General features: G+C 59.7%; 105 protein-coding genes and 7 tRNA genes (2 of these 112 running past the window's edge). 50 read left to right on the top strand and 62 right to left on the bottom strand.

Annotation, left to right across the window (positions count from 1 at the left end; genetic code table 11):
* From I6L46_RS00805 to glyA, 13 genes are all read right to left on the bottom strand, one after another.
* On the bottom strand, nt 1-868 hold the 5' portion of the coding sequence (locus I6L46_RS00805; protein WP_033114145.1) for an ABC transporter permease. The gene continues 74 nt to the left of window position 1, outside the view; 868 of the gene's 942 nt are visible here — the first part of the coding sequence; it begins with the start codon at nt 866-868; its stop codon lies beyond the left edge, outside the window.
* Nucleotides 869-870: 2 nt separating this feature from the next.
* Nucleotides 871-1,845, bottom strand: a complete 975-nt coding sequence (locus I6L46_RS00800) for an ABC transporter permease (protein WP_005349514.1) — start codon at nt 1,843-1,845, stop codon at nt 871-873.
* Nucleotides 1,846-1,944: 99 nt separating this feature from the next.
* On the bottom strand, nt 1,945-3,501 hold the full coding sequence (locus tag I6L46_RS00795) for an ABC transporter substrate-binding protein (protein WP_139472032.1): 1,557 nt from the start codon (nt 3,499-3,501) through the stop codon (nt 1,945-1,947).
* Between the two features lie 69 nt (nt 3,502-3,570).
* A complete protein-coding gene (locus I6L46_RS00790; protein WP_216977133.1) occupies nt 3,571-5,295 on the bottom strand; it encodes an ABC transporter ATP-binding protein in 1,725 nt (574 codons plus the stop codon).
* A 487-nt stretch (nt 5,296-5,782) separates the two neighbouring features.
* Nucleotides 5,783-6,277: a phosphatidylglycerophosphatase A gene (locus I6L46_RS00785; protein WP_216977131.1), complete on the bottom strand. Its 495-nt coding sequence runs from the start codon at nt 6,275-6,277 to the stop codon at nt 5,783-5,785.
* Nucleotides 6,274-7,233: a thiamine-phosphate kinase gene (gene thiL, locus I6L46_RS00780; protein WP_216977129.1), complete on the bottom strand. Its 960-nt coding sequence runs from the start codon at nt 7,231-7,233 to the stop codon at nt 6,274-6,276. The genes I6L46_RS00785 and thiL overlap by 4 nt, the downstream gene beginning before the upstream one ends.
* Before the next feature lie 57 nt (nt 7,234-7,290).
* The gene (gene nusB, locus I6L46_RS00775; RefSeq protein WP_005343514.1) at nt 7,291-7,704 is read right to left on the bottom strand and encodes a transcription antitermination factor NusB; all 414 of its coding nucleotides are present in this window, start codon (nt 7,702-7,704) and stop codon (nt 7,291-7,293) included.
* 14 nt (nt 7,705-7,718) lie between these two features.
* The gene (gene ribE / locus I6L46_RS00770; RefSeq protein ID WP_019445931.1) at nt 7,719-8,189 is read right to left on the bottom strand and encodes a 6,7-dimethyl-8-ribityllumazine synthase; all 471 of its coding nucleotides are present in this window, start codon (nt 8,187-8,189) and stop codon (nt 7,719-7,721) included.
* 276 nt (nt 8,190-8,465) lie between these two features.
* Nucleotides 8,466-9,575 carry a bifunctional 3,4-dihydroxy-2-butanone-4-phosphate synthase/GTP cyclohydrolase II gene (ribBA, locus tag I6L46_RS00765; protein ID WP_005338875.1) on the bottom strand — a complete coding sequence of 370 codons (1,110 nt, stop codon included), beginning with the start codon at nt 9,573-9,575 and terminating at the stop codon, nt 8,466-8,468.
* 149 nt (nt 9,576-9,724) lie between these two features.
* Nucleotides 9,725-10,378 (bottom strand): riboflavin synthase, encoded by a 654-nt coding sequence (locus I6L46_RS00760; protein ID WP_206876739.1) that lies wholly within the window; start codon nt 10,376-10,378, stop codon nt 9,725-9,727.
* 55 nt (nt 10,379-10,433) lie between these two features.
* Nucleotides 10,434-11,543, bottom strand: a complete 1,110-nt coding sequence (ribD, locus tag I6L46_RS00755) for a bifunctional diaminohydroxyphosphoribosylaminopyrimidine deaminase/5-amino-6-(5-phosphoribosylamino)uracil reductase RibD (RefSeq protein WP_216977127.1) — start codon at nt 11,541-11,543, stop codon at nt 10,434-10,436.
* Between the two features lie 97 nt (nt 11,544-11,640).
* The gene (gene nrdR, locus I6L46_RS00750; protein ID WP_005338880.1) at nt 11,641-12,090 is read right to left on the bottom strand and encodes a transcriptional regulator NrdR; all 450 of its coding nucleotides are present in this window, start codon (nt 12,088-12,090) and stop codon (nt 11,641-11,643) included.
* A gap of 150 nt (nt 12,091-12,240) precedes the next feature.
* Complete coding sequence (gene glyA / locus I6L46_RS00745) at nt 12,241-13,494, bottom strand: serine hydroxymethyltransferase (protein WP_040068624.1); 1,254 nt, start codon at nt 13,492-13,494, stop codon at nt 12,241-12,243.
* Nucleotides 13,495-13,818: 324 nt separating this feature from the next.
* On the opposite strand from glyA, the gene I6L46_RS00740 reads away from it, so the two are divergent.
* Nucleotides 13,819-14,103: a hypothetical protein gene (locus I6L46_RS00740; protein WP_216977125.1), complete on the top strand. Its 285-nt coding sequence runs from the start codon at nt 13,819-13,821 to the stop codon at nt 14,101-14,103.
* Nucleotides 14,104-14,154: 51 nt separating this feature from the next.
* On the opposite strand, the gene torS is transcribed toward I6L46_RS00740, so the two are convergent.
* Nucleotides 14,155-16,980 (bottom strand): TMAO reductase system sensor histidine kinase/response regulator TorS, encoded by a 2,826-nt coding sequence (torS, locus tag I6L46_RS00735; RefSeq protein WP_216977123.1) that lies wholly within the window; start codon nt 16,978-16,980, stop codon nt 14,155-14,157.
* Between the two features lie 70 nt (nt 16,981-17,050).
* On the opposite strand from torS, the gene torT reads away from it, so the two are divergent.
* Nucleotides 17,051-18,097 carry a TMAO reductase system periplasmic protein TorT gene (gene torT / locus I6L46_RS00730; protein WP_216977122.1) on the top strand — a complete coding sequence of 349 codons (1,047 nt, stop codon included), beginning with the start codon at nt 17,051-17,053 and terminating at the stop codon, nt 18,095-18,097.
* A gap of 37 nt (nt 18,098-18,134) precedes the next feature.
* Entirely contained in the window at nt 18,135-18,539 is a 405-nt protein-coding gene (locus I6L46_RS00725; RefSeq protein ID WP_005338893.1) for a GFA family protein, read from the top strand.
* Nucleotides 18,540-18,575: 36 nt separating this feature from the next.
* Here I6L46_RS00725 and torR read toward each other — a convergent pair whose 3' ends face one another.
* Nucleotides 18,576-19,289, bottom strand: a complete 714-nt coding sequence (gene torR / locus I6L46_RS00720; protein WP_216977119.1) for a two-component system response regulator TorR — start codon at nt 19,287-19,289, stop codon at nt 18,576-18,578.
* Nucleotides 19,290-19,434: 145 nt separating this feature from the next.
* On the opposite strand from torR, the gene torC reads away from it, so the two are divergent.
* The 12 genes from torC (at nt 19,435) to I6L46_RS00660 (ending at nt 35,316) form a co-directional block, all read left to right on the top strand.
* Complete coding sequence (gene torC / locus I6L46_RS00715) at nt 19,435-20,601, top strand: pentaheme c-type cytochrome TorC (protein WP_110303391.1); 1,167 nt, start codon at nt 19,435-19,437, stop codon at nt 20,599-20,601.
* Nucleotides 20,602-20,628: 27 nt separating this feature from the next.
* Nucleotides 20,629-23,121: a trimethylamine-N-oxide reductase TorA gene (torA, locus tag I6L46_RS00710; RefSeq protein WP_216977117.1), complete on the top strand. Its 2,493-nt coding sequence runs from the start codon at nt 20,629-20,631 to the stop codon at nt 23,119-23,121.
* Nucleotides 23,122-23,220: 99 nt separating this feature from the next.
* Nucleotides 23,221-23,889 (top strand): molecular chaperone TorD, encoded by a 669-nt coding sequence (gene torD, locus I6L46_RS00705; RefSeq protein ID WP_021230390.1) that lies wholly within the window; start codon nt 23,221-23,223, stop codon nt 23,887-23,889.
* 7 nt (nt 23,890-23,896) lie between these two features.
* Nucleotides 23,897-24,265: a hypothetical protein gene (locus I6L46_RS00700; protein WP_042080620.1), complete on the top strand. Its 369-nt coding sequence runs from the start codon at nt 23,897-23,899 to the stop codon at nt 24,263-24,265.
* 189 nt (nt 24,266-24,454) lie between these two features.
* Nucleotides 24,455-26,866, top strand: coding sequence for an EAL domain-containing protein (locus I6L46_RS00695; RefSeq protein ID WP_254203167.1), 2,412 nt, complete (start codon nt 24,455-24,457; stop codon nt 26,864-26,866).
* A 478-nt stretch (nt 26,867-27,344) separates the two neighbouring features.
* On the top strand, nt 27,345-29,291 hold the full coding sequence (acs, locus tag I6L46_RS00690) for an acetate--CoA ligase (protein ID WP_216977113.1): 1,947 nt from the start codon (nt 27,345-27,347) through the stop codon (nt 29,289-29,291).
* Between the two features lie 288 nt (nt 29,292-29,579).
* Nucleotides 29,580-30,029 carry a type II 3-dehydroquinate dehydratase gene (aroQ, locus tag I6L46_RS00685; protein ID WP_005338907.1) on the top strand — a complete coding sequence of 150 codons (450 nt, stop codon included), beginning with the start codon at nt 29,580-29,582 and terminating at the stop codon, nt 30,027-30,029.
* 36 nt (nt 30,030-30,065) lie between these two features.
* Nucleotides 30,066-30,524: an acetyl-CoA carboxylase biotin carboxyl carrier protein gene (accB, locus tag I6L46_RS00680; RefSeq protein WP_201992276.1), complete on the top strand. Its 459-nt coding sequence runs from the start codon at nt 30,066-30,068 to the stop codon at nt 30,522-30,524.
* Between the two features lie 15 nt (nt 30,525-30,539).
* Nucleotides 30,540-31,880: an acetyl-CoA carboxylase biotin carboxylase subunit gene (gene accC, locus I6L46_RS00675; RefSeq protein ID WP_005338910.1), complete on the top strand. Its 1,341-nt coding sequence runs from the start codon at nt 30,540-30,542 to the stop codon at nt 31,878-31,880.
* A gap of 208 nt (nt 31,881-32,088) precedes the next feature.
* A complete protein-coding gene (locus I6L46_RS00670; RefSeq protein ID WP_043822874.1) occupies nt 32,089-32,352 on the top strand; it encodes a YhdT family protein in 264 nt (87 codons plus the stop codon).
* Nucleotides 32,342-33,799 carry a sodium/pantothenate symporter gene (gene panF, locus I6L46_RS00665; RefSeq protein WP_204481131.1) on the top strand — a complete coding sequence of 486 codons (1,458 nt, stop codon included), beginning with the start codon at nt 32,342-32,344 and terminating at the stop codon, nt 33,797-33,799. Before I6L46_RS00670 ends, panF begins: the two co-directional genes overlap by 11 nt.
* A gap of 89 nt (nt 33,800-33,888) precedes the next feature.
* The gene (locus I6L46_RS00660) at nt 33,889-35,316 is read left to right on the top strand and encodes a PTS transporter subunit EIIC (RefSeq protein WP_216977111.1); all 1,428 of its coding nucleotides are present in this window, start codon (nt 33,889-33,891) and stop codon (nt 35,314-35,316) included.
* Between the two features lies 1 nt (nt 35,317).
* Here the strand turns inward: I6L46_RS00660 and I6L46_RS00655 are convergent, their stop codons facing one another.
* Nucleotides 35,318-36,190, bottom strand: a complete 873-nt coding sequence (locus tag I6L46_RS00655; protein WP_216977109.1) for a LysR family transcriptional regulator — start codon at nt 36,188-36,190, stop codon at nt 35,318-35,320.
* 100 nt (nt 36,191-36,290) lie between these two features.
* Here I6L46_RS00655 and I6L46_RS00650 point away from each other — a divergent pair, with 100 nt between their 5' ends.
* The 3 genes from I6L46_RS00650 to I6L46_RS00640 all read left to right on the top strand — a co-directional run bounded on the left by I6L46_RS00650 (nt 36,291) and on the right by I6L46_RS00640 (nt 39,440).
* Nucleotides 36,291-37,307: a zinc-binding alcohol dehydrogenase family protein gene (locus I6L46_RS00650; protein ID WP_216977107.1), complete on the top strand. Its 1,017-nt coding sequence runs from the start codon at nt 36,291-36,293 to the stop codon at nt 37,305-37,307.
* A gap of 536 nt (nt 37,308-37,843) precedes the next feature.
* The gene (gene prmA, locus I6L46_RS00645; RefSeq protein WP_216977105.1) at nt 37,844-38,722 is read left to right on the top strand and encodes a 50S ribosomal protein L11 methyltransferase; all 879 of its coding nucleotides are present in this window, start codon (nt 37,844-37,846) and stop codon (nt 38,720-38,722) included.
* Nucleotides 38,723-38,885: 163 nt separating this feature from the next.
* Nucleotides 38,886-39,440, top strand: a complete 555-nt coding sequence (locus tag I6L46_RS00640; protein WP_216977103.1) for a sugar O-acetyltransferase — start codon at nt 38,886-38,888, stop codon at nt 39,438-39,440.
* Nucleotides 39,441-39,821: 381 nt separating this feature from the next.
* On the opposite strand, the gene I6L46_RS00635 is transcribed toward I6L46_RS00640, so the two are convergent.
* Nucleotides 39,822-40,370, bottom strand: coding sequence for an NAD(P)H nitroreductase (locus I6L46_RS00635; RefSeq protein WP_216977101.1), 549 nt, complete (start codon nt 40,368-40,370; stop codon nt 39,822-39,824).
* A gap of 115 nt (nt 40,371-40,485) precedes the next feature.
* A complete protein-coding gene (locus I6L46_RS00630; protein WP_216977099.1) occupies nt 40,486-42,513 on the bottom strand; it encodes an NADPH-dependent 2,4-dienoyl-CoA reductase in 2,028 nt (675 codons plus the stop codon).
* Nucleotides 42,514-42,831: 318 nt separating this feature from the next.
* On the opposite strand from I6L46_RS00630, the gene sppA reads away from it, so the two are divergent.
* Complete coding sequence (gene sppA, locus I6L46_RS00625) at nt 42,832-44,676, top strand: signal peptide peptidase SppA (protein WP_216977097.1); 1,845 nt, start codon at nt 42,832-42,834, stop codon at nt 44,674-44,676.
* A gap of 92 nt (nt 44,677-44,768) precedes the next feature.
* Here the strand turns inward: sppA and I6L46_RS00620 are convergent, their stop codons facing one another.
* The 8 genes from I6L46_RS00620 to I6L46_RS00585 form a co-directional block, all read right to left on the bottom strand.
* On the bottom strand, nt 44,769-45,689 hold the full coding sequence (locus tag I6L46_RS00620; RefSeq protein WP_005338927.1) for a L,D-transpeptidase family protein: 921 nt from the start codon (nt 45,687-45,689) through the stop codon (nt 44,769-44,771).
* Between the two features lie 510 nt (nt 45,690-46,199).
* Entirely contained in the window at nt 46,200-47,441 is a 1,242-nt protein-coding gene (locus I6L46_RS00615) for a lipopolysaccharide assembly protein LapB (RefSeq protein WP_216977095.1), read from the bottom strand.
* Nucleotides 47,442-47,452: 11 nt separating this feature from the next.
* On the bottom strand, nt 47,453-48,088 hold the full coding sequence (locus tag I6L46_RS00610) for an energy transducer TonB (RefSeq protein WP_005343441.1): 636 nt from the start codon (nt 48,086-48,088) through the stop codon (nt 47,453-47,455).
* 16 nt (nt 48,089-48,104) lie between these two features.
* On the bottom strand, nt 48,105-48,512 hold the full coding sequence (locus I6L46_RS00605; protein ID WP_216977093.1) for a biopolymer transporter ExbD: 408 nt from the start codon (nt 48,510-48,512) through the stop codon (nt 48,105-48,107).
* Nucleotides 48,513-48,579: 67 nt separating this feature from the next.
* Nucleotides 48,580-49,107: a MotA/TolQ/ExbB proton channel family protein gene (locus I6L46_RS00600; RefSeq protein WP_005338936.1), complete on the bottom strand. Its 528-nt coding sequence runs from the start codon at nt 49,105-49,107 to the stop codon at nt 48,580-48,582.
* A 10-nt stretch (nt 49,108-49,117) separates the two neighbouring features.
* Nucleotides 49,118-50,491 carry a MotA/TolQ/ExbB proton channel family protein gene (locus I6L46_RS00595; RefSeq protein WP_042054929.1) on the bottom strand — a complete coding sequence of 458 codons (1,374 nt, stop codon included), beginning with the start codon at nt 50,489-50,491 and terminating at the stop codon, nt 49,118-49,120.
* On the bottom strand, nt 50,488-51,252 hold the full coding sequence (locus tag I6L46_RS00590; RefSeq protein ID WP_005343435.1) for a DUF3450 domain-containing protein: 765 nt from the start codon (nt 51,250-51,252) through the stop codon (nt 50,488-50,490). Before I6L46_RS00590 ends, I6L46_RS00595 begins: the two co-directional genes overlap by 4 nt.
* Before the next feature lie 108 nt (nt 51,253-51,360).
* Complete coding sequence (locus tag I6L46_RS00585) at nt 51,361-53,916, bottom strand: TonB-dependent receptor (RefSeq protein ID WP_100646683.1); 2,556 nt, start codon at nt 53,914-53,916, stop codon at nt 51,361-51,363.
* A 739-nt stretch (nt 53,917-54,655) separates the two neighbouring features.
* On the opposite strand from I6L46_RS00585, the gene I6L46_RS00580 reads away from it, so the two are divergent.
* The 5 genes from I6L46_RS00580 to I6L46_RS00560 all read left to right on the top strand — a co-directional run bounded on the left by I6L46_RS00580 (nt 54,656) and on the right by I6L46_RS00560 (nt 60,797).
* Nucleotides 54,656-55,681, top strand: a complete 1,026-nt coding sequence (locus I6L46_RS00580; protein WP_031227629.1) for an ABC transporter permease subunit — start codon at nt 54,656-54,658, stop codon at nt 55,679-55,681.
* Between the two features lie 2 nt (nt 55,682-55,683).
* Complete coding sequence (locus tag I6L46_RS00575; RefSeq protein WP_013724081.1) at nt 55,684-56,727, top strand: ABC transporter permease; 1,044 nt, start codon at nt 55,684-55,686, stop codon at nt 56,725-56,727.
* Between the two features lie 149 nt (nt 56,728-56,876).
* Nucleotides 56,877-58,694, top strand: coding sequence for an extracellular solute-binding protein (locus tag I6L46_RS00570; protein WP_201938279.1), 1,818 nt, complete (start codon nt 56,877-56,879; stop codon nt 58,692-58,694).
* 31 nt (nt 58,695-58,725) lie between these two features.
* Entirely contained in the window at nt 58,726-59,784 is a 1,059-nt protein-coding gene (locus I6L46_RS00565; protein WP_216977091.1) for an ABC transporter ATP-binding protein, read from the top strand.
* Nucleotides 59,781-60,797, top strand: a complete 1,017-nt coding sequence (locus I6L46_RS00560; RefSeq protein WP_216977089.1) for an ABC transporter ATP-binding protein — start codon at nt 59,781-59,783, stop codon at nt 60,795-60,797. Before I6L46_RS00565 ends, I6L46_RS00560 begins: the two co-directional genes overlap by 4 nt.
* 101 nt (nt 60,798-60,898) lie before the next feature.
* Here I6L46_RS00560 and I6L46_RS00555 read toward each other — a convergent pair whose 3' ends face one another.
* Nucleotides 60,899-61,510: a YitT family protein gene (locus I6L46_RS00555; RefSeq protein WP_069556328.1), complete on the bottom strand. Its 612-nt coding sequence runs from the start codon at nt 61,508-61,510 to the stop codon at nt 60,899-60,901.
* 242 nt (nt 61,511-61,752) lie between these two features.
* Here I6L46_RS00555 and I6L46_RS00550 point away from each other — a divergent pair, with 242 nt between their 5' ends.
* From I6L46_RS00550 to I6L46_RS00530, 5 genes are all read left to right on the top strand, one after another.
* Complete coding sequence (locus I6L46_RS00550) at nt 61,753-63,132, top strand: UDP-glucose/GDP-mannose dehydrogenase family protein (RefSeq protein WP_216977087.1); 1,380 nt, start codon at nt 61,753-61,755, stop codon at nt 63,130-63,132.
* Nucleotides 63,129-64,142: an NAD-dependent epimerase gene (locus I6L46_RS00545; protein ID WP_216977085.1), complete on the top strand. Its 1,014-nt coding sequence runs from the start codon at nt 63,129-63,131 to the stop codon at nt 64,140-64,142. The genes I6L46_RS00550 and I6L46_RS00545 overlap by 4 nt, the downstream gene beginning before the upstream one ends.
* 110 nt (nt 64,143-64,252) lie before the next feature.
* Entirely contained in the window at nt 64,253-64,858 is a 606-nt protein-coding gene (locus I6L46_RS00540; protein WP_216977084.1) for a DUF2076 domain-containing protein, read from the top strand.
* A 204-nt stretch (nt 64,859-65,062) separates the two neighbouring features.
* A complete protein-coding gene (locus tag I6L46_RS00535) occupies nt 65,063-65,251 on the top strand; it encodes a hypothetical protein (protein WP_043822919.1) in 189 nt (62 codons plus the stop codon).
* 155 nt (nt 65,252-65,406) lie between these two features.
* Complete coding sequence (locus I6L46_RS00530) at nt 65,407-66,264, top strand: lytic transglycosylase domain-containing protein (RefSeq protein ID WP_216977082.1); 858 nt, start codon at nt 65,407-65,409, stop codon at nt 66,262-66,264.
* An 8-nt stretch (nt 66,265-66,272) separates the two neighbouring features.
* On the opposite strand, the gene I6L46_RS00525 is transcribed toward I6L46_RS00530, so the two are convergent.
* Together I6L46_RS00525 and I6L46_RS00520 are read right to left on the bottom strand one after the other, a co-directional pair.
* Nucleotides 66,273-66,836 carry a YgjV family protein gene (locus I6L46_RS00525; protein ID WP_164980009.1) on the bottom strand — a complete coding sequence of 188 codons (564 nt, stop codon included), beginning with the start codon at nt 66,834-66,836 and terminating at the stop codon, nt 66,273-66,275.
* A 57-nt stretch (nt 66,837-66,893) separates the two neighbouring features.
* Nucleotides 66,894-67,469 (bottom strand): Crp/Fnr family transcriptional regulator, encoded by a 576-nt coding sequence (locus I6L46_RS00520; protein WP_216977080.1) that lies wholly within the window; start codon nt 67,467-67,469, stop codon nt 66,894-66,896.
* Nucleotides 67,470-67,711: 242 nt separating this feature from the next.
* On the opposite strand from I6L46_RS00520, the gene ettA reads away from it, so the two are divergent.
* The 3 genes from ettA to I6L46_RS00505 all read left to right on the top strand — a co-directional run bounded on the left by ettA (nt 67,712) and on the right by I6L46_RS00505 (nt 71,410).
* Nucleotides 67,712-69,379: an energy-dependent translational throttle protein EttA gene (gene ettA, locus I6L46_RS00515; RefSeq protein ID WP_005338959.1), complete on the top strand. Its 1,668-nt coding sequence runs from the start codon at nt 67,712-67,714 to the stop codon at nt 69,377-69,379.
* Between the two features lie 93 nt (nt 69,380-69,472).
* Nucleotides 69,473-69,802 carry a hypothetical protein gene (locus I6L46_RS00510; RefSeq protein ID WP_005343410.1) on the top strand — a complete coding sequence of 110 codons (330 nt, stop codon included), beginning with the start codon at nt 69,473-69,475 and terminating at the stop codon, nt 69,800-69,802.
* A gap of 264 nt (nt 69,803-70,066) precedes the next feature.
* Complete coding sequence (locus tag I6L46_RS00505; RefSeq protein ID WP_005343409.1) at nt 70,067-71,410, top strand: NCS2 family permease; 1,344 nt, start codon at nt 70,067-70,069, stop codon at nt 71,408-71,410.
* A gap of 172 nt (nt 71,411-71,582) precedes the next feature.
* On the opposite strand, the gene gltX is transcribed toward I6L46_RS00505, so the two are convergent.
* On the bottom strand, nt 71,583-72,998 hold the full coding sequence (gene gltX / locus I6L46_RS00500) for a glutamate--tRNA ligase (RefSeq protein WP_123173686.1): 1,416 nt from the start codon (nt 72,996-72,998) through the stop codon (nt 71,583-71,585).
* A gap of 274 nt (nt 72,999-73,272) precedes the next feature.
* Between gltX and I6L46_RS00495 the strand changes: the two genes are divergently transcribed.
* The 3 genes from I6L46_RS00495 to I6L46_RS00485 all read left to right on the top strand — a co-directional run bounded on the left by I6L46_RS00495 (nt 73,273) and on the right by I6L46_RS00485 (nt 76,626).
* The gene (locus I6L46_RS00495) at nt 73,273-75,375 is read left to right on the top strand and encodes a methyl-accepting chemotaxis protein (protein WP_216977078.1); all 2,103 of its coding nucleotides are present in this window, start codon (nt 73,273-73,275) and stop codon (nt 75,373-75,375) included.
* 99 nt (nt 75,376-75,474) lie between these two features.
* Complete coding sequence (locus I6L46_RS00490; RefSeq protein ID WP_042054903.1) at nt 75,475-76,143, top strand: LysM-like peptidoglycan-binding domain-containing protein; 669 nt, start codon at nt 75,475-75,477, stop codon at nt 76,141-76,143.
* A gap of 273 nt (nt 76,144-76,416) precedes the next feature.
* Nucleotides 76,417-76,626 (top strand): cold-shock protein, encoded by a 210-nt coding sequence (locus I6L46_RS00485; protein ID WP_005338972.1) that lies wholly within the window; start codon nt 76,417-76,419, stop codon nt 76,624-76,626.
* Nucleotides 76,627-76,865: 239 nt separating this feature from the next.
* Here I6L46_RS00485 and I6L46_RS00480 read toward each other — a convergent pair.
* From I6L46_RS00480 to orn, 8 genes are all read right to left on the bottom strand, one after another.
* Nucleotides 76,866-76,941 (bottom strand) — tRNA-Gly (locus I6L46_RS00480).
* Nucleotides 76,942-76,965: 24 nt separating this feature from the next.
* Nucleotides 76,966-77,041 (bottom strand) — tRNA-Gly (locus I6L46_RS00475).
* Between the two features lie 24 nt (nt 77,042-77,065).
* Nucleotides 77,066-77,141, bottom strand: a tRNA-Gly gene (locus I6L46_RS00470).
* A gap of 24 nt (nt 77,142-77,165) precedes the next feature.
* Nucleotides 77,166-77,241 (bottom strand) — tRNA-Gly (locus tag I6L46_RS00465).
* Nucleotides 77,242-77,266: 25 nt separating this feature from the next.
* Nucleotides 77,267-77,342: transfer RNA gene (locus I6L46_RS00460), tRNA-Gly, on the bottom strand.
* 33 nt (nt 77,343-77,375) lie between these two features.
* Nucleotides 77,376-77,451: transfer RNA gene (locus I6L46_RS00455), tRNA-Gly, on the bottom strand.
* A gap of 37 nt (nt 77,452-77,488) precedes the next feature.
* Nucleotides 77,489-77,564, bottom strand: a tRNA-Gly gene (locus I6L46_RS00450).
* A 178-nt stretch (nt 77,565-77,742) separates the two neighbouring features.
* On the bottom strand, nt 77,743-78,288 hold the full coding sequence (gene orn, locus I6L46_RS00445) for an oligoribonuclease (RefSeq protein ID WP_005349380.1): 546 nt from the start codon (nt 78,286-78,288) through the stop codon (nt 77,743-77,745).
* 91 nt (nt 78,289-78,379) lie between these two features.
* Between orn and rsgA the strand changes: the two genes are divergently transcribed.
* From rsgA to I6L46_RS00420, 5 genes are read left to right on the top strand one after another with little or no spacing between them, the layout of a single operon-like run.
* Entirely contained in the window at nt 78,380-79,414 is a 1,035-nt protein-coding gene (gene rsgA, locus I6L46_RS00440; RefSeq protein ID WP_216977076.1) for a small ribosomal subunit biogenesis GTPase RsgA, read from the top strand.
* A gap of 28 nt (nt 79,415-79,442) precedes the next feature.
* Nucleotides 79,443-80,315: an archaetidylserine decarboxylase gene (gene asd, locus I6L46_RS00435; RefSeq protein WP_216977074.1), complete on the top strand. Its 873-nt coding sequence runs from the start codon at nt 79,443-79,445 to the stop codon at nt 80,313-80,315.
* Nucleotides 80,312-80,581, top strand: coding sequence for a VF530 family DNA-binding protein (locus I6L46_RS00430; RefSeq protein ID WP_005338981.1), 270 nt, complete (start codon nt 80,312-80,314; stop codon nt 80,579-80,581). The genes asd and I6L46_RS00430 overlap by 4 nt, the downstream gene beginning before the upstream one ends.
* The gene (locus I6L46_RS00425; RefSeq protein ID WP_005338984.1) at nt 80,571-80,822 is read left to right on the top strand and encodes a DUF2960 domain-containing protein; all 252 of its coding nucleotides are present in this window, start codon (nt 80,571-80,573) and stop codon (nt 80,820-80,822) included. The genes I6L46_RS00430 and I6L46_RS00425 overlap by 11 nt, the downstream gene beginning before the upstream one ends.
* Before the next feature lie 2 nt (nt 80,823-80,824).
* A complete protein-coding gene (locus I6L46_RS00420) occupies nt 80,825-81,214 on the top strand; it encodes a hypothetical protein (RefSeq protein ID WP_159162966.1) in 390 nt (129 codons plus the stop codon).
* A gap of 85 nt (nt 81,215-81,299) precedes the next feature.
* Here I6L46_RS00420 and I6L46_RS00415 read toward each other — a convergent pair whose 3' ends face one another.
* The 5 genes from I6L46_RS00415 to gpt form a co-directional block, all read right to left on the bottom strand.
* Nucleotides 81,300-82,553 (bottom strand): glutamate-5-semialdehyde dehydrogenase, encoded by a 1,254-nt coding sequence (locus I6L46_RS00415; RefSeq protein ID WP_216977072.1) that lies wholly within the window; start codon nt 82,551-82,553, stop codon nt 81,300-81,302.
* Between the two features lie 34 nt (nt 82,554-82,587).
* Nucleotides 82,588-83,691 carry a glutamate 5-kinase gene (proB, locus tag I6L46_RS00410; protein ID WP_033114873.1) on the bottom strand — a complete coding sequence of 368 codons (1,104 nt, stop codon included), beginning with the start codon at nt 83,689-83,691 and terminating at the stop codon, nt 82,588-82,590.
* A gap of 180 nt (nt 83,692-83,871) precedes the next feature.
* On the bottom strand, nt 83,872-84,264 hold the full coding sequence (gene crl, locus I6L46_RS00405; protein WP_216977070.1) for a sigma factor-binding protein Crl: 393 nt from the start codon (nt 84,262-84,264) through the stop codon (nt 83,872-83,874).
* 62 nt (nt 84,265-84,326) lie between these two features.
* Entirely contained in the window at nt 84,327-85,595 is a 1,269-nt protein-coding gene (gene frsA / locus I6L46_RS00400; RefSeq protein WP_216977068.1) for an esterase FrsA, read from the bottom strand.
* Between the two features lie 172 nt (nt 85,596-85,767).
* Nucleotides 85,768-86,235: a xanthine phosphoribosyltransferase gene (gpt, locus tag I6L46_RS00395; RefSeq protein ID WP_005339007.1), complete on the bottom strand. Its 468-nt coding sequence runs from the start codon at nt 86,233-86,235 to the stop codon at nt 85,768-85,770.
* A 948-nt stretch (nt 86,236-87,183) separates the two neighbouring features.
* Between gpt and I6L46_RS00390 the strand changes: the two genes are divergently transcribed.
* The gene (locus I6L46_RS00390; RefSeq protein ID WP_216977066.1) at nt 87,184-88,635 is read left to right on the top strand and encodes an aminoacyl-histidine dipeptidase; all 1,452 of its coding nucleotides are present in this window, start codon (nt 87,184-87,186) and stop codon (nt 88,633-88,635) included.
* Nucleotides 88,636-88,716: 81 nt separating this feature from the next.
* Here the strand turns inward: I6L46_RS00390 and djlA are convergent, their stop codons facing one another.
* From djlA to I6L46_RS00375, 3 genes are read right to left on the bottom strand one after another with little or no spacing between them, the layout of a single operon-like run.
* On the bottom strand, nt 88,717-89,550 hold the full coding sequence (gene djlA, locus I6L46_RS00385) for a co-chaperone DjlA (RefSeq protein WP_216977064.1): 834 nt from the start codon (nt 89,548-89,550) through the stop codon (nt 88,717-88,719).
* Between the two features lie 19 nt (nt 89,551-89,569).
* Entirely contained in the window at nt 89,570-90,238 is a 669-nt protein-coding gene (gene murU, locus I6L46_RS00380) for an N-acetylmuramate alpha-1-phosphate uridylyltransferase MurU (RefSeq protein ID WP_216959205.1), read from the bottom strand.
* Nucleotides 90,235-91,245, bottom strand: a complete 1,011-nt coding sequence (locus tag I6L46_RS00375) for an aminoglycoside phosphotransferase family protein (protein WP_216977061.1) — start codon at nt 91,243-91,245, stop codon at nt 90,235-90,237. Before I6L46_RS00375 ends, murU begins: the two co-directional genes overlap by 4 nt.
* Before the next feature lie 174 nt (nt 91,246-91,419).
* On the opposite strand from I6L46_RS00375, the gene lptD reads away from it, so the two are divergent.
* The 6 genes from lptD to I6L46_RS00345 are packed head-to-tail and all read left to right on the top strand — an operon-like array spanning nt 91,420 to nt 98,202.
* Nucleotides 91,420-93,885: an LPS assembly protein LptD gene (lptD, locus tag I6L46_RS00370; protein WP_216977060.1), complete on the top strand. Its 2,466-nt coding sequence runs from the start codon at nt 91,420-91,422 to the stop codon at nt 93,883-93,885.
* Nucleotides 93,886-93,911: 26 nt separating this feature from the next.
* Nucleotides 93,912-95,210 carry a peptidylprolyl isomerase SurA gene (surA, locus tag I6L46_RS00365; RefSeq protein ID WP_203120024.1) on the top strand — a complete coding sequence of 433 codons (1,299 nt, stop codon included), beginning with the start codon at nt 93,912-93,914 and terminating at the stop codon, nt 95,208-95,210.
* Nucleotides 95,210-96,205 carry a 4-hydroxythreonine-4-phosphate dehydrogenase PdxA gene (gene pdxA / locus I6L46_RS00360; RefSeq protein ID WP_216977058.1) on the top strand — a complete coding sequence of 332 codons (996 nt, stop codon included), beginning with the start codon at nt 95,210-95,212 and terminating at the stop codon, nt 96,203-96,205. Before surA ends, pdxA begins: the two co-directional genes overlap by 1 nt.
* Complete coding sequence (gene rsmA / locus I6L46_RS00355) at nt 96,195-97,007, top strand: 16S rRNA (adenine(1518)-N(6)/adenine(1519)-N(6))-dimethyltransferase RsmA (RefSeq protein ID WP_203120020.1); 813 nt, start codon at nt 96,195-96,197, stop codon at nt 97,005-97,007. The genes pdxA and rsmA overlap by 11 nt, the downstream gene beginning before the upstream one ends.
* 4 nt (nt 97,008-97,011) lie before the next feature.
* A complete protein-coding gene (gene apaG / locus I6L46_RS00350; protein WP_031227971.1) occupies nt 97,012-97,374 on the top strand; it encodes a Co2+/Mg2+ efflux protein ApaG in 363 nt (120 codons plus the stop codon).
* Nucleotides 97,375-97,380: 6 nt separating this feature from the next.
* Nucleotides 97,381-98,202, top strand: coding sequence for a symmetrical bis(5'-nucleosyl)-tetraphosphatase (locus I6L46_RS00345; RefSeq protein WP_203120018.1), 822 nt, complete (start codon nt 97,381-97,383; stop codon nt 98,200-98,202).
* 118 nt (nt 98,203-98,320) lie between these two features.
* Here I6L46_RS00345 and I6L46_RS00340 read toward each other — a convergent pair whose 3' ends face one another.
* The 3 genes from I6L46_RS00340 to I6L46_RS00330 all read right to left on the bottom strand — a co-directional run bounded on the left by I6L46_RS00340 (nt 98,321) and on the right by I6L46_RS00330 (nt 100,384).
* Nucleotides 98,321-98,821, bottom strand: a complete 501-nt coding sequence (locus tag I6L46_RS00340; protein WP_042054945.1) for a 2TM domain-containing protein — start codon at nt 98,819-98,821, stop codon at nt 98,321-98,323.
* Nucleotides 98,822-98,944: 123 nt separating this feature from the next.
* Nucleotides 98,945-99,391 carry a VOC family protein gene (locus I6L46_RS00335; protein WP_216977056.1) on the bottom strand — a complete coding sequence of 149 codons (447 nt, stop codon included), beginning with the start codon at nt 99,389-99,391 and terminating at the stop codon, nt 98,945-98,947.
* A gap of 3 nt (nt 99,392-99,394) precedes the next feature.
* Nucleotides 99,395-100,384: a luciferase-like monooxygenase gene (locus tag I6L46_RS00330; protein ID WP_204480099.1), complete on the bottom strand. Its 990-nt coding sequence runs from the start codon at nt 100,382-100,384 to the stop codon at nt 99,395-99,397.
* Between the two features lie 305 nt (nt 100,385-100,689).
* Between I6L46_RS00330 and I6L46_RS00325 the strand changes: the two genes are divergently transcribed.
* Nucleotides 100,690-101,019, top strand: a complete 330-nt coding sequence (locus I6L46_RS00325) for a hypothetical protein (protein WP_158110241.1) — start codon at nt 100,690-100,692, stop codon at nt 101,017-101,019.
* 100 nt (nt 101,020-101,119) lie between these two features.
* Nucleotides 101,120-101,461, top strand: a complete 342-nt coding sequence (locus I6L46_RS00320) for a hypothetical protein (protein ID WP_076492777.1) — start codon at nt 101,120-101,122, stop codon at nt 101,459-101,461.
* A gap of 182 nt (nt 101,462-101,643) precedes the next feature.
* Here the strand turns inward: I6L46_RS00320 and I6L46_RS00315 are convergent, their stop codons facing one another.
* The 4 genes from I6L46_RS00315 to rplU all read right to left on the bottom strand — a co-directional run bounded on the left by I6L46_RS00315 (nt 101,644) and on the right by rplU (nt 105,369).
* The gene (locus I6L46_RS00315) at nt 101,644-103,014 is read right to left on the bottom strand and encodes a YjiH family protein (protein ID WP_204480103.1); all 1,371 of its coding nucleotides are present in this window, start codon (nt 103,012-103,014) and stop codon (nt 101,644-101,646) included.
* A gap of 365 nt (nt 103,015-103,379) precedes the next feature.
* The gene (cgtA, locus tag I6L46_RS00310) at nt 103,380-104,582 is read right to left on the bottom strand and encodes an Obg family GTPase CgtA (RefSeq protein WP_005339026.1); all 1,203 of its coding nucleotides are present in this window, start codon (nt 104,580-104,582) and stop codon (nt 103,380-103,382) included.
* Between the two features lie 200 nt (nt 104,583-104,782).
* Nucleotides 104,783-105,040, bottom strand: a complete 258-nt coding sequence (gene rpmA, locus I6L46_RS00305) for a 50S ribosomal protein L27 (RefSeq protein ID WP_005339028.1) — start codon at nt 105,038-105,040, stop codon at nt 104,783-104,785.
* Between the two features lie 17 nt (nt 105,041-105,057).
* Entirely contained in the window at nt 105,058-105,369 is a 312-nt protein-coding gene (gene rplU, locus I6L46_RS00300; RefSeq protein WP_005304210.1) for a 50S ribosomal protein L21, read from the bottom strand.
* Between the two features lie 242 nt (nt 105,370-105,611).
* Between rplU and ispB the strand changes: the two genes are divergently transcribed.
* Nucleotides 105,612-106,583 carry an octaprenyl diphosphate synthase gene (gene ispB, locus I6L46_RS00295; RefSeq protein WP_216977053.1) on the top strand — a complete coding sequence of 324 codons (972 nt, stop codon included), beginning with the start codon at nt 105,612-105,614 and terminating at the stop codon, nt 106,581-106,583.
* A gap of 81 nt (nt 106,584-106,664) precedes the next feature.
* On the opposite strand, the gene I6L46_RS00290 is transcribed toward ispB, so the two are convergent.
* The 9 genes from I6L46_RS00290 to I6L46_RS00250 form a co-directional block, all read right to left on the bottom strand.
* Nucleotides 106,665-106,853 carry a DUF2065 family protein gene (locus I6L46_RS00290; RefSeq protein WP_216977051.1) on the bottom strand — a complete coding sequence of 63 codons (189 nt, stop codon included), beginning with the start codon at nt 106,851-106,853 and terminating at the stop codon, nt 106,665-106,667.
* 103 nt (nt 106,854-106,956) lie between these two features.
* Entirely contained in the window at nt 106,957-107,841 is an 885-nt protein-coding gene (gene hflC / locus I6L46_RS00285) for a protease modulator HflC (RefSeq protein WP_005339038.1), read from the bottom strand.
* A gap of 3 nt (nt 107,842-107,844) precedes the next feature.
* Entirely contained in the window at nt 107,845-108,996 is a 1,152-nt protein-coding gene (gene hflK, locus I6L46_RS00280; protein ID WP_005341060.1) for an FtsH protease activity modulator HflK, read from the bottom strand.
* A gap of 91 nt (nt 108,997-109,087) precedes the next feature.
* Complete coding sequence (hflX, locus tag I6L46_RS00275; RefSeq protein ID WP_005339043.1) at nt 109,088-110,374, bottom strand: ribosome rescue GTPase HflX; 1,287 nt, start codon at nt 110,372-110,374, stop codon at nt 109,088-109,090.
* A gap of 63 nt (nt 110,375-110,437) precedes the next feature.
* Nucleotides 110,438-110,701, bottom strand: coding sequence for an RNA chaperone Hfq (gene hfq, locus I6L46_RS00270; protein WP_005339045.1), 264 nt, complete (start codon nt 110,699-110,701; stop codon nt 110,438-110,440).
* A gap of 72 nt (nt 110,702-110,773) precedes the next feature.
* Nucleotides 110,774-111,703, bottom strand: coding sequence for a tRNA (adenosine(37)-N6)-dimethylallyltransferase MiaA (gene miaA, locus I6L46_RS00265; RefSeq protein ID WP_216977049.1), 930 nt, complete (start codon nt 111,701-111,703; stop codon nt 110,774-110,776).
* Complete coding sequence (gene mutL, locus I6L46_RS00260; RefSeq protein ID WP_216977047.1) at nt 111,693-113,564, bottom strand: DNA mismatch repair endonuclease MutL; 1,872 nt, start codon at nt 113,562-113,564, stop codon at nt 111,693-111,695. The genes miaA and mutL overlap by 11 nt, the downstream gene beginning before the upstream one ends.
* Nucleotides 113,565-113,567: 3 nt before the next feature.
* Nucleotides 113,568-113,747: a hypothetical protein gene (locus I6L46_RS00255; protein ID WP_047436150.1), complete on the bottom strand. Its 180-nt coding sequence runs from the start codon at nt 113,745-113,747 to the stop codon at nt 113,568-113,570.
* Between the two features lie 16 nt (nt 113,748-113,763).
* Nucleotides 113,764-114,450, bottom strand: the 3' end of a protein-coding gene (locus I6L46_RS00250) for an N-acetylmuramoyl-L-alanine amidase (protein WP_245133431.1). 1,002 nt of this gene lie beyond the right edge of the window; only the last 687 of its 1,689 coding nucleotides appear in the window; its start codon lies beyond the right edge, outside the window; the stop codon is at nt 113,764-113,766.

Below are 114,450 nucleotides of genomic sequence, written 5' to 3'. Positions count from 1 at the left end.
CCACCAGACAGATACCCGGGAAGGCGGTGATCCACCAGGAGCCGGAGAAGATGTAGTTGAAGCCTACGCTGATGAGCGAACCGAGCGACGGCTGATCAACCGGCATCCCCAGACCGAGGAAGGAGAGCGCCGCCTCACTCATGATGGCGTTGGCCACCTGCACGGTGGAGATAACCAGAATCGGCGACAGGCAGTTGGGCAGAATGTGGCGGAACATGATGCGCGGGGCGCGGAACCCCATCACCTTGGCCGCCTCCACATACTCCTTCTTCTTCTCCGCCAGCACCGAGGCGCGCACGGTACGGGCGTACTGCGGCCACTCGGCAATCCCGATGATCACCACCAGCATCACGATGGCAAAGCGCGAGTAGAACTCGGAGCCAAAGGTCGCCTGAAAGATGGCGGAGATGATGATCGCCACCATCATGGTGGAGAACGACAGCTGCACGTCGGCAAAGCGCATCAAGAGGTTATCGATGCGACCGCCAAAGTAGCCGGCGATCAAGCCGATGACGATCCCCAGCACCAGCTGCAGCCCCACCGCAAACAAACCGATGGTGAGGGAGATACGGGCGCCATAGAGAATGGTGCTCCAGATATCCCGTCCCTGGTTGTCGGTGCCGAGCCAGAAGCGCTCCTCGCCGCCATCCAGCCATGAAGGAGGCAGTTCGGCATCCATCAGGTCGAAGCTGGTCTGGTCATAGACGTTGTGCGGGGCGATCCAGGGGGCCAGCAAGGCTGCCACCACGAACACCACGAACACCGCAAAGCTGAACATGGCTACCTTGTCCCGCAGGAAGTAGTAGACGATGTCAGAGTTCTTGAATCGTGCCCAACGGCTTGGGCTTGCAGTTACAGCGTTACTCATGCTTACCCCTTGGCAGTCAGGTTAACGGTCGGGTTAATCAACCCGTAGAGCAGGTCGACCAGGGTATTGGTCACCACGAAGATCAGTCCCACGAAGATGACGTAGGCGGTGATGAGGGGCGTATCGACCCGGTGGATCGCCTCGAGGAACAGGAAGCCGGTACCCGGCCACTGGAACACGCTCTCGGTCAGGATGGTGTAAGCCACCATGGTGCCGATCTGCACCCCGCCGACGGTGATGACCGGCAGCATGGTGTTCTTCAGAGCGTGCTGATAGTAGACCTTGTTGTTGTCCAGCCCCTTGGCGCGGGCGAATTTGACGTACTCGGAGGAGAGCTGCTCCAGCATCTCGGAGCGCACCAGCCGGATAAACAGCGGCAGCATGATGGAAGAGAGGGATACCGCCGGCAGGATCAGATGCAGGATACCGTCCCAGGTGAAGAAACCCGACTCCCAGCCCAGCAGGTTACGGGTCTCGCCGCGGCCATAGGCCGGCAGCCAGCCCAGCTGGATGGAGAAGAGGTACATCAGCATGATGGCGGTCAAAAATACCGGGATCGAGATACCGATACTGCTCCCCGCCATGATGATCTTGGTGGGAATGCTGCGCGGGCGGATCGCCGAATAGACACCGAGTGGAATGGAGACCACCACGATGATGAGCGCGGCGGCAAACACCAGCTCAAGGGTAGCCACCAGCTTGTCGAGGATCACCTCGAGAGCGGGTCGCTTGAAGAAATAGGAGGTGCCCAAATCCCCATGCACCGCATTTTTCAAAAAGCGGCTGTATTTGATGAGGAAGGGATCGTTAAGGCCCATCTTCTCGCGCAACTCGTGACGCTGGGCTTCGGAGACGGATTGTCCCACCAGCTCGCGCAACGGGTCACCCAGATTATCCTGGATGGAGAAGGCGACCAGGCTGATGACGAACATCACTATCACGGCCTGATAGAACCGTTTCAGCAGGAATGTAAACATGCTTGTCCTTCTACGTGGCCTGTGTCGTGGCACAGGCTTCTGTTAGTGGGCGGAGTGACCAGCTGACCACCCCGCCCCGTCCTTCCTTGCGACGTTCTCTTACTTGCTGACCACCAGGTCACCCAGGTAAGGGAAGTTCATCACGTTGACCACCGGCTTGATGTCGACGTTCTTCTTGGCGCCATAGGCCAGATCTTCCCAGTGCAACGGCACGTAGGCAGCATCTTCGATCAGCATGGCTTCGACCTTCTTCAGCATCTCGGCACGCTTGGCCGGATCGGTCTCGGCGTTGGCATCCATCACCAGCTTGTCAGCTTCGGCGTTGGCATAACCGGCGCAGTTGTACTGACCCATACCGGTCTTGGCGTCCTTGGTGAAGGTCAGGAACTCGAAGAAGTTCGCGGTATCTTCGGTGTCGGAGTGCCAGCCGATCAGCTGCATGTCCGCGGCGCACTTGTCAAACTCGGGCCAGTACTGGGCCACCGGCATGGTCTTCAGATCCACCTTGATGTTGATCTTGGCCAGCATGGCAGAGACAGCCTGGGCAATCTTGACGTCGTTGACGTAGCGGGCAGCCGGGGAGATGAAGGTCATCTTGAAGCCTTTCTCGTAACCGGCCTCTTTCATCAGCTCCTTGGCCTTGGCCAGATCATACTGGGGCACCAGCGCCTCGTTGTGACCGGCATAGCCTTTCGGGCTCAGCTGGCCAGCAGGGGTACCGAAGCCCTTGTTGATCTTCTCGACAATGCCCACCTGGTTGATGGCGTAGTTGATCGCCTGACGCACGCGCTTGTCTTTCAGTGCCGGGTTGGTGTTCTGGTTCAGCTCGATGATGATGGCGCGGGTACCGGACAGGGTGACCAGCTGGGAGTCCTTGCCATTCTTCACGCGCTCCAGATCGTTGGGCGCAACCGGATAGATCATGTCCACGTCGCCACCCAGCAGGGCTGCAACACGGGTCGCATCTTCCTTGATGGGCACCACGGTCAGGTTCTCAACGTTACCCTTGGAGGCTTTGTCCCAGTAGTTGGCGTTGCGGGCATAATCCAGCTTCACACCCTGCTCGCGGAACTTGACGGTGAACGGGCCAGTACCGGAGACATTGGTCGATGCAAAGGAGTCGCCATTCTTGACGATCTCGGCCTTGTCTTTGCCCGCTTCGGTCTTGCCGGTGTAGAACTTGGAGTCCATCGGGAAGATGTAGGTGACGGTCTGCAGCACCAGCGGGAAGGGCTTGGCGGTGATCAAATCGACGGTGTAGTCATCTACCTTCTTCACTTCGCTGATGGGATCGAAGATCGCCTTGAAGTCGACGGAGGATTTCAGGCGGTTAACGGTCCACACCACATCATCGGCGGTAAAATCGTTACCGGAGTGGAACTTGACCCCTTTGCGCAGGTGGAAGCGGACGGTCTTGTCATCGACACGCTCGAACTTCTCGGCCAGACGGGGCTCGAACTGCAGGTCCTGGGTGTAACGCATCAGGGGATCGAATACCAGGTGCGACATCTCCAGGGTCTGACCGGAGAGCTGCTCCTGCGGATCCAGCGAAGTGGCGTCAGAAGCGACACCCACCTTGATATCAGCGGCTGAGACACTGAAGGCGAAACCGGCGGCAAACAGCGCCAGGGCAATCTTGGACAATCCTTTCTTCATCTTGTTCTCCATGCTTTTGGCTTTCTTATGACACTTTTTTGACAAGCAGACCGGCGCACCGGCGCTCTCCTAGCTTGCGATTTCCAGCCCCTCGCGGGACATTCCCTTGAACTCCGGCATGAGGGAGATCAGCTTGCGGCTGTACTCATGCTCGGCATTGGTAAAGAGTTTCTCGGTCTCGGCCACCTCCACCAGATGACCGTGCTGCATCACCCCGATGCGGTCGCACATCTGGCGGATCACCGGCAGATCGTGGCTGATAAACAGCATGGTGAGCTTGAGCTCCTGCTGCAGATCCTTGAGCAGGTTGAGGATCTGGGCCTGCACCGACACATCCAGCGCCGAGGTCGGCTCGTCACAGATAAGGAAGCGCGGGCGAGTGGCCAGTGCGCGGGCAATGGAGATACGCTGGCGCTGACCGCCGGAGAACTCGTGGGGATACTTGAGGCCAGCACCACGGCCAAGACCCACATGATCCAGCAGATCGCCGACAATCCCCTCGATCTGGCTCTCGCTGCTCGCCAGCTGATGGAAGCGGATCGGCTCGGCAATGATGTCGCGCACCTTCATGCGCGGGTTCATAGACGAATAGGGGTTCTGGAACACCATCTGCATCTGGCGACGCAGCGGGCGACGCTCACGCTCGCTCTTGAGGGCAGTCAGATCGATCCCCTCGAAGAAGATCTTGCCGGTATCAGGCGGATAGAGGCCTGTGATGGCGCGGGCAATAGTCGATTTGCCGGAGCCCGACTCCCCCACCAGACCGAAGGTTTCACCCTCGAAGATCTCGAAGCTGATGTTGTTGCAGGCGCGTACATACTGGCGGCGGCTCGGGAAGATGGAGTCCTTGGTGACGAACTTCAGATCGACGTTCTCCACCCGCAGCAGCGCCCCTTCATAGGCAGGCTCGTCCTGACTCTGGCCGAGCCAGTGGGTCTTGAGGTCGATATTGGTATCCGGCGCACTGGCATCCTCGATATAGGAGACCAGCGGGAAGCGCACCAGCTTCACGTCGGAACGGGGGACCGCCGAGATGAGGCTGCGGGTATAGGGGTGATTGGGGCTGCCCAGCACCTGTTCGGTCAGGCCGAACTCCACCAGATCGCCGCGATACATCACCGCCACCTTGTCGGTAACGTTGGAGACCACGCCCATGTCGTGGGTCACCAGCATGCAGCCCACCTGACGCTCTTTGCAGAGGGCGCGGATAAGCTGGAGGATCTGATCCTGAATGGAGACGTCGAGCGCCGTGGTCGGCTCATCGGCGATGATCAGCTCCGGATCGCAGGAGAGCGCGATGGCGATAACCACCCGCTGACGCATGCCACCGGAAAACTGGTGTGGGTACTGCTTGATGCGCAGCTCCGGCTGCGGAATACCCACCGCCCCCATCAGCTCCAGCGCCTTGGCAAAAGCGGCCTCGCGAGAGAGGTCGGTATTGGCCAGAATGGTCTCCACCAGCTGATGCTCAACGGTGAACAGCGGGTTGAGGGAGGTCATGGGGTCCTGGAATATGAACCCGATACGGGAGCCACGGATGGCCCGCATCTCGTTCTGGCTCTTGCCGGAGATGAGCTCGCCATTGAGATAGATATCACCGCGGGCGATGCGACCCGGCGGGCTCAGGAGATCGATAACGGCGTTGCCGATGGTGGACTTGCCGGCGCCGGATTCACCGACCACCCCGACAATCTCACCCTTTTCGATAGAGAAAGAGAGATCCTTCACCGCGGCCAGCACCCCGTAGCGGGAGGGGTACTCGATCCGCAAGTTCTTTACTTCGAGCAAGGACATGTTTACCTCTGCGGGGGACATCCGTCCCAAATAATTCGTCCGTAAATCAGCCGCAGATGCCGGTTGTTACCTTGGGCAATATTTGCTCAATCCATGAGGCAGCGAAACCAGCGATCCGGGCGGGTTTTTTGCATTTTTTTGGAATAACCCGCGAGTAACTTAGACGGTTTGACCACGGGTGTAAATGATTGAGTTATACAATTCCGCAATGTTTTGTGCAGATAACCACCAATTCGGCAGAGATAAATGATGATTTTCATCACACAAATGGCCGGTGCGTCCGTACATCTATTGGTATCATTACTTTAATTTCAACAACAACGCAACAAGCAGCATTTATCACTATTTCCAAAACAATCACCAGCCCCGAATGAGTAGTGAATATTTATGTGAAATGGATGATAAACGGCAGCATATGCCGATGAATGAAAATTAAGCAGATATAAATCGGGGGATGCCAGAACGGTCATCCCCCGGAAGATGGCTCTCAACCGAGCCAGAATGCCAGTAATTGCATACAAAATAGGGCGAACAGGCCGGCGATCAGATCGTCCAGCATGATGCCCAGGCCACCGTGGATCCGGCGATCAAACCAGGAGATGGGCCAGGGCTTGAGCACATCAAACAACCGGAACAGCGCAAAGCCCGCCACCACCCACTCCCAACCGGCTGGCGCGGCGATCATGGTGACGCCAAAGCCGATCACCTCGTCCCAGACGATGGCGCCGTGATCCGGCATGCCGATGGCATCGGTGGCGCTCTGGCAGATGCGGATACCGATCAGGAACCCCACCACCAGCAGAGCGATAAACCAGTGGGTCGGCAGCCCGCTCACCAGCAGGTAGAGCGGAATGGCCGCCAGGGTGCCCATGGTGCCCGGCGCTTTGGGGCTGAGACCGGAACCAAACCCCACCGCCAAAAAGTGAAGCGGATTTTTCAGATCCAGTCGTGTCAGCTCGGGCTTTATCCTGAACAAACTCATGCGAAGTGATCCCACCCTTTCAGTTGCAACTCGACCGCCTGGTCGCCACGCAGGTAATCGATGCCCGGCTCGCCCGCCACGATGCGGCCAATGCGGCTGAACTTGACCCCGCTGTGGGCCAGCGCCGTATCGAGCGCGCCGCGGTGCTCCTCCGGAACGGTAAAGCAGAGCTCGTAGTCATCGCCACCGGCCAGCGCCAGTTGCCACGCCTCCTGCTCGCTCACCGCATCCTGCAGCACCGGCGAGAGCGGCAGCAGATCGAGATCGATCTGGGCCCGCACGCCGGAGGCCTTGAGGATATGGCCGAGATCCGATGCCAGCCCATCGGAGAGATCCAGCGCACTGCCCGCCAGCCCGCGCAGGGCCTGACCGGCCAGAATGCGGGGATGGGGGTGGTCGAGCCGTGGCAGCACGGCCGCCAGCTGGTTCTCGTTGAGGGTGCGTTTGCCCAGCAGGTGGGAGAGCGCCAGCGCGGCATCCCCCAGAGTGCCGGTGACATAGATGCCGTCACCCACTTTGGCGCCGCTGCGCATCAAGGCGCGCCCGGCAGGCACCGACCCCTTCACCGAGATGGTGATGGAGAGCGGCCCGCGGGTCATGTCTCCGCCCACCAGCGCCACATTGTAGTACTCGGCCAGCTCCAGAAACCCTTCGGCAAACCCGGCAACCCAACCTTCGTTGATGGCAGGCAGGGTCAGTGCCAGCGACACCCAGCGCGGCTCGGCCCCCATGGCGGCGAGATCGGAGAGATTGACCGCCAGCGCCTTGTAGCCGAGATCCACCGGATCCATGTCGGGAAAGAAGTGTACGCCGCTCACCAGAGTGTCGGTGCTCACCGCCAGCTGGGTATCGGGGGGCAGGGTCAGCAGGGCACAGTCATCTCCAGGGCCCATCACCACGTCCTTGCGGGCGTGGGGGACCTTGAAGTACTTATCAATCAGCTCAAATTCACCCATACAGTAAAAAGCCAGCAATAAGCTGGCTCCTCTCTTAGATGCTGACGGACAGCAGGCTCAACGCTTGTTCAGCGACTTGATCACCTTGTCCAGTACACCGTTGACAAACTTGTGGCTGTCATCGGCAGCAAAAGCTTTGGCCAGCTCGATCGCTTCGTTGATGACCACGCGCGGCGGTACATCATCACGACGGGTCAGCTCGTAGGTCGCCAGACGCAGGATCGCCTTGTCCACCATGTCCACTTCTTCCAGCGGACGGGAGAGGAAAGGTGCAAACACCTTGTCCAGCTCGCTGCAGTGGAGGGCTACCCCGAACAGCAGATCGCGAAAATAGTTCAGGTCTACACCCTTGGTGTCCTGATCGATCTTGAACTGCTCTTCGATGTCACCCACGTTAGCCTTGGTCATCTGCCACTGGTAGATGGCCTGGGTGGCGCAATGGCGGGCTTTACGGCGCTCAGACGGTTTCAATGTACTTCTCCTCGTTACACGTCCAGTTCTTTCAGGACGTTGATCATTTCGAGCGCTGCCAGTGCAGCCTCTGCACCCTTGTTACCCGCCTTGGTACCTGCACGCTCGATGGCTTGTTCAATGTTTTCAGTGGTCAGCACACCGAAGGCAACGGGAATTTCATATTCCATCATTACCTGGGCCATGCCCTTGCTGTTCTCGTTTGCCACCAGGTCGAAGTGGTAGGTGCCGCCACGGATGACAGTACCGACCGCCACGATGGCGTCGTATTGACCACTCTTGGCCAGCTTCTTGATGACCAATGGCATTTCAACCGCGCCCGGCACTTTTACCAGTGTCAGGTTGCTGTCCTGCACTTGACCTTGACGCTTCAGTACGTCCACCGCGCCGTTCACCAGACTGTCGTTGATGAAGCTGTTGAAACGGGCAACAACAATAGCAATGCGCGCCTCAGGAGCGGCGATATTTCCTTCGATAACCTTCATTGGAAATCCTGTATCTGTGCAATCAAAAGGGCCGGAGTCAAAAGTGCGCACATTCTAGCACAACAGACCCACGACAAAAACCATGGCCGCAATAGACGGCCATGATCGCGATTTAACCAGTCCGGCGCGCTTACTCGCCGGTAAATTCCTCGACTTCCAGACCGAAACCGCCCGGAAGGGGATGGTACTTCTCTGGTGGAACTTTACTCGCCGATGTACTCAACCACTTCCAGACCGACACCACCCGGAAGGGGATGGTACTTCTCTGGTAGAGCTTTACTCGCCGACGTACTCAACCACTTCCAGACCGAAACCACCGAGGGCATGGTACTTCTTCGGCGAGCTCAGCAGGCGCATCTTGCTTACGCCAAGGGCCTTGAGGATCTGGGAACCGACGCCCACCCGGCGCGAGGTGCCCTGCCACTTGGCCCCTTCCGGTGCTAGTCCCTTGTCGGCGGCTTCAAAACCCTTGACCCGGGCCAACAGCTCGGCGCCGTGGGATTCCGCCCCCAAAATCACCAGCACGCCGCCTTCGTCAGCGATGCGGGCCATAGATTTGGGCAGCGGCCAGCTGCGGGCTGCATGGCGGTCGGTCAACAGCAGATCGCTCAGCACATCGTGCAGATGGACGCGCACCAGGGTCGGCTGGTCCGCTTGTACCTCACCCTTTTTCAGGGCGAAGTGAACCTGATTGTCGATGGTGTCACGGAAGGTGATGAGGTCGAACTCGCCAAACTCGGTCGGCAGCTTGCATTCGGCCACCTTCTCGACCGTGGTCTCGTGCTGGTTGCGGTACTCGATAAGGTCGGCGATGGTGCCAAGCTTGATGCCATGCTCCTCGGCGAAGATCTCCAGGTCAGGACGGCGCGCCATGGTGCCATCTTCGTTAAGGATCTCGACGATGACGGCGGCAGCCTCGAAACCGGCCAGACGGGCCAGATCGCAACCCGCTTCGGTGTGACCGGCACGGGTCAGCACGCCGCCATCCTGCGCCATCAGCGGGAAAATGTGGCCCGGCTGCACCAGATCGGCTGCCTTGGCATTGGGCGCCACAGCGGCCTGCACTGTCACCGCACGATCGGCAGCGGAGATACCTGTGGTCACCCCTTCTGCCGCCTCGATGGAGACGGTAAAGGCGGTGGAGAACTGGGCATTGTTGCGATCCACCATCAGCGGCAGCGCCAATTGCTTGCAGCGATCCCGGGTCAGGGTCAGGCAGATGAGGCCACGGCCGTAGCGGGCCATGAAGTTGATATCCTCCGGACGGACGCAGGAGGCGGCCATAATGAGGTCCCCTTCGTTCTCCCTGTCTTCGTCATCCATCAGGATCACCATCTTGCCAGCCTTGATATCGGCAATGATTTCCTGGGTTGTGCTCAGCGCCATGGGCTACTCCATCAGTGTGCTTGGGGGTTGAGCCCGCAGGCTCAACGCAAATGCGAGTGTATGTTGCTCTAGATTGGGGCTAGCGGCTCCATTTCAATCAGAGCGGGATCACAGAAAATCGTTTTGGTGGCCAGATTCAGCGCACACCGTCAGAGAAAACCGGCCTTGGCCAGCGTCTCGATGGTCAGGGTCGAGGCGCTGCTCTCCTGACTTTTTCCCATCATCAGCCGCTCCAGATAGCGGGCGATCTGATCCACCTCGAGGTTGACCTTGTGGCCCGGCTTCCAGCTGGCGATGGTGGTCTCCTGCGCGGTATGGGGCACGATGGTCAAGCGGAAAAGGTCCCCCTGCACCGCGTTGACCGTGAGGCTGATGCCATCCACCGCGATCGACCCCTTCTCGGCGATATAGCGGGAGAGCTCGCCCGGCGCCTTGATCCAGTACTCGATAGCGCGGCCGCTGCTGGAGACGCTTTTCACCTCCCCGACCCCGTCCACATGGCCGGAGACCAGATGGCCGCCGAGGCGGGAGGTGGGCATCAGTGCCTTCTCGAGGTTGACCCGATCGCCCACTCTGGCGGCGGCAAAACCGGTACGGGAGAGGGTTTCCAGCGACACGTCGGCGGTATAGCTCTTGTCGCCGAGCGCCACGACGGTGAGGCAGACGCCGTTGGTGGCGATGGAGTCGCCCAGTTTGACGTCGCTAAAATCCAGACCTGGTGCGTGGACGGTGAGGGCCATGTCATCGCCCTGACGACGCAGTTCGGCCAGGGTTCCCACCGCTTCGATAATTCCGGTAAACATGCAGATCACCTTGCTGATGACGGGGGCTGATTATGCCCCCTTGAACATTGATAAATCAGGCTATTTTGGCGGTAATGCGAATATCCGGCCCCACCATGCGCACGCCCTTGATGGCGAGCTTGGGCGCCTGGAACAGCCGGGTCAGGCCCGGCAGATGGAACAGGCCGCGCCCTTCGTCACCCATCAGTTTGGGTGCCTGATAGAGCACCAGCTCATCCACCAGCCCCTTCTCCAGCAGAGCGCCGCAGAGCCGCGGGCCCGCCTCGACCAGCACCGAGTTGACGTTCTGTTTGGCCAGCAGCATGAAGAGGCTGACCAGATCCAGCTTGCCATCCAGCAGCGGCAGCTCCAGCTGCTGCACACACTCGGGCCACTCGCCGGACGCCTTGTGACGGGCCAGCAGCACCGGACTCTCGCTCTGGAACAGCGGCAAGTCGGGTGTGAGGCGGTTTTGCGAATCGACGATGACTCGCAGCGGCTGGCGCAGGGTCTCTTTGGGGTAGCTCGCCTTGACCGAGGGGGGCAGCTCGTCCCAGCGCACGGTCAGGGAAGCGCCATCGGCCAGCACGGTTTCGGCGCTGGAGAGCACCGCATCGTGGCGGGCCCGCAGTCGCTGCACGTCACGGCGCGCATCGGGGGAGGTGATCCACTGGCTCTCGCCGCTCGCCATGGCGGTGCGGCCATCGAGGCTGGCCCCCAGCTTGACGGTCACCCGCGGGAAGGCGGTACGCATCCGCTTGAAAAAGCCCGGGTTGAGCGCTTCGGCTTCGCTCGCCAGCAGGCCGAAATCGGTCTTGATCCCCGCTTCGGAGAGCATCCGCAGGCCACGCCCACCCACCTGGGGATTGGGATCAACCATGGCCGCTACCACCCGGGCCACACCGGCGTTGATCAGCGCCTCGGCGCAGGGAGGGGTACGACCGTGGTGGGAACAGGGTTCGAGGGTCACATAGGCTGTGGCGCCGCGGGCGTTGTCACCGGCGGCGCGCAGGGCGTAGACCTCGGCATGGGGTTCGCCCGCTTTCTGATGCCACCCTTCGCCAACTACCACGCCATCCTTGACCAGCACGGCGCCGACGCAGGGGTTGGGGGCCGTGGTGTAGCGGCCGCGGCGGGCCAGTTCGAGGGCCCGACTCATCCATTGGTAATCATCTTGACTAAACATTCGGGCTCCTTTGACAACACATCTCGGCTTTACGCAGTATCGTAGGTTCGATTAGCGCAGCGTAATCGGACGCCGCAACATGGGTAAGAATGGCGGTTTACTTCTCCAGCTTGGCGATCTCTTCGCCGAACTCGCGAATATCTTCGAAGCTGCGATAGACGGAGGCAAAGCGGATATAGGCCACCTTGTCGAGACTCTTGAGCTCATCCATCACCAGATTGCCCACCAACTCGGAGGCGACTTCACGCTCGCCGGTGGCACGCAGACGGGATTTGATATGGTTGACCGCCTTTTCGATGGCCTCCATGCTCACCGGCCGCTTCTCCAGCGCCCGCAGGATGCCGGCGCGCAGCTTGTCTTCATTGAACGGCTCGCGGGAGCCGTTGGACTTGATGACGCGGGGCATCACCAGCTCGGCCATCTCGAAGGTGGTAAACCGCTCGTGACAGAGCAGACACTCACGACGGCGGCGCACCTGATGGCCTTCTGCCACCAGACGGGAATCGATCACCTTGGTATCAACCGCACTACAGAATGGGCAATGCATCGGACCTCCGGCGTTAATGGAACAGGGACCGGCCCGGCGGGCCAGGATCTAGGTCGGCCAGTGTAGCACGGCCATCCAAAACCGGTAAAAGCCAGAAAAAACAATGCCACCCGCAGGTGGCATTGGTCTCAAACCGGACGGTCTGACTTATCAGCCATAGACCGGGAAGCGGCGGCAGATATCCAGCACCTTCTCGCGTACGGTGGCCAGCACGGCATCGTTGTCGTGGTTGTCCAGTACGTCGCAGATCCAGTGGGTCAGCTCGATGGACTCGGCCTCCTTGAAACCGCGGCGGGTGATGGCCGGGGTACCAATCCGTACACCGGAGGTGACGAACGGGGAGCGCGGGTCGTTGGGCACGGAGTTCTTGTTGACGGTGATGTTGGCTTTACCCAGCGCAGCGTCAGCATCCTTACCGGTCAGCTCGCGGCCGATCAGATCAACCAGCATCAGGTGGTTGTCGGTACCGCCGGAGACGATCTTGTAACCGCGCTCGATAAAGGTCGCAGCCATCGCCTTGGCGTTTTTCACGACCTGAGCCTGATAGGTCTTGAACTCCGGCTCCAGCGCCTCTTTGAAGGCCACGGCTTTACCGGCGATGACGTGCATCAGCGGGCCACCCTGACCACCCGGGAAGACGGCGGAGTTGAGCTTCTTGTAGAGCTCCTCGTCGTCAGCAGCGGAGAGGATCAGACCACCGCGCGGACCGGCCAGGGTCTTGTGAGTGGTGGAGGTGACCACGTGAGCGTGGGGAACCGGGTTCGGGTAGACGCCAGCGGCAATCAGACCAGCCACGTGGGCCATGTCGACGAACAGGTAGGCACCGACCTTGTCGGCGATTTCACGCATGCGGGCCCAGTCAACGATACCGGAGTAGGCGGAGAAGCCACCGATCATCATCTTTGGCTTGTGCTCGACAGCCTGACGCTCCATGTCGTCGTAGTCGATCTTGCCGGACTCATCGATACCGTAGGGGATAATGTTGTACAGCTTTCCGGAGAAGTTGACCGGGGAGCCGTGGGTCAGGTGACCGCCGTGGGCCAGGTTCATGCCCAGCACGGTGTCGCCCGGCTGCAGCAGGGCCATGTAGACGGCGCTGTTGGCCTGAGAGCCTGAGTGCGGCTGCACGTTGGCGTAAGTGGCACCGAACAGCTCTTTGGCGCGCTCGATAGCCAGGGTTTCGACCACATCCACATACTCGCAACCACCGTAGTAACGCTTGGAGGGGTAACCTTCAGCGTACTTGTTGGTCAGCTGGGAGCCCTGGGCTTCCATGACACGGGGGCTGGTGTAGTTCTCAGACGCAATCAGCTCGATATGCTCTTCCTGACGACGGGTTTCGTCTGTGATGGCCTGCCACAATTGCGGATCATAATTGGCGATGGTCATGTCACGTTTCAACATCCGTTTCTCTCCTGAAAATCGTTTGCGCGTTAGGTGAAGTGGGCTCGGGCATTGTAACGTGAGCTGGATCAAAGAGACAGTCCAACCACCTAAAAAAATGTTGAATTTATGTTGTAAAAAGCAAGATTCCCTCCCAGTTCAATACTCTGGCCGCTCCGCCAAACGGCACATTTTTCATCCCGCTGCGGGCAGGCAAAACCCGAAGGGGATCACAACGCCCTCTTTATCCATCCTGTAACATATTCATTCGAAACAAATTTAATGATGATGGAGCTGATTGCAGCCATGCATCCGAGGGGCTGCACCTAACCGGAGGAGTTCAAGATGGACCATCTGCTGACATTCGTGATCCTGGCTGTCTTTTTTCTGTTCTACTGGGTCTACTACACCAGCCAACGCAAACATCTCCCCACCACCTCGTGGGATCAACTCCCCACCAAAGCCGAATATCTGGCGGCCCACCCTGAATCAGTCGATGGCGACATCATCTTCTGTTATCACTGCGGCCACCACGAGTTGCTGGAGGTGGGCATGGTGCACCTGACCGATTTTCGCCGGGAATGGGTCTGTGCCAGGTGCAAGCAGGTGTTGTTTCGCGAGATCGAATAACGGCGCAGGGGCTGGCCACCCTCCCTAAACGCCGTACATCGCCAGCAGGGATCAGAACGGCGCATCCCTGTTTGCCACCAGCCACTGCTGCAACCCGCTCACCGCCGCGTCAAATTGCGCCCCGATTGCCGCAGCCTTACAGCCCCCCGCCTCAAGAGCCGCACAGTGGCTGGCAAATTCGGTCAACCCCAGCGCCAGCGCACTCCCCTTTAGCTTGTGCGCCAGCTGACGTTGCTCACTTCCCTCACCCTGAGCCAACTTATCTACCAACACCCGCCCTTGCGACTCAAACAGCGCGACCAGCTGGCGGATCCGCGCCATACCGAGCAGGGGCAGATCGGCGTCCAGCACCGGATTGGTCCACTCGGGCTGGTTAGTTGGGGGCGCGGCTACTGATAACTGCACCTGCGGCTCGATAGAGGCTCCTTCTTGCCGAAATAATTGACCTATGGCGTTCGCCAGCACCGCCAGCCGCACCGGCTTGCCGACAAAATCGACAAACCCGGCGGCAAGGCAGTGGCGGATATCCTCCGGATACATCTGGGCCGAGATGGCGATGGCGGGCAGCGACCGTTCATGCATCTCCTCACTGATGGCGGCCAGATCCTCGCGCAGGGTCATGCCGTCCATATCGGGCAGATTGATATCGAGCAGCGCCAGCTCGAAGGGGCGCTCGGTCACCAGCGCCAGCGCGCTGCGACCATCCTCCGCCAGGGTGACGCGATGGCCGAGGCGGGTCAGCATGCCGTGCGCCACCAGCCGGTTGATCTCGTTATCCTCCACCAGCAGGATGTCGCGGGACTGGCCAAGATGCAGCGGTTGCGCCTCGGCGGGCAATTGAGCACTCGAGCGTTGCAAGGGCAGGCTGAAGCTGAATTCACACCCCTGGCCCGGTTCGCTGGCAAGGTTCAGCTCGCCCCCCATGGCGGCCACCAGCTTGCGGCTGATCGCCAGTCCCAGCCCGGTGCCGCCCTGATGGCCTATATCACGCTTACGCTGGCGAAACGCCTCGAACACCGCCTCCTGCTCATCGGCCGGAATGCCGGGGCCGGTATCGCGCACCACGAAGCGGATGCAGGGCTCGGCGCAAGGGCCTTGGCAGGCAAGAGGCGCCACCGTCAGGGTAATCTGGCCACGGGCGGTAAACTTGACCGCATTGCCGAGCAAGTTGCCGAGTACCTGCCGCAGCTTGCCCAGATCCCCCTCGACCACAGGCGCCAGCCCGGGCGCATATTCCAGCGCCAGGGTGACCCCCTTGGCCGCAGCCTTTGGCCGGAACAACGCGCTCAGCTCATCCACCAGCTGGAACAGGGGGAAGGGTTCGCGGCGCGCCTCCACATGGCCCGCCTCGATCTTGGAGTAGTCGAGAATGTCGTTGAGGATCTCCAGCAGGGATTCGCCACTGTGCTCGATGGCGGCCAGATAGCGCTGCTGGGTATCGCTGAGGTGAGTATCTTCCAGCAGCGTCAGGCCCCCGAGAATGCCGTTCATGGGGGTGCGGATCTCGTGGCTCATGGTGGCGAGAAACACCGACTTGGCGCGGTTGGCCTGTTCGGCCTCAGCGCGGGCCTGCCGCTGCTTCTCCACCTCCTCATTGAGCCGCTCGTTGGCGTGGCTGAGCTGGCCAGTGCGCTCCTCGACCCGCGACTCCAGCTCGCGCTGATAACGGCCCAGCTCAACCGCATTGTCACGAAACACCTGTAAAGCTCGGCCCAACTCAGCCAGCTCGTCGCGCCCGGTACTGGCGATCGGCTCAAGGGGGGCCAGATCCCCGCGCGCCAACCGGCTCATCCCCGCCACCGCCCGTTGCAGCGGCCAGACGATCCGGCCATAGACCATGCGCCACATCAGCAGCATCAGCAGTAGCAGGGTGAGCAGGCCAATGGCCATCAACGCCTGCTCCAGCAGCCTGAGACGCTGGCTTAGCGCCTGCTGGCTCTGCCCCAGCGAATCGCGGGCACGGCTGACCAGCTCTCCGACCTGCTGGTTGAGACTGTTCATCAGAGCTTCATTGGCATTGGCCAGCACCCGCAGCGCCTCCCCCTTGCCGAGCCAGTCACTGCGCAGTTGCACCAGCTTGTCGCTTTGCGCCAGCACGGTCAGCGCCTGCTCCACCGCCTGCCGGCGGGCCGGATCGGTCACCGCCCCGGCCCGCAGTTGCAAGATGGCCAGCTCCCGCTGCCCCTCTTGCAATAGCGTTTGCAACTGTTCCTGCCGTTCGCTGCGCCACATCTCCTCGATGCGCTGCTGCTGCATCAGGGTGCGATGGCGCAGCTCGGTCATCTGCTCCAGCCAGTCGAGATCTTGCTCCAGCAAGCGATCCAGCGTCCGGGCCGCCTGCTCACCTTGCTGTTGGTAGAGGGAACCCAATCCCGCCACCATCACGGTTTCGGCGTTCTCCATCTGGCTGCGCGCCAGCTCGGCAATTTGCCCGGCTGCCGCCACCAGACGGGCCCGCTGCGCCTCCCCCTGTGCCATCAGGGTCAACCGCTCCCCCACCAGCCAGCCCTGCTGACCCAGATTGCCGATGATGCTCTGACTGAGCTGATCGAGGCTTGTTGAACCCTGCCCACGGCCAAGTTGCGCCAGCACCTGCTGCAATTGTTGCCCCTGCAGAGTGAGCAAGCGTCCCTGATGTTCCCGCTCCTGCTCACTGGTTGCGGTGGCCAGCAGCCGCGACGTGCTCTGGATCTCGCCGCTGAGGCGAGAGAGCGTGCGGGCCAGCTCCTGATCGGCCAGAGTCTGCTGCACCCCTTGCTCCAGCTGGCGCAGATGGCTAAGCCCCACCCAGCCCAGCAGGGAGGCACTCAGGGTCAACAACGCCATCAGGGAGAAGGCCAGCAGCAACTTGCCACCCAGGCCGGAAAAGATTCTCACGGGAAGTCCCTTGGTTGTGGTCGGCTTTGACCGGATAATATGGCCCAACACTTTAACAAAACCCCTGACCATGCGAAGCGTCTATCTCTCCCCGTTGTTGCTGATCTGGTTGCTAATGCTTCCCCGCGCCGCCCTCGCCTTTGCGGTCGATATCTGGCCCGCCGGCGAATTCAGCGGCCAGCCGGTGCGCCAGCAGTGGCAGGAACCCGCTGCCGCAACCAAACCCCTGACCCTCTGTGCCCTCTACCCCCATCTGCGCGACGCCTACTGGCTTTCGGTCAATCAGGGCATGGTAGACGAAGCGAAGCGGCTGGGAGTCAAGTTGCAGATCCACGAAGCAGGGGGTTACGGCGCCCTCGCCGAGCAGCGCCAGCAGTTGCAGCGCTGCCTGCAGGAAGGGAGCGACGCCATCTTGCTCGGCGCGGTGAGCTATCAGGGCTTGCGCGAGGCCATCAAGGTCACGCCGTTGCCGGTCTTTGGGCTGGTCAACGATCTGCCCAGCGGTCTGGTGCAGGCGAAGGTGGGGGTCTCCTGGTACCAGATGGGCTGGCAGATTGGCCACTGGCTGGCGCAGCGTCACCCCGCCGGCAGCAAGCCGGTCTCGGTCGCCCTCTTCCCCGGCCCGCAGGCAAGCGGCGGCAACAACTTCGTCGAGCCGGGCTTTGCCGATGCCATCAAGGGGAGCGCCATCAAGCTGGTCACCACCGAGCGTGGTGACAACAGCCGGGAAATCCAGCGCACGCTGGTGCAGCAGACGCTGGCCCGCTATCCCGACCTCGACTATCTGGTGGGGGGCGCCATCGCCGCCGAAGTGGCGGTCAACGAGCTGGCGCAGCGCCATCTCGACAGGCCCCAGGTGCTGAGCACCTACTTCAGCCACGGGGTACAGCGGGGCCTGCGCCGGGGCAAGATCCTGGCCGCCAACAGCGATCAGATGCGGCTGCAGGGGCGCCTTGCGGTCGCTCAGGCGCTCTGCCTGCTGCAACACCCTGATGCCAATGCCGAGCAGTGCCCTCGGGTGATGGGGCCACCCATTCTGACGCTGTCTGCACCGCTGGCCGACCCCGCAGATTCCCTCTCGGATGGCGCTTTTCGCCCCGTCTATCGGGTCGAATAGCCGTTCCAAATCCGATTAGCACACTCAAGGAGAAGAGATGAAAGAGTTACATGCCAGCTGCCTGTGCGGCGCCGTCGCCCTGACCCTGCCGGATCAGTTCGACTATATGGGGAACTGCCACTGCAGCGAATGCCGCAAGTTTTCAGGGGGAGATTACGCCTCGGTCGGCGGACTGGATGGCAACAAGGTCACCATAGTGAAGGGGGAAGAGGCCATCGGCCGCTACCGGAAATCGGCAGAGACCACCCTGGCCTTCTGTCGTCACTGCGGCTCCAGCCTGTTCAGCCAGAAGAGCAGCAGCGGCAAGATCAACCTGCGCCTCGGGGTACTGGACGATGTGCCGAGCCAGCGGCCCGCGTTTCACATCTTTGTCGGCTCCAAGGCGCCCTGGCACCAGATTGGCGACGACTGCCCGCAATTTGATACCCGCCCGCCGGTCTGATACCCGGTCAAACAGGTCAAGGCCACCGCAACGGGCTCAGGAGGCTATCTCACCGGCAAACAGATAGCCTTCACCATGGACGGTGACAAACAGCTGGGGATCCCGCGGATCCGCTTCCATCTTGCCGCGCAGCCGCCGGATCAACACGTCTATGGTGCGATCGCTCGGGCCATCGCCGCGATGGCTGATGAGGGTCAGGATCCGCTCCCGACTGAGCACCCGCCCGGGATGGGCGACAAAGGCCACCAGCACTTCATATTCGGCCTTGGTCAGACGCACCGGCACTCCGTCCTTGCTGAGCTGGCGGCGGGGAATATCAAAACGCCAGGGGCCAAAGCGCACCGCATCGTCAGCCACCGCAGGCTCGCTCGGCGCGGCGGCCGCCAGCGAGATCCGCCACAGCAGATTCTTGACCCGCACCAGCAACTCCCGTAGCTCGAACGGCTTGGTGACATAGTCGTCGGCCCCCATCTCGAGGCCGACAATCCGGTCCACAGCATCGCTGCGGCCGGTGACCAGAATGATCCCCACCGTACTGCGCGCCCGCAATTCACGGGTCAGCAGCAGACCATCTTCCCCCGGCAGATTGATATCCAGCATCACCAGATCGACCGTCTGCTCCGCCAGCACGGCGCGCATCTCCTGGCCATTTTCGACCGCCGTCACCCGATAGCCCTCCCGCTCGAAATAGCCGGTCAGCTTCTCGCGGGTAACCGCATCATCTTCAACAACCAGAATGTGGTAGCTCATGGGCAGGGTTCACGATGGTCGACAAGGGAGGATTATTCTATTCACATTTTGTCATAAATACCCCTATTTCATTAATTTGTGGCGGCAGCCCTGTTCACAACGCCTCCCTATCATGGCTCCCATCAAAAAAGTGATGTGAGAGAGCATGATGAAAAAACTGTGGCACTTCCTGCGCACCCCCAGCCGTCGCTGGTCGGTACTGGCGCTGCTTCTGGTGGGCGTCGGCGTCACCCTCGCGGGCACCGTCGGCCTGCACTACGGCTTTGAGAAAACCAGCAGCCTCGAATTCTGTATCTCCTGCCACTCCATGAAAGACACCGTCTATCCGGAGTACAAGGAGTCCATCCACTTCAAGAATGCCTCAGGGGTGCAGGCGGTCTGTACCGACTGTCACCAGCCGAAGGACTTTGTCGGCAAGGTGGCCCGCAAGATGGAGGCGGCCAACGACCTCTATCAGGAGTACATAGGCCACAGCATCGACACCCAGGAGAAGTTCGAGGACCGGCGTCTGCATCTGGCCGAGAAGGTGTGGGCACGGATGAGCAGCCAGAACTCCAAGACCTGCAAGTCCTGCCACAGCTACGACAACATGGATCACGCCAAGCAGTCCCCGGCGGCTGCGCTGGCGATGAAAGATGCGGCGGCGAAGAACATGAACTGTATCGAGTGCCACAAGGGCATCGCCCACGAACTGCCCAACATGGCGGGCGGCTTCCGGGCCACTTACGCCACCCTGGTCAACGACACGCAAGAGGCGCCAGCCGCCGAGACCCTCTACAACCTGGGTGAAAAAGATCTCTATGCCAGCGAACAGAGCAGCGACCCGGTCGGCAAACTGCTGCCCGCCTCCCGCATCGACGTGGTGGACCGCAGCGGCGATCGCCTCAAGGTGACCATCGAAGGGTGGCGCGAGAGCGATGGCAAGGGCCGGGTGCTGAGCGAATACATGGGCAAGCGGGTCTTCGTCGCCACCATCCGTGACGAACTGAAAGCGAGCGAGAAAGTGCTCAAACAGGAGACCGACAGCGCCACCCATATCAAGTGGGAACAGGTTCAGGTGCAGGCCTGGGTCGATGGCAAGGGCTTTGAATCATCGCTCAAACCGATCTGGGATTACGCCGGCGAGATGTACAAATCCACCTGCAACTCCTGCCACGGCGCGCCGGATCCCGCCCACTTCACTGCCAACGGCTGGATTTCGGGACTCAAGGCGATGTCTGCCTACTATCGCCTGAGCAAGGAAGAGGAGCGCACCCTGCTCAAATACCTGCAAAACCATGCCGCCGATACCGGTGGTCAGGGCAGCCACTAAGTCCGGATTCGAAAGAGGAATAACAAGATGATCAATATTTCCCGTCGTGGTTTTCTGGGTGGCTTGCTGGCCAGCGGTGCCTCTGCCCTGATCGGCCCCTCCCTGCTCGGTCGTGCCGTGATGGCCGCCGAGTCTGGCGAAAAACTGGTGCAGTCCGGCTCCCACTGGGGCGCCTTCCGTGCCCGGGTGGTCGATGGGCGCTGGGTCGAGACCCTGCCGTTCGAGCATGACAAGCACCCCACCGACATGCTCAAGGCCTTGAGTGAGGTGGTCTACAACCCCTCCCGCATCCGCTACCCCATGGTGCGGCTGGACTGGCTGCGCAAGGGCCACCAGTCCGACACCAGCGAACGCGGCCAAAACCGCTTCGTGCGGGTCACCTGGTCCCAGGCGCTCGATTTTTTCTATCACGAGCTGGAGCGGGTACAGAAAACCTATGGTCCGAGCGCCCTCTATGCCGGTCACTCTGGCTGGCAGTCGGTGGGCAAGCTGCATTCCGCTGGCGCCATGCTGGGGCGTGCCATGAACCTGCACGGCACCTATCTGGCCAAGGCCGGTGACTACTCCACAGGTGCCGCCCAGGTGATCCTGCCCCACGTGGCGGGCGCCATGGAGGTGTATGAGCAGCAGACCTCCTGGCCGCTGGTGCTGGAACACAGCAAGACCATCGTCATCTGGGGCTCCGATCCCATCAAAAACCTGCAGGTGGGCTGGCTGGTGCCGGATCACAGCGTCTACGACTACTGGGCACAGCTGAAAGAGAAGGTAGCCAAGGGCGAGATCCGGGTGATCAGTGTCGATCCGGTCAAATCCAAGACCCAAAAGTACCTCAATTGCGATCAGGTGACCCTGAATCCGCAGACCGACGTACCGCTGATGCTGGGCATCGCCCACACCCTCTACAGCGAGAAGCGCCACGACGAAGCGTTCCTGAAGAACTACACCACCGGTTTTGACAAGTTCCTGCCCTACCTGCTGGGCACCAGCGATGGTCAGGTGAAGGATGCCGAGTGGGCCGCCGCCATCTGTGGCGTCCCTGCCGAGACTATCCGCGAGCTGGCCCGCGCCATGAGCAGCGGCCGTACCCAGCTTATCGGCGGCTGGTGCGTGCAACGCATGCACCACGGCGAACAGTACGCCTGGATGCTGGTGGTTCTGGCCTCGATGATTGGCCAGATCGGCCTGCCGGGGGGCGGTTACGGCTTTGGCTGGCACTACAACGGGGCGGGCACCATCACCTCCAGCGGCCCCATCATGTCAGGTTTCAGCTCGGTCATTCCCGGGGTCAAGCCGCTCCATGATGGCGACTGGAAGGGCTACTCCAAATTCATTCCGGTGGCCCGTTTCGTCGACTGCATCCTCAATCCGGGCAAGCAGATCGCCTTCAACGGCCAGACCATCACCTACCCCCACATGAAGATGGCGGTGTTCTGCGGCAACAACCCGTTCCACCACCAGCAGGATCGCAACAAGATGGTCGCGGCCTGGCGCAAGCTGGAAACCGTGGTCAGCATCGATCACCAGTGGACCGCCAGCTGCCGCTTCGCCGATATCGTGCTGCCCGCCACCACCACCTATGAGCGGGATGATATCGAGCAGTGGGGCTCCCACTCCAACGCGGGCATTCTGGCCATGTACAAGGTAGTGGAGCCGCTGTTCGAGGCGCGCGATGACTACGACATCTTCGCCGATCTCTGCCGTCGCTTCGGTCGTGAGGCCGAGTTCACCGGTGGCAAGAGCAAGCTGGAGTGGATCCAGAGCATCTATGACGACGCCCGCCTGCAGGGCCGCGGCATCGGCATTCGTCTGCCCCGTTTCAGCCAGTTCTGGCACGGCGAAGGCTTCGTCACCTTCCCGGCGGGCCAACCCTGGGTGCGCCACGAGTCGTTCCGTCAGGAGCCGGATCTGGAACCCCTCGGTACCCCGTCTGGCCTTATCGAGATCTACTCCAAGACCATCGCCGACTACGGCTATGGGGATTGCCCGGGCCACCCGGTCTGGATTGAACCCTACGAGCGCTCTCACGGCGGGCCGGGCAGCAAACAGTACCCGCTGCACCTGCAATCCTGCCACCCGGACAAGCGGCTGCACAGCCAGCTCTGCTCCTCCGACAACTACCGCGCCACCTACGCGGTGCAGGGTCGCGAACCTGTCTATATGAATCCGCAAGATGCCAAATCCCGTGGCCTCAAGGACGGCGATCTGGTACGGGTGTTCAACGGCCGCGGCCAGGTATTGGCTGGTCTGGTGGTGAGCGATGACTACGCCCCCGGCGTGGTGCGCATTCAGGAAGGAGCCTGGTATGGCCCGCAAGAGGGCGGCAAGGTGGGTACGCTCTGTACCTACGGCGATCCCAACGTGCTGACCGCCGACATCGGCTCCTCCAGCCTGGCGCAGGCCACCACGGCCCATACCGCGCTGGTGGAGATCGAGAAGTTCCGCGGACAGGCGCCCGCCGTCACTGCCTTCGGCGCGCCGGAATCGGCCAAGGGCATCGACCCCATGTTCCCGGCACTCTGACCCCAGGGGGACGAAAGCGCCCCCTTGAGTTTCCTTTATTTTTAAAGTCGTTAGAATCGGGAGCCATCAAGGCTCCCGATTGCCATCCACGGAGGAAAAATGCAGGAATTTATGGCTACCAGCGAACGCCGGGCCGAACTCTACTGGTGGTTCTCCACCCTGTTCGCCGCCGAACTCAGTGATGAGCAGATCGCCGAATATGACACCTATGATGTGCGAAGCTTCCTGAAAAGCCTCTCCACCCTGGATCCGATGCGCGAAGCCGTGGCCGAGCTCAACGAGGCCATCGCCCGCCTGCTGGTGCGCCCGGATCGCCAACTCGAACTCGCTGCCGACTTCGCCGGCCTGTTTCTGGTGGATCCCAAACAGGGCGCCCTGCCCTACGAATCGCTCTATCGTGGTGAGGCCAAGCTGCTGATGCAGGCCCCGATGGCCGAGATGCAGGCCCGCCTCGATCGCCTTGGTATCAATGTCAGCGACAAATACAAAGAGCCTGCCGACCATCTGGCCATCGAGCTGGATCTGATGGGCAATCTCATCATCCGCGCGGCGGAAGCCAAGAGCGCAGCCGAGCGGGAACGCTGGCTCGACGAGCAGGAAGCACTGCTGCACGGTCATCTGCTGGGCTGGTTTGACAAGTTCGAAAGCGCCTGTCGCGCCGCCGACCGATTTGGCTTCTACGGCGCCAGTGCCCGTCTGCTGGGGGTCTTCCTCAAGATGGATGCCAACTACCTCTCTCTGGTCAAACCGGCACCGTCTGCCGACTGAGGCCGCGATGAAGACAGCCCTGCTTCTGATTGCATGCTGGCTGCTGGCCCTGATCCCGCTGGATCAGGGCATTACGCCCCTGATCGCGCTGCTGTTCAACCCTGATCGCGAGCTCTACGGCACCGCCCAGCTCACCGGCTTTGCCGGCATCCTGCTCACCCTCTACCTTGCCAATCTCGGCGTCGAGGTGGTGTTGCGCCGCCGCTTCCAGATTGCCGGCATGCTGGCGCTGCTGGCCGCCTGGATCGACTTCATCAACAGCAGTGGCAGCGAGTCGCACTTCCTGCTGCTCTATCTGCTCGCCCTCCCCTTCCATCTGCTCGGCTGGCTGGTATTTGTGCGCGGAATTCAGGCGTTTGGTCGCCAGAAGGGATAACCACTCGCCCCCTTTTTCCATCCTTTTTATCAGGTTTTTCTGCCTATTCTTGCCGTCAAAACAACCAGATAACTCCGCTTGACTCCCGGCCAAACAGTTCGTGCCATACTGACAACTGATGCAAGTGATAAAACAATCAATGCCGAGGTCATCATGGATGGGAAGCTTTTCAACGCCGACACCGAGGCAATGTTGACCCAACTGTCAGATCACACCGTCCTGGAACAGCTGATGGATAATGCCCCTCTGGGCATCGGCGTCTTTGACTGCGAATTTCGCTACCGTAAAGTCAATCAGGTGCTGGCCGACATCAATGGCAAAAGCATCGAGGAGCATCAGGGCAAACACCTCAGAGAGGTGGTTCCCAAGCTGGCACCGACTCTGGAGCCCATGTTTCAGCAGATCATGCGCAGCGGCATGCCCTACGTGGATATCGCCATCACGGGCCAAACCGCGGCGTACGACAGCAGCTCCCGCCGCTTTCAGGCCACCTACAGCCCGATGCGTGATGAGAAGGGAGAGCTGAACGGCATCCTCGCCATCGTGCGGGACATCACCGAGCAGTACGAAACCGAACAACGGCTGCAACTGGCAATGCGAGCGGCCCAAATCGGGGTGTGGGAGTGGCACGTGGCGGAGGACAGATTACTGTTCGACGGCCAAATTGAGCCGCTGCTGGGCATTGAGGCCAACCAGTTCCACGGCGGGCTGCAAGCGTTCGTCGACTGTTTTGAACCGGAATCCGGCAGCCAGCTCAAAGCAGCCCTGCAAAGCCATGACCCCATCCATCTCACCCTGAGCTACCTCACCCCCCTCAAAGAGCGGCACTGGGTCGATATTCATGCCGACCATGTGCCCGCCACCGAGTCGGTCGGCCACCGGGTTATGGGGGTCATTCACAATGCTACCGCCCGCCGCCGTCAGGAGGAGCGACTCCATCAGGCCAACGTGGTATTCGATACCACGGCCGAGGGGATCATCATCCTCGACAGCGAGCACCATATTCTGTCGGTCAACCCGGCCTTCACCATGCTGACCCAATACAATGCCGAGGAGGTGATAGGCCGCACCCCGGATATCATCATGCATCCCAGGCGCTACACCGACCTCGACTATCCCTGGTATCACCTGCGCCCCGGCAACAACGCCTGGCATGGCGAGATGGTTTGTCTGCGCAAGGATGGCAGCTACTTCTCCTCCTGGCAGCAGATCAGCGCTGTCTATGACAACTTCAACAACACTACTCACTATGTGATCGCCCTCTCCGACATCAGCGCCATTCGCAAGGTGGAGGCCGAGCTGAATCACCTTGCCTATCACGATCCCCTGACCGAGCTGGGCAATCGTCATCTGTTGCAGGAGCGGCTGGCCCTTGAGCTGAAAACCGCGCAGCTCAATCGCAAACGGTTGGGGCTGCTTTTTATCGATCTGGATGGCTTCAAGCTGATCAACGACAGCCTGGGCCACGGAGTTGGCGATGAGCTGCTCAAGCGGCTGGCAGAGCGGATCCGCGGCTGCCTGCAACACAACGATCTGGCGACCCGCCTCGGGGGAGACGAGTTTCTGGTGCTGATCCCCTATCTGGAGGAGCCTGACGAGCTGGCAACCCTGGCCAATACCCTGCTGACCGTGTTGCGTGAACCTGTTGAGCTGGCCCATGAGCTGGTGGCGATCTCGGCAAGTATCGGTATCGCCATCTATCCCGATCATGCAGACACCCCGGAAACCCTGGTCAGCGCCGCCGACAGCGCCATGTACGAGGCGAAAAGTCAGGGGCGCAACGGATTCCAGTTCTATACCCCCTGCATGGCGGCTCGAGCCCGCGAGCGGATGCAGATTGAGCAGGGTCTGCTCAAGGCCCTGGAGCTCGAACAGCTCTGCATCTTCTATCAACCCATGACCAATCTGGCCAACGGCCACCTGAGTGGACTGGAGGCCCTGCTGCGCTGGCAGCATCCGAATGAGGGAATGATAGCGCCGACCCGTTTTATTCCGGTAGCAGAGGAGTGCGGCCTGATCGAGAAAATTGGGGAGTGGGTGATGCGCAACGCCTGCGAGCAGGGACAAAACTGGCTGGCCGCCGGACTGCCGGTGCCTCGCTTGTCGGTCAATGTGTCGGTGCGGGAGATGCGCTCCCCGGGCTACGTTGAACGAGTCGCCGCTATTCTGGCCGAGACAGGATTTCCGCCAGAACGGCTGGAGATCGAGGTGACTGAGAGCATCATCCAGCGGGTCGAACAGAGTCTGGATCTCTTTACCCGCCTGAAAAATCTCGGCGTACAGATTGCCATCGATGACTTTGGTACCGGCTTCTCGTCACTGAGTCTGCTCAAGACCCTGCCGATCGATCGCATCAAGATCGACCGGGCGTTTGTGCAGGCATTACCGGAAGACAAGAACAGTCGGGAGCTCTGCCGCACCATCATCAATCTGGCCGACAGTCTGGATATGGAGGTCACCGCCGAAGGGATTGAAACCAAGGCACAACACGCCTTTTTGCAGTCACTCAACTGCGGCGAAGGACAGGGTTATCTGTTCAGCAAACCACTGCATGTAGAACAGATGCACGAACGCTTGGATTGCCAAAACGTTCAACATTAGCGATACCAAGGAAACAAACGGCCAATCAAACTACTTTCCAAACGTCAGGGTAGGAACACCACCATTATCCCGGTCATTGGCCATGCGAGTGAGCGGTGAGTCGCCAGAGTAACGGGATCCTGGCTCACTGAGGGAAAACTTGGTTCCCGACTTTTTGTCCTGCCATGCATGACCAAGCTGATCAGCAACCCGCTCCCGCACAGTCTGTGAAGGCTCCTGGTGTGTAATCGCAAACTCTTTGGGAGGTTTGTCTGCAAGAACAGTCGTATCAAACTGCCACAGGGATGCACAGAGCAATAGAGAGAACATAACTACCTCCATCCATCGAAGTCCTCCTTTTTACCGACTCACTGCGTGAGTGTCACCCATAACCCTGTAACCAAATGTTGCTGTCTATCCAAAAGTCTAATTGCCCCCATCAGCCAAAGGTATAAGTTGTTACTTAATTATTAAAAGTATGTATTCAAAGGAGTGAGTGATGAGCGAGAGCAAGGTCTACCCGGTCAAACCCCACATCAGCAGCAATGCACTGCTCGACAAGGGCGACTACGCCGCCATGTATCAGGCCTCCGTCGAGGATCCCGATACCTTCTGGGGAGAGCAGGGAAAAATTCTCGACTGGATGAAACCCTATACCAAGGTCAAGAACACCTCCTACGATCCGGGCCATGTCTCCATCAAATGGTTTGAAGATGGCCAGCTCAACGTCTCGGCCAACTGTCTCGATCGCCATCTCGCCGAACGAGGTGACAAGGTCGCCATCATCTGGGAAGGGGACAACCCTGCCGAAGATCGCAAACTCACCTACCGCGAGTTGCACACCGAAGTGTGCAAGTTTGCCAACGTATTGAAAGCACAAGGGGTTCACCGCGGCGACGTGGTCTGCCTCTATATGCCCATGGTGCCCGAAGCCGCCATCGCCATGTTGGCCTGTACCCGCATCGGCGCGGTACACAGCATCGTCTTCGGCGGCTTCTCGCCGGAAGCGCTGGCTGGCCGCATCATCGACTCGGGCTCGCGCATCGTCATCACCGCCGACGAGGGGCTGCGTGGCGGCCGTCCGGTGCCACTCAAGAAAAATGTGGATGAAGCGCTCACCAACCCGGAAACCCAGGTCAACAAGGTGATCGTCCTCAAGCGCACCGGCGGCAATGTCGCCTGGCACAATCACCGCGACATCTGGTGGCATGAAGCGACCGCCACCGTCAGCAGCGACTGCCCGCCCGAGGCGATGAACGCCGAAGATCCGCTTTTTATCCTCTATACCTCCGGCTCCACCGGCAAACCCAAGGGGGTGCTGCACACCACCGGCGGCTATCTGGTCTATGCCACCCTCACCTTCAAATATGTGTTCGACTACCACGAAGAGGATATCTACTGGTGTACCGCCGATGTGGGCTGGGTCACTGGTCACTCCTATCTGGTATACGGGCCGCTTGCCAACGGTGCCACCACCATCATGTTCGAAGGGGTGCCCAACTACCCTGCCACCAACCGCATGAGTCAGGTGGTGGACAAGCACCAGGTCACCATCCTCTATACCGCCCCTACCGCCATCCGCGCCCTGATGGCCAAAGGTAACGAAGCGGTCACCGGCACGTCACGCCAGAGCCTGCGCATCATGGGTTCGGTGGGTGAACCCATCAACCCGGAAGCCTGGGAGTGGTACTACCGCACCATTGGCGATGAGCGCTGCCCCATTGTCGACACCTGGTGGCAAACCGAGACCGGCGGCATCCTGATTACGCCGCTGCCCGGCGTCACCGACCTGAAACCGGGCTCGGCGACTCGTCCCTTCTTCGGGGTGCAACCTGCACTGGTCGACAACATGGGCGAACCGCTGGAAGGTGCCACCGAGGGCAATCTGGTGATCACCGACTCCTGGCCGGGTCAGATGCGCACCGTATTCGGCGATCACGAGCGCTTCGAGCAGACCTACTTCTCCACCTTCCCGGGCCGCTACTTCACCGGCGACGGTGCCCGTCGCGACGAGGACGGCTACTACTGGATCACCGGTCGGGTGGATGATGTACTGAACGTCTCCGGCCACCGCATGGGTACCGCCGAAATTGAATCGGCGCTGGTGGCCCATCCCAAGATCGCCGAAGCCGCGGTGGTGGGGGTTCCTCACGAGATCAAGGGTCAGGGCATCTATGCCTATGTCACCCTGATCGCCGGGGAAGAGCCGAGCCGCGAGCTGCACAAAGAGGTAAAGGAGTGGGTGCGCAAGGAGATTGGCGCCATCGCCACGCCAGATGTCATTCACTGGGCGGAGGGGCTGCCGAAGACCCGTTCCGGCAAGATCATGCGGCGAATTCTGCGCAAGATCGCCACCGGCGAGACCGACAGCTTGGGGGATATCTCCACCCTGGCGGATCCGGGGGTAGTAGACAAACTCATCCGCGAGAAGTCGGAAGCAGCCTGATCCCGCTTCGTTTGTTGCTCAACAAAGCCGGCCTTGTGCCGGCTTTGTCGTTTCTCATCCGCCAGCAAACAGCAAGGCGGTAGCTACGGAGCCTTGCCGACCAAAATGTGCAATAAATAGCCAGATGTAGAGATTAGACCAGTAAAATGCTGCTAATTTTCACGAAATCAATATAATTGCGAAATCTGTGTGCCAGGGCACACCGATTTGCGCAGAAAATGGCTAGATTTCTGGTAGTCCACAAGATAGCTGATAGATAGCAGCATTATCATCGAGGATGTACTCAATATGTCGCAAAATCACCGAATTCTCCTGCTCAACGGACCAAACCTGAATCTGCTGGGCAAACGGGAACCGGGTATCTACGGCAGCAAGACGCTTGATGAGATCGTTGCCGATCTGAAGCTTAACGCCAGCGAACTCGGTGTCACTCTGGAACATCTGCAATCCAACGCCGAACATGAGTTGGTCGGCCGCATCCATCAGGCCATGGGCCAGGTGGATTTTATCATCATCAATCCAGCCGCCTTCACCCACACCAGCGTCGCCATTCGCGATGCGCTGCTGGGTGTCGCCATCCCTTTTATCGAGGTTCACCTGTCAAACGTCCATGCCAGGGAGCCGTTCCGTCATCACTCCTATCTGTCTGATGTCGCAAAAGGGGTCATTTGTGGTCTGGGGGCCGATGGCTACCAATTCGCTTTAACCGCGGCCGTGCACCATCTGCGCGCGGCTTGATAATCACTGATCAGATAAAGAAGAAAGAGAATGCTAATGGATATCCGCAAAATCAAGAAGCTGATTGAACTGGTTGAAGAGTCCGGCATCGCCGAACTGGAGATCTCCGAAGGTGAAGAGTCCGTTCGCATCAGCCGCAACTTCTCCGGTCAGGTGACCACCGCCATGCCGCAGATGATGATGCAGCAAGCCGCTCCGGTTGCCGCACCTGCCGCTGCCGCCCCGGTTGCCGCCGCACCGGCCACCGATGCAGCACCGAGCGGTCACCTGATGCGCTCCCCGATGGTTGGCTCCTTCTACCGCTCCTCCAGCCCGGATGCCAAGCCGTTCGCGGAAGTGGGTCAGCAAGTCAATGTCGGCGACACCCTGTGCATCGTCGAAGCCATGAAAATGATGAACCAAATCGAGTCTGACAAGGCCGGTGTGATCAAAGCGATCCTGGTTGAAAATGGTCAGGCCGTCGAATTTGACGAGCCGCTGTTCATCATCGAATAAGGGAAATCGCCACCCATGTTGGACAAAGTAGTCATCGCCAACCGCGGTGAAATTGCCCTGCGGATCCTGCGCGCCTGTAAAGAGCTCGGGATCAAGACAGTGGCCGTTCACTCCACCGCCGACCGGGAGCTCAAACATGTGCTGCTGGCCGACGAATCCATCTGTATCGGCAGACCGGCCAGTACTGAATCCTACCTCAACGTCCCGGCCATCATCGCCGCCGCCGAGGTAACCGGTGCCGTGGCCATCCACCCGGGTTACGGCTTCCTCTCCGAGAACGCCGATTTCGCCGAAGTGGTCGAAAAATCCGGCTTCATCTTCATCGGCCCGCGCGCCGAGACCATTCGCCTGATGGGTGACAAGGTCTCCGCCATCGAAGCGATGAAGAAAGCGGGCGTACCGTGTGTACCGGGCTCCGACGGCCCCGTCGATAACGACGCCAAGCACAACGCCGCCATTGCCAAGCGCATCGGCTATCCGGTGATCATCAAGGCCGCCGGTGGCGGTGGTGGTCGCGGTATGCGCGTGGTGCGCAATGAAGCGGAACTGGCGGGCGCCATTGCCCTGACCAAATCCGAAGCGGGCCAGTTCTTCAAGAACGACATGGTCTACATGGAGAAGTACCTGGAAAACCCGCGCCACATCGAAATTCAGGTGTTGGCAGACGGCCAGGGCAACGCCCTCTATCTGGGCGAGCGTGACTGCTCCATGCAGCGTCGTCACCAGAAAGTGGTGGAAGAGGCGCCGGCGCCCGGCATCACCGCCGAAATGCGCAAGTTCATCGGCGAGCGTTGTGTGCGCGCCTGTATCGAGATCGGCTACCGCGGTGCGGGTACTTTCGAGTTCCTGTACGAGAACGGCGAGTTCTATTTCATCGAAATGAACACCCGTATTCAGGTTGAGCATCCGGTCACCGAGATGGTCACCGGTATCGATCTGATCAAGGAGCAACTGCGCATCGCCGCCGGTCAGCCCCTGTCGATCACCCAGCAGGATATCCGCATCCGTGGCCATGCCATCGAGTGCCGGATCAACGCCGAAGATCCGGCCACCTTCATGCCCTCTCCGGGTCTGGTGCAGCGCTTCCACGCGCCGGGTGGTCTGGGCGTGCGTTGGGACTCCCACATTTATGCCGGTTACAAGGTACCGCCCCACTACGATTCAATGATCGGCAAGCTGATCTGTTACGGCGAGAATCGTGACATTGCCATCGCCCGTATGCGTCATGCGCTGGACGAGCTGGTGGTAGAAGGGATCAAGACCAACGTACCGCTGCAAAAAGAGATCATGAAAGACGAAAACTTCCAGCACGGTGGCACCAATATCCACTACCTGCACAAGAAGTTGGGTCTGTAAGGATCGCTTGATAGAGACCTGATGATATTGCACGGTGGCAGTACCAACGCCCACTACCTGCGCAAGAAGTTGGGTCTGTAAGGATCGCTGATAGAGACCGGACTTCCGGTGGAAGTCTGCTCCGCAAGGAGCCTCTGCTGAAAAAGGGCCATGGCGACATGGCCCTTTTTTGTTATCCTTGCGCCCCTCAAATTTGTCGGAGGCCAAGGTGAACCGTTTTGCTCTCGCCAGCCGGGAAGCAGCTTTCTGCCTGCTGCTGACCCTGCTCTACTTCTTTGCCTGGTATGGCACCGCCTATTTTATCCCGCTCCAGCTGGAGTTGTGGGGGCTGCCGTTGTGGTTCCTGCTCAGCTGCATGGTGATGCCGCTGCTGTTCATTCTGCTCTGCGCCCTGATGGTAAACCGGCTGTTTGTGGAGATCCCCCTCGATACCCACTCCCCTTCCGGCAAGGAGTCATCCCATGAATCTTGAGTTGATGCTGCCGCTCGTCATCTATCTGGTGCTGGTGCTGGGGGTGGGTTTCTGGGCCAGCCGCCATCGCGCGCAAGGCAACTTCGTGCAGGAGTACTTCATCGGCAACCGCAGCATGGGTGGGCTGGTGCTGGCGATGACGCTAGTGGCCACCTACACCTCGGCCTCCTCCTTTATCGGCGGGCCGGGCGCGGCCTACAAGATCGGTCTGGGCTGGGTGTTGCTGGCGATGATCCAGCTGCCCACCGTCTGGCTCACTCTGGGAGTGCTTGGCAAGAAGTTCGCCATCATCGCCCGCCGGGTCAATGCGGTGACCATCAACGATATGCTGTGGGCCCGCTACCAGAGCAAGGCGGTGGTGATCCTCGGCTCCGTTACTATCATCCTCGCCTTTATCGCGACTATGGTGGTGCAGTTTATCGGCGGCGCCCGCCTGCTGGAGACCGCCACCGGCCTCTCCTACCAGCAGGGGTTGATGCTGTTTGCCAGCTGTGTGCTGCTCTACACCATCATCGGCGGCTTCCGCGCCGTGGTGATGACTGATGCCCTGCAGGGGATCATCATGCTGATCGGCACCGGCGCCCTGCTGGCAGGAATTCTGATTGCCGGTGACGGCCTGCCGAACCTCATCCACCAGCTCAGGGAGATCGATCCCAAGCTGGTAAGCCCGCAAGGGGCTGGCGACATGCTGACCCAGCCCTTTATGCTGAGCTTCTGGATCCTGGTCTGTATCGGGGTGGTGGGGCTGCCCCACTCGGCGCTGCGCTGCTTTGGCTATCGCGACAGCAAGGCGCTCCATCGCGGCATTCTGATCGGCACCGTGGTCAGCGCACTGCTGATGTTTGGCATGCATCTGGCGGGCGCCCTCGGCCGCGCCATCCTGCCGGGCATGGACAGCCCGGACAAGATCATGCCCTCCTTGATGATGGAAGTGCTGCCCCCCTGGCTGGCCGGGGTCTTTCTGGCGGCGCCGATGGCGGCCATCATGTCCACCATCGACTCCCAGCTGATCCAGGCTTCCGCCACTCTGGTGAAGGATCTCTACCTCAACTATCTGAGTCCAAAGCAGGAGAAGCTGGAAGTGCGCATTCCGCGCCTCTCCCTGCTCTGCACCCTGATCTTGGGCACCCTGGTGCTGCTGGCGGCGCTGCAACCGCCCGAGATGATCATCTGGCTCAACCTGCTCGCCTTTGGCGGTCTGCAGGCTGTGTTCCTCTGGCCGCTGGTGCTCGGCCTCTACTGGTCACGGGCCAACGGCCCGGGCGCGCTGGCCAGCATGGTCAGCGGCATCGTCAGCTATGGGGTACTGAGTCAGTGGGGGATCAAGCTGGCTGGCCTGCACGCCATCGTGCCAAGCCTCACGCTGGCGCTGGTGGTCTTTATCACGGTCAGCCTGCTGACGGCACCGCCCTCGCGGGAAGTACGCGACCTTTTCGGGCAGAAATAATAAAAATATAAATTAGGGGTTCCAAAACTATCCCCAAATAGGTGTTTTCCGGTTAAACTGTGCGCCAAGTCACAGAACGTAGCCGCTGTATGCCCGTTAAAGCCACTCGACAAGTCGTTACTCAAGCCCTGCAGCGGCTCGGTTATGCCCTGCTGCTGCCCGTCTCCATCCTGCCGATGGCGGCGTTGATCTACCGGCTTGGGCAACCCGACGTACTCGATTTGGCGGTGCTCTCCCTCACCGGTCAGGCGATCTTCAGCCAGATGCCGCTCATCTATGCGGTGGCGATCGCCTTTGGCCTGAGTCGACAGGAGCTGGGCGGACAGACGCTGGCGGGTGCGGTCAACTTCCTGCTGCTCAGCACCGCCTTCAATACGCTAGCCCCCAACCTGCACGCCGACATGGTCTGCGGCCTGCTGGCGGGACTCACCACCGCCATTATCTATCCCTGGGTTCACCAGCAAACGCTGCCCCGCTGGCTGCAGATCGCCAGAGGGGAGTTTCCCAGCCTGCTGGTGTCGGCCTTGGCCTGCCTGCTGATCGCCATCCCCCTCTCGCTGCTGTGGCCGCCACTGGAGCGCGGGCTGACCCTGCTCACCTCCGAGCTGCTCACCACGCCGTTTGGCGCCTTCTGCTACGGCACCCTCAACCGACTGCTGATCCCGCTCGGTCTCCATCAGGTATTGGGCAGCGTCATCGGCCTTGGCGAGAGCAACCTGCAGGCGCTGGCCACCGCCCAACCCCTTCATGAAGGGTATGTGGCCGGTCTTTACCCCATCATCATGTTCGGCCTGCCGGGCGCCTGTTTTGCCATCTGGCTGCACCGCCAGCGGATGCAGCAGCTGCCGCAGGGCGGGCTGCTGCTCACTCTGGCGCTCACCTCGGCACTGGTGGGCATCACCGAACCCATCGAGTTTCTGTTCGCCTTTACCGCCCCCTGGCTGTTTCTCGCCCACGCCCTGCTGACCGGGCTGTCGCTCGCTGTCTGTAGCGGGCTGGGGATCAAGGTGGGCAGCTATTTCTCCGCCGGACTGCTGGATCTGGTGCTGAGCTATCAGGCTGGGGAGCACAGCTTCTGGCTCATCCCGGTCGGAATCCTGTTCTTCGTCGCCTACACCCTGCTCTTTTACCAACTGCTGGAGCGTGCCCCCCTCAGCATGCCGAGCAAGCCCATCGCGGTGGAGCATCCGCGCCTTGCCAGCGTTGCCCCCTCCGACCCGCAGATGCTGGCGATCCAGTACCTCAAGGTGCTGGGCGGGATGGACAATCTGGTGGCGATGAGTGTCTGTATCACCCGCCTCAGCCTGCGGGTGCGCGATATTTCACTGGTGGATGAATCTCGCCTGCTGGGCCTGGGCTGCCTCTCCTGGATCCAGCTCAACGACCACCAGCTGGTGCTAGTGCTGGGCCCCAGCGCCAGCCTGATTGAAGGGCAGATCCGCATGCTGGCGGAGCGCCAGTCGGTCCCCCTCGGCCTCAAACCCAATCAGGAGTCGGCCAGCCAGAGCAGCTGGTAACTCAGGCGAACGGCAACCGCTCGGCCACGAAATCCATCAGGGTGCGCAGGGCGGGAGCCAGATGCTCCCGACTCGGATAGATAAGGTAAAACGGGTTGGCCGGAATCGGCTGATCCGGCAACACCTTCTGCAACCGCCCCGCCGCCAAATCCCCTTCACAGACATGGTGGGGCAACAGGGCAATCCCCCCGTCATGAAGCGCCATCTCCCGCAGCGCCAGCAAGCTGTTGCTGACACAGGCCCCCTGCGGCCGCCAGCCACCCTCCTGCAATGGCCACACCGGCATGGCCGAGTGCACCAGACAGGCATAACGGCCCAGCTCGCTCAACTGTTGCGGCATGCCGTGGGCCGCCAGATAGGCGGGAGCCGCCACCAGATGGCGCGCCACCTGACCGATACGCCGACAGATGAGGCTGGAGTCTTTCAGCGGTGCCGCCCGCAGCGCCAAATCATAACCTTCCCCCACCAGATCGAGCTGTTCATCGCTCAGGGTCAGTTCCAGCACCACCTCGGGATAGAGGGCGCGAAACTTGGCGAGGATCCGGCCAAGCAATAGAGTACCGGTCGCCTCGGGGGCAGTGATCCGCACCCGCCCCGCCGGGGCCGAGCGCAGCCGTGCCATCGCCAGATTGGCACTGCGGGCCAGTGCCAGCAGCCCCTGACAGTGCTCCACATAGAGCTCCCCCTGCGGGGTCAAGCTCAACCTGCGGGTGGTGCGCTGCAACAGCCGCACCCCGAGCTGGGATTCGAGCCGTGAGATCTTCTGGCTCACCGATGACTTGGGCATCCCAAGCAGCTCGGCGGCCCGGGTAAAGCTTCCCTGCTCCACCACGGTGGCAAACAGTCCCATCAACTCCAGATCGACATTGTTCATATATTCAAACAGTCTTTACCGATTACCCATCTTAATCTTGATAATCAACCAGACTAGAGTGAGTGGCAATCCCGAACACAGCGATTTGAAAGGAAAAACCATGAAAGCCATTGCCCTGACTCACTATCTGCCAAGCGACCACCCCGACTGCTTCATCGCCGCCAACCTGCCCGATCCGGTTCCGGGCCCGCGGGATCTGCTGGTGCGGGTCACCGCCACCTCCGTCAATCCGGTGGATACCAAGGTGCGTTCCCCCAAGGCCAAAATTGAAAGCTCGCCCCGGGTACTGGGCTGGGATGCGGTGGGGGAAGTGATCGCCACCGGCAGCGAAGTCACCCTGTTCAAGGCGGGCGACCGGGTCTGGTATGCCGGCGATATCAGCCGTCCGGGCAGCAACAGCGCCCTGCAACTGGTGGATGAGCGCATCGCCGCGATCGCCCCCACCAGCTTGAGCGATGTGGAGGCCGCCGCCCTGCCGCTCACCGCCATCACCGCCTGGGAGACCCTGTTCGAGCGCTTTGCCCTCACCCGCGAGAGCCGTGGCAAACTGCTGATCATCGGCGGCGCCGGTGGCGTGGGTTCCATCGCCATCCAGCTGGCTCGCCAGCTCACCGGTATGGAGGTGATTGCTACCGCCTCCCGCCCCGAGAGCCGCGAATGGTGCCTCAAGATGGGCGCCCATCAGGTCGTGAACCACCACAAGTTGCAGGAGGAGCTGACCGCCCTTGGCATCACCCAGGTCGATGCCATCTTCTGCACCAACGCCACCGCCGAGCACTGGGCCACCATGGCAGGGCTGATCCGCCCGTTTGGCCATATCTGCACCATCGCCGAATCGAGCGAGCCTTGGGATCTCTCCCTGCTCAAGAGCAAGAGCGTCACCTTCAGCCAGGAGTTCATGTTCACCCGCTCCCTGTTCCAGACGCCGGACATGATCGAACAGCACCGCCTGCTCGGCCGGGTGGCGGCACTGGTCGATGAAGGGGTACTGCAGACCACCCTGACCAGAACCATCCCGTCGCTGACCCCGATCACGCTGGCTCAGGCCCATGCCGAGGTGGAAGCGGGCCGTATGGTTGGCAAGCTGGTGATCGACATGAGCGACTTTGCCAACTAAGCCCTCCAACGCACCATGATGGGATAAGTTCACCAAGGAGATGCCCCAAACGGGCACAACCAGCGGCACTCATGACTGCCTGTGGCAGGCCAACGTCCGACAATCAGCCAAAAAAGAGGCCATTTCGCGAGAAATGGCCTGAATACCTGAACATTGGGGTAACAATCACACACATATCCTTATGCAGGACATATTAGTCTTTGCATCTGGCGTGCCAACAGCAGCATGAATGCGCCAAAACGGCGTCAGCCCGTCCTTGAGCAAGGTACCGACCTTGCTCTTTTTTTCTCTGGCAGACTATTTACCAAGCAAAGAAGTGCAGATAAAAAAATGCCACCCGAGGGTGGCAGTGAAAGATGACGGAACTTGAGCAAAGCGTTCAGCGAAAACCGGTCGTCTTCGCCTGCATAGAGCAATACAGGAACCGTGCCAATCCGGCAAAAGCCCCGTATCCCTCCACGTCATGGGCAAACCACGACAGCACTGCCCCATGATGGTAGAATCTCGCGGTTTCACATTTATGAAGAGTCGACGCCATGCCCTGGATACAAATTCGAATCAACGCCACTGCCAAGACCGCAGACAAGGTGAGCAACATGCTGCTGGGGCGTGGAGCCCAGGCGGTGACCTTTATGGATGCCAAGGATGTGCCCGTCTATGAACCCATGCCCGGTGAAACCCCGCTGTGGGGCGAGACCGAAGTGATGGGTCTGTTCGATGCCGAAACCGATCCGGCTCCCACCATCGCCTTCTTCCAGCAGATCTTCGGCGAAAATGTCGGCTACAAGGTCGAGCAGCTGGAAGACAAGGATTGGGTGCGCGAGTGGATGGATCACTTCCACCCCATGCAGTTTGGCGAGCGCCTCTGGATCTGCCCGAGCTGGCGCGACGTGCCGAACCCCGATGCGGTCAACGTCATGCTGGATCCGGGCCTGGCCTTCGGTACCGGAACCCACCCCACCACGGCACTTTGCCTGCAGTGGCTGGACGGGCTGGATCTGACCGGTAAAACCGTGGTCGATTTTGGTTGCGGCTCCGGCATTCTCGGCATCGCCGCCCTGAAACTGGGTGCCGCCCGCGTCATCGGCATCGACATCGACCCGCAGGCCATTCAGGCCAGCCGCGACAACGCCGCGCGCAACGGCGTCGCCGACCAGATTGAGCTCTATCTGCCAGCCGACCAGCCACAAGACGTCGAAGCGGACGTAGTGGTCGCCAATATCCTGGCCGGCCCGCTGCGCGAACTGGCTCCGCTGATCGCCGGCCACGGCAAAGCGGGCAGCCTGATGGCCCTCTCCGGCGTGCTGGAGAGCCAGGCCCCGGAGCTGGAAACTATCTACGGCCAGTGGTTCGAGATGGACCCGATCGCAGTCAAGGAGGAGTGGTGCCGCCTCTCCGGCCGCAAGCACGGCTAAACATAGCTCCCGCTCTCAAGGCGGAAAATCAGCATCTTTATCAAACAAGAGCACCCACGGGTGCTCTTGTTGTTTCTCCCCCTTTCCCACTCTGGGGGACGGTTCACGCTTCTCTGGCCAATGAGGGATTAACATCGTTCTTCCACATCATTGAGGCCCTGCCATGAACGAATACCAGAAGATGATCAGCAGCCAACCGTACAACTGCATGGCACCCGAGCTGGCCCAGTTGCGCCGGGAGGCGGCACGGCGCTATCGCCGTTTCAATCAGACGGAAGATGAGGCTGAGCAGCGGGCACTACTGGCGGAGCTGATTGGCGAACTGGCAGAGAATGCCTTTATCTGCCCGCCCCTCTACTGCACCTATGGCCGCCACATCCACCTGGGCAAGGACTCCTACATCAATATGGGGGCTACCCTGCTGGACAATGCCCCCATTCGCATCGGCGCCCATGTGATGATTGGGCCAAACGTGCAGATCTATACCGCAGCCCATGCGCTGGAGGCCGACGAACGGATTCAGGGAACAGAGACGGCGCTGCCGGTCACCATTGAAGACAAGGTCTGGATTGGGGGCGGCGCCATCTTGCTGCCCGGTGTAACCATAGGGCGAGAGGCGATCGTCGGCGCGGGTGCCGTAGTCACCAAAGATGTACCGGCCGGAGCTCGGGTAGTCGGCAGCCCGGCCCGGATCCTGCCAGCCAAAAACAGGGCATAAGGCTGCCAACCGGGTTGTATGCCGATATCGCCATCAGCTCACAACAGCCCCGACACCCCATAAAAAATAAAGCCCAATGTCACGAAGACGTTGGGCTGTTAAAAGGTGCTACGGAATTGCGACTCTCATCGCAGAAAAATTAGAAGGAGTGCCCTTCTAAACTGGCAGGGAGATATTAGCGAACACGCAAACGTTTTACATAGTGAAATACAACAGGATTGCGAGTTACATCGCACTATTTAAATAATTACCTGCTATGGCGTGCGAAGCCTCTTTGAGCCATTTATTTTCTCCAATTTCTCTGGTTACTATTCACGGTTAAACAGAAAAGCCCCGATTTCTCGAGGCTTTGCTTCTCTCAACCGCAACGTGGCCGAAAAGTCAGAAACGGCGGACAAACTCATCGAGCGGCAGCTCACGCAGTTTGCGTGCTTCCAGCATGGGAGTACCTAGATAGAGGAAACCCACCAGCTGATCCTCTGCCGCCAGTCCCAATCCCTTGTTGATCTGCTCGTCGAAGATAAACCAGCCGGAGCGCCAGATACCGTTGAAGCCCTGCGCCTGCGCCGCCATCTGCATCGCCATCAGGGCACACCCGGCAGAGAGCTCCTGCTCCAGTTTCGGCACCTTGGGGTGCTTCTGATAACGGGTTGCCACGGCGATGACCAAGGGCGCCCGCAGCGGCGCTTCGCTGCACTTCTTGATGCTCTCTTCATCTTCGCCACGGACACGGGCCGCCTCGGCCAGCAGCTTGCCCAGCCGCTCGCGCCCCTCCCCTTCAAACAGAATGAACTGCCAGGGAGTCAGGGTGCCGTGATCCGGCGCGCGCAGACCCGCCTTGAGGATATTGTCGAGCACCTCACCGCTCGGGGCGGGATCGGCGAGACGGCCACAGGAGTGGCGATTGAGCAACAGGGTGAGGGCATCCATGGGCAATTCCTTCTCTGGGGCAATGATGGCGCTACCTTAGCACAGCACCGAATGAAGAAAACCCCTGAGGCTCAGAGGTTTATCGCACTAAAAAGGGACAAGAGGGCACAGTTGGCTAGATGATCGCAGCCAGCTCGGCCCCTTGCCGGATAGCACGCTTGGCATCCAGCTCGGCAGCCACGTCGGCTCCGCCGATGATGTGCACCGGCTTGCCTGCCGCCTGCAACCCGGCCTGCAGTTCTTTAAGGGGCTCCTGCCCGGCGCAGACGATAACCTGATCCACCGGCAGACACTGCTTGGTCTCGCCCACCTGAATGTGCAAGCCCTCGTCATCGATCCCCAGATATTGCACCCCGGAGAGCATCTGCACCTTGCGGTTCTTGAGCACGGTACGGTGGATCCAGCCGGTGGTCTTGCCAAGTCCGTCACCCACCTTGCTCTCCTTGCGCTGGAGCAGCCAGATCTGGCGCTCGGGGGCGTCGATTTCAGGAGCCGTGAGGCCACCGCGCTCGCCAAGCTGTTTGTCGATGCCCCACTCCTTGAGCCAGTGATCACGGTGCCCATCGGCATCCATCTCCACCTTCTTCTCTACCAGATACTCAGCCACATCGAAACCGATGCCGCCAGCGCCGATCACCGCCACCTTCTGGCCGACCGGTTTGTGATCCCGCAATACATCGAGATAACTCATCACCTTGGGGTGTTCGATGCCCGGAATATTGGGGGTGCGCGGACGAATACCGGTAGCGAGGATCACCTCGTCAAAACCGCCGCCGAGCAGGCTCTCGGCACTCTGGCGCTGGCCCAGATAGAGCTCTACGCCGCACTTCTCCAGCCGTTTGGCGAAATAGCGCAGAGTCTCGTGAAACTCCTCCTTGCCCGGGATCTGCTTGGCGAAGTTGAACTGGCCGCCGATTTCGCTGGCCTGATCGAACAGGCTCACCTGATGACCGCGCTCGGCAGCGTAACAGGCAAACGCCAGCCCGGCCGGGCCCGCCCCCACCACCGCCAGCTTCTTGGGCTGGGGCACGCGGCCAAAGGTCAGCTCGGTCTCGAAACAGGCGCGGGGATTGACCAGACAGGAGGCGCGCTTCTGCTTGAACACATGGTCGAGGCAGGCCTGGTTGCAGGCGATGCAGGTGTTGATCTCGTCCGCCCGGTTCTCGGCCGCCTTGATGACAAACTCCGGGTCCGCCAGGAAAGGGCGTGCCATGGAGACCATATCCGCCTCACCCCCCGCCAGAATGCGCTCGGCCACCTCGGGGGTGTTAATCCGGTTGGTAGTGATAAGCGGCACCTTGAGGTGTTTTTTCAGCTCGGCAGTGACCCAGCTGAAGGCGCCGCGTGGCACGCTGGTGGCGATGGTGGGAATGCGCGCCTCGTGCCAACCGATACCGGTGTTGATCAGGGTCACCCCCACCGCTTCCAGCGCTTTGCCAAGGGCAATCACCTCTTCCAGGGTCGAACCCTGCTCCACCAGATCCAGCATGGAGAGGCGGAAGATAATGATGAAGTCGGAGCCGACCCGCTCGCGGATGGCGCGGACAATCTCCACCGGAAAGCGCATCCGGTTTTCGCTGCTGCCGCCCCAGCCGTCGGTGCGTTTGTTGGTACGCTCGCAAATGAACTGGTTGATGAGATAACCTTCCGAGCCCATCACCTCGACACCGTCATAACCGGCCGCCTTGGCCAGCGCTGCTGTAGCCGCGAAGTCGCGAATGGTGCCGCGGATCTGCCGCTCGCTCATGGCGCGTGGCTTGAACGGGGAGATGGGGGCCTTGAGGGCGCTCGGGGCCAGACTGAAGGGATGATAGGCGTAACGACCGGCATGGAGGATCTGCAGCGCTATCTTGCCCCCCTCCTGATGCACGGCGCTGGTCACCTTCTTGTGCTTGCTCACCTGCCAAGGGAAGCTCAGCTGAGAGCCGTGAGGCACCAGCCGACCGCGCAGGTTGGGGGCAATGCCGCCGGTGACGATAAGGCCAACACCACCACGGGCGCGCTCGGCATAAAAGGCAGCCAGCTTGTCAAAACCGCCCTTCTCCTCTTCGAGGCCGGTATGCATGGAGCCCATCAACACACGGTTGCGCAGCTGGGTAAAACCGAGGTCAAGGGGCGTCAGCAGATGGGGATAGCGACTCATGATGCCTTCCTCTTTAAGGCCAGGGTGCATGGAACAACGCCCAACACCCGGTTGCGCAGCTGGGTAAAACCAAGATCGAGCGGGATCAGCAGGGTCGGATAGCGGCTCACGATGCCTCCAGTTAATTTTTTGTTATCAAACTGAGGCTAGAGTAAAGAATCGAAAATTCTTTTTCAAACAAATGTTTGGACAATTTTTCAGCGAACAGCCGTGCCCTGAACGAAGATAGGCGGGATCCGCCAGTCGGAAATGGCAATTTCGCCCGCAACTGGTTAATAATGGCTCTTCTCTACCCATTAACAGGGCGATAACGCGACTATGTCTATTTTCAAAGGTCTGGGTTGGTTGTTCCGCAGCCTGTGGCGCCTGCTCAATTTCACCCGGCTGATGCTGGTCAATCTGCTGTTTCTCATCGTAGTGCTGGTCATCGTCTTCAGCGTCAGCCAGAAAGAGGCGCCCAAGGCGCCAATCGAAGGGGCGCTGACCCTCAATCTCAACGGCGTGCTGGTGGAGCAACGCTCCCAGACAGATCCCACCGTACAACTGCTGCGCCAGATGGACAGCAGCGACGAGCAGCCGAGCGAGATCGTCCTCTCCGACCTGCTGTGGGCCATCAAGAGTGCCAAGGATGACGAGCGCATCAAGGCGTTGGTGATCAAGCCGCAAGGGCTCCAGGGGGCCAACTTCACCAAACTGCAGGAGGTGGCGAGCGCCATCGACTCCTTCCGGGAGAGCGGCAAACCGGTGATCGCCATGGCCGACTTCTACACTCAGGGCCAGTACCTGCTGGCGGCCCACGCCGATCACGTGCTGCTCAACCAGAGCGGCGCCGTGGTGATCGAGGGGCTTGGGGTCTACCAGACCTACTTCAAGTCAGCGCTGGAGAAGCTCAATATCACCCCGCATGTATTCAAGGTCGGTACCTACAAATCCTTCGTCGAACCCTATACCCGCGACGAGATGTCCCCCGAGAGCAAAGAGGCGAACCAGCGCTGGCTGGATCAGCTGTGGCAATCCTATGTGGCTGATGTCGCCGAGCAGCGAGAGATCGAACCCGAGGCGGTCGCGCCGGGCAAGGATCGCTTCCTCGAGCTGCTGCGCAAGGCCGGTGGCAATGCCGCCAACTACGCCCTCGACAACGGTCTGGTGGATCAGCTGGCCACCCGCGACGAGATGACCCAGGCGGTCATTAAAGAGGTGGGTGAAGCGGACGACCACGGCTGGAAAGGGGTCGGCCTGAAAGAGTATCTGGCTGCCATTCCGGAACAATATCCCCAGAGCGGCAAGGATGAGGTGGGTCTGGTGGTCGCAAGCGGCGCCATCATGGATGGCGTCCAGCCTGCCGGAACCATAGGCGGTGATAGCCTATCCGACCTGCTGGCCGATGCTCGCCGCGATGACAAGGTCAAAGCCGTGGTCCTGCGGGTCGACAGCCCGGGCGGCAGCGCCTTCGCCGCCGAGCAGATCCGCGCCGAGCTGCTGGCCCTGAAACAGGCTGGCAAACCGGTAGTGGTCTCCATGGGCAGCTATGCCGCCTCCGGTGGCTACTGGATCTCCGCCGATGCGGACAAGATCTTCGCCTCCCCCACCACCCTCACCGGCTCCATCGGGGTATTCGGCATGTTCGCCACCATCGACAAGGCGTTGGCCCAGTTCGGCGTGCATACCGACGGGGTTGGCACCACAGATTACGTCGGCGTCGGCCCGACCCGCGCCCTGCCGGATCACGTCGGTCAGGCCATCCAGCTGAGCGTGGAAGATACCTACCAGCGCTTCATCGGTCTGGTGAGCAAGGGCCGCGGTCTGAGCCCGGAAGAGGCCGAGAAAGCGGCCGAAGGTCGGGTCTGGACTGGTGAGGATGCCAAGACCCTGGGGCTGGTGGACGAGTTCGGCAATCTGGATGACGCCATCAAGGCCGCCGCCGAACTAGCCAACCTCAAAGAGTGGCAGGTGACCCCCATCGAGCAGGAGGAGTCCACCAAGGACAAGTTCCTGCGCCAGCTGTTTGACAGCAGTGCCCAAGTGCTGGCCCCTCAGTTGCAAAGCTGGCTGCCAGCCGGCTTTGGCAAGGCTCTGGTGGAAGTGAACCGCAGTCTCGACCCGCTCACCCGCTTCAACGATCCGCAAGGCACCTACGCCTTCTGCCCGGTCTGCGTGCAGTGAGCAAGCGGTGACTCTCCCCATAAAAAACGGCGACCATCTGGTCGCCGTTTTCTTTATTCAGCCAGTGCGCGCGGCACCGCCAACTTGCTCAATCAGGGATTGAGGCGGGTCGGCATACCGGTACGCTGTTCCAGCACCTGCTTGACCACGTTGGAGTCAGACTCGGCGTGAGCAATGAAGCGGGTGATAGCCGGTGTCATCGGGAGCGGCACGGAGGCGGTGGAGTTGAACTCCTCCTCGGTGCGCGACAGCGGCTCGTGTACTTCCATGTAGCGACCGCCATCCGGCTCGACCGTGGTCTTGACCGGCTGGTTGACGAACTGGACGCGGGTGCCGACCGGCACGTTGTCGAACAGATACTTGATGTCGTCAGCGCGCAGACGCACGCAACCGCTGCTCACCCGCAGACCAATACCGAAGGTGGCATTGGTACCGTGAATGGCATAGAGGTTGCCGATATAGAGGGCGTGCAGACCCATGGGGTTATCCGGACCGGCTGGCCATACTGCTGGCAGGGTCTTGCCCTGGGCGGCATAGCGGCGACGGATGTTCTCGGTCGGGGTCCAGGTCGGGTTGGCGCGCTTGCGCTCTACCTTGGTGATCCAGTTCTCCGGGGTGTTTACCCCCAGCTGACCGATGCCGATGGGCAGCACTTCCACCACGTTCTTCCCTTTCGGGTAGTAGTAGAGACGCATCTCGGCAACGTTGATGACGATCCCTTCGCGGGGCGCGTTGGGCAGGATCAGCTGGTGGGGGATGATCAGGGTGCTACCCGCCTTCGGCAGATAGGGATCAACGCCCGGGTTGGCTTCCATGATGTTGGTCAGACCCAGCTGGAAGTCAGCAGCGATCTGCTCCAGCGGACGGTTGTCCGCAGGCACCACGTATTCCTGGTTTTCACCGATCAGGCGGCTGTTGGCCGCAGGCAGACGGTACTCGACGGCGGCAGCCTGCTGGCTGACCAGCGCAAAAGTGCATAAAAGGGCCGAAGCGGCAGTGCGAAGGGGATTCATAAAATTCCTGTGTGGTTTCCTGTACCAAATGGGCCGGAGGCCGTCTCATCCTCGGTCTGCCGGTGGCGGGTCAACCTGCCCCACGACGCCAATAACCGAGCGCGCATTCTTTCCTGAGTCGGCCAAAATTTCAACTTCCATATGTTGCTTTTCTTGTTAAAAGTAGCCGTTTTCGATGTGACGCTTATCAACAGGGCAAAAGCCACACTGGCAAATCGCAGCAAAGAGAAAGATCAATGGCACTGCCCGCCTGTCAGCGAGCCACCCGAGCCCCGTCAACCACAGCGCAGCGCCACCTTGTGTCACGGTTGCAGCCCTAGCTAAAACGTTTGTCACATCCGGGGAGATAGACCAATGTCGAGGGAGGCTCTGTATTGGCATGAAGAGGGATAAAACCGTGCGTCGGCCACCCGCCGGTGCTGGCTGCCACCATAAAAAAACCGCTCCGAAGAGCGGTTAATGGAGCCACCAGGCAACCATAAAAGGGACTACAGGTAGTTGTCATTGGAATTACTGGACGGCTGCCTCTCCGGTGCCACTCTGCTCTTTGAGGAAGCTGATCCACGGAGATGCCCGACCGCTGACGTTGCCATTCTGAGCTGCCTGGGTGAAGGCGTTGAGGGCCTCCTTCGGCTTTTGTTGCTCAAAATAGGCGACACCGGTCAGGAACTTGAGATCCGCCCGCTGTTCACCATTGGCATTGGCGGCTGGTTTGGCGGCCAGCGCCACCAGATCCTGATAGCGTTTGCTCTGGATCATCATGCGCGCCATTTTCAGCTGCAGATCGGCGCTCGGGGCCAGCTGATAGGATTTGGCCAGGGTGTCGATGGCCGGATCCAGCTCCTTGGCCTGATGCCAGTAGTTGGCCAGGGTTTTGTAGTTGCTGGCGCTCTGCTCAATCACCCCATCCTTCATCCCCTTCTCCATCACCCGTGCGGCGCGATGGGGAATGCCGGTGAAGGCGAGGTAGTTGGCGAGGCGCTGCAGCTCGGCGGCCTCGGTCAGCATGCCGAGGTTGTAAGCCGACTCCAGCGCTGCCAGCGCCTTGGCATCGTTGCCTGCCTGCATATGCATGGCCGACAGCTGGGTCCAGTACTTCTTCTTCTCCGGGAACATGTTGACCAGAGAGGTCAGCACCTCGGTCGCCGGTTTGTACTGTTTCAGCTCGTAGTGAGCCCCCATCTTCAGCAGATACCAGGACTCCGGCGCTTTACCTGCCGACAGCTTGATCGCCTGATCCACCGCCGGGATCGCGTCACGGTACTGCTTGAGCTGCACGTGGGCGTTGGCCAGCGTGATATAGGCATGGGAGTTGGGCTTGTCATCCTTGCCCTGGTTGGCAAACCACTCCTTCATGGTCTTGATCGACCCCTGATAATTGCCCTCCGCCATATAGAGCTGGGCCAGGTTGTAGCGCACCTGCTGGGCCACCGGTGGCGGCAGGCCGCCTGTCGCGATGGCATCGGCAAAGTACTTGGTTGCCTGACCGTATTTCTCCTGCTGAGCAGCTACGAAACCGAGCGTCTGCAATATGACCCCCTTGTCGTAGACCCGCTCGCCCGCGCCGGAGAGCGCGTCTTGCAGCTTGGAATTGGCCTCACCGTATTTCTTCTCGGTGATCAGCTCCTGCGCCTTGTTGACCGCCCGATAGGCCCGATCCGACAGGGCCGGCTGCTCGGCGGCCCAACTGGCGGTGCTGAGCAGCACCGCCATGGCGACCGGGGCGAGGATCATCTTGTGTAACTTGTTCATCGCCACCTTCCTTAGTTGACCGCAAACTCGATCTCTTGCTGCATACGGCTCGCCTGCGGCTTGCCATCCACCATGGCCGGTTTGAACGTCCACTTGGCGATGGTTTTGCGCGCCTCTTTGCCGAGGTCATAACTGCGCGGCTCTTCCTTGACGATCCGCACGTTGCTGACGGTGCCGCGCTCGGTGACGGTGAACTCCACCAGCACCTTGCCGGAGGCCAACCCCGCCAGTGCCGCCTTGCGGGGCATCATGGGCTCGAATGTTGCCAGCGGAATGGCACCATTGTTACCACCGACTCCGCCACCACCGCCGCCGGTGCTGTAAGCACCCAGCGCGTTGCCACCACCGATATTGACCGGGATGTCGAGCTTGGGCATGTCCATCGGCGCGCTCTCCATCTTCGGCCGATCCGTGCTGGCCACTTCCATCTCGGGAGGCGGCGGCGGACGCTTGGGCGGCGGCGGTTTGGGCAGCTCCCGCTGTTTCTCTTGCAGGGTCTCCTGGGGCTTGAGGCGGATGAAATCGGTCATGGTGACGTCATCCTTCTCCACCAGCTCCCGGTGATCCGGTGTGATCAGCTTGTTCATTCCCAGAAACAGAAAGAACACCACCACACAGGAGACCGCCAACGATATCAGGTATCTCATAGGTCTCTCTCCGGCATCAGCTGCTCTTGTCTGCCGCGATGGAGATGCTCTGGACACCGGCCATGCGGATCTGATCCATGACCTGCACCACCAGACCGGAACGGGATTCGTTATCGGCCTGGATCACCACGGCGCTCTCCGGGTTTTCGGCCCGCAGCCGCTCGATGTTGGCGCGTACCGCCCCCACCTCGACCACCCGCTTGTCGACCCAGACCTGACCGTTTTCGCGCACCGCGACCATGATATTGCCCTTCTTCACCGTCTCGGCCGTGCTGGCACTGGGACGGTTGATCTCGACACCGGACTCCTTGACGAAGGAGGTGGTGACGATGAAGAAGATCAGCATGATGAACACTATGTCCAGCATGGGGGTCAAATCGATAGCCGCCTCGTCAGCACCGCTGTCGCTGTAACGTTTTCTCATAGCAGAAACTCCTTGCTTGTTCTGTGCCCCCGGCAGGCCATGCCTCGCCGGGGGTATGCATCCTGCATCAACCGTGTTTCAGGTTGTCTTCCAGCTTTTGCACCGCCAGTTTGGCCTTGTGATCGAGCTGGTTGACAAAAAACAGGCCGGAAAGGGCGGCGATCATGCCCGCCATGGTCGGTACCGTTGCCTTGGAGATCCCCGATGCCATCGCCCGCGGCGAACCGGTGCCGGTGATGGCCAAAGTGTCAAACACCTGCACCATCCCCACCACGGTGCCGAGCAACCCCATCAACGGGCAAAGAGCAATCAGCACCTTGATGACCGGCATCCCCTTGTCCACCGCCATGGCGACCCGTGAGACCAGCTCGCGCCGGATCTGCTTGGCAGACCAGGAGAGATGATCGGTGCGGGCCAGCCAGGTGGCCTTGGTCTGCTTCACCTGCTTGGGGTAAACCGCCATGAAGTAGAACCAGCGCTCCAGCAACAGGGCCCACATCATCAGGGTCAGGAAGAACAGGGCGACCAGTACATCGCCCCCCAATCCCAAAAACCGGCGGACCGACTCGACTTCTTCAATCAACCAGAACCACATGGGTGACTCCTTACGCTGCGGCTTTGGAGGCGTGCAGACGTTCCTGATAACGGGCAACGAAACCGGCGCTCTGCTCTTCCAGCACCTGGATCAGACGACGGCTCTGGGTCTGCACAATGGTGTAGAGGAACAGCATGGGCACCGCGACGACCAGACCCTGCATGGTGGTCACCAGCGCCTCGGAGATACCGCCCGCCATCAGCTTGGGATCGCCGGTACCGAACAGGGTGATGGCCTGGAAGGTGGCGATCATCCCCACAACGGTACCGAGCAGGCCCAGCAGTGGTGCGACGGAGGCGATCAGCTTGATGATGCTGATGCCCTTCTCGAACTTGGGCACGTTGCGCAGGATAATCTCGTCGAGCTTGGACTCCAGATCCTCGATGTTGTCACCGCGATGGTTCTGGTAGGCCCCCAGCATGTCACCAATGGGGTTGCCCTTGATGATCTGATCAGATTTCAGCTGCTTGCGCATGGACGAGCCGATCAGCGACAGCCGGATACCGCAGAAGATGGCCAGCAGGGTACCGATGACCCCCAATGCCAGGATCACATAACCCACGGAACCACCCTGATCGATCCGCTCCTTGAGAGTCGGTGACTGCACCAGCAGGGAGAGGATCACGCCGCGAGACGGGTCGATAAAGATGGGTTTGACCCCGTCACCACCCTGTTCAAACTCGGCGATGGGAGCCAGCACGCTCTTCTCCGGTTGACGGGAGAGCTGCTCGAACTTGCCGGTCTCCGGCACGAAGGTGAGGTACTTGCCTTCGGAAACAGTGTTGAACTCGCCGATCTGGGTGACGGTCTTCTCAGCCTGGTTGCCTTCGCCGTAGACCACGGTCGCCGGGATCTGGCTCACCTTGCCACCATCCACCATGCGGCTGAGGGTGGTGGTCCAGAACGCTTCCAGATCATCGCTGGAGGGGAGCTCTTTACTCTCGGCCAGACGGGTCAACAGGGCGGATTGCTCCGGATGCTCGACCCGACGGGCGGAGGCATTGAAGATCCCCTTGAACTCACCGGCGAACTGACGCAGCACACCAAACATCTCGCCCATGTTGCCGGAACGCTGGCGCAGGGTTTCAGTCAGCTCGGTCAGCTGCTTGTCATTGGCATCAAAGGTCGCCTTGAGCTGCTCGCCCTTGGCGGTTTCGGCAGCCAGCTCGGCCTTGGCCTTGGCCAGCAGCGCCCCCTGCTCGTTCTTGTCAGCCAGGAAGCGGGCTTCCCGCTCCTTGTTGAGTTGGGATTCGCTCAGGCTGGAGGCCTTGACCTGGTTCAGCAGCGCATTGAGATCCACCGGTTTTTCGGCGGCGGTCACCGGCAGGGTGACTAGGGTTGCTCCCGCAATCAGGGAGGCAATAGCAAGTTTGATTCCTTTCATGATGCTTTCTCCGCAGTTTGAACCGGCAGCTTGATCAGCGCGGGAGGCGCCTGCTTCTTGGCGATGCGAAGGCCCTGTTCAACCGCACTGCGATACTCCTGGGGCAACTCTTCCCACTGGCGAGTCTTCTTGTTCCACATCCCGGTCTCATTGCCATCCGGGGATTGATAGAGCAGCGCGATGCGACCAACGCGCAGGAACTCGTAGGTCTTCTCGCTGCCATCCTTGTCCAGGCTCGCCTTGTAGGATTCGATGGTGCGGCTGAAGCCCTCCTCGATCTGGTAGGCCTCCAGGATCTTGCGGTACTTCTCGGAGATGGTGACATCGGCACGGTTCATCAGGTCGGTCAGGGCTGCTACGCGGTCCTCGCGCTCGACCTTCTGGAACGGCAGATCCAGCGCCACAAACTGCTCGAGGGAGTCGATCATCTTGAGCATCAGGGGGACAACTTCGGTGCTGGTCTGATCAATCTGGGCGATCTGCTTTTGCATCGACGCCAGCTCGGCACTCTGGGACTCGACCATCTTGCTCACCTGCTCGTTGTAGGTGCGCAGACTGTCGACCTGACGCAGGGCTGCCTTGTACTGGGCCAGTGCGGATTCGGCAGATTCGGCATAGCTGTCGATCTTCTGCTGGGAAACTTTGGATGCGTTGTCGGTGGCGGCTTGAGCGTCCACGGCCTGACCGGCAGTGGCGGCACTCAGATTGAAGCTGGTCAACAAGGCGGCCGAAACCAGGCTGCCAAGGAGCGCTTTCTTCATTGTAATGGTCCTTGTCTTCATAGGATTACCCTATCTCCGTAACTTCCTTGGACGTTGGGCACAGCCGGCCCGACCGGGCCGGCTGAGGTTGTATATCAACAGGGTTGATTAGAACTTCTGGGTGTAGTCGATGTAGTAGACGCGACCGTCGATGCCGTAGAGGTATTCATCGTAAGTGAAACCATCGTTGGACAGGGAAGGCCCGCGGTTGAACATGTTCTTCACGCCGGTCTGGATCTTGGCATTCCAGCTGGTATCGACCGCGACGTTCAGGTTCCAGATGGTGTTGGAAGCAATATGGCCCTCTTCCTTGTCATCCACATAGTCCTGGCTCTGGGAGTCGATATAGTTGGTGCTCAGGTAGGTATCCAGATTCCACAGCTGCGGGAAGTTGGCACCGATCCCGGAGTTGAAGCGGAAGTCGGGTTTGCCATTCCAGCCCTTCTTGTCGACCATTGGGCCACCAGCAAACAGACCTTCCTCATATTTCAGGATGTAGCTGCTGCCAAAGTCGTAACGCAGGGTGAAGGAGTTGAAGTCGTACTTGTAGTCCGCCTTGAAGTCGATACCACTGGTCTTAAGCTGCCCCAGGTTGACCATGCCGGCATAGACCTTCTCTACATCGCCGTTGGCATCACGGATGACGTTCGGGTTGCTGCCGGTATTGAGCTCCTGATAGAACTGGGTCTGGGTGGTAGCCAGCTGGATCACGTCATCAATCTTGATGTAGTAGTAATCGAGCGACAGGTTCAGGTTGTCCAGCGGGTTGTAAGCAGCACCGATGGTAAAGGTGTCAGCCGTCTCTTCCTTCAGGTTCTTGTTGGATTGACGTGTTGTCTCGTACTGCGCTTCGGAACAGTTGGCAATGCCATTGGCCTGGCAGTAGACATAGTCCTTGGCAAAGTCCGCTGACTGGGCATCAGCCGCGTAGAGATCGTTCAGACCCGGCGCGCGGAAAGACTGGGACCAGGAGGTACGGAACATCAGCTGGTCGAGCGGTTGATAACGCAGACTCGCTTTGGGCGAGAAGGCGCTGCCAAAATCGCTGTACTTGTCATAACGACCCGCCAGGTTCAGTTCGATCTGCTCGGTGATGGGGATCAGGCTCTCGATGTAGGTGGCAAACACATCGCGTACACCACCACCGGAGTTACCGGATGAACCCAGTACGTTACCCGCTTCGGACTGGCTGTCATAGGTATCGGAGTAAACCCAATCGTTATACTCGGCCCCAAGATACCAGCTGACCGGGCCAGCGGGCAGTTCGCCCATATCCCAACCTACACCGCCGTACCACTGGAAGAAGTCCATCTTGGAATTGCGGCTGGTGGTATAGGAGAGATCCTTGGTCGCCGCATCAGAGAAGCTGCCATTAACAAACTTGCCGGTATTGACCTGAGTTTCCACAGCGGGAGCCAAGACATAACCATTGCCGGTGCTCTGGTTATCTGTTTTGGAATACATGTAACCAGCATTCCATTCCAGATCGCCTACTGCTTCGGTCGGCACCACCCCTTCAAAACCCAGGTTCAGGGTACCGGTCAAGTCAGTCACATCGTTGTCACGGGGACCGACGTTGTTGAAGCGGTAGTAAACGGTCGCAGCCTTGGCGGTGCTGAAGTTGTTGGCAGACAGAACTGCTGCGCTTTCAGGGGTGGAACCATCTACGGTGAAGGCACCGGCAGCTGGCGCGAAACGACCAAAACTGGTGACGCGAGAACCAATCATCTGTGGCACGAAATCCACATTGTCGTTGATATGGTAGCGACCGTTGAGGTAGACGGTGTCGCGGGTACGAGAGGCAGTCTTGGCAGCGACCTGGGCAAAGTCGAAGCGGCAAGCCGTGCCCTTGGTGACGAAACCGGTGCCGGTACCTTCACAGTCAACTCCCTTCAGGGTACGGGTAACCGTCTTGCCGGTAGTGGCATCCACTCCCTTGATATTGCGGCCATAGAGACTCGGAGCAGTTGCCCCCTCTTTCGCCAGATAGTCGCGATCCTTGTAATAGATCTCGTCTTTCACATCGTGCTCGTAGACCATCATCAGGGAGCCTTTCTCACCCGAGATGCCGCTAACGATGGAGCCACTCTGCTCGTCACCACCCTCTTCGGTCGGTGAACCAATACGTCCCTGGAAAGTCAGCCCTTCGAAACCCTCTTTGAGGATCACGTTGATAACGCCGCCGATGGCATCAGAGCCATACAGGGCGGAGCCACCATCCAGGTTCACTTCCACCCGCTCAACCGCCGCCATGGGGATGGTGTTGAGGTTGATGGCAGTGCCGCCCATGGAGGGAGAACCGGCGATACGCTTGCCATTAAGCAGCACCAGCGTGCGATCTTCACCAAGACCGCGCAGCCCTACTGTGGCTTGTGACTGGGCAGAACTACCGGAGGATGGGGAGAAACCACCGAAGGAGTTGTAGGAGGCCTGTTTCAGATAATCGGCCACAGTCTGCTGACCAGACTGTTCAATTTGGGCCTTGCTGACAGAGACAACCGGAGTTGCCCCCTCAACATCAACACGGGAGATACGGGAGCCAGTGACTTTGATTTTCTGCAGTTTTTCGACGTTCTGCCCTTCTTCGGCAGATACGGATGGGGCCGCCGCAAGGCTCGCCAAGGCGAACGCAATCGCAGCAGAGATTCTGCTCTTCCTAAGCATCGCTTATATCCTTCCTGGTTGTTTATTGTTTGCTTCCTGATACCGCCCTCTTTGGAGCGATGTGTAAGGCTTATCAATCTTTGACTAGCGACGTCAATGGCGCAGGGGTGTGGCGAGGTCAGGCGTAGAATAAGCGAAGTGTATTAATTTTGACCGACATAATTAGTGAATAATTCTGCCAAAAACAACCCGCGCAATGTAAAAACATTGTTAAATGGCGTAAATGGCGCTGAATTAAAATTTGATGAACTTATTAGTTAACGTGCTGTCCGTTTATATCTTATTTTGATTTATCGGCCTTAATAAGAATAAAACACTAACTTCATGAGGGTTGAACCTGACCGCTCCCATGGGGATAACAGTTAAAATCGTCGAGATGATATCGTTTTCCTTCAATTTCACCACCCAAACAAAAACATTGCAAATCAACAACTTAAAAACACTAAAAACTCAAACAAACAGCTGTTTATATTTTTTAAAATAATGTTGAGTAGTAGCGTTTTGTTTTGATTTTCACTTTTCAGATAAAAAACGTCATTTTTCGGTGCTTTTGGTCTCAGCGGGTCATTTGTCCCAGTTTTCCATTTCCTTGTACTTGATTTTTGTTGCAGAGCTTTTACAGTGGCCAAGCGGATTGTCTGCTGTTTGGCAACCAATCCAGCGCGTAATGCCAGGAAGGACAGGCCCGTCACCGGATTTGACTGGCCGCAAAAAAGAACAACAAGGACGAGGTTCCACCATGCTGTCGTATTTCCTACGCCGGATGCTTTTGATCATCCCGACGTTTCTCGGTATCACCCTGCTCGTCTTCACCATCACCCGTTTCGTGCCGGGCGGTCCGGTCGAACGCATGCTGCTGCAAGCCCAGGTTTCCCAGAATGAATCCGGCCGCTCCAGTGGCAGCAAGGGGGCGCAGGCCCTCTCCGATGAACAGATCGAGGAGCTCAAGGCCTTCTATGGGCTCGACAAGCCCATGCTGGTCGCCTACTGGGAGTGGCTGCAGAAGCTGGCGGTGCTGGATCTGGGCGAATCGACCCGCTACTACGAGCCGGTGTGGGATCTCATCAAGGAGCGGCTCCCCGTTACCGCCTTCTTCGGACTGGCAACCTTTCTGCTGAGCTATGCGGTCTCCATTCCGCTCGGAGTGGCCAAGGCGCTCAGGCACAACAGCCGCTTCGACTCGTTAAGCTCCATGCTTATCTACATGGCCTATGCCCTGCCCGCCTACGTGGTGGGGATCTTCCTCATCACCGTCTTCGCCTTCCATCTGGAGTGGCTGCCGATGGGCGGTTTTCCGGGAGACGACTTTGAATACATGGAGAGCAGCTGGGATCAGATCCGCACTGTCTTTGCCCACGCCCTGCTGCCGCTTATCGCCTACGCCATCGGTGATTTCGCCATCCTCACCATGACTATGAAAAACAGCCTGATGGAGAACCTGTCGGCCGATTATGTGCGTACCGCCGTGGCCAAGGGACTGCCGTTTCGCAAGGCGGTCACCGACCACGCCATGCGCAACAGCCTGATCCCCATCGCCAGCCACCTGGGGTCTGTGCTCACCGTTTTCTTTGGCGGCTCCTTCCTCATCGAGACCATCTTCAACATCGACGGCATAGGCCTGCTCGGTTACGAGGCTATCGTCGAGCGGGATTACCCCACCGTCATGGGTATTCTGGCTATCACCTCCATGCTGATGCTGATAGGCAATATCGTCTCCGATATCTGCGTTGCCCTCGTTGATCCGCGCGTGCGGTTTGGAGACTGACCATGAAGCTCAATCCGGTTACCTTGAAAAAACTCAAGCGCTTCAAGTCGATCAAGCGCGGTTACTACTCCTTCATCATCTTCACCACCCTGGTGCTGCTCTCCCTGCTGGCGGAGCTGCTGGTCAACAGCCGGGCACTGATGGTGAGCTATCAGGGACAGTTGCACTTCCCCACCTATGGCGATGTGATCCCCGGCCAGCAGTTCGGGCTCGATTACGAGTACGAAACCAACTACCGCCAGCTCAAGGCCAAGTTTGCCGCAGAGGGGCAGGGCGACTGGGTACTGCTGCCGCCGGTACCCTGGAACCCCTACGAGCAGGATTTCAAGGAGGATGCCTACCCGCCTTACGCCCCCAGCGCAGCCGAGCGCCACTTCCTCGGTACCGACACCAGCGGCCGCGACGTACTGGCGCGACTGGTTTACGGCTTTCGCATCGCCATCGGCTTTGCCTTTATCGCGCTGGCGGCCAGTTACGCCATCGGGGTCACCATCGGCTGTCTCATGGGCTTTCTCGGCGGCCGCTTTGATCTCATCCTGCAACGCTTTATCGAGATCTGGTCCCAGGTGCCGTTTCTCTACGTCATCATGATCCTGGTGTCGCTGGCCAAGCCCAACTTCGGCCTGTTTGTCGCCATCAACGTGCTGTTCGGCTGGATGGGGATCACCTGGTATATGCGTACCCTCACCTACAAGGAGCGGGCGCGGGACTATGTGATGGCGGCGCGGGCGCAAGGGGCGACCACCGGGCGGATCATCTTCAACCACATCCTGCCCAACACCCTGATGATGATCGTCACCCTGGCGCCGTTCGCCGTGGTGGGCAATATCTCGACCCTGACGGCACTCGACTATCTGGGCTTCGGGCTGGCACCACCAACCCCGAGCTGGGGGGAGCTGCTCTCCCAGGGCATCAACAATCTGGATGCCATCTGGATCGTCAGCTCGGTGGTGGCCGCGGTGAGTCTGGTACTGATCATGGTCTCCTTTATCGGTGAGGCGATCCGCGAGGCGTTCGATCCACGCAAATTTACCCGTTACCAATAAGCCAGCCGATGCCAGCGCATCGGCTGGCGCCGGGTAACGAACAGTGATTAATGAAGGACGGGCCGCCGCCATCGGCGGTCCCGGGAGCAAGGGATAATCCCGTTATCAATCAAGACCCCCAGTGCAGGGGCCAGACCTGGAAGTCAAACATGAAAAATAAAATCAAATGGATAGGTGCTCTCTTTGTGCTGGTAAACGGATCCTGGGTCTGGGCGGCCAGCCTGCCCGCGGATCTCAAATGGGAGACCAACGACACGGATCCTGTGTTCGCCTCCCCCAAGGCGCTGCCGGGCGGCAGCCTCAATATGTTTGTGGAGAGCTTTCCGCTGACGTTTCGCACCGTGGGGCCTGACTCCAACGGATCGTTCCGCTCCTTTATTCTCGATAACCAGTTGCGGCTCATCAGCTTCCACCCCAATACCGGCAACCCCATCCCCTCGCTCGCGACCCACTGGGCCATCGCGCCAGACAGCCAGACCGTCTACTTCAAGCTGGATCCCCGCGCCAAATGGTCGGATGGCAAGCCGGTCAATGCTGACGACTACACCTTCGGCTACGAGATGATGCGCTCCAAACACATCAAGGGGCCCTGGTTCAACAACTACTACACCACTGAAGTGGTCGCGGTAGAGAAGATCGATGATCACACCATTATGGTCAAAGCGGGCAACCGCAAGGCCAAGATGGACCTGCTCAACACTACCGAGCTGTGGCCCCAGCCCAGGCACTACTACAAGCTGACCCCCAACTGGGTGAAGCAGTACAACTGGGCCGTGGTGCCCACCACTGGTCCCTACGTGATCAGCGACGTCAAGAAGGGCAAGTCGGTCACCTTCAGCAAGCAGAAGGATTGGTGGGCAAAGGATGATCGCTACAACCAGCACAGATTCAACATCGACACCATCAAGGTGCAGGTGATCCGCGACCACAACATCGCCTTCCGCCACTTCCTGAAAGGGGAGATCGATACCTTCGAGATGATCCTGCCCAACTGGTGGCATGAAAAAGCGGTCACCCCGGAGTACAAAAAAGGCTACGTGCAGAAGGTAATGGCCATGACCGATACCAAACAGGGCGGTCAGGGGGTTCACCTCAATGTGGCCAACCCCAAGCTGGCGGACGTGAACGTGCGCCTCGGCATCCAGCACGCCTTCAACATCGACAAGATGATCGAGACCGTGCTGCGCGGCGACTATGACAGAGCCACCACCTTTGACTCGGGCTTTGGCGAGTTCACTGACATCACGCTACCGGAGCGGGCTTATGACATTGGCAAGGCGCGGGAGTACTTTGCCAAGGGCGGCTACAACAAGCCGGGGCCTGACGGCATCCTGCAAAATGAGAAGGGTGAGCGGCTGACGCTGGCGCTCACCTACACCAGTCAGGAGCACTCCAAGCGGCTGACCGTGCTGAAAGAGGAGGCCAAGAAGGCGGGTCTCGATCTGGAGCTTAACCTAGTGGATGGCGCCACCGGCTTCAAGGTGATGCTGGAGAAGAAACACGAAGCGGCCTGGCTCGGTTGGGGCGGCGGCGGTCTCTATCCGCAATATTGGGAGTTTTTCCACTCCGCCAACGCCAACAAACCGCAGACCAACAACCTGTTCAACGTGGCTGACAAGGAGCTGGACGCGCTGATCGATGCCTACAACGTCGAATTCGACATGGCCAAACGAGCCAAGCTCTCCCAGCAGATCCAGCAGCGCATCTATGATCTCGCCATCTTCGTACCCGGGGTGCAGCTCAACTATGTGCGGGCCAGCAGCTGGCGTTATGTGATGCTGCCGGAGGTGCCTGCCACCAAGAACACGCCGGATCTGCTCTACTGGCCGATGGACGGTTATCCTCACAGTAGTGGCGGTCTGCTCTGGCTCGATCCCAAGGTGAAGGAAGAGACCCGCAACGCCAAGGAGGCAGGGGAGGCGCTGGCGCCCATCAACCTGCTCGACAAGACCTATGCACGTCATTGATATTCAGGCCATTGCGAAGGGAGCAGCCGTTATGCCCAACACTCAGGCCCCCATTCTTGACGTACCGGATAACGGGGGGGAGTTCGCCGTTGATAACGGCCAGCACCAGGCCCCAATCCTCGAAGTACGCGATCTCGAGGTGGAGTTCGCCGTCGATGACGGCAAGATCAAGGTGCTCGACGGGGTCAGCTTCAAGGTGGCCCCAGGTCAGACGCTGGGGATCGTCGGCGAGTCCGGCTGCGGCAAGAGTGTCACTTCACTCGCCATCATGGGGCTCTTGCCCAAACCCCACGGTCAGGTGGTAGCCGGTTCCATCCGCTTTCAGGGGGAGGAGCTGCTGTCGCTTGCGCCGGATCAGATGTACAAGGTGCGCGGCAACCGCATCTCGATGATCTTTCAGGAGCCGATGACGGCCCTCAACCCGGTGCAGACGGTGGGGGAGCAACTGATGGAGGTGTTTCGCCTCCATCGCCCCGAGTATGACAAGGCCCAGCGCAGAGCCGCGGCCATCGCCATGCTGCAGAAGGTGGGGATCCCGGAACCGGCCCAGCGCTTTGCGGTCTATCCCCACAACCTCTCCGGCGGCATGCGCCAACGGGTGATGATCGCCATGGCGCTCTCCTGCGAGCCAGACCTGCTTATCTGTGACGAGCCGACCACGGCGCTGGATGTCACCATTCAGGCCCAGATCCTCGAACTGATGAAAGAGCTGCAGGCCCAGACCGGCATGGCCATCATCTTTATCACCCACGATCTGGGGGTAGTGGCGGAGCTGTGCGACGAAGTGGTGGTGATGTATGCCGGGCGGGCGGTAGAGCAGGCCGACGTGTTCGAGCTGTTTGATCACCCTCGTCACCCCTATACCCACGGCTTGATGAGCTCGATCCCGCGCCTCGAGGATGAGCCCAAGAGCCTGCTCAAGACCATCAAGGGACAGGTGCCAGCCCTGCACGAGATGCCCGCTGGCTGCCGCTTCTCCAACCGCTGCCCCCACGCGACCGATCTCTGTATCAGTGGCATTCCGGCGGTGGAGCAACTCAATCCGCGCCACCATGTCGCCTGTCACTACTGGAAGGAGTTGACCCCATGAGCACTCTGTTATCGGTCAGGGATCTGAAACAGCACTTCCGGCTGGGAGGCGGGTTCCTGCGCAAGCAATATACGGTTCACGCGGTGGATGGCATCAGCTTCGACCTGAAACAGGGAGAAACGCTGGGGCTGGTGGGTGAGTCGGGCTGTGGCAAGTCCACCCTCGGGCGCAGTCTGCTCAAGCTGTTCGAGCCGACCGCGGGCACCATCACCTTCGAGGGGCGCGACATCACCGCCCTCAGCCCGAAGGAGATGCGCTCCCTGCGTCAGGAGATGCAGATGGTGTTTCAGGACCCTGCAGAATCCCTCAACAGCCGCCACACCGTGGGCCAGATCCTGGAGGAGCCCTTTATCATCCACGGTAAAGGCAACACTGAGCAGCGGCGCGGCTGGGTGCAAGAGCTGCTGGCAAAAGTGGGCCTGCCGGGAAGTGCGGTGGATCGCTACCCCCACGAGTTTTCCGGCGGTCAGCGCCAGCGGATCGGCATCGCCCGCGCCATCGCCCTCAAGCCCAAACTGCTGGTGTGCGACGAGGCGGTCTCGGCCCTCGATGTCTCGGTGCAGTCGCAGATCGTCAACCTGCTGCTCAGCCTGCAGCGGGAGATGAATCTCTCCATCATCTTCATCGCCCACGATCTGTCGGTGGTCAAACACATCTCGGATCGCATCGCGGTGATGTATCTGGGACGGATCGTCGAACTGGCGGATGCCCAGTCGCTCTATCTGGCGCCACGCCACCCCTATACCCAGGCGCTGATCTCTGCCATTCCGGTACCGGACCCGCGCAGGCGCAGCCAGCGCATTCTGCTGACTGGCGATGTGCCCTCCCCCATCTCGCCGCCAAGCGGCTGCCACTTCCACCAGCGCTGTCCACATGCGACCGAGTTGTGCAAAAGCAAGGCGCCAAGGCTTGAGGCGTGTGATGAGGCCCATCATCAGGTGGCCTGTCACACCCCGCTCGCTGTTGGTGGTCACGCTATCAGCGGCGACAGCAGGCTGGAGCAGGCGAGCTAGGCGCAGCGAACAAACCCCAGGGTAGAAACAGACGAGGCGGCCATCAGGCCGCCTCGTGCTATCGGGTCACTCTTGTCTTATCGGGTCACGGCTACCGCTCATCAGGCAATCTGGTAGCGGCCCGGCTTGTGGTTGAGTGTCAACACCAGATTACAGATAACCGCCGCCACGATGGAGAGCGCCAGGATCCAGGGCTGCACCACGAAAAACGAGGCGACAACAATGGCGCAATCGAGCCCCATCTGCAACTTGCCCGCCCGAATGCCAAAGCGATCCTGAATAAAGAGCGCCAGAATGTTGAAGCCTCCCAGACTCGACTTGTGGCGAAACATGATGAGCAGCCCCATGCCAATCAGGGTACCGCCGATCAGCGCCGCATAGAGGGGCTCTATCTTGCCGATCTGCAACACCCCGTTGAGGTGATCGGTCATGTAGGAGACCGCCGCCACCGAGACAAAAGTGTTGAAGGTAAAACGTGGCCCCATCCGCAGCCATGCCAGCGCATAGAAGGGCAGGTTTATGCCGAAGAAGAGCAGGCCGAAGCTGATGCCGGTCACCTTTTGCAGCAGCAGCGCCAGCCCGGCGGTGCCGCCAGTGAGCAGGCCAACCTGATGAAACAGAAAGATGCCGAGGGAAACAAAGCTGGCCGCCGTCAGCAGGGCCAGCACATCCTCATAAATAGGATGGGCAGTGCGAATCGAGGTGTTGTCCATAACCTGTATCCAAGCGAAGTAAAGAGAGAGTGTCTGTCGCCTGCCGTTGCGGGCGGGCTGCGAGCCCTGTCCACAGGGCTTCGTTATGGGGTCCAGTCTATTTTTTGTGAAAAGGATCACAACAGTCAGGCTGAACGCCCCATTCTGGTGCCTGTCATCTGGCATTGACACCCGCTGCACCAAGATGCAGCATGCCGCGGTTTAAGCGCGCCATCCCCCATTCACAGCACGAGGCACTTTTCATGAAGGTCACCATTTTTGGCACAGGCTATGTCGGGCTGGTACAGGCCGCCGTTCTGGCCGAGGTGGGCCATCAGGTCTGCTGCGTAGATGTGGATGATGAGCGGATTGCCGCCCTCAGGCTGGGGCAGATCCCCTTCTATGAGCCGGGGCTGGCCCCGTTGGTCGAGAGCAATCTGGCCAGCGGCCGCCTGAGCTTCACAGTCGATCCCGCCATTGGCGTGGTACACGCCGACCTGCTGCTGATCGCCGTGGGCACCCCGGCTGACGAGGATGGCTCGGCCGATCTGCAACATGTGCTGGCGGTGGCCGACACCATAGGCCGACTGATGAGCAGCCCCAAGCTGGTGGTGACCAAGAGCACTGTGCCGGTCGGCACGGCGCAGCAAGTAAGAGAACACATTGAGCAGCAGTTGGCCGTGCGTGGGCTGACCCTCGCCTGCGATGTGGCGGCCAATCCCGAGTTTCTCAAGGAGGGAGCGGCGGTCAACGACTGCATGCGGCCGGATCGCATCATCATCGGCTGTGACAGCGAGCGGGCGCTTGAGCAGTTGCGCGCCCTCTACGCCCCCTTCAACCGCAATCACGACCGGATCGTGGTGATGGATCTGCGCAGCGCCGAACTCACCAAATACGCCGCCAACGCCATGCTGGCCACCAAGATCTCCTTTATGAACGAGATGGCTGCCCTCGCCGAGCAGCTGGGTGCCGATATCGAGGCGGTGCGCCAGGGGATGGGTGCCGATCCCCGCATCGGTTACCACTTTATCTACCCGGGCTGCGGCTACGGCGGCTCCTGCTTCCCCAAGGATATCAAGTCGTTGCGCCATACCGCGGCGAGTGTCGGCTGCGACGCCCCGCTGCTGGCAGCGGTCGAGCAGGTCAACCAGCGCCAGCAACAGAAGATGGCGCAAACCCTGCTGACCCGCTTCGGGCCGGATCTGCGCGGTCGCACCTTCGCCCTGTGGGGGCTGGCGTTCAAACCCGGCACCGACGATATGCGCGATGCGCCGAGCCGCCCGCTTCTGGCCGCCATCTGGGCTGCCGGTGGCCGGGTGCAGGCCTTTGATCCCAAGGCGATGGGGCGTGCCCGCCAGATCTACGGCCAGCGGCCGGATCTGCTGCTCTGCCCCACTCAGGAAGCGGCACTGGAAGGGGCCGATGCCCTGCTCATCTGTACCGAGTGGCAGGCGTTTCGCGCCCCCGATTTCCAGCAACTGAAAGCGCTGCTCAACCAGCCTGTCATCATCGATGGCCGTAACCTCTATGACCCGCGCCAGCTCAGCGAACTCGGGTTTGACTATCACGCCATCGGGCGGCCACGTCTTCCCGCCAAAAAGCCCCCTGCCAACACCAGTTGCAACCCGGAGACTCAACCATGATCTATCTGGTTACCGGCGTCGCCGGTTTTATCGGTTTTCATGTGGCCAGCAAGCTGTGCGCCGCAGGTCATCGGGTGGTGGGGATCGACAACCTCAACGACTACTACGAGGTGAGTCTGAAAGAGGCGCGGCTGGCCCAGCTGGCCAGTTTCCCCCATTTTCACTTCGAGCGGCTGGATCTGGCGGATCGTGAAGCCATGGCGGCCCTGTTTGCCCGCCATCGCTTCGAGCGGGTGATCCATCTGGGGGCGCAAGCGGGGGTGCGCTACTCAATCGACAATCCGTTCGCCTATGCCGACAGCAACCTCACCGGTATGCTGACGGTGCTGGAGGGGTGTCGTCACCACGGGATTCAGCATCTGCTCTACGCCTCCTCCAGCTCGGTCTATGGCATGGGGGATCAGATGCCCTACTCCACCGCGCAGCAGGTAGATCACCCCGTCTCCCTCTACGCCGCCACCAAGAAGAGCGGCGAGCTGATGGCCCACGCCTACTCGGCGCTCTATGGCCTGCCCACCACAGGGCTGCGCTTCTTTACCGTCTACGGCCCCTGGGGCCGCCCCGACATGGCCATCATCAAGTTCACTCGCGCCATCCTCGCGGGAGAGCCCATCGATGTGTACAACCACGGCGATCTCAGCCGCGACTTCACCTTTATCGACGACATCGTCGAGGGAATCCTCGCTGTGGCCGACCAGCCGCCCCGCCCCAATTCCGATTGGCACGCCAGCGAGCAGAGCGCGGCCGAGAGCGCCGCTCCCTACCGTATCCTCAATATCGGCAACGGCCAGCCGGTGCGGCTGCTCGATTTTATCGAGGCGCTGGAGGATTCCATCGGCAAGCCCGCCATCAAGCGGATGCTGCCGATGCAGGCAGGCGACATGCACGCCACCTGGGCCGACAGCGAACCGCTACACACCCTCACCGGCCTGCGCCCCGCTACGCCCCTCAAGCAGGGTGTTGCCGAGTTTGTCCGCTGGTTTCTCGACTACTACCGGCCCGCCCGCTGACGAGCGTGGGTAGCCCCTCGGTCATTGATGAGTTAATCAGATACCACTGATGCCCCGCGGGTTTTAGGATGGCTGAACGCACTGTCTGCGCACCATAGCGAGGATTTGAGATGCAATCACAGGAACAGGGTCTGATCGATGGACTGTTCGACCGCCTCAAGCAAGCGCAAGCCAGGGATAGCAAGCGAGACCAACAAGCGGATCAGCTGATCCGCCAGCATCTGGCCCAGCAGCCCGATGCCCCCTACTACATGACCCAGGCGCTGCTGATCCAGCAGGCTGCCCTAACCCGCCTCAACGAGCGGGTCAAGGAGCTGGAAGCCAGCCAGAGCGCCCCAAGTGGCGGCAGTTTTCTCTCCGGCTTGTTTGGTAGCGAAAGCAGCCCGCCCCCGCGCTTCACGCAGCCACCGGCAACAGCGCCTGCCCAACCAGCGTCCCGCACCAGCTCCTTTCTCGGTGGCGCCCTGCAAACCGCAGCCGGGGTTGCTGGCGGAGTCATGCTAGCCGACATGATCGGCGGACTGTTTCACAGCAATCGGCCCGAGGAGATCATCGACATCATAGAGCCAGCGCCCATCGTCAATCCGGTCGATGCAGAACCGATACGCTGGGACGGCTGGGATTCACCTCCCGATGATGGCGGCAGTTTTCTCGACGACGATAGCCAGAGTGGCGGCTGGACCGACAGTGACGATAACAACGGCGATTTCTTCTAACCGTTACACAACCACAGGCCCCGCATGTGGCGGGGCCCAACTCGATACGACACCCATGACTATGGAAAGTGTGATGACACCACGGACCGGCAGCGGCATGACGCGATATACTCAGCGCGCTTCGTGCCACCCGGGAACAACTCCCGACCCCAGGCGCTCTGTCCGTGGCCATGCAACACCCCCATGACGACAAGGAGCCACCTCATGATCCGAACCCTGCTTTTGACCGGTGCCGCCATTGCGGCCTATGCCCTGACCCAGAGCCACTCTCTGCTTCCCCTGCTCAGCCTGCTGGCCCTGCTTTCGCTCTGGGTTGTCAGCGAAATTGGCAGCTTCTATCGCGCGCTTCCTCCCGCCGTACTGGATGAGCAGGAGTATCACCACGACTTTTAACCGGATGAAAAATGGTGTGAAACGGTCGAGATGCCGTTAGTTCCATACCGTTTTGCTCTCTGAAACCAACCGGCTATAACAACAGGATCCACTGGGTTCATGGCGATAGCAGCCATGTTCCTCTATATCTTCTGTACTCAAACAGGAGATAACCCATGAGTCACATCAGCGAAAACGGACTGTTTTTGCTGCTTTTTTTGTCGTTGTTACTGGCAGGTACGCCGCGGGCGATGGCACAAGGCAGGGATTTCAGACAGGCCCCCAAGGCGCTAACGGCGATCAAGCAGGGTCAAGTGGCCCAGCAACACGGCAATCTGCAAAAGGCCATCGCCCTTTACTGTGTCGCCGCCAGCACCGGCAATCCCGAAGGATATTTCCGGATCGGCCGCCTGCTCGCCACCGGCCCCGCCTCGGTACGCAGCGCCAGGCTGGCCAACAGCTACCTCGCCATGGCAATGCGCCTTGGTAACCGACAGGCTGCCCGCTACTACAACGCCCGCATCGGCAGTGCTCCCATGGGTGATCAGTGCGGCATCGGGATCCGTGGCGGTCAGGGTGGCTATCTGGCACAGCTCCCCTCCACCCCCTTCAATGTCGACTCCTGGGTTGCCCGCCAACCCCCCGCCAAGCAAAAGCTGGTCACCATGCTGCGTCACGCCGCCAAACACCATAAAGTGGATGCCCGGCTGGTGCTGGCGATTGCCATCGCCGAATCCAATCTCAACAGCCGCGCCGTTTCACCCAAGAATGCCCAAGGGCTGATGCAGCTCATCCCCGAAACCCAGCAACGGTTCGGGGTAACCCGACCATTCGATCCGGCCCAGAACATCAAAGGTGGCGTCAGTTATCTCAAATGGCTGGATCGCCGCTTCGATGGCGACTGGGTACTGATCTCGGCAGCCTACAATGCCGGGGAAAAAGCGGTGGAACGCTATGGCGGGATCCCACCCTATGACGAGACGCAGGAGTATGTGAAACGGGTGCTCTACTTCGCTGGCCACAAGCAGCCCTGAGCGGGAGGTCAGGAGCTCGCCCGATCGGAAGGCGGCACACGCCTCTTTCTGCGGCCACTGTGGCGGCCACGCCCCCAATAATCGAAGCCATAGTGACGGTAGTAACCCACCAGATTGCTGACCAGAAACAGCCCCTCCATCAGCACGGCGACCGGAGAGCCCACCAGCAGGTTATTGCCAAGCCAGCAGAGGGTACCGAACAGCATCCAGCGCCGCAACAGGCGATCGTCGGGGCAAAACGCGGCCTGGGTTTGCAGCAGGCTCGCCAGCAGCCCGATCAATGAGAGCAGGCCCTGATAGGTCGCCAGCGCCGCTGCACAGGCCAACCCCATGAAAAACCACATCAAGATGCGGCGAATCAGCCAGATGCTGACCAGAAAGCGCATGCTGGCCAGCAGCAACAGGCTGGCGGCAGACCATTGTCCGAGCAGGGCAAAGTGACCGGCATTGAGGGCGCAGGAGAGGGCCAGACAGGCCAGGATCCTGCGGCGATCCCGCAACTGAAACGACAACAGATCGAGCAACAAGGCCAGGCTCACCACCAGTTGCGACCACAGAAACAGCGACATCATCCACACCTCATCCGTCATTTGGATAGCGCAGCATGAGGGGATGGTCGGAGAGCGGCATTAACCCGTGTTAATGCGCCTGCGGATCCGTGACAGGGTGACCGGAGTGATACCGATATAGTTGGCGAGCTGCACCTGAGTGAGCCGCACCGGCCAGTGAGGGAAGGTGTGACAGAGCTCCCGATAGCGCTCCTCGGGGGAGTGGAGCAGCAAAAACGCCTCCTTGCGCTCCTTGTAACCGAGCTGCTGGCGCAACAGGGCCATGCAGACCGGCTGCCAGGCGGGCTCATCAAGCAGGGCGAGCGGCACCCGCACTACCTGCAGCTCCGTCAGCGCCTCCAGTTGGTAGCGGGCGAGCGATCCCGTGAGCCAGCTGTCATAGAGCAGGCAGAGCTCCCCCTCGAAGTAGAACTCCTTGCAGCGCTCCTGTCCGTCCCGGGTGTAGTGGCAGGCACGGGCGATGCCCGCTTCGATATAGAAGGCAGCTTCCTGCTCTGCCCCTTGCGCCAGCAGCGCCTGACCGGCGTGCAACGTCAGCCGTGGCAAGCGCTGACAGAGGGATTCGCTCAGGGCGGCGTCCAATCCCATTGCACACAAAAAGGTGGCAAGCAGGGGGGCTTGAGGAGATGGGTTCATGAGGGCTCCGGAACAAAACGGCAGCCCACATCATGCCCAAATTGCACGACTGATGCAGCAAGGCGTGACCCTGTTGGCAAAGGGGGGACATAGCCGGGTGCCGCCTTTGCCCCCCCTCGTCCGTTGGTTTACAATCGACGGGTTTTTTGGAACCCGGTTGACCTGTGTCGACCTGGCCCCACCACGACATCAGTCTGTTAATGCCAAGACATTAACCTGCTGAAAAGGAAGAGAATTAGCCAATGGCTCAATTTATTTACACCATGAACCGGGTCGGCAAGGTAGTGCCGCCCAAGCGTCATATTCTCAAGAACATCTCCTTGAGCTTCTTCCCGGGCGCCAAGATTGGCGTGCTGGGTCTGAACGGCGCCGGTAAATCGACCTTGCTGCGCATCATGGCGGGCATCGACACCGAGATCGAAGGGGAAGCCCGTCCGCAGCCCGGCATCAAGATCGGCTACCTGCCGCAGGAGCCGAAGCTGGAGCCGGAGCAGACCGTACGCGAAGCAGTCGAAGAGGCCGTTGGCGAGGTGAAGCGCGCCATGGCCCGTCTGGACGAGGTCTATGCGGCCTACGCCGACCCGGATGCCGACTTTGACAAGCTGGCCCGCGAACAGGGCGAGCTGGAGGCCATCATCCAGGCCCAGGGCGGCCACAACATGGAAAACCAGCTGGAGCGTGCGGCCGATGCCCTGCGCCTGCCGGCCTGGGATGCCAAGATCAAGCACCTCTCCGGTGGTGAGCGCCGCCGTGTGGCACTGTGCCGTCTGCTGCTGGAAAAGCCGGACATGCTGCTGCTGGACGAACCGACCAACCACCTGGATGCGGAATCCGTGGCCTGGCTGGAGCGCTTCCTGCACGACTACGAAGGCACTGTTGTGGCCATCACCCACGACCGTTACTTCCTCGACAACGTGGCGGGCTGGATCCTGGAGCTGGACCGCGGCGAAGGTATCCCGTGGGAAGGCAACTACTCCTCCTGGCTGGAGCAGAAGGACGCCCGTCTGGCGCAGGAAGCCAGTTCCGAGGCGGCTCGCCGCAAGTCCATCGAGAAAGAGCTGGAGTGGGTTCGTCAAAACCCGAAAGGGCGTCAGGCCAAGTCCAAGGCCCGTATGGCTCGCTTCGAAGAGCTTAACACCAACGACTACCAGAAGCGCAACGAGACCAACGAGCTGTTCATTCCGCCCGGACCGCGCCTCGGCGACAAGGTGGTGGAAGTGGCTAACCTGCGCAAATCCTATGGTGATCGGGTGCTGATCGACGATCTGTCGTTTGCCATTCCGAAGGGTGCCATCGTCGGCATCATCGGCCCGAACGGTGCCGGTAAGTCGACCCTGTTCCGCATGATGTCGGGTCAGGAGCAGCCGGATTCCGGCGCCATCACGCTTGGTGAAACCGTGGTACTGGCCTCTGTCGATCAGTTCCGCGACAGCATGGATGACAAGAAGACGGTATTCGAAGAGGTCGCTGACGGTCAGGATATCCTGCGCATCGGCAACTACGAGTTCCCGAGCCGCGCCTATATCGGCCGCTTCAACTTCAAGGGTTCCGACCAGCAGAAGCGGGTTGGCGAACTCTCCGGTGGTGAGCGTGGTCGTCTGCATCTGGCCAAGCTGCTGCAGACCGGCGGCAACGTGCTGCTGCTGGATGAACCGACCAACGATCTGGATATCGAAACCCTGCGCGCCCTCGAGAACGCCCTGCTGGAGTTCCCGGGTTGTGCCATGGTCATCTCCCACGACCGCTGGTTCCTCGACCGTATCGCCACTCACATCCTGGACTATCAGGATGAGGGCAAGATCGAGTTCTTCGAAGGTAACTTTACCGAATACGAAGAGTGGAAGAAGAAGACCTACGGCGCCGAGGCGATCCAGCCCCATCGCGCCAAGTACAAGCGCATCGCCAAATAAGGCTGACTGCGTGTTGAGGGGAGCTTCGGCTCCCCTTTCTCTTGCCTTTTGACTTACAATCCTAGACGGATGCCTTTGCATGGATGTAGCACGATGACGACCCCGATAGAGAAAAAACTCACCATCCAGATCCGGGTTGAACCGGGTTGCCTCGGGCCGGATGGCAAGGAGCACATAGAGACCTTCTGTGCCGCCGCCGCCAAGATTTTTGCCGCCGTAGAGCCCGAGCTGGTGAGCTGGGTGCTGATCCCCCGCTACGACAAGCAACTACCGGAGCAGGAGTTCTTTATCGAGGGGCGCAAGCTGACCGAAGAGCAGGCAAGCCTGTTTCTGCGCCGCTTCGGCCGTGAACTGGGTGAAGTGCAAGACCGGCTCGACTCGGTACTGGCCCAGCTGGTCGAGCGCTACTTCAAAACCCTGTAAGCCCCCAATTTTCGATAAAAGGTTCTCTGCTGAGAACCTTTTTTCATGCTCAAAAAGCAAACGTTTGAATTTTTACTCTATTCATTGATCTGCTTCGCAGATCCGGGGTTTGTAAACGGCGCCGCCTGTGTAAAAATGTGCGCGCTGTCACGGTATCAGGACGAGTCTGGTTACTTAACCGCCAGAAACTGGGCAATTTACCCCGCATGGATGGGATAGCCCGTTCCCCTGCTGCTTATTTCACGTCACCTATTGGAATCCAACATGAATCAACAACACCAAGCTGCCAATCAGGCTGCCGGGCAAGGATTGCTTGAGCGCCTGTTTGCCCTGCAAGGCCATGGCACGACCGCCCGCACCGAAGTGATTGCCGGTATCACCACCTTCCTGACCATGGTCTATATCGTGTTCGTCAACCCGCAGATCCTCTCTGCGGCGGGCATGGACACCCAGGCCGTGTTCGTCACCACCTGCCTCATCGCCGGTATCGGCAGCATCCTGATGGGCCTGTTGGCCAACCTGCCCATCGCGCTGGCCCCCGCCATGGGCCTTAACGCCTTCTTCGCCTTCGTGGTCGTCGCCGGCATGGGTTACTCCTGGCAAGTGGGCATGGGCACCATCTTCTGGGGTGCCATGGGTCTGTTGATCCTCACCCTGCTGCGGGTGCGCTACTGGCTGATCGGCAACATCCCGCTCACCCTGCGGGTTGGCATCACCGCCGGTATCGGTCTGCTGATCGCCCTGCTCGGCCTGCACAACGCCGGGATCGTCGTGGCCAGCCCCGCGACTATGGTGACCGTGGGCAACCTCACCTCCCTGCCCTGCCTGCTGGGTCTGCTCGGTTTCTTCCTGATCTGCATCTTCTCCGCCCGCGGCGTCCACTCCGCCGTGCTGATCGCCATCGTGGTCACCACGGGTCTGGGCTGGCTGTTTGGCGATGTCACCTTCAAGGGCTTTGTCTCCATGCCCCCCAGCATCGAACCGGTGTTCGGCCAGCTGGATCTGATGGGATCGCTCGATATCAGCCTAGCCGGGATCATCTTCTCCTTTATGCTGGTCAACCTGTTCGACTCTTCTGGAACCCTGATCGGTGTCACCAACCGCGCCAAGCTGGCCGATGACAAGGGCCACTTCCCGCGCATGAAACAGGCGCTGATGGTCGATAGCGTCAGCTCCGTCGGCGGCGCCTTCATGGGCACCTCCTCGGTTACCGCCTTTATCGAGAGCAGCTCCGGCGTCGCCGTCGGCGGCCGTACCGGTCTGACCGCCATTGTGGTTGGCCTGCTGTTCCTGCTGGCGATCTTCTTCTCTCCGGTCGCCGCCATGGTGCCGGCCTATGCCGCCGCTGGCGCCCTTATCTATGTGGGCGTGCTGATGTGCTCCGAGCTGACCCGAGTGAAGTGGGAAGATCTGACCGAAGCGGTACCGGCCTTCATGACCGCGGTGATGATGCCGTTCAGCTTCTCCATCACCGAGGGGATCGCCGTGGGCTTCATCTCCTACTGCGTGATGAAGGCAGGTACCGGCCGTTGGCGCGAGATTAACCCCTGCGTGCTGGTGGTGGCCCTGCTGTTCGTGCTCAAGTTCGTCTGGGTCGACAGCCACTAAGCGGCACTCTGTCCCAATAAAAATGCCAGTCAGTTGACTGGCATTTTTTTATCCAAAGTATTTTCGGCCTGTGCGCTGGCCATAAAAAAATCCGAAACCTGTGGTTTCGGATTTTTGCTATTCAGCTTGTGGCAGAGCGGGGTTATCCCCTCGCCTGCCACATCGGCAGCACTTACTCGGCAGTCATGCGGGCTTCGATGTAAGCCAGTGCGCGGTCGATACGCGCCAGTACGCGCTCCTTGCCCACCAGTGCCATCACGGCGTCGATGGCAGGGGATTGGCCCAGACCGGTGACAGCCACGCGCAGCGGCATACCAACCTTGCCCATACCCTGACCCAGTTCGGCGGCTGTCGCTTCAATCAGTTCGTGCAGCGCTTCGGTGGTCCAGCTATCCAGTGCAGCCAGCTTGGTTTTGGCCAAGGTGAGCGGCTCGGCAGCGACGCCACGCAGGTGCTTCTTAGCGGCCGCCTCGTCAATGGCTTCGTACTCTTCGAACAGATAGCGGCTCTGGGCGGCCATCTCGACCAGGGTGTTGCAGCGCTCGGCCAGCAGGGTGACCACGTCGGCCAGCGCCGGGCCATTGCTGGTGTCGATCTTCTGGTTTTCCATGTGCCATGCCAGATGCTTGGCCACATAAGCCGGATCCAGGCTGCGCATGTAGTGGTTGTTCAACCACAGCAGCTTGTCGGTGTTGAAGGCAGAGGCGGACTTGGAGATGGCATCCAGACTGAACAGCTTGATCATCTCTTCCAGGCTGAAGATCTCCTGATCGCCGTGGGACCAGCCCAGACGTACCAGATAGTTCAGCAGCGCTTCCGGCAGGTAGCCGTCGTCGCGGTACTGCATCACGGAGACAGCACCGTGGCGCTTGGAGAGCTTGGCACCGTCGTCACCCAGGATCATGGAGACGTGGGCAAACTCCGGCACCGGCGCGTTCAGCGCCTTGTAGATGTTGATCTGGCGCGGGGTGTTGTTGATGTGGTCTTCGCCACGCACCACGTGGGTGATCTCCATATCCCAGTCATCGACCACTACGCAGAAGTTGTAGGTCGGCGCGCCGTCGGTACGGCGGATGATCAGGTCATCCAGCTCGGTGTTGGCAAACTCGATGCGGCCACGGACGTGGTCATCGAACACCACGGAACCTTCGGTCGGGTTGCGGAAGCGGATCACGTGCGGCGCATCGGCAGGGTGATCGTGGGCGTGGTCGCGGCACTTTCCGTCATAACGGGGCTTCTCGCCGTTGGCCATCTGGCCTTCACGCAGCGCTTCCAGACGCTCTTTGGAGCAGTAGCACTTGTAGGCGCGGCCATCGGCCAGCATCTCGTCGATCAGACCGTTGTAGCGATCGAAGCGCTTGGTCTGGTAGTAGGGGCCCTCATCCCAGTTCAGCTCCAGCCATTCCATGCCCTCAATGATGGCGTCGATCGCCTCCTGAGTGGAACGTTCCAGGTCGGTATCCTCAATACGCAGCACGAACTCACCGCCCTGGTTCTTTGCAAACAACCAGGAATAGAGTGCGGTACGGGCACCGCCGACATGCAAAAAGCCGGTCGGGCTGGGAGCAAAACGGGTTTTGACTTTCATCTTTAAGCCTTGTGTAGAGGGCCTTGGGCCAATTCGTTAGAAAAAACCGTCGCATTTTAGCACCGACAATCACGGATGGGAAAACCATGACGCCATTGCGGGCTAAAGTAGGGGATTAAATCTGTCGCCATTTGCATCTGTAGCCCGATATTTGAAGAGGATCGCAAAACCGAAGCCCCGTTTCCGATTTGCTATGCACAATGCTGGAGAGCTGCCTCCTCCGGTCGATACCCAAATAACGCTCACCACACTTCTCACGAACAAGGAAGAGACGATGCAGTTCCGTTCTATCCAGAATCGCATTCTAGTGATGGCCGGGATCGCCATGACCGCAGCCCTGGTCATCCTGATCCTGCTCAACCAATACTCCGGCCAACAGACCCAACAACTCACCATCAGCTCCAGCCGTGAAGCGCTGCAGCAGGAGGCATGGCAAAAGGTCAGCGCCAATGCCCGCGCCGAGGCAGCCACCATCACCCAGCTGCTGCAAAAAGGGCTCTCCTACACCCAGCAGATGGCCAGCACCCTCGCCCTGCAACAGCAAGGCAAACTGCCGCTGGATCGCCAGCAGGCCACCGACCTGCTCAAGGCACAACTGGCGTTGGAGCCCCAGCTTTATGGCGCCTTCGCCGGCTTCGAGCCCAACGGTTTCGACGGTCAGGATGCCAGCTTTGCTGGCCAGAGTGCGCTGGGCAGTGATGACAAGGGGCGCTTCGTGCCCTACTTCTATCGCGACAAGGATCAAATCGGTACCGATCTGCTGCTCTCCATCGAAAAAACCGACCCGGACGAATTCGGCAATCCCGCCAACGACTACTACGCCTGCCCGAAACGGGAAGGGCGCTCTTGCCTCATCGATCCCTTCAAGGTGGATATCAATGGTCAGCAGGTGCTGGTGAGCACCATCACCACCCCCATCATGGTGAATGGTCAGTTCAAGGGGATCGCCGCGCTCGATCTGGCGGTGGACTCCATCAGCCGTCAGGCCAAGAGCCTCAACAGCAATATCTATGATGGCCAGGGGGAGACCCTGATCGTCAGCGCCGCCGGTGTCATCACCGGCACCAGCGGTGATGCCAGCCAGCTCGGCAGCAGCGCAAGTAAGGTGCTGGGCAACCAGTGGCAGCAGTACCTGAAACCGGAAGTTCAGCGTCAGGAGCTGGACGAGTCATTCCGCATTTCCGTCCCCATCATGGTGCCGGGAATGAGCCGCAACTGGGCCATCATCGTCACCCTGCCCTACAAGGTGGTACTGGCGGGCGCCGATCAACTGGAAAGCCAGCTGAGCGACATGAACCAGGCCGCCATGACCCAGCAATTGGTGGGCGCCGTTATCGTACTGGTGCTGGCGCTGGCCACCATGCTGGTGATTGCCCGCAGCATCACTGGCCCCATCCGTCAGATGGTCAGCCTGGTAGATGACATCGCCGATGGTGAAGGGGACCTCACCAAACGCCTCACGACCCGATCTGTCGATGAGCTGGGGGATCTCGCCAAGGGGATCAACCGCTTTATCGACAAGCTGCAAGGGCTGCTCGGGGATGTGCTCAAGACTGCCAGCGAGGTGAACCGTTATGCCGGTGATACCGACCGCATCGCCGGTCAGACCGACAACAACCTGCAGCACCATCAAGCGGAGATGGAGCAGATGCTGACCGCGGTACAGGAGATGTCCTACGTCAGTCAGGAGGTCGCCACCCACGCCAACAATACCGCCGACTCGGCCAAACAGGCGCAAAGCGCTGCCGATCAGGGCAAGGAGCGCTTCCAGCAGGTGATCCAGTCGATGCACAAGGTCGCGGCAGAAGCCGGTAAAGGGGCCGAAGTGGTGGAAGGGCTGGCTCACGACAGCGCCCAGATCACCAGCATCCTCACCGTCATTCAGGGGATTGCCGACCAGACCAACCTGCTGGCCCTCAACGCCGCCATCGAGGCTGCACGGGCTGGCGAGCAGGGCCGCGGCTTTGCGGTGGTGGCCGACGAGGTGCGCAAACTGGCGGGCAATACCCAGCAGGCGGTGCAGAACACCCAGGAGTTGATCGAGAAGATCCGCCTCAGCTCCACCAATGCAGTCAACGCCATCACCCAGAGCCAGCAGCTGACCCATCAGGCGGTGGGCGAGGCGGATCTGGCGGAAGAGGCGCTCGGCAGCATCTACCAGGCCATCTCCACCATCAACGACATGACCTATCAGATCGCTTCCGCCGCCGAAGAGCAGAGCTCGGTCTCAGAAACCGTCTCCGGCAACCTGTCAAAAACCAACGCACTGGCCAACGACATTGCTCAGGATGCGACCGAAACGGCCAAAGCCAGTCAGGCTTTGCGTCAGGCTGCCGACAAATTGCAGCAATTATTGGGTCAATTTCGTCTCAGCTGATAATTTTCCGCCTCAGGACTCTCCCCCTCGGGGGCGAGTCCGTTTACCATAGGCGACGAATTTGCCTGATGGCAGGCAATGTAGTGAGAGGTAAATGCCGTGCCCACCCCGGACCGTCGCCCACGAGGCCATAACAGACGAGCCCAGCAGCGTCGCCAAGACGAATCACAAGGATCCCTGCTCCATCGCATCAATGCCGCGACCCTGTCCCTGCGCCAACGTTTTGGCCAAGGGATGAGCAACCTCGGCCAACGCCGCCAGGATGCCAAAGCAGGCAAATTCAAGCTGTCCAGCCCGCTGCCCCGCAAAAACACCATAGGTCTGCTGATCCTGCTCCCGCTCTGGTTGCTGGTGCTGGCCTGGGAGCCAGCGCCATCCGCCCCCAAAGCCGCCCCTTCCGGCTCGCTGGAAGTGCCGCTGGCCGTGCCTGCTCAAGCTCTAACTGTCGGCAGTGGCGCTGCAGGCAGTGCGCCCGCGGCAGCCAAGCCGGTCGAAGAGAAGGTCAACGGCACCTGGCTGCAACACGATGTGCAGGCGGGTGAGACCCTCTACTCCATCTGGCGTAAATTCGAGTTGCCGGGTGCCGAGCTGAGCCGCCTGATCGCCATCGAGGGGCCGGATCGCCCCCTGACCCGCCTGCAATCGGGCCGCTCTATCTTCATCCTGGTGGACGACACCCGCCGCATCCAGCGGGTGGAGATCCGCTCCTACGGTCAGGCGGTTTACCGCTACGACCGGCAGGGCGAAGGGTTCGCCCTCAAGGAATAACAACACGGGAGGCGCTGGCCTCCCGTTTTTTTCAGTCAAATATCTTCAAATAAGCTACTGACTTCACAATATTTTTAGCTTGTTCAAAAAACGAAAGGGGTCAAATTGACAAGGATCGGCGCTAACGTACAATCGTTTGTGCTTTAGACAGGGATTGTTCTACGTGCTACTGGGACAAAGAGACGTGGTCAGTCATGAGCCAACCCCTGCTTGCAAGGCAAATGCAGCCCAGCACGGGCTTAGTTTCATTTTGTTATTGATAGGATTTAGCACATGTCTGACATTCGCACCGGCCAGGTAAAATGGTTCAACGAAACCAAGGGTTTTGGCTTTATTGAACAATCCCAGGGTCCGGACGTATTCGTTCACTTCTCCTCCATCCAGAGCACCGGTTTCAAAACCCTGGCTGAAGGTCAAAAAGTCCAGTTCACTGTGACCCAGGGCAAAAAAGGCCCTCAGGCTGAAAACGTTACTCTGGTCTAAGCCCGCGCCAGTGAATCATGCAGGAGGAGCCAAGGCCCCTCCTCTTTTTTGCCCACCATTCTCGCCACCCACCACCTGTTACAACCGCTTGCCTCGTACAATCCGCACCATGAGCCCACATCCCCTTCCTGTTGGCAGGAGGTGGTAGAGACGCGCCTAGTAAACGCCAGATACGACAAAGCATCGCAGCGCGATGTGAAGGGCAATTCAAAGGGATTATGAAAACTTCGAAGAGATATTGGAGCGGGAAACGAGACTCGAACTCGCGACCCCGACCTTGGCAAGGTCGTGCTCTACCAACTGAGCTATTCCCGCAACGGAATGTCACTTACAAATGTTTGGAGCGGGAAACGAGACTCGAACTCGCGACCCCGACCTTGGCAAGGTCGTGCTCTACCAACTGAGCTATTCCCGCAACAGAATGTCATCTGCAAGTGATTGGAGCGGGAAACGAGACTCGAACTCGCGACCCCGACCTTGGCAAGGTCGTGCTCTACCAACTGAGCTATTCCCGCAACAGAATGTCATCTGCAAGTGATTGGAGCGGGAAACGAGACTCGAACTCGCGACCCCGACCTTGGCAAGGTCGTGCTCTACCAACTGAGCTATTCCCGCATCGGAATATCACTTACAAATTTTTTGGAGCGGGAAACGAGACTCGAACTCGCGACCCCGACCTTGGCAAGGTCGTGCTCTACCAACTGAGCTATTCCCGCAACAATTTGGTTGTCTTGAGGCTGACTGATGATTGGAGCGGGAAACGAGACTCGAACTCGCGACCCCGACCTTGGCAAGGTCGTGCTCTACCAACTGAGCTATTCCCGCATCGGGCTGGTTTGCACCAGTGTCATCATCAGATTTTTGGAGCGGGAAACGAGACTCGAACTCGCGACCCCGACCTTGGCAAGGTCGTGCTCTACCAACTGAGCTATTCCCGCAACTACCTTAAAACAGGCCGTACAGCATTTGGTTGCTTGCGCTACTGTACGGGAGCCGAATTATAAGAGCAGTCATTCCAATTGCAAGGGCTTTTTTGTCTGGTTGCGCGCGTTCGCTCAAAAGCTGGCCGAACTGTCGATTTTAGCAGCCAGAGTATGACAACCCCTTGCCGGGGAATCAGATCTTGAAGACGTGGCTGCGATAGAACTGCAGCTCGGCGATGGATTCGCGGATATCGTCCAGCGCCTGGTGGGTGCCGCTCTTCTTGAACTGATCCAGCAACTCCGGCTGCCAGCGGCGTACCAGCTCCTTGATGGTGCTGACGTCGACGTTGCGGTAGTGGAAGAAGGCTTCCAGCTCGGCCATGTGCTTGACCATGAAGCGGCGATCCTGACCGATGCTGTTGCCGCACAGCGGGCTGGTACGCTCCGGCACCCACTGGCGAATGAACGCGAGGGTCTCGGCAATGGCTTTCGCCTCATCGTGCTGACTCGCCTTGACCCGGGCGACCAGACCGCTCTTGGTATGGGTGTTGACGTTCCACTCGTCCATCTTGGCCAGCTCTTCATCACTCTGATGAATGGCGATGACCGGCCCTTCGGCCAGTACGTTCAGATCCTTGTCGGTGACGATGGTGGCAATCTCCAGTACCACGTTCTCTTCGGGGTCGAGACCCGTCATCTCCATGTCGATCCATACCAGGTTCTGCGCGCTGACTGTCATGATTGCTCTCTCTATTGGGAGGAATGGCGGAATTTTGCCAATTTGCATGTATCATACTGGCTTTGGATCTGTTCATAAACTGGCGAATCGAGTGGCAAAGAAAGCAAAACTCAATCTGGGTCAACAAAGGCGCGTCCAGGCCAACCGCGAACGGCGGCTGCAAAAAGATCACACCACAGTGGTGGATGACACCCTGTTTGGCCCCGCCATCGAAGGGGTGGTGATCAGCCGTTTCGGTCAGCACGCAGACGTGGAAGCGGTCGATGGCACCATCCACCGCAGCAACCTGCGGCGCAGCAGCATCAGCAGTCTGGTGTGCGGCGACAAGGTGGTGTGGCGTCCCGGCCTCAATGCCGCGACAGCGGGCGTCATCGAGGCGGTGCATCCGCGCCACTCGGTACTGACCCGGCCGGACTTCTACGACGGGGTCAAACCCATCGCAGCCAATATCGACCAGATCATCATCGTCTCGGCGGTGATGCCCGAGTTCTCCACCAACATCGTCGACCGCTATCTGGTGGCCGCCGAGGATGTGGAGATCCGCCCCCTCATCGTGCTGAACAAGGTCGATATGCTCGATGATGCCGCCAGAGCGCGCATCGAAAGCCAGCTCGAAACCTACCGCAAACTCAATTACGAGGTGCTGCTGGTGAGCTGCGAGAGCGGCGAAGGGCTGGATGAGCTTAGAGCCGCACTGACCGACAAGATCAGCATCTTCGTCGGCCAGTCCGGGGTGGGTAAATCCTCGCTCACCAACGCCCTGATGCCGGGGCTGGATGTGCTGACCGGCGAGATCTCCGAAAACTCGGGGCTCGGCCAGCACACCACCACCACGGCGCGGCTCTACCACTTCCCGAGCGGTGGCGATCTCATCGACTCCCCCGGGATCCGCGAGTTCGCCCTCTGGCATCTGGAAGCCGACCGCATCACCTGGTGCTTCGTCGAATTCCGCGACTACCTGGGTGGCTGCAAGTTCCGCGACTGTACCCACAAGGACGATCCCGGCTGTGCCCTGCGCGCCGCGGTCGACGCGGGCGCCATCAGCGCTGATCGCTTCCACAACTATCACCGCATCCTGGAAACCATGCAGGAAGCCCGTCACGGTCGCCAACAGGCGCGCCTGTGACCCTGTTTAACCTACGTTGATGATGAACATGAGCATTACTGACAACCTGAAAATTGCCGGTCAATACTGTCTGCCCAAGCACGCCCTCTCCCGTCTGATCGGCAAGTTTGCCGCCGCCGAAGCGGGCAACATCACCACCAGGGTGATCGAGGCTTTTATCAAGCAGTACAAGGTCGACATGAGCGAGGCGCTGCACGAGAATCCGGCCCACTACAAGAGCTTCAACGAGTTCTTCACCCGCGAGCTCAAGCCCGGCATCCGCCCCGTGGTAGAAGATGCCATGACTCTGGCGCTGCCGGTCGATGGCACCGTCAGCCAGCTCGGCCCGATCCAGCAGGGTCGCATCATTCAGGCCAAGGGCCACGACTACAGCGCCCGCGAGCTGCTGGGCGGCTATGAGGATCTGGTAGCGCCGTTCAAGGATGGCGACTTCGCCACCATCTATCTGGCGCCCAAGGATTACCACCGCATCCACATGCCGCTGCATGGCGTGCTGGAGAGCATGGTGTTCGTGCCGGGGGATCTCTTCTCCGTCAACCCGCTCACCGCCGAGAACGTGCCGAACCTGTTTGCCCGCAACGAGCGAGTGGTCGCCACCTTCCGCACTCCGCACGGCCCGATGGCGTTGGTGCTGGTCGGTGCCACTATCGTGGCCAGCATCGAGACCATCTGGGCCGGCAACATTGCGCCGACCAAAGAGAAGAAGGTGGTGCGCTGGGACTATACCGGCGACGAGGCCATTACCCTGCAGAAAGGCGCCGAAATGGGCCTGTTCAAGCTGGGCAGCACCGTGGTCTGCCTGTTTGGCCCGGGCATGCTGGCCGGTTTTGAACCCCATCTGGCCAACGGGGTCACCACCCGCATGGGTCAGCCCTTTGCCAAGCTGGCGGAGCAGGCATGAGCGAGCAACCGAACGCCTCGCAGAAGAACAACCCGCTGCACGGGCTGACGCTGGAAGCCATCGTCACCGCGCTGGTCGAATACTACGGCTGGGAAGAGCTGGGGCAGCAGATCAATATCCGCTGCTTCACCGATAATCCCAGCATCAAGTCCAGCCTGAAGTTCTTGCGCAAGACCCCCTGGGCTCGGGAGAAGGTCGAAAGCCTCTACCTCTACGTCCAGCGCAAGCAAGCCAAATCGAAGAAGGAAGGGCAAGATGGCCTTTAAGATCACGTACACCTATAAAAAACAGGCCAAAGAGATCGGCTACGCGAACGACAAGTTCCGCAGCATCTACGACGCCATCGCCGCTGCCGAAGGGCTGGACCTCACCAGTTTTCACGCCATGGAGGCCCAGCTGGCTCAGGTTTGTCGCCGCGACAAGAAAAGCGTGAAGGATTATCAGGAGAACTACTTCAAAGAGTTGGGATTCTCCAACATCGTCATCGAACGGGATCTTCAGGAGTAACCATGCGCACATTGACTCTGATGGCCGCCTCTCTGCTGCTGGCGGCATGCAGTACACCGGAACAACATCTGGTGGGCGGCGATCGCGACAGCCACGGCTGTATCGGCAGTGCGGGCTATCAGTGGTCAGCGCTGACTGGCAAATGTGTGCGCCTGTTTGAAGAGGGTATCCGGCTCAATCCGACCGATGCCAGCCAGACCAGCAGCGCCTTCGTGATGTTCAATGCCGACCAGACGCAGGCCGAATTGCATCTGCCAAGCGGCGAGCAGCACCTGCTGACCCGTCAAGGTGCGGAGGGCAACTGGTCGTGGCAGGGCAGCGGCTACACTCTCTTTATCTGGAAGGGTTATGTGCTCAAGTCCGGTGACAAGGTGCTCTATCACGGGGAGTAACCCGATCGCCTGATATCTTCCCGATATCCACCAAATAAAATGCCGACCCAAGAGTCGGCATTTTTGTATCTGACACAACCGGTTATCAGGCGCGGCTGAGGTAATCGGCCTGCCCTACCCACTTGTAGCTGGTGAGCTCGGTCAGCCCCATAGGGCCGCGAGCGTGCAGCATCTGGGTCGAGACCGCCACCTCGGCCCCCAAACCAAACTGGCCACCATCAGTGAAACGGGTGGAGGCGTTGACATAGACAGCCGCCGAACCGGCTCCGTTGACGAAACGCTCGGCGTTAGCCAGATCGTTGGTCAGGATGGCATCGGAGTGACCGGCGTTGTGCTCGCGCATATGGGCCAGCGCCTCGTTCACATCCGCCACCAGCTTGACCCCCAGGGTCAGCCCGAGCCACTCGGTATCGAAATCCTCCGGCCCCGCCTCGCACAGGTTGTCGGCACCCGCCAGCAGCTTCATGGCGTTGGCCGCGGCCACCAGCGTCACCTTGCGCTCGTTCATCAGCGTCACCAGCTGTGGCAGGAAAGCCGAAGCGACTTTCTCGTGTACCAGCAGGGTATCGAGGGCATTGCAGGCGGAGGGGCGCTGCACCTTGGCGTTGTCGATAACCGCCAGAGAGCGCACCAGATCGGCACTCTCGTCGACGAAGATGTGGCTGATGCCAAAGCCGCCGATGATGACCGGAATGGAGCTGTTCTCCTTGCACATCTTGTGCAGGCCGGCACCACCGCGGGGAATGATCATGTCCACATAGCGGTCGAGGCGCAGCAGCTCGGCCACCAGCGCCCGATCCGGGTTGTCGATGTACTGTACTGCCGCCTCGGGCAGGTCGGAGGCCGCCAAGGCATGCTGGATCACCCGCACCAGCTCCAGATTGGAGTGGAAGGTCTCGCGCCCGCCGCGCAGTATGCTGGCGTTGCCGGTCTTGAGGCAGAGGCTGGCGATGTCGATGGTGACGTTGGGACGCGCCTCGTAGATGACGCCGATAACCCCGATGGGCACCCGACGACGAGAGAGGCGCAGGCCATTCTCCAGCACCCGGCTATCCATTTCGGCGCCGACCGGATCGTCCAGCGTGATCACCTTACGCACATCTGCCACGATCCCGGCCAGCCGGGCCGGATTGAGCAGCAGGCGATCCAGCATGGCTTCTGACAAGCCCGCCTCACGGCCAGCCGCAATATCCTTGTCGTTGGCAGCAAGGATCTGCTCACTGCGCGCCTCAAGCTCATCGGCAATGGCGGCCAGCGCCCGATTCTTCTGCGCCGTGCTGATGGTAGCCAGCTGATAGGCAGCTTCACGGGCCGCCTGCCCCATTTTCTCCAGACTCATCTCATTTCCCTTTGTTCATGCCGTGCCGCCCTGATTAGAGCAGCACCATATCGTCTCGATGGATGGCTACTGAACCATATCCATAGCCCAGTACCTGCTCAATCTGATCCGAGTGGACGCCGCGCAGCTTATCCAGCTCCAGATGGTCGTAGCGGCAGATGCCGCGGGCCAGCTCGGCGCCTTTGGGATCAAGAATGCGCACCACATCGCCTCGAATAAAGTCGCCCTTGACTGCGACGATCCCCTTTGGCAGCAGGCTGGAGCCTTTCTCCTTCATGGCGGCGACGGCCCCCTGATCCACATGCACTTCACCGTGAGGGGGCGGGCCTGCCAGGATCCAGCTCTTGCGCCCTTCCAGCGGGGACGCCAGCGCCGGGAACAGGGTGCCAATACGCTCACCCTTGGCAAGACGGCCGATCACCTCCGGCATCTGGCCGGTCGCGATCACCACGTTGACACCAGCGCGGCGTGCCACATCGGCGGCCTGCAGCTTGGTAGCCATGCCGCCGGTGCCGAGGCCGCTGACACTGTCACCTGCCAGCGAGCGCAGGGTATCGTCGATGGTCTGCACCTCTTCAATCAGCTGGGCGTCGGGATTGGTGCGCGGATCGGCGGTAAACAGCCCCTTCTGGTCGGTTAGCAGGATCAGCAGATCCGCATCCGCCAGAATGGCGGCCCGCGCGGAGAGGTTGTCGTTGTCGCCAACCTTGATCTCGGCGGTCGCCACCGCATCGTTTTCGTTGATGACCGGAATAATGCGGTGATCGAGCAGGGTGCGCATGGTGTCGCGGGCGTTGAGGTAGCGCTCCCGATCTTCCAGATCGGCGCGGGTCAGCAGCATCTGGCCGATATGCAGACCGTAGAGGTTGAACAGATCCTGCCATACCCGAATAAGCTGGGTCTGACCAACCGCCGCCAGCATCTGCTTGTTGGGAAGGGTTGGCGCCAGTGGCGGGTGACCCAGATGTTCACGCCCGGCGGCGATAGCTCCTGATGTGACAACCACGACCCGATGGCCGTGACGGTGCAAGGCCGCACACTGTCTGACCAGCTCGACCATATGGGCACGATTGAGCTGGGAAGACCCCCCTGTGAGCACGCTGGTGCCCAACTTGACGACTATGGTTCTGTTTTCCATGGGAGCATAAAGGCTAAAAAAGTAAGGAATATCTTTATACCCACGGCTATGGAGCCCTGCAAGGCAATTAACGCCGGGGTGAGGAGATGAAGCAAATGCCCGGATGATTGCGGTCGGAAGGGGAGATGGCTGACTGATGGCCCGGCAAACAGCGGGATGCTGCTCGCCGGGCATCAGGGATCAAGCAGCGGTCACGGTCAACTCATTGGTGACCTGATCCGCTGGCGCTAACTGACACTCCAGAGCCGTCAGTTTGTCGCTGATGAGCTTGTAGAAACGGTTGAGGGTCCGCTCCACTTCTACCTGGTGCTTCTTGGGGATCGGCTTGTCCAGCCACTCGCCATCAGCATTGTAAAAACCGAGCTGATAGTGGTAACGGAAATGGTGATCGTCCTGCTCCAGCACCAGCCACCAGCCCCAGAACTCCCGCTGGTCTGGCGCCGGCTTGGCGCTGACACAGACCGACAGGCAGTCGAAACGATAACGCCCCTCTTCGCAGAGATCCTCACGCAAATAGGGGCCAATGGCAGCAAACTGCCTCAGCAGTCGCTTGTAGGTCACTCTTTCAGACATGCTAACCTCCCTGTTAAACAAGCCGCGCCACCTAGGGATGGCGTCAGTTCTTTAGCGCAATGTCAGGTACACAAATGCTGTTTCAGCCACTCGACGATTTCGTCCAGCGCCTTGTCATACACCTCCAGCAAAGGCTGTTTGTCGAATACGATGGCCTTGCCGTTACGACTGGCCGCCGCCAATGCCCGTACATCCTGCTCGGGACAAATAAAATCTCGCTTGTGTCCAATACTCAATATCGGCACAGAGGTGCGAGTCCCCAGTAATCCTTGTGTTTTAAGTGAAAATACCTGGCACTTGGTACGCATGCCGTCCCACTGCGCCGCATCCGCCCCCAACCGGTTGGCCAGACTGTCCCGCATCATGCGCGGACACTTGGCAAACAGCTCCTGATTGGTAAACACCTGATTGACCCCGGCGCCGACACAGACCACGGTGCGCAGCTTGAACGGTTCGATAAAGGCCAGTCTGGCTGCGATATTGCCCGCCAGACGCATTCCCACCATGGCGATACGCTGATGATCGACCCAGGCCACTTCGGAAAGGTAATGGAGCACCGCCTGATGAAGGCGGCTGGTATCCTGCACCAACGGCCAATGCTCGGCATAGCCGACCCCGGGCATATCGAGGGAGAGCATGCCGATACCGTTGGGCTCGAGCCGTTTGAGATAGAAGTTGAGGAAATCGAGCTGCAGGGAGTCGATCCCGCCGCTGATGATCACCAGCGGCACCGGTTTTTCGGTCGTCGGCAGGTGGAGATAACCCTGAATATGCTTGCCGCGAAAAGGCACCTGGATCTCTTTGAGCGGCACCTTGAACAGGCGACCCGCCTCGCGATAGGCCATGTTGCCAAGCAGCTGGGCCTGATCCGCCAGTTCATCATCCTTGAGATGGGGGTAGCTGGCGATGGAGTAGTAGCGCACCGCCTTGAGCAGCTGTTTCAAGGCGCCAGCTGCATCCCCCTGCTCACGCAGTTCGCGCCCAAGCTTGAAGTAGTTACCAGCCACCTGGCTCCACTCATAGATCCAGTTGCCAGGCACATAGCCCTTGATTGTATCGAGATAGCAGTCATGGGTGCGTTCACCGGTCGCCATGGCGATACGGGCCAGAGTCTGCTCAACCTCGACCGGGTCGGCCCCCTGCCAGGCCCAGGAGGGGCGGCGCAGCAGGCGATACCAGCTCTTTGACATGGAGCCGTCGATAAACATCTCGTCTGACTCTGCTTCGGCAATGTCCGCCGGGCTGGAGTTGGAGATCTCGGAAGTTTCCAGCACCTTCTTGACCCGGGTAAATAGCTTTTCGGTCAGATTGAGGTCGTCGTTCAAGTCCAAGATTGTGTCCCATTCATATCAGGCAATAGCTCATCTTAACCACTTTTACTGCCCATCAGCCACCCTGCAACAGATTGATACACAAAAAAACAGGGCTCCATCAAGGAGCCCTGTGAAACCATTCTTGCCGCGTGCGGCCAATTGACGCTCTGAACGTCACATCCCGATCCCGTTACTTTTCGTCGCAGATCGGTGTGGCGAACTCCAGCGCCATATCCCACGGCTGTTCAATCCAGGTATCCTGCGGGATTGCCACTTCGAAATCGTCCAGCAGCGCTTCGCCCATCGGCTTGGCGAAGATCGCGATGAACTTGGCTTTCGGGTAGAGCTCGCGGATCGCCTTGGCGGTAGTGCCGGTGTCTACCAGATCTTCCACCACCAGCCAGCCTTCGCCGTCACCGGCGGTGGTGGCAGCTTTAACGACTACCAACTCGCGCTGGCTGTCGTGGTCATAGCTGGAGATGCAGAGGGTTTCCACATTACGAATGCCAAGTTCACGGGCCATCAGGGCTGCGGGCACCAGACCACCACGGCTGACCGCGATGATACCTTTCCACTGGCTGACAGGCAGCTGACGACGGGCCAGACGGCGAGCTTCACGTTGCAGGTTGTCCCACGACACATAGAACTTTTTCGGCATGTTATCGATCTCGAATAGTTATTTAAAAACAATCACTTAAAATAACAACATCCGCAATTCTCCCTGCGGATGCCAGTAAATGGCGGCCCTTGCCCGACTGAATTCAGATTGCACTTCGGCTGCCTCAGGGCTAAGCCTCGGCAGCAAATCTGATAACAATGGAAGCAAGATGGGCTTATCCGGCGATCGGTTAGATGATGTGTCCAAACCGCGGACAGGCTGTTGGGCCGATATGATAGCACCGTTTGCAGAGAAAATGCCTGGCAAACGTATGCCAAAAACAGGAAAAATCGGCATCACCCTCTCCATTCGGCCCATCTCGAGCGCCAAACGACTAACCTGCCGTCCCTGCTGCCGAGCCCAAATGGGACTGTGCGGCAAATCGCAGATAAAAAAATAGCAGGGGGAGGATTTACCTCACGCACCTGCTGCTTTCTCGCCTCTGCCTGGTTGGGCAGCTCGTCTTAGCGACGAGTGACGAAGGGGTTAGGGTAGCTGAAACCCTGGGTATACAAAGAAGGGGCAAACCAATAGGTTGAGTTGCTGCCTGGCATATTGAAACTCCTGATTGCTTAACAAGTTACGTACCTTTAATGCGGGCTCAAATCCTTGAACGAACACTCGGTTCCATGGAGGCGCACTTGCTTTGCTTCGGTTCCCTGGAGGCTTTCATCGTCATCCTGACGGGTGGCGAACCACGGGAGCTAATTTACCAGTCGGTGCGTTAAATTCAATATTTTTGTGAGATCGGTCACACATTTTCTTTTCTATCGGTCAGCGTCGTCCGAACCTGACGATCGTACTGCCTGGTTGCCATCAGCCAGCACACGCTGCCTGCGATTTGCGCTGATTGCTCACATTTTTGTGTGATTGACTGTATTATCGTTATCCTCTTCCCCGGCCCGCTGATGGGGCCCTGTTAATTCCGTGCTGGTAAGGAGTCCCGACGTGGCACAGCTTAGCTCTCTCTCTCCCAAACTGATTTGGCATTTCTTCGAACAGATCTGCTCCATCCCACACCCTTCCAAACATGAAGCCAAACTGAGCGCCTGGATCATCCAATGGGCTCAAGGGGAAGGTCTGACGGTCAAGCAGGACAAGGTCGGCAACATCATCATCAAGAAACCGGCCACCCCGGGGATGGAAAACCGCAAAGCCGTGGTACTGCAGGCTCACATCGACATGGTGCCGCAGGCCAACGCCGACACCAAACACGACTTCGCGACCGATCCCATCGATGCCTATGTCGATGGCGAGTGGGTCACGGCCCGTGGCACCACCCTGGGTGCCGACAACGGCATAGGCATGGCCGGTTGCCTGGCAGTGCTGGCTGACAAGACCATCAAACACGGTCCGCTGGAAGTGCTGCTGACCACCGACGAAGAGACCGGCATGACCGGCGCATTCGGTCTGGAAGCGGGCTGGTTGGAGGGCGAAATTCTGCTCAACACCGACTCCGAAGAGGATGGCGAGGTATATATGGGCTGCGCTGGCGGTGTGGATGCCAATATCCGCTTCCCGCTCGAGCTGGTTGACGCCAGCGAAGGCGAAGTGTTCGAGCTGGCCGTGAAAGGGCTGCGTGGCGGCCACTCCGGTTGCGATATCCATCGCGGTCGTGGCAACGCCAACAAGCTGCTGGTGCGTCTGCTCAAAGCAGCCGAGCCGCTGGGTGTTCGTCTGGCCGAGATCCACGGCGGCACCCTGCGCAACGCCATCCCGCGCGAAGCCCGCGCCACCCTGCTGGTGCCCGCTGCCAGCGTAAACGAGTTCAAGGCGCTGGTTGACCGCTACACCGGGATCTACCAGACCGAACTGGCCGCCACCGAGCCGAACCTGACCGTGCTGGTCAACAGCGCCGCCAAACCGGCCAAGTTGATGAGCGTCTCTCTGCAGCAGCGCCTGCTGGATGCCCTGATGGCCTGCCCGAACGGCGTGATGCGCATGAGCGATGCCATGCCCGGCGTGACCGAAACCTCTACCAACCTGGGGGTCATCAAGACTCAGGATGGCGAAGTGTACGTCCAGTGCCTGATCCGCTCCCTGATTGACTCCGGCCGCGAGAGCATCGAGCAGATGACCCGCTCCCTGTTCACCCTGGCAGGCGCCAGCTGCGAATTCACCGGTGCCTACCCGGGTTGGGCGCCGAACGTGGACTCCCCCGTCATGGCGCTGGTACGTAACAGCTACCAGACCCTGTTCGGCACCATGCCCAACGTCATGGTGATCCATGCCGGTCTCGAGTGCGGTCTGTTCAAGAGCGCCTATCCGGATTGGGACATGGTCTCCTTTGGCCCGACCATCCGCGGTGCCCACTCCCCTGACGAGAAGGTACATATCCCGGCGGTCGAACGTTTCTGGCAACTGCTGGTGCACGTGCTGGAAGCCATTCCGGCCAAATAACCCGGCCTGCGCCACACGGCAAAGCAAAGCCCCGCACTGCTGCGGGGCTTTTTATTGTCTGTTCCAACCTGACGTTGGCGCTTACCGGATGCCGCGGGCCTCGCGGATCCACTCCCAGGCTTGCTGGATCTCCTGGGTCTTCTCCTTGGCCATCTCCATCATCTCCGGCGGCAGCCCTTTGGCGGCCAGCTTGTCCGGGTGGTGCTTGCTCATCTCCTTGCGGTAGGCGCGCTTGATATCCTGATCGCTGTCGCTCTCGCTCACTCCCAGCAACTGGTAGGCATTCTTGAGGCGATCCGCAGAGGGTGCCGCCTGCCGATACTGCTGACCACCGGAATGGCCCCCCTGATACTGGCCATGAGCCTGATTGAAGAAGTTCATCTGCGCTTCGGCCATCGCCAGAATGCGAGCCAGCTCGATGCGGCTGAAGCCCAGTTCGTCGGCAATGGTGTGCAGAATGGCGCGCTCGCCCTCCTCCACCCGCCCGTCGGCAAAGGCCGCCTGCAACTGCACCTCGAGGAAGAAGCGCAGGATATCGCGCTGCCCCAGACTGGCACGGCGGAACTCGGCCAGGGTCTCGCGCAGCGGGAAGTCGGCCTCCTTACCGAGACGAAACGACTCCTGCGCCCGGGCACGCTGTTCGCCCGCCAGCCGCATCCGATCCATCAGGTTGGAGGCAACCCGGATCTCCTGCTCGGTCACCTGACCGCTTGACTTGGCGATGTGACCCATCACCGAGAAGGTGGCATGGAAGAAGACGGCTTGCTGCTCTTGACTCGGGCCGCGACGAAACGCCCCCTGCAGCCCCATACCACGGTCGAAACGGTGGCCGACCCAGAGGCCAATCAGGGCGCCGATGATATTGCCGAGCAGAAAACCGAAGAAGGCGCCCAGCACCTTACCCCAAATACGCATGGTTCAAGACCTCTTGAAGTTAATGAGTGCGGGCCTGGAGCTGGTCATCCAGCTCGCGCAGACGGTCGACCGTGCCGATATCGCGCCACTCGCCAGCGAGCAGGCTGCCGCCCACCCGCCCTTGCGCCATCCAGTCACGGAGCAGGGGCGCCAGTTTGCGGGCGCCGCCCGCGAGACCGGCGAAAGCCGCTGGATCATATAGTCCGACCCCGCTGAAGGTAAACGCTGGCGTATCCATGACTCGCCCCCCTTGCAGGGCAAAGTCCCCGCTCGGGTGCTGGGGCGGATTGGGTACCAGCCAGAGGTGGGCCAGATCATCGCCAAGGGGCTGGCTGACCAGAGTGTGATAATCGAGATCGAGCCAGGTATCGCCGTTGATCACCAGAAAAGGGGCTGCGCCCAGCAGTGGTAGCGCCTGCACGATTCCGCCCGCGGTCTCCAGCGCACTCTCCTCGGCTGACCAGTGGATGGTCACGCCAAGCGCACTGCCATCACCAAGGCTATCGACCAGCTTGTGGCCAAGCCAGGCGTGGTTGATGACCAACTCGGTCACGCCGGCGGCTTTGAGTTTTTCGATGTGATGAACGATGAGCGGCTTGCCCCCCACCGCCAGCAGCGGCTTGGGCAGCAGGTCAGTCAGCGGGCGCATCCGCTCGCCACGGCCAGCGGCCAGGATCATCGCCTTCATGATTTAACTCCAGCATTGGCGATCCCCGGCAACACCACCTGCTCCAGCCACTGACCAAAACGGGCCAATACCGGATAGGCGCTACCGTGAGTGCGACAGACATCCACCACATAGCCGAGGGTACGGGGAATATCCTTGAGATAGCCGGACTTGCCGTCGCGATGATAGAGCCGGGTAAAGATTCCGGCAGCTTTGAGGTGGCGCTGCATGCCGGTCAGGTCAGCATCACGACGGAAACTGGCATAATCGAGCTCGCCAAGCAGACCCGCCTGTTGCAGGGTGGCAAAGCCGTGGCGCATCCCTTCATCGATCACCTCGTCCGGCCAGCGTATGTAGCAATCTTTAAGCAAGGAGACCAGGTCATAGGTGAGCGGCCCGATGACCATATCCTGAAAATCGATGATGGCCAGCCGGCTGCTCTCGGGGGTATCACCGCCACATACCATCAGGTTGCGACTGTGGAAATCTCTATGCATCACTCCCTGCGGCTGGGCCAGATTGCAGGCGGTGAGGCAGGCAAAGGTCTCGTCCAGCAGTTGCTGCTCTTCATGGCTCAGGGTCAGTTGCAGATGATGACCCAGCAGCCACTCGGGGAAAATGCTGTTCTCCCGCGCCATAAAAGCCGCATCGAAGGGTTCAAGCGCCAGTTCAACCGCCCCTAGGCGGGGCAGCAAATCAATCGCCTTGCCATACCAAGCCAGCACATTGTGTTCGTTCAGGCAGCTGATCAGCTGGGTATCGCCCAGGTCACTGACCGCCAGCAGCCCCTGTTCGTAGTCCACCGCCTTCACCTCTGGCGCCAACAGCTGACGCGCCTGCAAGGCCGCCGCGTTACGAACAAATTCATGATTTTTTTCGGTTTTCGGATTGGCATCCACCCAAACCAGACCACCACCGCGATAGTAGCGACGGAAGCTGGCATCACCGGAAATGAGGGTCAACTGAAGATTGGCATCACCGGAAATACGGCGTGCCCACTGCAATAGCAGGGAATCGCGATCGTGCATAAGTAGAGGACCAAGGTGGAAAGCAGCACTTGGCTGTTAGCCCTGGCCGCAATAATGCTTTATCATTGCCGGCTAACATAAAGCAATGACATGCAATGTCAACTCGATGAAACCTGTCGTAAAATGCATGCCTTGGATCAACCGTATCTATCACGGATTGCACGAGTCTTTCACATGACCAAATGGACACTGGGGTACCGCTATCCCATCGCCCTGACTATCAGCCTGGCCCCCGCACTCACCCCTATGATGGTGCAGGCGGCTCCGTTCGAAGCGCCGCCAGCCACCGGCATTCTAGATAGTCTCTGCTATGACTATGTTCCCAAGATAGAGAAGCCTGCATCGGATCAGGATGCCAACGCACAGCCGGTCGAGGTTGATGCTGACCGTCTCGAGGCCAAACAGGGCGGCACCGCCGTCTATGAAGGCGACGTCAAGGTTCGTCAGGGTGTTCGCAAGTTTGACTCCGACTATGCCCAGCTCGATCAGAAGAGCCGGGATGTCATCGCCATCGGCAACATCTATTACAACGACGGTCAGGTAACCGTCACCAGCGACAAGACCCTCAAATCCAATCTGGATACTAAGAACTCCGAGCTGGAAGAGGGCAAGTATCAGGTGCATGGCTCACCGGTGCGCGGCTTTGCCAAGCGCGTGGTGATGACCAACAACAACCAGAACATCACCATGGAGGGGGCCCAGTACACCACCTGCCCCCCCGGTCAGGAAGTGTGGACCCTCAAGGCGGGCAGCATCGACATCGACCAGAAAGAGGTGTTTGGCGAAGCCTGGAACGCCAGCCTCTGGCTCTATGACTACCCGGTGTTCTACTTCCCCTATATCAACTTCCCCATCAAGGATGAGCGGAAGACCGGTCTGCTCTACCCGGGTTACAAGCAAAGCTCCAGCAACGGCATGGATATCACCCAGCCCTTCTACTGGAACATAGCTCCCAACTACGATGCCACCATCACCTCCCGTTTTATGGACAAACGCGGCCTGATGGAGCAGGTGGAGTTCCGCTACATGCCGGACCCCGCCCACACCGGCACCCTCTATTTTGAAAGCCTCAGGGATGACAAGCAGTATGATGCTGGCAACCCGAGCTTTACCAACCCTTCGACAGGGACTCCGTACCTCTCCGATGGGCATCGTTACCTGATGAACGTCCGCCACAGTTCCACCCTGATGGATGGCTCCCTGCGTCTGGGCATCGACTACACCCAAGTGCGCGACAAGGATTACAACTATTTCAACGACTTCAGCCCGCAAGTGGGCACTCAGGTCGACAGCCAGTTGCAGCAATCCTTCACCGCCGGCTACTACCAGCACAACTGGAACCTCACCTCCGAGGTGCGCCGCTACCAGATCCTGAGTCCGTATGCGCTGCTACCCCACGAGATGCTGCCGCGTATCGACTACAACTACTTCCAGCAGGGCAAGTGGTTCGATCTGGCCTGGAACAGTGAACTGACCAAGTTTGGCTATAACAGCGGCAGTGCCACCATCCAGCAGGCCGGTGAGCGCTATACCGCCACCCGTCTGCATCTGGCACCCACCCTGACTGTGCCCCTGGTGGATGCGCCGGGTTACTACCTGACCAGTCAGTACAAATTGATGTTTACCTCCTACAACCAGGAGGTACCCAAGGATCTGGTTAGCCAGGACCGCAGCCGCTTCACCGATGCAGACAGCAAACAGCTGACCCTGAAAGAGGGCACTATTACCCGTACTCTACCGTCCTTCCGCCTCAAGGGGGGAGTCAACTTCGATCGGCCGCTCGACTGGTATGATGGCAAGGGCACCCAGACCCTGGAGCCCGAGTTCCAGTACCTCTATATCCCTTACAAAAATCAGGACGAGATCGGGATCTACGACACCACCACCACCCGTCAGGATTACTACAGCCTGTTCAGTGATCGCCGCTTTGCCGGTCTCGACCGCATCAGCGATGCCAATCGGGTCACCGTTGGCCTGACCAGCCGGGTCTATGACAATGTGGGTGATGAACGGTTGCGACTGGCGGTAGCCCAGGCCTTCGAAATGACACCACCCAAGGTGCGCCTCTACTCGTCCGCTCCGGAAAGCACCAACGCCCGCTCCCTGCTCTCGTTCGAGGGGGATGCCCGCATCACCGATGAGTGGTTTGCCCACGCAGGAACCCAGTACGATACCTCCGAGGGTGAATTTACGGCTGGCAACGGTGCTGTCGAATACCGGACCGGCAAGCTGACCACTCAGGCCAACTACCGCTACATCAAGGATGGCAACCTGGACTATCGCTATCCGACCAACACGGCGCTGGCAGAAGATCTGAGCCAGGCGGGTCTGGTGATGATGGCGCCGATCGCCGATCAGTGGCAGATGTATGGCGGTTACTACCGTGACATCAAGCAGGATGTGAACATTGACCGCAAGATCGGTGTCAAATACGACTCCTGCTGCTGGAGCATCAATATGAGCCTGGAGTGGCACAATCAGCCTGACAACGTCACCCTGAAACCCACTTCGGAAAGAGTCATTGGTCTGCAGTTTGAAATGAAGGGACTTGGCAGCGTGGGTACAGGTGGCCGCAGCGTCACCCTGGATACCGAGCTGTTGCCCTATGTTCGCCCGTTTAATCTGAAAGGCCAGCAATGATGCTGGCCCAGCCTTGAGAGATGGATATGAAAAAGACCCTGATTGCCCTGCTGACCGCGGGAATGTTCGGTGCCATGAGCCAGGCCGCACTGGCTGCGCCCGAGCTGATGGACAAGGTGCTGGCCGTGGTCAACAAGGACGTGGTGCTGTCCAGCCAACAGGACGCACTGGTCAACAAGGTAAAACTCTCTGCTCAGGAGAGCGGCCAGTCCCTGCCTGACGACGCCACCCTGCGCAAACAGGCGCTGGATCGCCTGATCCAGGAGAGCCTGCAGTTGCAACTGGCGGAGCGCCAGGGGCTGAAAATCAGCGACACCCAGCTGGAACAGGCTATTCAGGGCATCGCTGCCGACAACAAGATGACCCTGGATCAGCTGCGCGCCCAGCTCGCCCGTGAAGGGATGACCTATGCCCAGTATCGGGAAGAGGTTCGCCGCGAGATCCTGATGAACGAGGTGCGCCGCAACCAGGTGCGCCGCCGTATCAACATCTCCGAGCAGGAGGTGAAGCAGGTGGTGGAGATCCTGAAGAAACAGGGTCAACAGCAGAACGAGTACCACGTAGGCCATATCCAGATTGCCCTGCCGGACAACCCCACCGCCGCCCAGCTGGATGCCGCCAAGAGCAAGATCGAACGCATTCTGACCGCTCTCAAGCAAGGTGCCGACTTCCGCAAACTGGCCATTGCCGAGAGTAATGGTCCCAAGGCGCTGGAAGGGGGGGATTGGGGCTGGATGAGCCCGCAAGAGATGCCGACCCTGATGGCCGAAGCGGTACAGGGTGCCAAGAAGGGCGACATCGTCGGCCCGCTGCGCTCCGGTGCCGGCCTGCACATCGTCAAGGTGTTCGACACCAAGGGTCAGCAGCAAGTGATGCAGACCGAGGTGAAGGCCCGTCATATCCTGATCAAGCCCTCCATCATCCTGAGCGAAGAGAAAGCCAAGGGTATGCTGGATGGCATTCTGCACGACATCAAGAGCGGCAAGACAAGCTTCGCCAGCATGGCGGAGAAGTACTCCGAAGATCCGGGCTCTGCGGTGCAGGGTGGCGAACTGGGCTGGTCTGATCCCAACGTCTATGTCCCCGAGTTCCGCGACATGGTCAACCGTCTGCAACCGGGCCAGATCAGTGCCCCGTTCCGTACCAGCCATGGCTGGCACATCGTGCAGGTGGAAGATCGCCGCAGCCAGGATGCGACCGACAAGGCTCAGGAGCAGCGCGCCTACCAGCTGATCTACAACCGTCGCTTCGTGGAAGAGTCCCAGGCGTGGCTGGATGAGCTGCGTGACGAAGCCTACATCCAGATCGAAGGAGCCGGTAGCTGATGAGCTGCCGTCGCCTTGCCGTTACCCCGGGCGAACCGGCCGGGATCGGCCCGGACCTGGTGCTGCAGATTGCCCAACAGGATTGGCCCCACCAGTTGGTGGTGATCGCCGATCCGGCGCTGCTGTGCGAGCGGGCAGCCCTGCTGGGGCTCAGCATCGAGCTTGAGCCCTATGACGCAACCGCCCCTGCTCATCCGCAGCGGGCGGGCACCCTGACCGTCTGTCCGGTCACCCTCGGCGCCCCCGTGGTGCCGGGCGAGCTGAACGAAAGCAATGGCGCCTATGTGCTGGCAACCCTGCAGCGCGCCTGTGATGGCAACATGAGCGGCGAATTTGCCGCCGTGGTGACCGGGCCGGTGCACAAGGGGATCATCAACCAGGCCGGGGTCTCGTTCAGCGGCCACACCGAGTTCTTTGCACAGCAATCCAACACCGCCGATGTGGTAATGATGCTGGCAACCGAGGGGCTGCGGGTCGCACTGGCGACTACCCATATTCCGCTGGCCTATGTAGCGATGGCCATCACCGAGGATCGCCTCGGCAAGGTGATCCGGATCCTCAACGAGGATCTCGCCACCAAGTTTGGCATCGCCAAACCCCGTATTTACGTCTGCGGCCTCAACCCCCATGCGGGGGAAGGTGGCCATCTTGGACGTGAAGAGATTGACGTGATCGAACCTGCCCTGGCCACGCTGCGCCAGGAAGGGATCGATCTGGTCGGCCCATTGCCGGCCGACACCCTGTTCCAGGAGAAATACCTCAAGGATGCGGATGCGGTACTCGCCATGTACCACGACCAGGGGCTGCCTGTGCTCAAATACAAGGGCTTCGGCAGTTCGGTCAATATCACCCTGGGGCTTCCCTTCATCCGCACTTCGGTGGATCACGGCACCGCGCTGGATCTGGCAGGCAAGGGCCTGGCCGATCCGGGCAGCCTTGTCACCGCGATTAACCACGCCATCAAGATGGTAGAGAAAAAAAGATATGAGCAGTAAGGTGCACATGGGCCACACGGCCCGTAAGCGTTTCGGTCAGAACTTCTTGCACGACCGGTATGTGATCGATCAGATCGTCGCCGCCATCAACCCGCAGCCGGGTCAGAATCTGGTGGAGATCGGTCCGGGTCTGGCCGCGCTGACCGAGCCGGTTGCCGCCCAGATGGACAAAATGACCGTGGTCGAGCTTGACCGGGACCTTGCAGCTCGCCTGCGCGAGCACCCGACTCTCAAAGACAAGCTGACCGTCATCGAAGCTGATGCCATGCGTTTCGACTTCGGCACCCTGATGGGTGAAGGCAAGGGGCCGCTGCGCATCTTCGGCAACCTGCCCTACAACATCTCCACCCCGCTCATCTTCCACCTGTGCGAATTTGCCGACCGGGTTGAAGACATGCACTTCATGCTGCAAAAGGAAGTGGTGTTGCGTCTGGCCGCCGGCCCGGGCAGCAAGGCTTACGGCCGTCTGAGCGTGATGACCCAGTACTACTGCCAGGTGGTGCCTGTGCTGGAAGTGGGCCCGGGCGCCTTCAAACCGGCGCCGAAAGTGGACTCTGCCGTAGTTCGCCTGATCCCGCACAAGAATCCGACCATAGTCGCAAAAGACATTCGTTGTCTGAATCGCGTCTGTACCGAAGGCTTTGGCCAGCGTCGCAAGACCATCCGCAACAGCTTCTCCAACTTCATCACCGACACCCAGCTGACCGAGCTTGGTATCGATGGCAACCTGCGCCCGGAGAATCTCTCCCTCGAGCAGTTTGTCATGATCGCCAACTGGCTGGCGGATCAGCAACAGGCCTGATCCTGTGGCACTCCCGCACATCGAGATCCGCCCATACCCCGTGTATGTGGCGGGCTCCAAAGACCCTTACCAGTTTCACTATCTGATCGAGATTGAGAATCTGGGGCCCGGCCCGGTGCAACTGCTACATCGGCGCTGGCTCATCACCGATGCCAATGGCAAGATGCTGGAAGTGGCAGGCCCGGGCGTGGTCGGGGAGCAACCCGTCATTGCCGAAGGTGAGACCTACCGCTACCAGAGCGGCGTGCCGCTGGCGACCCCGCTCGGGGTGATGGAAGGGAGCTATACCCTGCAAGATGGCTCTGGTCAGCAGTTTGAGGCGCCCATCGCCCCCTTCACGCTGGCCATCCCCAATATTATCAACTGAGGTTTCATGGCGAACTGTTTTGTCGGTGACATCCAGGGCTGTTACGACGACTTGCGCCGTCTGCTGGATCTTGCCGCGTTCGATCCCGACCAAGACGTGCTCTGGCTCTGCGGCGATCTGGTCGCCCGCGGCCCGGACTCGCTCAACACATTGCGATTCGTCAAGGATCTGGGCAACCGTGCCGTTACCGTGCTCGGTAACCACGACCTGCACCTGCTGGCGGTGGCCAATGGCGTTGCACCGCTCAAGAAGAAAGACAAGCTGCAGAGCCTGATGGATGCGCCGGATCGGGACGAACTGCTGGAGTGGCTGCGCCACCGCCCGCTGCTGGCCGAACACCCCGACCTGCCCATCATGATGGTGCATGCCGGTATCTCTCCGGCGTGGGATGCCCGCACCGCCCGCAACTGCGCCCGCGAGGTAGAGAGCCTGCTGCGTGGCGATCAGTACCTGTGGTTGCTGCACAACATGTATGGCGATCAGCCGGATGGCTGGAAAGATGACCTGGTCGGGATCGACCGCTACCGCTACATCATCAACACCTTCACCCGAATGCGCTTCTGCTACTTCGATGGCCGGCTCGACTTCAAATGCAAGAAGGGCCCCAAGGAGTCGACCCCGGGCCTGCGTCCCTGGTTCGAGCAGCGCGAGCATCACGTGGATGACCCCATTCTGGTGTTCGGCCACTGGGCGGCCCTGATGGGCAACACCGGCAAGAGCGACATCAAGGCGCTCGATACCGGCTGTGTCTGGGGCAACAGCCTCACCCTGTGGCGCTACGAGGATGATGCCCTGATCGCCACCCCCTGCCCGGTTCACGCCAGCTAGGGGGACGCAGCAATCTGGCGGTCGCTGCCGCACGGATTGCCACAACCCGTTCCAATAACAAAGCCCGGCAATCTGCCGGGCTTGCTGTTTTAGGTTCCCTGTTTTCCGGCGAATGAAGTTACAACTTGCGCCCCAGCCGCTTCTCGATCTGGCGCCGCTCCCACTCGGGGCCAAACAGCTTGAAGGGCTGAAACACCCGAACAGCATGGGAGGCAAGCCCCAGCCCCCAACCCAGGGTTGGCCACCAGGCCCAGATGTACTCCGGATTGCTCAGGTAGTTGATGACAAACAGCCCGCAGATCACCACCACGTAGCTGGCGACATGGTGATAGAAGCCCTTGAGCTCCTCCACATAGCGCATTGCCGCCCGCTCCTCTGCCGATACCTGCACCACATCCTGACCCATAGTGTCACTTCCTCTCATCTCGCGCTCCTGTTGCTCTGATCCATCCAGTTGAGCCACATCGAGTTCAAAGACGGCGGCCAGGGCCTTGAGAGATTCCAGTCCGGGTTGCTGCCCCTGCTCGATCCGCTGGATAGTGCGGACACTCAAACCAGTCAACGTTGCCAACTGATCCTGGGACCAACCCCGTTGCAATCTCAACTTCCTGACGATCATCTCGAACTCCTTGTGGTAATTGACAGGGCCAGCATAGGGCTTGCGCCGCGAAAGGTGACACGACAGATAGCCGACATACATCTGACAGTCCTTTAAAATCAGATGGTTAAGATTTTGATCTTGTCAGTCAGCCGCTCGTTTCCCCAGATATTGCACAAACCGTAACAGATAACCATCGGGATCCTGCAGCAAAAATTCGCGCTGCCCGGCCAGCATCTCGCCCACTGGATACCAGACCTCAGTGGGCTGCCGGAAAAGTGCAATCTCGGCGGCCTGCAAGCGGTCGAGTAGCGGCTGGAGCTCGGTCAGCTCCATCTGCAGATTGATCCCCCGACCGAACGGTGGCTCCAGCGCTCCGACCTGCCACCCCGCCGGATGTACCTGCTCCAGCATCAGTTGTACCTGTTGCTGTTCAAGATAAGCAAAAGGAGGGTCATCGCGCCGATAGCGGACCGAGAAGCCCAACAAACCGGTATAGAAAACCAGAGATCGAGCCAGATCGGTAACCGACAGCTCCGGTACCATGGGATTCCAATACACCTCATCCACCGCGACAGTAGGGTTCGTCATGGCTTACAGGCTCTGCATCAGCTCGGCGGCAATTTCAAAGGAGCGCAATCGGGCCTGATGATCGACGATGGGCCCATTGAACATCAGCTCATCGGCACGGGTTTCCGCCAGCAGCGCCTTGAGGCCATGACGAACCTGCTCCGGGTTGCCCACTAGCGAGCGGGCCAAGGTCTGCTCCATCGCCATCAGCTCACGGGGCGCCCACTCGTCACCAAGCTGGACGACCGGCGCAGGCAGCTTGCCCGCATCACCGCGATGAAGGCGCAAGAACTGCTGCTGCACGGTAGTGAACTGGAAGCGGGCCTCCCGCTCACTGTCAGCGGCGATCATGTTGATGCAGACCACCGCATGGGGCTTGGGCCAGCGAGCAGAGGGGCGATACTGGCTGCGGTAGATCTCCAGCGCCTGCAGCAACATGGCGGGCGCAAAATGGGAGGCAAACCCGAACGGCAAGCCCATCGCCGCTGCCAGTTGCGCACTGTAGAGGCTGGAGCCAAGCAGCCAGATGGGCAGATGCAGCCCCTGGCCGGGCACCGCCTGCACCGCGCCGATCTCGTCGCCAAAGTAGCTCATCAGTTCGCGCACATCGGCCGAGAAATCATCCACCTCGCCACTGCGCATACGCCGCAGCGCCCGCATGGTGCGCTGATCGGTACCGGGGGCGCGACCAAGGCCCAAATCGATGCGGTCGGGATAGAGAGAAGCCAAGGTGCCAAACTGCTCGGCAATCACCAGTGGCGAGTGGTTCGGCAGCATGATGCCACCCGCCCCGATCCGCAGAGTGGTGGTGGCTTCGGCCAGATGGCCGATCAGCACCGAGGTAGCGGCACTGGCAATGCCCGGCATGTTGTGATGTTCGGCCAGCCAGTAGCGCTGGTAACCCCAACCCTCGGCATGGCGGGCAAGGTCCCGTGAACGGCGAAACGACTCGGCAGGCACGGAACCCTCGGCAACAGGCACCAGATCGAGCACGGAATAGGGGATGGCAGACATTGGTCACTCCATTGATTTACACACCAGTAACAAGTGGGGCAATGTAGCACGGGATACCTGAATGAATCACTATCTCCTGCCACACTCTGCCTGCCAAGCGGCAGCAATCGAACGGAACAAATCTCAGGCAAGTATTGTTTGAACGCTCATCCTGCTGGCCGCGCAAGCCCGGGGGTGGATCATATTTTCTTACATTTGCGGGCTGGCCTGAGCGCCCCGGGCTGGTTATAACGGTGCCCCTATAGCGAAGGGGGAGCAACAGACTCCCCCTCACTCTTTGTCACACCACACTGTTCAGGTTATCTATGTCAAAACATCTCGTTCTGCTGGGCGCACTGACGCTCTCCGGTTGCGCCCTGTTGTCTCCCCCCGCCCCTACCGTCACCCCTGTGCACCTTGCCGATACCAGCCAACGCGGCTTCTACATCGAGTGCAGCAGCATGAAAGCCTGCTTCCAGCAGGCCAACCAGACCTGCCCACAAGGTTACAAGGAGACCGACCGCCGCCAGCAGACGCTCTACAGCACCCAGTATCTGGGGGGAAGCTATGACAAGGAGAAGAAAATCTACCAAGCTGCCAAGCCCTATAGCATCGCCAACACGGTCCACTCGTTAACCATCCAGTGTCCGATCTGAGCATAACGTCACGCTAACCCATAGGGCGGCCGGCGCGGGATACCAAGGGTCCGGCCGGCACGCTCCCCCCTTTTCTTGTCCCACAGAGCACGCGCCTTTTATGTCACAGAGAATTGTCCTGCTGGGCAGTATATTGCTGTCCGGTTGCGCCCCCGCCACTGTCACTGAGCTCACCTCCGCAGATTCCTCGCTGCAACGATTCCAGATCGAGTGCAGTGCGCCGGATGATTGCCAGCAACAGGCAAGCTTGAGCTGTCCGCAGGGCTATCAGGAAACCGATCGCAGCCAGCACACCTTCACCAAGGTTCAGATGAGCATGGGGGGCACCGACCCGATGAGGGGATTTAGCCCGAGCTTCCCCCAGATCAGCACCTTCACCATCCATACCCTGCTGGTGCAGTGTCCCCGCAAGCCGGCACAGCCCCACCCGCAGGGACACTGATGAGCAAGGGCCCGCAGGCCCTTCTCTCTTGTTACCCACACTCAGCCCACGGCGAATGACCCACACCTTGCAAGGCAGGACGTTTTGCGAATAACCCGCGTCATCCATCAAGCCCGGAGAAAAGAGGAAAAGCCATAAAAAACGGTCAACCGAGGTTGACCGTTTTTCACTACGTTGCGTCCTTAGAACAGCAGATGTGCCACCCCGGCGATAACCGGCAAGGTGACCAGAGTGCGCAGCAGGAAGATAACAAACAGCTCCCACAACTTGACCGGGATCTTGCTGCCCAGCAGCAGGGCGCCTACTTCCGACATATAGATCAGCTGGGTTACCGACATGGCGGCAATCACGAAGCGGGTCATGTCGCTCTCGATGGTCGAGGCCAGCACTGCCGGAATAAACATGTCGGCAAAACCGACCATGATGGTCTTGGAAGCCGCTTCCGCCTCCGGCAGTTGCAGCAGCTCCAGCAAGGGGACAAACGGAGCGCCAAGCCAGTTGAAGATAGGGGTATGTTCGGCCAGCATCAGGGCGCAGGTACCGATCGCCATCACCACCGGCAGCACGCCAAACACCATATCCAGTGCATTCTTCACCCCTTCCCGCGCGACGGCGCCGAGATCAGTCATGCTGTCAGCCTTGGTCAGGGCACGCTCGAAACCATAGCTCATCACGCTGTGCTGGTGCGGCACTGCTTCCTGCTTGCGGCACAGGGGAGTGCCATCGGCATAGATGTCCTTCTTCCAGCAGAGCGGCGGCAGACGCGGCACCACGATGGCGGCAACCACCCCCGCCAGACAGACGGTCAGGTAAAAGGGGACGAACATGTGCTCCAGCTTCACCTGGGAGATCACCACCAGACAGAAGGTGATGGAGACCGCAGAGAAGGTGGTGCCAATCACCGCGGCTTCACGCTGGGTATAGAACTTCCCTTCGTACTGCTTGCTGGTCAGCAGGATACCGACGCTGCCATCGCCGAGCCAGGAGGCAAAGCAGTCCACTGCGGAGCGACCCGGCAACCGGAAGACAGGACGCATGATGCGGGTCATCATGGTGCCGACAAATTCCAGCAGCCCGAAATCGAGCAGCAACGGCAGCAGCAGGCCGGCAAAAATGAAGACCGAGAACAGCACCGGCAGCAGATCGTTGAGCACCAGTCCACCGGTTGCGCCGGAGTAAAGCACCTCAGGCCCCACCTGGAAGAAGGTCAGCAGCACGAAGATACCGCCCAATACCCGCACGCAGGCCCAGAAAGGGGAGACATTGAACAAACTGTTGAGGAAAGGACGACGCACCAGAATCGCTGGCTTGAACAACCAGGCAATCAGCGTCATCAGCATGGTGGTGGTGATCACCGCACTGACCATGGCGACCAGATAATCGGCAAAAACGCGCTGTACCAGCTTGGCCAGCACGGCCACCGGGATGGTGACGTTACCGTCATAGACGACTGGCGTCATGAACAGCAGGATCCCGATAAGTGACGGAACCAGAAACATCAACAAGTTACGGCGACTATTGACCGCAGGTGCTTCGAGACTCTTTTCCAACATGATATGACTGCCCTAATGTTACTTTTCCCTAGCTCGGCCAACCTGCGTATTCATGCATTAACCGGCAAAACGGGCGCAAGAATACTCTAAAAAAATGCACAAACAAGCCCTTAAGGCAGAAATCTGCGCATAAATATTTCCACAGGCAAACCTTCCGTTAAAACAATAAGATACAGCTGCGCATATCGATTCAATCGACATCGCCAGATGATTGTTTCGTTATTGTTAATTTTTGTGGGCAGTATAATCGGTTATCAGTGGCAGGCAATAAGTAGCATCACAAATATACCTAATGAGTTGCTGCTCGATAGACATAAAAAACCGGAGCCTGTTCAGGCTCCGGTTTTCAATGAGAGTAACGGGGATCAGTCACGGACGTAGATGACTTCAACGCCATCATCTTCGTCGTCATCCCAATCGTCATCATCAAGCCCTTCATCGAAGGCAAGAGAGGCAGCCAGTGCTTCCGCTTCAGCCTTGGCCAACTGGTTCTTGTGGTAGTCGTCCCACTTGAACTCCACCTTCTCAATGGCGTCTTTAGCATCTTCCGCCAGCTGACGGGGCATGGTATCCAGCAGATCCAGAATGTCGTAGCAGACCTTCTTGGTGCCTTCCTTGCTGATGGCAGTGATGGCATAGACCGGACCTTCGTGGTTCAGGGCCGCCTTGACGCGATCCATCACCTCCTGGGCTTCTTCTTCCAGGATCAGGTCCATCTTGTTAAACACCAACCAGCGCGGCTTGCCAGCCAGTTCCGGGCTGTACTTCTCCAGCTCCTTGACGATGGTCACGGCATTTTCAGCAGGATCGGAGCCATCAACCGGGCAGATATCCACCAGGTGGATCAGTACGCGGCAACGCTCGAGGTGTTTCAGGAAGCGGATACCCAGACCTGCACCTTCGGCAGCACCTTCGATCAGACCAGGGATATCGGCGATCACGAAGGAGCGGGAGTTTTCACCACGCACCACACCCAGGTTCGGTACCAGGGTAGTAAAGGGGTAATCAGCCACTTTCGGGCGAGCCGCAGAAACGGCGCGAATAAAGGTAGACTTGCCTGCGTTGGGCAGACCCAGCATGCCGACATCGGCCAGCAGCAGCAGCTCCAGCTTCAGAGTACGCACTTCACCCGGAGTACCGTTACTCTTCTGGCGGGGAGCACGGTTGACGGAGCTCTTGAAGCGGGTGTTGCCCAGACCGTGGAAACCACCTTTGGCAACCAGCAGCTTCTGTTCGTGGTGGGTCAGATCCCCCAACAGTTCACCGGTATCTTCATCGGTCGCTCGGGTACCGACCGGCACACGCAGGATCTTGTCCTTGCCGCGGCGACCGGTACAGTTGGCGCTCTGGCCATTCTCACCGCGCTCGGCAGCATGGAAACGCTCGAAACGGTAGTCGATCAGGGTATTGAGGTTCTCGTCGGCGATCAGATATACGTCGCCACCGTCACCGCCGTCACCGCCGTCCGGACCACCGTTGGGAATATATTTTTCACGGCGAAAGCTTACACAACCGTTACCACCGTCACCGGCATCGACTCGAATCTGGACTTCATCAACAAACTTCATAGGTAACCGTCACCTTAATTCGAAAAACCGATACGCAATTATAGTGGTACAGACCCCTGCGGGCGATACGCATCTTGCCAATCATGCCCGTCAGAGCCAAAGTCAGCTGCGTTCCGTTTTTTCGTCAACGACATCAGAAAGACGTCAGAAAAACAAAAGCCCCGCCTGTTGGCGGGGCTTCGGATCCTTGCGGTCCGTAATTACTCAGCAACGATGCTAACGTACTTACGATTCAGCGGACCTTTAACTTCGAACAGGATTTTACCAGTCGCGGTAGCGAACAGGGTGTGATCCTTGCCCAGACCAACGTTGGTGCCAGCGTGGAACTTGGTACCACGTTGACGAACGATGATGCTGCCAGCCAGAACTGTTTCGCCGCCGAAACGCTTCACGCCCAGGCGTTTAGCTTCAGAATCGCGACCGTTGCGGGATGAACCGCCAGCTTTTTTGTGTGCCATTTATCGGACTCCTCTAATTAAGCGCTGATGCCAGTGATTTTGACTTCAGTGAACCACTGACGGTGGCCCGCTTGCTTACGATGGTGCTTACGACGACGGAACTTGACGATAGTCACTTTCTCGCCACGGCCGTGAGCCACAACTTCAGCTACAACCTTGCCACCTTCAACGAAAGGAGCACCTACTTTAAAAGTGTCGCCTGCAGCAACCATCAGAACTTCGTTGAAGTCGATGGTAGCGCCAGTCTCAACGTTCAGCTTTTCCAGACGAACGATTTGACCTTCGGCCACACGGTGTTGTTTTCCGCCGCTTTGGAATACCGCGTACATTTGATTAACTCCGTAAAGGCATGTCTTTTGCTCAAGGCTAGACATGCGCAAAAACCTATAACAATGGGCGGGCATTCTACGCAAATCGATCTGCTCAGGCAAGGCCAATTTAGCAAAAAGTTTATTTTGTGCGCATATCTGCCGCCGTGGATAAACGCCTAACTGTAACCCATTGTGAAATCGTGTAGAATCCCTGCCATTACTAAAATCGCAGTTATTGCTGCTGTCACGTTACGAGACTTATGGACCAACAGACTATCCGTGCGCTCTGTGCCGCCGACATGACGGCGGTCAATGAACTGATCCTGGCCCGACTCCAGTCCGACGTTAGTCTGATTAATCAGCTGGGTTTCTACATTGTCAGCGCCGGCGGGAAACGGATGCGCCCAATGCTGACCGTGATGGCTGCGCGTGCGCTGGGCTATGAGGGTGAGGATCACCTGAAACTGGCCGCCATCATCGAATTCATTCACACCTCTACCCTGCTGCATGACGACGTGGTCGACGAATCCGACCTGCGCCGCGGCCGGGAGACCGCCAACGCCATGTTTGGCAATGCTGCCAGCGTGCTGGTCGGTGACTACCTCTATAGCCGCTCCTTTCAGATGATGGCCGAACTCTCCAACCTGCGGGTGATGGAGATCCTCTCGGATGCCACCAACACCATCGCCGAAGGGGAAGTGTTGCAGCTGATGAACTGCAACGATCCGGATACCACCGAAGAGAGCTACATGACGGTCATCTACTGCAAGACCGCCAAGCTGTTCGAGGCCGCCACTCGCCTTGCAGCCGTGCTGACTCATCAGCCCGAGCCCGTCGAGCAGGCCATGACCGATTACGGCAAGTATCTGGGCACCGCGTTCCAGATCATCGATGACGTGATGGACTACTGCTCCCAGAGCGAAGATATGGGCAAGAACGTCGGCGACGATCTGGCCGAAGGCAAACCGACCCTGCCGCTGCTGCGCGCCATGGAAGTGGGTACGCCGGAAGAGCGCCAGCTGGTGCGCGATGCCATCGAGCACCGCAACGGCATGGAACATCTTGAGCAGATCCTCGGGATTCTCGACCGTACCGGCGCGCTGGAGTACTCCCGCATGCGTGCCCGGGAAGAGGCAGACAAGGCCATTGCCGCCCTCGCCATTCTGCCGGACTCCCCGCACAAACAGGCGCTGGAAACACTGGCCCACATGGCCGTGCAGCGCAGTGCCTGAGTAAACGACATGCATGAAAAAAGAGGCCTTCGGCCTCTTTTTTATTGTCTGCTATCTGCTGGACAGTGCATTGCGCCAGACTCAGCGACTCAGCATCCAGAGGATCACGCTACCCGCAACCACTAGCGAGCCGCCGATACGGCGCAACTGCTCCGGTGGCTGATCGCTCAGCAGCCGCAACATCTGCTGCCATGCCCTTGGCATCAACAGCGGGTCGAGTCCCTCGAACAACAGCAGCAATCCCAACCCCATCAGCATGGATGTCAGCATCCGACCTCCTCAATGCAACCAGCCCCCGGGTCGACGGCTGGCGTTGGCGTCAAAAACAAAAGGGTCTGACAATGCAGACCCTTTGAATGTGACCTCGTGGCGATTACTGCTTGGTGCCGTGAGGAGACTTGAGGTAACGGAAGAACTCGCTGTCCGGCTTCAACACCATCAGGTCGTTGCCACCGGCAAAGCTCTTGCGATAGGCCTCCATGCTACGCACGAAGCTGAAAAACTCGGGATCTTTCTTGTAGCTGTCGGCATAGATCTTGGCGGCTTCCGCATCCCCTTCACCGCGCAGCTGGCGAGCGTTACTCTCGGCGTCGGCGATCATGACGGTTACCTTGCGGTCGATATCGGCACGCAGGATTTCAGCCTTCTCGCGACCCTGAGAACGGTGCTCACGGGCCACAGCGGTACGCTCGGCGCGCATCCGCTGGTAGATGGAGTTGGAGACTTCCACCGGCAGGTTGATCTGCTTGATCCGCACATCCACCACCTTGATGCCGAGCTCGGAGGAGCGCGCCATCTTCTTCAGGGCATCTTCCATCACGGTACTGCGCTCACCGGAGACGATGTCCTTGATGGTGCGGTTACCGATCTCGGAACGCAGACCGTTGTTGATCTTGCGCTTGAGCAGATCTTCAGCCTGCAGTTTGTTGCCACCACCAGTTGCCAAGTAGTACTTGGAGAAGTCCTCGATCTTCCACTTCACGTAGGAGTCGATGATCAGGTCTTTCTTCTCGGAGGTGACAAAACGGTCGGCCTGGCTGTCAATGGTCTGGATGCGGGCATCCATCTTGCGAACCTGGTCGATGAGCGGCACCTTGAAATGCAGGCCCGGCTCATAGAGGCGGGGTTCACCGGAGTCAACCCGCTTCACCTTGCCAAACTGCACCACAATCCCCTTCTGACCTTCATCAACGATAAAGACAGAGGAGAAGCAGACCATGGCCGCGACAGCGATTGCACCAATAGCTAGCTTTTTCATCTATCAGTTTCTCCCTGAGCTGAAGCGGTCACCGCTACGCAGCGGCATTGTCGGGGTAGAGTTGGCACCCTCGTTGGAAACGGGGACCTGCTCTGTGACCGGGGCGGCAGTGGCACGATCAGACTGGGTTACCTTCGGCTTGCCAGACAGCTTGTCGAGCGGCAGGTAGATCATGCTGTTGTTGCCAGCCGGCATGTCGACCACCACCTTGTTGGCCTGCTGATAGAGCTCTTCCATGGTTTCCAGATAGATACGCTCACGGGTCAGCTCGGGGGCAGCCAGATACTGGGGCAGCAGCTCGTTGAAGCGAGCAACTTCACCCTGGGCTTTCAACACGATCTGGGATTTGTAAGCTTCCGCTTCCTGCTCCAGACGCTTCACCTGGCCACGGGCCTTGGGCTCCACTTCACGGGCATAGGCTTCTGCTTCACGAATGAAACGCTGTTCATCTTCCTGAGCAGAGATAGCGTCATCAAACGCGTCTTTCACCTCTTCCGGCGGACGCGCCGGCAGGAAGTTGACATCGACGATCTGCAGACCCATCTGGTAGGGCTCGATGATGCCATCGATCACCTGCCAGGTCTCCTGACGCACCTTCTCACGACCGGTAGTCAGGACGTCATCCATCCGGGTATGACCCACCACGTAGCGCAGGGCGCTATCGGTGGCCTGACCCAGACTCTCGTCGGCATTGGTCACGCTGAACAGATACTGCTCGGGATTGACCACACGGTACTGCACGTCCATCTCGACTCGTACCACGTTCTCATCCTGAGTCAGCATGAAACCGGAGGCAGGCAGGGAGCGCACGGACTCGACGTCCACCGGGATCACCTGATCGATAAAGGTCGGCTTCCAGCGCAGGCCCGGCTCGACAATATGGGAAAACTTGCCAAACCGCAGCACGGCACCACGCTCCGCTTCGCGAATGGTGTAGAAGCCGCTGACGACCCACACCACCACAGCCACAACCAGCGCGATGGAGATACCAAAGCGACCTACATCGCCGCCAGATTTGCCGCCACCAAACAAGCCACCGAAACGGCGACTCACTTTGCGCAGCATTTCATCCAGATCAGGGGGTCCCTGATTCTTGCCGTTATTCCCCCAAGGGTCACGGTCTTTGCCGTTGTTACCAGGCTCATTCCAAGCCATCAGCGTCTCCATTAATACATGCGGATGGATATCATCTCTATCGGGCCATCATACGTTGCGAAGCCCCTAAGGGTTCATCTTCATCAACGAATCAATGCCTGATAAAGCGTTGTAAACTCTCACCTTCCTGTTTCACGAGGCGGTTCCAGTCGGCCACTTGCAAGCGGACTTCCAGCACGAAATCCCCCTCCTCGCTAAAACCTTCCTGCTCAATCCCTTTCAGCTGATAGAGCGCACTGCGCAATCTCGCGGCAGAAGGAGGCAACTGCAGGGTGTGATGCACCATGGAGCCAGCCAGCAATTCGGTCAGCGCCGTAAACAGATGCTCACAACCTTCACCGGTCTGGGCCGACAACCAGACGCGCAACGGGCGCCCCTCGTCATCTCGCTCCAGACCTGCCGGACGATCCGCCAGCTTGTCGATCTTGTTGCAGATCATCAGCTGGGGCCTGTCATCGGCTTCAATCTCGGCCAATACCTGCTGCACGGAGTCGATATTCTCCTGCATCTGCTCATCGGCACAGTCCACCACATGGAGCAGCAGATCCGCTTCACGGGTCTCCTGCAGGGTCGCCTTGAAGGCCGCGACCAGATCATGGGGCAAGTGTCGAATAAATCCAACTGTATCCGCCAAAATCACATCACCCACATCCCGGATCACCAGTTTACGCAGGGTGGGATCCAGAGTTGCGAACAATTGGTCGGCAGCATACACGCTGGCAGCTGTAAGTTGGTTGAACAAAGTGGACTTTCCGGCGTTGGTATAACCAACCAGTGACACCGTCGGCACTTCGTTGCGGTTGCGGGCGCGGCGTCCCTGCTCCCGCTGCTTGGCCACCTTGTCGAGCCGACGCAAAATCGCCTTGATGCGTTCCCGCAGCAGACGTCGGTCAGTTTCAAGCTGGGTTTCACCCGGGCCACGCAGACCGATCCCGCCCTTTTGACGCTCAAGGTGGGTCCAGCCTCGCACCAGACGAGTGGAAAGATGGCGCAACTGGGCCAGTTCGACCTGCAGTTTACCTTCGTGGGTACGGGCGCGCTGGGCAAAGATATCGAGGATCAGGCCGGTTCGGTCCACCACCCGGCACTGGAACAGACGCTCCAGGTTGCGCTCCTGGGCGGGGGTCAGGGCATGGTTGAAGATGACGACGTCGGCATCCAGCATCTGGACTTGGGACGCGATCTCTTCAGCCTTGCCACTGCCGACAAAAAATTTGGCACTGGGCGCACTGCGACTGGTGGTAATTACCCCCAGCGCATTGACTCCGGCCGAGCTCACCAACATTTTGAGCTCTTCCAGATCCTCCCGCTCACCCTCATCACTGAAGTTGACATGCACCAGAACGGCCTGTTCGCCAGCTTCATAACGGTCAAACAAGCGCTTGCTCCTTAACAGGAATCATGATGAATCTGAGTTGGCGAGTCGACTCGCCCAGGGATATCACGCCTCGGCATCACCCTGTTCATCAGCCGCGCCACCCGGAGTGGGCTGGTGATGATTAACGGCACGGGCCGGTACGACAGTCGAGATGGCGTGCTTGTAAACCATCTGGCTCACGGTGTTTTTCAGCAGGATAACAAACTGGTCAAAAGACTCGATCTGACCTTGCAGTTTGATGCCGTTCACCAAATAGATAGAAACAGGAATCCGCTCACGGCGCAGCGCATTCAAAAACGGGTCTTGGAGAGATTGCCCCTTAGCCATTTTTCTTTTCCTTATAGTTTGTTGTTTTTAAACACCGAATATCAATATAACAACCTGATTATACAGGGAGTGTCAAGCCGCACCAGCGCGAGCAAGCACGCGGTCGAGATTGCCAGACTCACCAGATTCCAACCAGGTCACATCGGGCCAGCCGCGCAACCAGGTCATCTGTCGTTTTGCCAATTGGCGTGTGGCAACAATGCCACGATAACGCATCTCATCATACCCCACTTCACCGCACAGGTAGTCCCACATTTGGCGATAACCCACACAGCGAATGGAGGGGAGATCCGGGGTCAGATCGCCGCGCGCCATCAGCGCACGAACCTCCTGTTCAAAGCCACCTTGCAGCATCTTGTCAAAGCGCTGTTCGATCCGCTGATGCAGCACGGCACGATCGCTCGGGGCGATGGCAAACTGCTGCACCCGATAGGGCAAGCCCTCCCCCTGCACCTGCGTCAGCTCGGTAAGGGTCTTGCCGCTGATACGGTAGACCTCCAGCGCCCGAGAGAGTCGCTGTGGGTCATTGGGGTGGATCCGCGCCCCGGCCACCGGGTCGATGCGCACCAGCTCATCGTGCAGCGCCTGCCAACCGAGGCGGGCAGCCTCTTCCTCAATCCCGGCACGAACGGCGGGATCGGCGGAGGGCAATGGGGACAATCCCTCCAGCAACGCCTTGAAATAGAGCATGGTGCCGCCCACCAGCAGCGGAATGCGGCCGCGGTCGGCGATCTCTTTCATCTCCCGCAGGGCATCCTTGCAAAAATCGGCTGCCGAATAGCTCAAGGCCGGGTCAAGAATGTCGATCAGCCGGTGCGGGGCCCGCGCCAGTTCATCAGCGGTCGGCTTGGCCGTACCTATATCCATGCCGCGATAGATCAGCGCCGAATCGACGCTGATGATGTCGCAAGGCAATGCCTGACACAGTTCAATGGCGAGATCCGTCTTGCCGGAGGCCGTCGGCCCCATCAGAAAAATTGCGGTCGGCAAGTCACTCGCCATGTTCAAACTCCTCCAGCACGGTCGCCAGCGAAAGCGGGCGCACCATGCGAATGTCTGCCAGTTGGTCACTGAAATCGGTCACAAGTTCCGTCAGCAGACGACTGGCAGTTGAAAAATCGTATATCTTCTCGCGGCTTATCCCCTGCTCCACCAGCCATTGGCATAATACTTCAGCCTGCTGGCCAGCATCACTGTCAGATCCGCCCTCGATGAGTTGCAGCAATTCGGGTAACAACCGCACCAGATCGGTCTGGCGCAGCAGGGCCGGCACCCGAGTCAGGATCATGGTGTCGCGCCCCCCGCTTTTCAACTCCAGCCCCATCCGTTTCAGTAAACGTTCCTGCTCGGTCACCAGCACGATCAGATTCTTCGGCAATTTGAAGGAGACCGGCAGCAACAGTGGCTGGGCCGCCAGCCCCTGACCCCAGGTCTCCAGCAGCCAGTGGCGCAGCAGCACCCGCTCGGCGCGCACCAGCGAGAGCAGCGCCAGCTGATTATCCCGCTCGATCAACAGGTAGGCCTGATCCACCAGTGTCAGGGCGCGACATCCCCCCTGTTTGGGTGACGGCACCGTGTCGGTGGACTGTGCGGGAGCAGCCTCAGTCGCAGTTGCGATAGGCAGCGTAGTGAGCAGAGCGCCCATGCCGCGCATCGCCTCCCGGCTTGGGGGCTCGGGCGGTTGATAATTGCTGGCTCGGCCAGCCCCACCGCCCCCCTCCCGCACCTGTGCAGGTGCCCGGTAGCTGTGCTCGGCTCCGTACCATTCGGGGCGTGGCGCCTGACCGGGATATTCAATTTGCGGAGTGACCGGCAACTCGACCAGGGTTTCGGCCAGCGGCGCGTCCTGATGAACGGCGCTGACTCCTTCGCGGCGCAGCGCAGTAAACAGCGCCTGAAAGATAAAGTCGTGGATGAGCCGCGCCTGATGGAAGCGCACCTCATGCTTGGCCGGGTGGACGTTGACATCCACCTGACGGGGATCCAGCTCGATATAGAGCACATAAGCGGCGAAGCGATCGGGAGGCAGCAACTCGTCATAGGCCTGACGAATGGCGTGGTTGATGAGCTTGTCGCGCATCATCCGGCCGTTGACATAGGTGTATTGCAGATCGTTTTGTGGTCTTGCCCCCTCCGGAGTCGCCAGCCAGCCCCACAGCCGCACATCGCTGTGCTCGCTCTCCACCGCCAGCGCATGGTGCATGAAGGGGGTGCCGCAAACGGCGGCGAGACGTCGCTCCTGCTCCGGCACGGTATTGGCGGCCTTGTACTGGCGCACCACCTTGCCATTGTGGCGCAGGATCAGGGTGGCATCGAAGCGGGAGAGCGCGATGCGGCGCACCAGCTCGTCGATATGGGCAAACTCGGTCTTTTCGCTGCGCATGAATTTGCGCCGCGCCGGGGTATTGAAGAAGAGATCCACTACCTCCACCGTGGTGCCCACCGGATGGGCCGCCGGCTTGATGGTGACGCTCATTTCGCGCCCTTCCGCCTGGGCTTGCCAGGCTTCGGACTGATCTGCAGTACGGGAGGTGAAGGTGAGACGGGAGACCGAGCTGATGGAAGCGAGCGCCTCGCCACGAAAACCGAGGCTGTTGATCCCTTCCAGATCGTCCAGCGTGGCCACCTTGGAGGTCGCATGACGCGACAACGCCAGTACCAGCTCGTCTTTGGCGACGCCACAGCCGTTGTCACGGATACGGATCAGCTTGGTGCCCCCCCTGTCGATGTCGATCTCGACCCGGTCAGCCCCCGCATCCAGGCTGTTCTCCACCAGCTCTTTCACCACAGAAGAGGGCCGCTCCACCACCTCTCCGGCTGCAATCTGGTTGGCCAGAATGGGTGGCAAAATACGGATCGGCATCATTTACTCCTGAATTTCTATCTTGCGGATGGTCAGTCTCTTAAGGCTCCAGGAGGGCCGCTCTACCACCTCTCCACCAACCGGAATCTGGTTGGCAAGGATAGGGGGTAATATACGGATCGGCATCGCTGACTCCTGAATTTCAATCTTGCTGATGGTATTCGCTAACAGCGGGAGCGGCATCACCCGCTCCCGCGCGTCAGTTTTGCGGAATGTAGAGCACCTGCCCTACCTGAATATTCCGCGACTTGAGCTTGTTGATCTCTACCAGCCGAGCCTGACTCACCCCATGTTTCTCGGCAAGGCGGGAGAGACTCTCGCCCCGCTTGACCACATGGCGGATCATCTGCGACTTGTCGTCACTGCGAACGGGGGCGGCAGCGCGGCTCTGCCCTTGCTGGGGAATATAGATTGTTTGACCAATCTGAATATCCCGGCTGCGCAGCTGGTTGATCTCCACCAAAGTGGACTGACTCACCCCATGCTTCTCGGCAAGGCGAGAGAGGCTCTCGCCCCGTTTGACCACATGGCGGAGCATCCGCGATTTGTCATAGTCCCCCACACTGCTGACCGGTGCACCGCTCTCCTGCGCTGCCGCCGAGTAAGGCTTGATCACCCCGGCGCCCGAGCCACTCGCCGTGCCGCTGTCGCGGGCAGTAGCGGGCATCTTGTTGGTCACTACCGGCTGCGACTGTGCCTGCCTGGGCTGGCTCACCGGCTGCCGGGATACCGGTGCAGGGCTAGTAGTGGCAGGTTGGCTCACCTGCCCCTTGCCGGTCAGCATGGCCCCCTTGGTCGGGTGGGCGCGGTAGTAGTTGCGGATCCCCTCGAAGATGGCGCGGGCCAGCTGGTCCTGATAGCTGGCGGTGGCCAGCAGCTTCTCTTC

This window comes from Aeromonas sp. FDAARGOS 1416 (genome assembly GCF_019048085.1).
GTDB lineage: Bacteria > Pseudomonadota > Gammaproteobacteria > Enterobacterales > Aeromonadaceae > Aeromonas > Aeromonas veronii.
This window is presented reverse-complemented; position numbering and strand designations above follow the sequence as displayed.

Excerpts from the sequence above, each read along its gene's own strand:
- I6L46_RS00695 (WP_254203167.1), top strand. The coding sequence starts at position 24,455 with ATGTTGACCCAACTGTCAGATCACACCGTCCTGGAACAGCTGATGGAT.
- torC (WP_110303391.1), top strand. The coding sequence starts at position 19,435 with ATGATGAAAAAACTGTGGCACTTCCTGCGCACCCCCAGCCGTCGCTGG.
- I6L46_RS00540 (WP_216977084.1), top strand. The coding sequence starts at position 64,253 with ATGCAATCACAGGAACAGGGTCTGATCGATGGACTGTTCGACCGCCTC.
- I6L46_RS00560 (WP_216977089.1), top strand. The coding sequence starts at position 59,781 with ATGAGCACTCTGTTATCGGTCAGGGATCTGAAACAGCACTTCCGGCTG.
- thiL (WP_216977129.1), bottom strand. The coding sequence starts at position 7,233 with ATGGGTGAATTTGAGCTGATTGATAAGTACTTCAAGGTCCCCCACGCC.
- I6L46_RS00800 (WP_005349514.1), bottom strand. The coding sequence starts at position 1,845 with ATGTTTACATTCCTGCTGAAACGGTTCTATCAGGCCGTGATAGTGATG.
- I6L46_RS00635 (WP_216977101.1), bottom strand. The coding sequence starts at position 40,370 with ATGGATGCCCTCACCCTGTTGCTCAATCGCCACTCCTGTGGCCGTCTC.
- rplU (WP_005304210.1), bottom strand. The coding sequence starts at position 105,369 with ATGTACGCGGTATTCCAAAGCGGCGGAAAACAACACCGTGTGGCCGAA.
- panF (WP_204481131.1), top strand. The coding sequence starts at position 32,342 with ATGAATCTTGAGTTGATGCTGCCGCTCGTCATCTATCTGGTGCTGGTG.
- I6L46_RS00495 (WP_216977078.1), top strand. The coding sequence starts at position 73,273 with ATGCAGTTCCGTTCTATCCAGAATCGCATTCTAGTGATGGCCGGGATC.
- lptD (WP_216977060.1), top strand. The coding sequence starts at position 91,420 with ATGACCAAATGGACACTGGGGTACCGCTATCCCATCGCCCTGACTATC.
- accC (WP_005338910.1), top strand. The coding sequence starts at position 30,540 with ATGTTGGACAAAGTAGTCATCGCCAACCGCGGTGAAATTGCCCTGCGG.
- murU (WP_216959205.1), bottom strand. The coding sequence starts at position 90,238 with ATGAAGGCGATGATCCTGGCCGCTGGCCGTGGCGAGCGGATGCGCCCG.
- torR (WP_216977119.1), bottom strand. The coding sequence starts at position 19,289 with ATGAGCTACCACATTCTGGTTGTTGAAGATGATGCGGTTACCCGCGAG.
- glyA (WP_040068624.1), bottom strand. The coding sequence starts at position 13,494 with ATGTTGAAACGTGACATGACCATCGCCAATTATGATCCGCAATTGTGG.
- I6L46_RS00580 (WP_031227629.1), top strand. The coding sequence starts at position 54,656 with ATGCTGTCGTATTTCCTACGCCGGATGCTTTTGATCATCCCGACGTTT.
- I6L46_RS00740 (WP_216977125.1), top strand. The coding sequence starts at position 13,819 with ATGGACCATCTGCTGACATTCGTGATCCTGGCTGTCTTTTTTCTGTTC.
- I6L46_RS00335 (WP_216977056.1), bottom strand. The coding sequence starts at position 99,391 with ATGACGAACCCTACTGTCGCGGTGGATGAGGTGTATTGGAATCCCATG.
- gltX (WP_123173686.1), bottom strand. The coding sequence starts at position 72,998 with ATGAAAGTCAAAACCCGTTTTGCTCCCAGCCCGACCGGCTTTTTGCAT.
- I6L46_RS00420 (WP_159162966.1), top strand. The coding sequence starts at position 80,825 with ATGCGCACATTGACTCTGATGGCCGCCTCTCTGCTGCTGGCGGCATGC.
- I6L46_RS00620 (WP_005338927.1), bottom strand. The coding sequence starts at position 45,689 with ATGAATCCCCTTCGCACTGCCGCTTCGGCCCTTTTATGCACTTTTGCG.
- I6L46_RS00315 (WP_204480103.1), bottom strand. The coding sequence starts at position 103,014 with ATGTTGGAAAAGAGTCTCGAAGCACCTGCGGTCAATAGTCGCCGTAAC.
- torD (WP_021230390.1), top strand. The coding sequence starts at position 23,221 with ATGCAGGAATTTATGGCTACCAGCGAACGCCGGGCCGAACTCTACTGG.
- torA (WP_216977117.1), top strand. The coding sequence starts at position 20,629 with ATGATCAATATTTCCCGTCGTGGTTTTCTGGGTGGCTTGCTGGCCAGC.
- I6L46_RS00605 (WP_216977093.1), bottom strand. The coding sequence starts at position 48,512 with ATGAGAAAACGTTACAGCGACAGCGGTGCTGACGAGGCGGCTATCGAT.
- crl (WP_216977070.1), bottom strand. The coding sequence starts at position 84,264 with ATGTCTGAAAGAGTGACCTACAAGCGACTGCTGAGGCAGTTTGCTGCC.
- rsmA (WP_203120020.1), top strand. The coding sequence starts at position 96,195 with ATGAGCAGTAAGGTGCACATGGGCCACACGGCCCGTAAGCGTTTCGGT.
- rpmA (WP_005339028.1), bottom strand. The coding sequence starts at position 105,040 with ATGGCACACAAAAAAGCTGGCGGTTCATCCCGCAACGGTCGCGATTCT.
- I6L46_RS00700 (WP_042080620.1), top strand. The coding sequence starts at position 23,897 with ATGAAGACAGCCCTGCTTCTGATTGCATGCTGGCTGCTGGCCCTGATC.
- I6L46_RS00430 (WP_005338981.1), top strand. The coding sequence starts at position 80,312 with ATGAGCGAGCAACCGAACGCCTCGCAGAAGAACAACCCGCTGCACGGG.
- I6L46_RS00545 (WP_216977085.1), top strand. The coding sequence starts at position 63,129 with ATGATCTATCTGGTTACCGGCGTCGCCGGTTTTATCGGTTTTCATGTG.
- I6L46_RS00340 (WP_042054945.1), bottom strand. The coding sequence starts at position 98,821 with ATGATCGTCAGGAAGTTGAGATTGCAACGGGGTTGGTCCCAGGATCAG.
- I6L46_RS00760 (WP_206876739.1), bottom strand. The coding sequence starts at position 10,378 with ATGTTTACCGGAATTATCGAAGCGGTGGGAACCCTGGCCGAACTGCGT.
- I6L46_RS00595 (WP_042054929.1), bottom strand. The coding sequence starts at position 50,491 with ATGAAAGGAATCAAACTTGCTATTGCCTCCCTGATTGCGGGAGCAACC.
- aroQ (WP_005338907.1), top strand. The coding sequence starts at position 29,580 with ATGTCGCAAAATCACCGAATTCTCCTGCTCAACGGACCAAACCTGAAT.
- I6L46_RS00510 (WP_005343410.1), top strand. The coding sequence starts at position 69,473 with ATGACGACCCCGATAGAGAAAAAACTCACCATCCAGATCCGGGTTGAA.
- acs (WP_216977113.1), top strand. The coding sequence starts at position 27,345 with ATGAGCGAGAGCAAGGTCTACCCGGTCAAACCCCACATCAGCAGCAAT.
- I6L46_RS00530 (WP_216977082.1), top strand. The coding sequence starts at position 65,407 with ATGAGTCACATCAGCGAAAACGGACTGTTTTTGCTGCTTTTTTTGTCG.
- I6L46_RS00610 (WP_005343441.1), bottom strand. The coding sequence starts at position 48,088 with ATGAGATACCTGATATCGTTGGCGGTCTCCTGTGTGGTGGTGTTCTTT.
- asd (WP_216977074.1), top strand. The coding sequence starts at position 79,443 with ATGAGCATTACTGACAACCTGAAAATTGCCGGTCAATACTGTCTGCCC.
- I6L46_RS00520 (WP_216977080.1), bottom strand. The coding sequence starts at position 67,469 with ATGAACCCATCTCCTCAAGCCCCCCTGCTTGCCACCTTTTTGTGTGCA.
- ribD (WP_216977127.1), bottom strand. The coding sequence starts at position 11,543 with ATGTTTAGTCAAGATGATTACCAATGGATGAGTCGGGCCCTCGAACTG.
- I6L46_RS00600 (WP_005338936.1), bottom strand. The coding sequence starts at position 49,107 with ATGTGGTTCTGGTTGATTGAAGAAGTCGAGTCGGTCCGCCGGTTTTTG.
- gpt (WP_005339007.1), bottom strand. The coding sequence starts at position 86,235 with ATGCCGAAAAAGTTCTATGTGTCGTGGGACAACCTGCAACGTGAAGCT.
- sppA (WP_216977097.1), top strand. The coding sequence starts at position 42,832 with ATGTCTATTTTCAAAGGTCTGGGTTGGTTGTTCCGCAGCCTGTGGCGC.
- hfq (WP_005339045.1), bottom strand. The coding sequence starts at position 110,701 with ATGGCTAAGGGGCAATCTCTCCAAGACCCGTTTTTGAATGCGCTGCGC.
- I6L46_RS00505 (WP_005343409.1), top strand. The coding sequence starts at position 70,067 with ATGAATCAACAACACCAAGCTGCCAATCAGGCTGCCGGGCAAGGATTG.
- I6L46_RS00290 (WP_216977051.1), bottom strand. The coding sequence starts at position 106,853 with ATGCTGACATCCATGCTGATGGGGTTGGGATTGCTGCTGTTGTTCGAG.
- I6L46_RS00325 (WP_158110241.1), top strand. The coding sequence starts at position 100,690 with ATGTCAAAACATCTCGTTCTGCTGGGCGCACTGACGCTCTCCGGTTGC.
- I6L46_RS00570 (WP_201938279.1), top strand. The coding sequence starts at position 56,877 with ATGAAAAATAAAATCAAATGGATAGGTGCTCTCTTTGTGCTGGTAAAC.
- I6L46_RS00630 (WP_216977099.1), bottom strand. The coding sequence starts at position 42,513 with ATGAGTCGCTATCCCCATCTGCTGACGCCCCTTGACCTCGGTTTTACC.
- cgtA (WP_005339026.1), bottom strand. The coding sequence starts at position 104,582 with ATGAAGTTTGTTGATGAAGTCCAGATTCGAGTCGATGCCGGTGACGGT.
- torT (WP_216977122.1), top strand. The coding sequence starts at position 17,051 with ATGCGAAGCGTCTATCTCTCCCCGTTGTTGCTGATCTGGTTGCTAATG.
- I6L46_RS00550 (WP_216977087.1), top strand. The coding sequence starts at position 61,753 with ATGAAGGTCACCATTTTTGGCACAGGCTATGTCGGGCTGGTACAGGCC.
- proB (WP_033114873.1), bottom strand. The coding sequence starts at position 83,691 with ATGGAAAACAGAACCATAGTCGTCAAGTTGGGCACCAGCGTGCTCACA.
- I6L46_RS00375 (WP_216977061.1), bottom strand. The coding sequence starts at position 91,245 with ATGCACGATCGCGATTCCCTGCTATTGCAGTGGGCACGCCGTATTTCC.
- I6L46_RS00725 (WP_005338893.1), top strand. The coding sequence starts at position 18,135 with ATGAAAGAGTTACATGCCAGCTGCCTGTGCGGCGCCGTCGCCCTGACC.
- djlA (WP_216977064.1), bottom strand. The coding sequence starts at position 89,550 with ATGCGTATTTGGGGTAAGGTGCTGGGCGCCTTCTTCGGTTTTCTGCTC.
- nrdR (WP_005338880.1), bottom strand. The coding sequence starts at position 12,090 with ATGCATTGCCCATTCTGTAGTGCGGTTGATACCAAGGTGATCGATTCC.
- accB (WP_201992276.1), top strand. The coding sequence starts at position 30,066 with ATGGATATCCGCAAAATCAAGAAGCTGATTGAACTGGTTGAAGAGTCC.
- orn (WP_005349380.1), bottom strand. The coding sequence starts at position 78,288 with ATGACAGTCAGCGCGCAGAACCTGGTATGGATCGACATGGAGATGACG.
- hflK (WP_005341060.1), bottom strand. The coding sequence starts at position 108,996 with ATGGCTTGGAATGAGCCTGGTAACAACGGCAAAGACCGTGACCCTTGG.
- mutL (WP_216977047.1), bottom strand. The coding sequence starts at position 113,564 with ATGCCGATCCGTATTTTGCCACCCATTCTGGCCAACCAGATTGCAGCC.
- I6L46_RS00345 (WP_203120018.1), top strand. The coding sequence starts at position 97,381 with ATGGCGAACTGTTTTGTCGGTGACATCCAGGGCTGTTACGACGACTTG.
- I6L46_RS00555 (WP_069556328.1), bottom strand. The coding sequence starts at position 61,510 with ATGGACAACACCTCGATTCGCACTGCCCATCCTATTTATGAGGATGTG.
- miaA (WP_216977049.1), bottom strand. The coding sequence starts at position 111,703 with ATGGCGAGTGACTTGCCGACCGCAATTTTTCTGATGGGGCCGACGGCC.
- I6L46_RS00320 (WP_076492777.1), top strand. The coding sequence starts at position 101,120 with ATGTCACAGAGAATTGTCCTGCTGGGCAGTATATTGCTGTCCGGTTGC.
- I6L46_RS00575 (WP_013724081.1), top strand. The coding sequence starts at position 55,684 with ATGAAGCTCAATCCGGTTACCTTGAAAAAACTCAAGCGCTTCAAGTCG.
- ribE (WP_019445931.1), bottom strand. The coding sequence starts at position 8,189 with ATGAAGGTTATCGAAGGAAATATCGCCGCTCCTGAGGCGCGCATTGCT.
- ettA (WP_005338959.1), top strand. The coding sequence starts at position 67,712 with ATGGCTCAATTTATTTACACCATGAACCGGGTCGGCAAGGTAGTGCCG.
- I6L46_RS00655 (WP_216977109.1), bottom strand. The coding sequence starts at position 36,190 with ATGAACAATGTCGATCTGGAGTTGATGGGACTGTTTGCCACCGTGGTG.
- I6L46_RS00485 (WP_005338972.1), top strand. The coding sequence starts at position 76,417 with ATGTCTGACATTCGCACCGGCCAGGTAAAATGGTTCAACGAAACCAAG.
- I6L46_RS00660 (WP_216977111.1), top strand. The coding sequence starts at position 33,889 with ATGCCCGTTAAAGCCACTCGACAAGTCGTTACTCAAGCCCTGCAGCGG.
- I6L46_RS00795 (WP_139472032.1), bottom strand. The coding sequence starts at position 3,501 with ATGAAGAAAGGATTGTCCAAGATTGCCCTGGCGCTGTTTGCCGCCGGT.
- I6L46_RS00255 (WP_047436150.1), bottom strand. The coding sequence starts at position 113,747 with ATGCCGCTCCCGCTGTTAGCGAATACCATCAGCAAGATTGAAATTCAG.
- I6L46_RS00525 (WP_164980009.1), bottom strand. The coding sequence starts at position 66,836 with ATGATGTCGCTGTTTCTGTGGTCGCAACTGGTGGTGAGCCTGGCCTTG.
- I6L46_RS00640 (WP_216977103.1), top strand. The coding sequence starts at position 38,886 with ATGAACGAATACCAGAAGATGATCAGCAGCCAACCGTACAACTGCATG.
- I6L46_RS00535 (WP_043822919.1), top strand. The coding sequence starts at position 65,063 with ATGATCCGAACCCTGCTTTTGACCGGTGCCGCCATTGCGGCCTATGCC.
- ispB (WP_216977053.1), top strand. The coding sequence starts at position 105,612 with ATGGACCAACAGACTATCCGTGCGCTCTGTGCCGCCGACATGACGGCG.
- I6L46_RS00650 (WP_216977107.1), top strand. The coding sequence starts at position 36,291 with ATGAAAGCCATTGCCCTGACTCACTATCTGCCAAGCGACCACCCCGAC.
- prmA (WP_216977105.1), top strand. The coding sequence starts at position 37,844 with ATGCCCTGGATACAAATTCGAATCAACGCCACTGCCAAGACCGCAGAC.
- I6L46_RS00565 (WP_216977091.1), top strand. The coding sequence starts at position 58,726 with ATGCCCAACACTCAGGCCCCCATTCTTGACGTACCGGATAACGGGGGG.
- pdxA (WP_216977058.1), top strand. The coding sequence starts at position 95,210 with ATGAGCTGCCGTCGCCTTGCCGTTACCCCGGGCGAACCGGCCGGGATC.
- I6L46_RS00585 (WP_100646683.1), bottom strand. The coding sequence starts at position 53,916 with ATGCTTAGGAAGAGCAGAATCTCTGCTGCGATTGCGTTCGCCTTGGCG.
- hflC (WP_005339038.1), bottom strand. The coding sequence starts at position 107,841 with ATGAAAAAGCTAGCTATTGGTGCAATCGCTGTCGCGGCCATGGTCTGC.
- I6L46_RS00415 (WP_216977072.1), bottom strand. The coding sequence starts at position 82,553 with ATGAGTCTGGAGAAAATGGGGCAGGCGGCCCGTGAAGCTGCCTATCAG.
- I6L46_RS00425 (WP_005338984.1), top strand. The coding sequence starts at position 80,571 with ATGGCCTTTAAGATCACGTACACCTATAAAAAACAGGCCAAAGAGATC.
- I6L46_RS00615 (WP_216977095.1), bottom strand. The coding sequence starts at position 47,441 with ATGAACAAGTTACACAAGATGATCCTCGCCCCGGTCGCCATGGCGGTG.
- I6L46_RS00790 (WP_216977133.1), bottom strand. The coding sequence starts at position 5,295 with ATGTCCTTGCTCGAAGTAAAGAACTTGCGGATCGAGTACCCCTCCCGC.
- I6L46_RS00330 (WP_204480099.1), bottom strand. The coding sequence starts at position 100,384 with ATGTCTGCCATCCCCTATTCCGTGCTCGATCTGGTGCCTGTTGCCGAG.
- surA (WP_203120024.1), top strand. The coding sequence starts at position 93,912 with ATGAAAAAGACCCTGATTGCCCTGCTGACCGCGGGAATGTTCGGTGCC.
- I6L46_RS00590 (WP_005343435.1), bottom strand. The coding sequence starts at position 51,252 with ATGAAGAAAGCGCTCCTTGGCAGCCTGGTTTCGGCCGCCTTGTTGACC.
- I6L46_RS00785 (WP_216977131.1), bottom strand. The coding sequence starts at position 6,277 with ATGAGTTTGTTCAGGATAAAGCCCGAGCTGACACGACTGGATCTGAAA.
- ribBA (WP_005338875.1), bottom strand. The coding sequence starts at position 9,575 with ATGGCGCTGAGCACAACCCAGGAAATCATTGCCGATATCAAGGCTGGC.